This is a genomic window from Actinacidiphila paucisporea, from assembly GCF_900142575.1.
Classification (GTDB): domain Bacteria; phylum Actinomycetota; class Actinomycetes; order Streptomycetales; family Streptomycetaceae; genus Actinacidiphila; species Actinacidiphila paucisporea.
In genome coordinates this window covers 1-112,758 of record NZ_FRBI01000022.1, presented here as the reverse complement: position 1 = coordinate 112,758, position 112,758 = coordinate 1, and the positions used below count along the sequence as shown (strand labels likewise).

The 112,758-nt window shown below is 71.9% G+C and carries 107 protein-coding genes, 1 tRNA gene, 2 rRNA genes and 1 pseudogene (1 of these 111 only partly in view); 54 read left to right on the top strand and 57 right to left on the bottom strand.

The genetic code is table 11. The features are described from left to right. Window positions 1-5,892: the 5' portion of a GH-E family nuclease gene (locus BUE44_RS26955; protein ID WP_073501593.1), read on the bottom strand. It extends 2,178 nt beyond the left edge of the window; the window shows 5,892 of its 8,070 coding nt (coding positions 1-5,892); the start codon lies at window positions 5,890-5,892; the stop codon falls past the left edge of the window. Between the two features lie 426 nt (window positions 5,893-6,318). Between BUE44_RS26955 and BUE44_RS26950 the strand changes: the two genes are divergently transcribed. From BUE44_RS26950 to BUE44_RS38835, 6 genes are all read left to right on the top strand, one after another. After that, window positions 6,319-7,743: a hypothetical protein gene (locus BUE44_RS26950; protein WP_073501592.1), complete on the top strand. Its 1,425-nt coding sequence runs from the start codon at window positions 6,319-6,321 to the stop codon at window positions 7,741-7,743. 102 nt (window positions 7,744-7,845) lie between these two features. Further along, on the top strand, window positions 7,846-10,440 hold the full coding sequence (locus BUE44_RS26940) for a LamG domain-containing protein (protein ID WP_143172591.1): 2,595 nt from the start codon (window positions 7,846-7,848) through the stop codon (window positions 10,438-10,440). A 750-nt stretch (window positions 10,441-11,190) separates the two neighbouring features. Next, window positions 11,191-11,421 carry a FitA-like ribbon-helix-helix domain-containing protein gene (locus BUE44_RS26935; RefSeq protein WP_073501589.1) on the top strand — a complete coding sequence of 77 codons (231 nt, stop codon included), beginning with the start codon at window positions 11,191-11,193 and terminating at the stop codon, window positions 11,419-11,421. Continuing rightward, window positions 11,418-11,840: a type II toxin-antitoxin system VapC family toxin gene (locus BUE44_RS26930; RefSeq protein WP_073501588.1), complete on the top strand. Its 423-nt coding sequence runs from the start codon at window positions 11,418-11,420 to the stop codon at window positions 11,838-11,840. The genes BUE44_RS26935 and BUE44_RS26930 overlap by 4 nt, the downstream gene beginning before the upstream one ends. Window positions 11,841-12,542: 702 nt before the next feature. After that, the gene (locus tag BUE44_RS26925; RefSeq protein ID WP_143172590.1) at window positions 12,543-13,133 is read left to right on the top strand and encodes a Hachiman antiphage defense system protein HamA; all 591 of its coding nucleotides are present in this window, start codon (window positions 12,543-12,545) and stop codon (window positions 13,131-13,133) included. 827 nt (window positions 13,134-13,960) lie between these two features. Then, window positions 13,961-14,494 (top strand): tyrosine-type recombinase/integrase, encoded by a 534-nt coding sequence (locus tag BUE44_RS38835; protein ID WP_235002478.1) that lies wholly within the window; start codon window positions 13,961-13,963, stop codon window positions 14,492-14,494. 839 nt (window positions 14,495-15,333) lie between these two features. On the opposite strand, the gene BUE44_RS26910 is transcribed toward BUE44_RS38835, so the two are convergent. After that, window positions 15,334-15,407 (bottom strand) — tRNA-Thr (locus BUE44_RS26910). 206 nt (window positions 15,408-15,613) lie between these two features. Here BUE44_RS26910 and BUE44_RS26905 point away from each other — a divergent pair. From BUE44_RS26905 to BUE44_RS26895, 3 genes are all read left to right on the top strand, one after another. Continuing rightward, on the top strand, window positions 15,614-16,738 hold the full coding sequence (locus BUE44_RS26905; protein ID WP_073501586.1) for an ABC transporter ATP-binding protein: 1,125 nt from the start codon (window positions 15,614-15,616) through the stop codon (window positions 16,736-16,738). A 217-nt stretch (window positions 16,739-16,955) separates the two neighbouring features. Next, on the top strand, window positions 16,956-17,384 hold the full coding sequence (locus BUE44_RS26900; RefSeq protein WP_073501585.1) for a hypothetical protein: 429 nt from the start codon (window positions 16,956-16,958) through the stop codon (window positions 17,382-17,384). Window positions 17,385-17,563: 179 nt separating this feature from the next. Next, window positions 17,564-18,304: a nucleotidyltransferase family protein gene (locus BUE44_RS26895; protein ID WP_073501584.1), complete on the top strand. Its 741-nt coding sequence runs from the start codon at window positions 17,564-17,566 to the stop codon at window positions 18,302-18,304. A gap of 97 nt (window positions 18,305-18,401) precedes the next feature. Here BUE44_RS26895 and BUE44_RS26890 read toward each other — a convergent pair whose 3' ends face one another. The 6 genes from BUE44_RS26890 to BUE44_RS26865 form a co-directional block, all read right to left on the bottom strand. Then, complete coding sequence (locus tag BUE44_RS26890) at window positions 18,402-20,024, bottom strand: DoxX family protein (RefSeq protein WP_073501583.1); 1,623 nt, start codon at window positions 20,022-20,024, stop codon at window positions 18,402-18,404. A gap of 188 nt (window positions 20,025-20,212) precedes the next feature. Beyond that, on the bottom strand, window positions 20,213-21,169 hold the full coding sequence (gene rlmB / locus BUE44_RS26885) for a 23S rRNA (guanosine(2251)-2'-O)-methyltransferase RlmB (protein ID WP_073501582.1): 957 nt from the start codon (window positions 21,167-21,169) through the stop codon (window positions 20,213-20,215). A gap of 98 nt (window positions 21,170-21,267) precedes the next feature. Further along, complete coding sequence (gene cysS, locus BUE44_RS26880) at window positions 21,268-22,659, bottom strand: cysteine--tRNA ligase (protein WP_073501581.1); 1,392 nt, start codon at window positions 22,657-22,659, stop codon at window positions 21,268-21,270. 136 nt (window positions 22,660-22,795) lie between these two features. Further along, window positions 22,796-23,296 (bottom strand): 2-C-methyl-D-erythritol 2,4-cyclodiphosphate synthase, encoded by a 501-nt coding sequence (gene ispF, locus BUE44_RS26875; RefSeq protein WP_073501580.1) that lies wholly within the window; start codon window positions 23,294-23,296, stop codon window positions 22,796-22,798. Further along, entirely contained in the window at window positions 23,286-24,014 is a 729-nt protein-coding gene (gene ispD / locus BUE44_RS26870) for a 2-C-methyl-D-erythritol 4-phosphate cytidylyltransferase (protein ID WP_073501579.1), read from the bottom strand. The genes ispF and ispD overlap by 11 nt, the downstream gene beginning before the upstream one ends. Window positions 24,015-24,396: 382 nt before the next feature. After that, window positions 24,397-24,879: a CarD family transcriptional regulator gene (locus tag BUE44_RS26865; protein WP_033174074.1), complete on the bottom strand. Its 483-nt coding sequence runs from the start codon at window positions 24,877-24,879 to the stop codon at window positions 24,397-24,399. Window positions 24,880-25,545: 666 nt separating this feature from the next. Here BUE44_RS26865 and BUE44_RS26855 point away from each other — a divergent pair. Then, a complete protein-coding gene (locus BUE44_RS26855) occupies window positions 25,546-26,163 on the top strand; it encodes a hypothetical protein (RefSeq protein WP_073501578.1) in 618 nt (205 codons plus the stop codon). 134 nt (window positions 26,164-26,297) lie between these two features. On the opposite strand, the gene BUE44_RS26850 is transcribed toward BUE44_RS26855, so the two are convergent. Together BUE44_RS26850 and BUE44_RS26845 are read right to left on the bottom strand one after the other, a co-directional pair. Further along, a complete protein-coding gene (locus tag BUE44_RS26850) occupies window positions 26,298-26,978 on the bottom strand; it encodes a response regulator transcription factor (protein WP_031525271.1) in 681 nt (226 codons plus the stop codon). After that, the gene (locus BUE44_RS26845) at window positions 26,975-28,258 is read right to left on the bottom strand and encodes a sensor histidine kinase (protein WP_073501577.1); all 1,284 of its coding nucleotides are present in this window, start codon (window positions 28,256-28,258) and stop codon (window positions 26,975-26,977) included. Before BUE44_RS26845 ends, BUE44_RS26850 begins: the two co-directional genes overlap by 4 nt. 225 nt (window positions 28,259-28,483) lie before the next feature. On the opposite strand from BUE44_RS26845, the gene phoU reads away from it, so the two are divergent. After that, on the top strand, window positions 28,484-29,164 hold the full coding sequence (gene phoU, locus BUE44_RS26840) for a phosphate signaling complex protein PhoU (RefSeq protein ID WP_073501576.1): 681 nt from the start codon (window positions 28,484-28,486) through the stop codon (window positions 29,162-29,164). A gap of 129 nt (window positions 29,165-29,293) precedes the next feature. Further along, window positions 29,294-29,479: a hypothetical protein gene (locus BUE44_RS39850; RefSeq protein ID WP_073501575.1), complete on the top strand. Its 186-nt coding sequence runs from the start codon at window positions 29,294-29,296 to the stop codon at window positions 29,477-29,479. Window positions 29,480-29,678: 199 nt separating this feature from the next. On the opposite strand, the gene BUE44_RS26830 is transcribed toward BUE44_RS39850, so the two are convergent. Then, window positions 29,679-30,065, bottom strand: a complete 387-nt coding sequence (locus tag BUE44_RS26830; protein WP_073501574.1) for a nuclear transport factor 2 family protein — start codon at window positions 30,063-30,065, stop codon at window positions 29,679-29,681. Between the two features lie 511 nt (window positions 30,066-30,576). On the opposite strand from BUE44_RS26830, the gene BUE44_RS26825 reads away from it, so the two are divergent. Further along, window positions 30,577-30,945 carry a VOC family protein gene (locus BUE44_RS26825; RefSeq protein ID WP_073501573.1) on the top strand — a complete coding sequence of 123 codons (369 nt, stop codon included), beginning with the start codon at window positions 30,577-30,579 and terminating at the stop codon, window positions 30,943-30,945. Window positions 30,946-30,976: 31 nt separating this feature from the next. Here the strand turns inward: BUE44_RS26825 and BUE44_RS38830 are convergent. After that, window positions 30,977-31,186 (bottom strand): annotated as a pseudogene (locus BUE44_RS38830) (IS21 family transposase); the annotation flags it as partial. A gap of 30 nt (window positions 31,187-31,216) precedes the next feature. Then, the gene (locus BUE44_RS26820) at window positions 31,217-32,050 is read right to left on the bottom strand and encodes an oxidoreductase (protein WP_073501572.1); all 834 of its coding nucleotides are present in this window, start codon (window positions 32,048-32,050) and stop codon (window positions 31,217-31,219) included. Window positions 32,051-32,141: 91 nt separating this feature from the next. Here BUE44_RS26820 and BUE44_RS26815 point away from each other — a divergent pair, with 91 nt between their 5' ends. Beyond that, window positions 32,142-32,720: a TetR/AcrR family transcriptional regulator gene (locus BUE44_RS26815; RefSeq protein ID WP_073501571.1), complete on the top strand. Its 579-nt coding sequence runs from the start codon at window positions 32,142-32,144 to the stop codon at window positions 32,718-32,720. Window positions 32,721-32,878: 158 nt separating this feature from the next. Here the strand turns inward: BUE44_RS26815 and BUE44_RS26810 are convergent, their stop codons facing one another. After that, the gene (locus tag BUE44_RS26810; protein WP_073501570.1) at window positions 32,879-33,637 is read right to left on the bottom strand and encodes a phosphoglyceromutase; all 759 of its coding nucleotides are present in this window, start codon (window positions 33,635-33,637) and stop codon (window positions 32,879-32,881) included. Between the two features lie 108 nt (window positions 33,638-33,745). On the opposite strand from BUE44_RS26810, the gene BUE44_RS26805 reads away from it, so the two are divergent. Continuing rightward, the gene (locus BUE44_RS26805) at window positions 33,746-34,996 is read left to right on the top strand and encodes an MDR family MFS transporter (protein WP_073501569.1); all 1,251 of its coding nucleotides are present in this window, start codon (window positions 33,746-33,748) and stop codon (window positions 34,994-34,996) included. A 28-nt stretch (window positions 34,997-35,024) separates the two neighbouring features. Here the strand turns inward: BUE44_RS26805 and BUE44_RS26800 are convergent, their stop codons facing one another. Further along, window positions 35,025-35,513, bottom strand: coding sequence for a YbjN domain-containing protein (locus tag BUE44_RS26800; protein WP_073501568.1), 489 nt, complete (start codon window positions 35,511-35,513; stop codon window positions 35,025-35,027). 115 nt (window positions 35,514-35,628) lie between these two features. Further along, a complete protein-coding gene (mshA, locus tag BUE44_RS26795) occupies window positions 35,629-36,990 on the bottom strand; it encodes a D-inositol-3-phosphate glycosyltransferase (protein WP_073501567.1) in 1,362 nt (453 codons plus the stop codon). Between the two features lie 161 nt (window positions 36,991-37,151). Here mshA and BUE44_RS26790 point away from each other — a divergent pair, with 161 nt between their 5' ends. Both BUE44_RS26790 and BUE44_RS26785 read left to right on the top strand, forming a co-directional pair. Then, a complete protein-coding gene (locus BUE44_RS26790; RefSeq protein WP_073501566.1) occupies window positions 37,152-37,943 on the top strand; it encodes an SAM-dependent methyltransferase in 792 nt (263 codons plus the stop codon). A gap of 396 nt (window positions 37,944-38,339) precedes the next feature. After that, window positions 38,340-39,635, top strand: coding sequence for a PP2C family protein-serine/threonine phosphatase (locus BUE44_RS26785; protein WP_073501565.1), 1,296 nt, complete (start codon window positions 38,340-38,342; stop codon window positions 39,633-39,635). Between the two features lie 32 nt (window positions 39,636-39,667). On the opposite strand, the gene BUE44_RS26780 is transcribed toward BUE44_RS26785, so the two are convergent. The 4 genes from BUE44_RS26780 to BUE44_RS26765 all read right to left on the bottom strand — a co-directional run bounded on the left by BUE44_RS26780 (window position 39,668) and on the right by BUE44_RS26765 (window position 41,835). Then, a complete protein-coding gene (locus tag BUE44_RS26780) occupies window positions 39,668-40,033 on the bottom strand; it encodes a DUF2516 family protein (protein ID WP_073501619.1) in 366 nt (121 codons plus the stop codon). A gap of 144 nt (window positions 40,034-40,177) precedes the next feature. Then, complete coding sequence (locus BUE44_RS26775; RefSeq protein WP_073501564.1) at window positions 40,178-40,705, bottom strand: hypothetical protein; 528 nt, start codon at window positions 40,703-40,705, stop codon at window positions 40,178-40,180. After that, window positions 40,702-41,145, bottom strand: coding sequence for a helix-turn-helix domain-containing protein (locus BUE44_RS26770; protein ID WP_073501563.1), 444 nt, complete (start codon window positions 41,143-41,145; stop codon window positions 40,702-40,704). Before BUE44_RS26770 ends, BUE44_RS26775 begins: the two co-directional genes overlap by 4 nt. A gap of 147 nt (window positions 41,146-41,292) precedes the next feature. Next, window positions 41,293-41,835, bottom strand: a complete 543-nt coding sequence (locus BUE44_RS26765) for a tetratricopeptide repeat protein (RefSeq protein WP_073501562.1) — start codon at window positions 41,833-41,835, stop codon at window positions 41,293-41,295. Window positions 41,836-41,943: 108 nt separating this feature from the next. On the opposite strand from BUE44_RS26765, the gene BUE44_RS26760 reads away from it, so the two are divergent. After that, window positions 41,944-43,050, top strand: a complete 1,107-nt coding sequence (locus tag BUE44_RS26760) for an ArsR/SmtB family transcription factor (RefSeq protein WP_322940712.1) — start codon at window positions 41,944-41,946, stop codon at window positions 43,048-43,050. A gap of 32 nt (window positions 43,051-43,082) precedes the next feature. Here the strand turns inward: BUE44_RS26760 and BUE44_RS26755 are convergent, their stop codons facing one another. The 4 genes from BUE44_RS26755 to BUE44_RS26740 form a co-directional block, all read right to left on the bottom strand. Then, entirely contained in the window at window positions 43,083-43,994 is a 912-nt protein-coding gene (locus tag BUE44_RS26755; protein ID WP_073501618.1) for an aminoglycoside phosphotransferase family protein, read from the bottom strand. A gap of 60 nt (window positions 43,995-44,054) precedes the next feature. Further along, on the bottom strand, window positions 44,055-44,930 hold the full coding sequence (locus BUE44_RS26750) for a sigma-70 family RNA polymerase sigma factor (protein WP_073501560.1): 876 nt from the start codon (window positions 44,928-44,930) through the stop codon (window positions 44,055-44,057). 94 nt (window positions 44,931-45,024) lie between these two features. After that, entirely contained in the window at window positions 45,025-45,645 is a 621-nt protein-coding gene (locus BUE44_RS26745) for an AAA family ATPase (RefSeq protein ID WP_079190111.1), read from the bottom strand. Between the two features lie 120 nt (window positions 45,646-45,765). Next, window positions 45,766-47,040, bottom strand: coding sequence for an MFS transporter (locus tag BUE44_RS26740; RefSeq protein WP_079190110.1), 1,275 nt, complete (start codon window positions 47,038-47,040; stop codon window positions 45,766-45,768). Window positions 47,041-47,165: 125 nt separating this feature from the next. Here BUE44_RS26740 and BUE44_RS26735 point away from each other — a divergent pair, with 125 nt between their 5' ends. The 3 genes from BUE44_RS26735 (at window position 47,166) to BUE44_RS26725 (ending at window position 50,335) form a co-directional block, all read left to right on the top strand. Continuing rightward, the gene (locus BUE44_RS26735) at window positions 47,166-48,092 is read left to right on the top strand and encodes a LysR family transcriptional regulator (RefSeq protein WP_073501558.1); all 927 of its coding nucleotides are present in this window, start codon (window positions 47,166-47,168) and stop codon (window positions 48,090-48,092) included. Between the two features lie 66 nt (window positions 48,093-48,158). Continuing rightward, window positions 48,159-48,887: a flavin reductase family protein gene (locus BUE44_RS26730; RefSeq protein ID WP_073501557.1), complete on the top strand. Its 729-nt coding sequence runs from the start codon at window positions 48,159-48,161 to the stop codon at window positions 48,885-48,887. Window positions 48,888-49,033: 146 nt separating this feature from the next. Beyond that, window positions 49,034-50,335, top strand: a complete 1,302-nt coding sequence (locus BUE44_RS26725; RefSeq protein ID WP_073501556.1) for a M14 family zinc carboxypeptidase — start codon at window positions 49,034-49,036, stop codon at window positions 50,333-50,335. Window positions 50,336-50,388: 53 nt separating this feature from the next. On the opposite strand, the gene BUE44_RS26720 is transcribed toward BUE44_RS26725, so the two are convergent. Further along, entirely contained in the window at window positions 50,389-51,555 is a 1,167-nt protein-coding gene (locus BUE44_RS26720; protein WP_200804531.1) for a ThiF family adenylyltransferase, read from the bottom strand. 208 nt (window positions 51,556-51,763) lie between these two features. On the opposite strand from BUE44_RS26720, the gene BUE44_RS26715 reads away from it, so the two are divergent. Further along, complete coding sequence (locus BUE44_RS26715; protein ID WP_073501555.1) at window positions 51,764-53,059, top strand: M14 family zinc carboxypeptidase; 1,296 nt, start codon at window positions 51,764-51,766, stop codon at window positions 53,057-53,059. Here the strand turns inward: BUE44_RS26715 and BUE44_RS26710 are convergent. The 5 genes from BUE44_RS26710 to BUE44_RS26690 all read right to left on the bottom strand — a co-directional run bounded on the left by BUE44_RS26710 (window position 53,056) and on the right by BUE44_RS26690 (window position 57,914). Further along, on the bottom strand, window positions 53,056-54,078 hold the full coding sequence (locus BUE44_RS26710) for an aspartate-semialdehyde dehydrogenase (protein ID WP_073501554.1): 1,023 nt from the start codon (window positions 54,076-54,078) through the stop codon (window positions 53,056-53,058). The two genes, BUE44_RS26715 and BUE44_RS26710, sit on opposite strands and share 4 nt — an antisense overlap. Before the next feature lie 95 nt (window positions 54,079-54,173). Then, window positions 54,174-55,001, bottom strand: coding sequence for a dihydrodipicolinate synthase family protein (locus tag BUE44_RS26705; protein ID WP_073501553.1), 828 nt, complete (start codon window positions 54,999-55,001; stop codon window positions 54,174-54,176). 37 nt (window positions 55,002-55,038) lie between these two features. Continuing rightward, window positions 55,039-56,184 carry a phosphotransferase gene (locus BUE44_RS26700; RefSeq protein WP_073501552.1) on the bottom strand — a complete coding sequence of 382 codons (1,146 nt, stop codon included), beginning with the start codon at window positions 56,182-56,184 and terminating at the stop codon, window positions 55,039-55,041. Window positions 56,185-56,319: 135 nt separating this feature from the next. Next, a complete protein-coding gene (locus BUE44_RS26695) occupies window positions 56,320-57,039 on the bottom strand; it encodes an HAD family hydrolase (RefSeq protein WP_079190109.1) in 720 nt (239 codons plus the stop codon). Continuing rightward, complete coding sequence (locus BUE44_RS26690; RefSeq protein ID WP_073501551.1) at window positions 57,036-57,914, bottom strand: GntR family transcriptional regulator; 879 nt, start codon at window positions 57,912-57,914, stop codon at window positions 57,036-57,038. Before BUE44_RS26690 ends, BUE44_RS26695 begins: the two co-directional genes overlap by 4 nt. Before the next feature lie 317 nt (window positions 57,915-58,231). On the opposite strand from BUE44_RS26690, the gene BUE44_RS26685 reads away from it, so the two are divergent. Beyond that, window positions 58,232-58,411, top strand: coding sequence for a hypothetical protein (locus BUE44_RS26685; RefSeq protein ID WP_143172589.1), 180 nt, complete (start codon window positions 58,232-58,234; stop codon window positions 58,409-58,411). Between the two features lie 48 nt (window positions 58,412-58,459). Here BUE44_RS26685 and BUE44_RS26680 read toward each other — a convergent pair whose 3' ends face one another. Together BUE44_RS26680 and BUE44_RS26675 are read right to left on the bottom strand one after the other, a co-directional pair. Then, window positions 58,460-59,716 (bottom strand): GNAT family N-acetyltransferase, encoded by a 1,257-nt coding sequence (locus BUE44_RS26680; protein ID WP_073501549.1) that lies wholly within the window; start codon window positions 59,714-59,716, stop codon window positions 58,460-58,462. Between the two features lie 66 nt (window positions 59,717-59,782). Then, complete coding sequence (locus BUE44_RS26675; RefSeq protein ID WP_073501548.1) at window positions 59,783-60,367, bottom strand: RsiG family protein; 585 nt, start codon at window positions 60,365-60,367, stop codon at window positions 59,783-59,785. A 376-nt stretch (window positions 60,368-60,743) separates the two neighbouring features. On the opposite strand from BUE44_RS26675, the gene dtd reads away from it, so the two are divergent. Further along, window positions 60,744-61,169, top strand: a complete 426-nt coding sequence (gene dtd, locus BUE44_RS26670) for a D-aminoacyl-tRNA deacylase (RefSeq protein WP_073501547.1) — start codon at window positions 60,744-60,746, stop codon at window positions 61,167-61,169. Between the two features lie 12 nt (window positions 61,170-61,181). Here dtd and ygfZ read toward each other — a convergent pair whose 3' ends face one another. The 6 genes from ygfZ to BUE44_RS26640 form a co-directional block, all read right to left on the bottom strand. Further along, complete coding sequence (gene ygfZ / locus BUE44_RS26665; RefSeq protein ID WP_073501546.1) at window positions 61,182-62,150, bottom strand: CAF17-like 4Fe-4S cluster assembly/insertion protein YgfZ; 969 nt, start codon at window positions 62,148-62,150, stop codon at window positions 61,182-61,184. 117 nt (window positions 62,151-62,267) lie between these two features. Continuing rightward, window positions 62,268-62,699: a Fur family transcriptional regulator gene (locus BUE44_RS26660; RefSeq protein WP_073501545.1), complete on the bottom strand. Its 432-nt coding sequence runs from the start codon at window positions 62,697-62,699 to the stop codon at window positions 62,268-62,270. A 100-nt stretch (window positions 62,700-62,799) separates the two neighbouring features. Further along, window positions 62,800-63,363 carry an FABP family protein gene (locus tag BUE44_RS26655; protein ID WP_073501544.1) on the bottom strand — a complete coding sequence of 188 codons (564 nt, stop codon included), beginning with the start codon at window positions 63,361-63,363 and terminating at the stop codon, window positions 62,800-62,802. A 200-nt stretch (window positions 63,364-63,563) separates the two neighbouring features. Next, entirely contained in the window at window positions 63,564-64,400 is an 837-nt protein-coding gene (locus BUE44_RS26650; protein ID WP_073501543.1) for a hypothetical protein, read from the bottom strand. Then, window positions 64,400-65,269, bottom strand: a complete 870-nt coding sequence (locus BUE44_RS26645; RefSeq protein ID WP_073501542.1) for a hypothetical protein — start codon at window positions 65,267-65,269, stop codon at window positions 64,400-64,402. Before BUE44_RS26645 ends, BUE44_RS26650 begins: the two co-directional genes overlap by 1 nt. Next, entirely contained in the window at window positions 65,266-66,045 is a 780-nt protein-coding gene (locus BUE44_RS26640; protein ID WP_073501541.1) for a hypothetical protein, read from the bottom strand. The genes BUE44_RS26645 and BUE44_RS26640 overlap by 4 nt, the downstream gene beginning before the upstream one ends. 198 nt (window positions 66,046-66,243) lie before the next feature. Between BUE44_RS26640 and BUE44_RS26635 the strand changes: the two genes are divergently transcribed. Then, complete coding sequence (locus BUE44_RS26635) at window positions 66,244-66,606, top strand: DsrE family protein (RefSeq protein ID WP_073501540.1); 363 nt, start codon at window positions 66,244-66,246, stop codon at window positions 66,604-66,606. A 19-nt stretch (window positions 66,607-66,625) separates the two neighbouring features. Here BUE44_RS26635 and BUE44_RS26630 read toward each other — a convergent pair whose 3' ends face one another. The 8 genes from BUE44_RS26630 to BUE44_RS26595 all read right to left on the bottom strand — a co-directional run bounded on the left by BUE44_RS26630 (window position 66,626) and on the right by BUE44_RS26595 (window position 72,002). After that, entirely contained in the window at window positions 66,626-66,919 is a 294-nt protein-coding gene (locus tag BUE44_RS26630) for a DUF3099 domain-containing protein (protein WP_073501539.1), read from the bottom strand. Between the two features lie 128 nt (window positions 66,920-67,047). Further along, window positions 67,048-67,338, bottom strand: coding sequence for a DUF1416 domain-containing protein (locus BUE44_RS26625; protein WP_069466740.1), 291 nt, complete (start codon window positions 67,336-67,338; stop codon window positions 67,048-67,050). A gap of 20 nt (window positions 67,339-67,358) precedes the next feature. Then, the gene (locus BUE44_RS26620; protein WP_073501538.1) at window positions 67,359-68,195 is read right to left on the bottom strand and encodes a sulfurtransferase; all 837 of its coding nucleotides are present in this window, start codon (window positions 68,193-68,195) and stop codon (window positions 67,359-67,361) included. A gap of 161 nt (window positions 68,196-68,356) precedes the next feature. Further along, window positions 68,357-68,437 (bottom strand): putative leader peptide, encoded by an 81-nt coding sequence (locus BUE44_RS39845; RefSeq protein WP_355342331.1) that lies wholly within the window; start codon window positions 68,435-68,437, stop codon window positions 68,357-68,359. Window positions 68,438-68,562: 125 nt separating this feature from the next. Beyond that, window positions 68,563-69,264, bottom strand: coding sequence for an LmeA family phospholipid-binding protein (locus BUE44_RS26610; RefSeq protein ID WP_073501537.1), 702 nt, complete (start codon window positions 69,262-69,264; stop codon window positions 68,563-68,565). A gap of 125 nt (window positions 69,265-69,389) precedes the next feature. After that, the gene (locus BUE44_RS26605; RefSeq protein WP_073501536.1) at window positions 69,390-70,700 is read right to left on the bottom strand and encodes a hypothetical protein; all 1,311 of its coding nucleotides are present in this window, start codon (window positions 70,698-70,700) and stop codon (window positions 69,390-69,392) included. Continuing rightward, complete coding sequence (locus BUE44_RS26600; RefSeq protein ID WP_200804530.1) at window positions 70,697-70,990, bottom strand: MoaD/ThiS family protein; 294 nt, start codon at window positions 70,988-70,990, stop codon at window positions 70,697-70,699. Before BUE44_RS26600 ends, BUE44_RS26605 begins: the two co-directional genes overlap by 4 nt. Window positions 70,991-71,174: 184 nt before the next feature. After that, window positions 71,175-72,002 carry an alpha/beta hydrolase family protein gene (locus tag BUE44_RS26595; protein ID WP_079190108.1) on the bottom strand — a complete coding sequence of 276 codons (828 nt, stop codon included), beginning with the start codon at window positions 72,000-72,002 and terminating at the stop codon, window positions 71,175-71,177. A 109-nt stretch (window positions 72,003-72,111) separates the two neighbouring features. Here BUE44_RS26595 and BUE44_RS37620 point away from each other — a divergent pair, with 109 nt between their 5' ends. From BUE44_RS37620 to pstB, 15 genes are all read left to right on the top strand, one after another. After that, window positions 72,112-72,255, top strand: a complete 144-nt coding sequence (locus BUE44_RS37620) for a hypothetical protein (RefSeq protein ID WP_159450305.1) — start codon at window positions 72,112-72,114, stop codon at window positions 72,253-72,255. Next, window positions 72,252-73,034: a response regulator transcription factor gene (locus BUE44_RS26590; RefSeq protein ID WP_073501535.1), complete on the top strand. Its 783-nt coding sequence runs from the start codon at window positions 72,252-72,254 to the stop codon at window positions 73,032-73,034. Before BUE44_RS37620 ends, BUE44_RS26590 begins: the two co-directional genes overlap by 4 nt. 43 nt (window positions 73,035-73,077) lie before the next feature. Continuing rightward, window positions 73,078-74,103, top strand: a complete 1,026-nt coding sequence (locus tag BUE44_RS26585; RefSeq protein ID WP_073501534.1) for a LacI family DNA-binding transcriptional regulator — start codon at window positions 73,078-73,080, stop codon at window positions 74,101-74,103. A 243-nt stretch (window positions 74,104-74,346) separates the two neighbouring features. After that, on the top strand, window positions 74,347-75,489 hold the full coding sequence (locus tag BUE44_RS26580) for a S1C family serine protease (protein ID WP_073501533.1): 1,143 nt from the start codon (window positions 74,347-74,349) through the stop codon (window positions 75,487-75,489). 80 nt (window positions 75,490-75,569) lie between these two features. Next, window positions 75,570-76,331 (top strand): response regulator transcription factor, encoded by a 762-nt coding sequence (locus tag BUE44_RS26575; RefSeq protein WP_073501532.1) that lies wholly within the window; start codon window positions 75,570-75,572, stop codon window positions 76,329-76,331. Further along, complete coding sequence (locus BUE44_RS26570; protein WP_073501531.1) at window positions 76,328-77,752, top strand: sensor histidine kinase; 1,425 nt, start codon at window positions 76,328-76,330, stop codon at window positions 77,750-77,752. The genes BUE44_RS26575 and BUE44_RS26570 overlap by 4 nt, the downstream gene beginning before the upstream one ends. Before the next feature lie 90 nt (window positions 77,753-77,842). After that, window positions 77,843-79,039 (top strand): MFS transporter, encoded by a 1,197-nt coding sequence (locus BUE44_RS26565; protein WP_235002473.1) that lies wholly within the window; start codon window positions 77,843-77,845, stop codon window positions 79,037-79,039. Then, window positions 79,036-79,932 carry a mycothiol synthase gene (gene mshD, locus BUE44_RS26560; protein WP_073501529.1) on the top strand — a complete coding sequence of 299 codons (897 nt, stop codon included), beginning with the start codon at window positions 79,036-79,038 and terminating at the stop codon, window positions 79,930-79,932. Before BUE44_RS26565 ends, mshD begins: the two co-directional genes overlap by 4 nt. 299 nt (window positions 79,933-80,231) lie before the next feature. Next, window positions 80,232-82,460: an RNA degradosome polyphosphate kinase gene (locus BUE44_RS26555; RefSeq protein ID WP_079190117.1), complete on the top strand. Its 2,229-nt coding sequence runs from the start codon at window positions 80,232-80,234 to the stop codon at window positions 82,458-82,460. 160 nt (window positions 82,461-82,620) lie between these two features. Continuing rightward, window positions 82,621-83,643 carry a CHAD domain-containing protein gene (locus BUE44_RS26550; RefSeq protein ID WP_073501613.1) on the top strand — a complete coding sequence of 341 codons (1,023 nt, stop codon included), beginning with the start codon at window positions 82,621-82,623 and terminating at the stop codon, window positions 83,641-83,643. Continuing rightward, window positions 83,640-84,047, top strand: a complete 408-nt coding sequence (locus BUE44_RS26545; RefSeq protein ID WP_073501612.1) for an NUDIX hydrolase — start codon at window positions 83,640-83,642, stop codon at window positions 84,045-84,047. The genes BUE44_RS26550 and BUE44_RS26545 overlap by 4 nt, the downstream gene beginning before the upstream one ends. Before the next feature lie 230 nt (window positions 84,048-84,277). Next, a complete protein-coding gene (gene pstS / locus BUE44_RS26540) occupies window positions 84,278-85,438 on the top strand; it encodes a phosphate ABC transporter substrate-binding protein PstS (protein ID WP_073501527.1) in 1,161 nt (386 codons plus the stop codon). A 105-nt stretch (window positions 85,439-85,543) separates the two neighbouring features. After that, the gene (pstC, locus tag BUE44_RS26535; RefSeq protein WP_073501526.1) at window positions 85,544-86,530 is read left to right on the top strand and encodes a phosphate ABC transporter permease subunit PstC; all 987 of its coding nucleotides are present in this window, start codon (window positions 85,544-85,546) and stop codon (window positions 86,528-86,530) included. Next, on the top strand, window positions 86,527-87,606 hold the full coding sequence (gene pstA, locus BUE44_RS26530) for a phosphate ABC transporter permease PstA (RefSeq protein ID WP_073501525.1): 1,080 nt from the start codon (window positions 86,527-86,529) through the stop codon (window positions 87,604-87,606). The genes pstC and pstA overlap by 4 nt, the downstream gene beginning before the upstream one ends. Window positions 87,607-87,657: 51 nt before the next feature. Continuing rightward, entirely contained in the window at window positions 87,658-88,434 is a 777-nt protein-coding gene (gene pstB / locus BUE44_RS26525; protein ID WP_073501524.1) for a phosphate ABC transporter ATP-binding protein PstB, read from the top strand. A gap of 105 nt (window positions 88,435-88,539) precedes the next feature. Here pstB and BUE44_RS26520 read toward each other — a convergent pair whose 3' ends face one another. Together BUE44_RS26520 and BUE44_RS26515 are read right to left on the bottom strand one after the other, a co-directional pair. Further along, entirely contained in the window at window positions 88,540-89,535 is a 996-nt protein-coding gene (locus tag BUE44_RS26520) for an inorganic phosphate transporter (RefSeq protein WP_073501523.1), read from the bottom strand. Window positions 89,536-89,540: 5 nt separating this feature from the next. Then, on the bottom strand, window positions 89,541-90,161 hold the full coding sequence (locus tag BUE44_RS26515; RefSeq protein WP_073501522.1) for a DUF47 domain-containing protein: 621 nt from the start codon (window positions 90,159-90,161) through the stop codon (window positions 89,541-89,543). Window positions 90,162-90,349: 188 nt separating this feature from the next. Between BUE44_RS26515 and BUE44_RS26510 the strand changes: the two genes are divergently transcribed. Continuing rightward, on the top strand, window positions 90,350-90,697 hold the full coding sequence (locus BUE44_RS26510) for a metal-sensitive transcriptional regulator (protein ID WP_073501521.1): 348 nt from the start codon (window positions 90,350-90,352) through the stop codon (window positions 90,695-90,697). A 68-nt stretch (window positions 90,698-90,765) separates the two neighbouring features. Here the strand turns inward: BUE44_RS26510 and BUE44_RS38025 are convergent, their stop codons facing one another. Further along, complete coding sequence (locus BUE44_RS38025) at window positions 90,766-90,921, bottom strand: hypothetical protein (RefSeq protein WP_200804528.1); 156 nt, start codon at window positions 90,919-90,921, stop codon at window positions 90,766-90,768. 136 nt (window positions 90,922-91,057) lie between these two features. Next, window positions 91,058-91,915, bottom strand: a complete 858-nt coding sequence (locus BUE44_RS26505; protein ID WP_235002471.1) for a hypothetical protein — start codon at window positions 91,913-91,915, stop codon at window positions 91,058-91,060. Between the two features lie 84 nt (window positions 91,916-91,999). Here BUE44_RS26505 and BUE44_RS38020 point away from each other — a divergent pair, with 84 nt between their 5' ends. Next, window positions 92,000-92,167, top strand: a complete 168-nt coding sequence (locus tag BUE44_RS38020; RefSeq protein WP_200804536.1) for a hypothetical protein — start codon at window positions 92,000-92,002, stop codon at window positions 92,165-92,167. 178 nt (window positions 92,168-92,345) lie between these two features. Next, window positions 92,346-93,938 carry an FAD-binding oxidoreductase gene (locus tag BUE44_RS26500; RefSeq protein WP_235002470.1) on the top strand — a complete coding sequence of 531 codons (1,593 nt, stop codon included), beginning with the start codon at window positions 92,346-92,348 and terminating at the stop codon, window positions 93,936-93,938. A gap of 66 nt (window positions 93,939-94,004) precedes the next feature. On the opposite strand, the gene BUE44_RS26495 is transcribed toward BUE44_RS26500, so the two are convergent. Beyond that, window positions 94,005-94,700 (bottom strand): phosphatase PAP2 family protein, encoded by a 696-nt coding sequence (locus tag BUE44_RS26495; RefSeq protein ID WP_073501520.1) that lies wholly within the window; start codon window positions 94,698-94,700, stop codon window positions 94,005-94,007. Window positions 94,701-94,916: 216 nt separating this feature from the next. After that, the gene (locus tag BUE44_RS26490) at window positions 94,917-95,924 is read right to left on the bottom strand and encodes a C40 family peptidase (protein WP_073501519.1); all 1,008 of its coding nucleotides are present in this window, start codon (window positions 95,922-95,924) and stop codon (window positions 94,917-94,919) included. Window positions 95,925-96,253: 329 nt separating this feature from the next. Between BUE44_RS26490 and BUE44_RS26485 the strand changes: the two genes are divergently transcribed. From BUE44_RS26485 to BUE44_RS26460, 6 genes are all read left to right on the top strand, one after another. Continuing rightward, entirely contained in the window at window positions 96,254-96,562 is a 309-nt protein-coding gene (locus tag BUE44_RS26485) for a hypothetical protein (RefSeq protein WP_073501518.1), read from the top strand. A gap of 177 nt (window positions 96,563-96,739) precedes the next feature. Then, the gene (locus tag BUE44_RS26480) at window positions 96,740-97,606 is read left to right on the top strand and encodes a hypothetical protein (protein ID WP_073501517.1); all 867 of its coding nucleotides are present in this window, start codon (window positions 96,740-96,742) and stop codon (window positions 97,604-97,606) included. Then, window positions 97,596-98,921, top strand: a complete 1,326-nt coding sequence (locus tag BUE44_RS26475) for a hypothetical protein (protein WP_073501516.1) — start codon at window positions 97,596-97,598, stop codon at window positions 98,919-98,921. The genes BUE44_RS26480 and BUE44_RS26475 overlap by 11 nt, the downstream gene beginning before the upstream one ends. Then, window positions 98,918-100,462, top strand: coding sequence for an SCO6880 family protein (locus BUE44_RS26470; RefSeq protein WP_073501515.1), 1,545 nt, complete (start codon window positions 98,918-98,920; stop codon window positions 100,460-100,462). The genes BUE44_RS26475 and BUE44_RS26470 overlap by 4 nt, the downstream gene beginning before the upstream one ends. 31 nt (window positions 100,463-100,493) lie before the next feature. Beyond that, the gene (locus BUE44_RS26465; protein WP_073501609.1) at window positions 100,494-101,921 is read left to right on the top strand and encodes an ATP-binding protein; all 1,428 of its coding nucleotides are present in this window, start codon (window positions 100,494-100,496) and stop codon (window positions 101,919-101,921) included. A 1-nt stretch (window position 101,922) separates the two neighbouring features. Next, entirely contained in the window at window positions 101,923-103,599 is a 1,677-nt protein-coding gene (locus BUE44_RS26460) for a type IV secretory system conjugative DNA transfer family protein (RefSeq protein WP_073501514.1), read from the top strand. 65 nt (window positions 103,600-103,664) lie between these two features. Here BUE44_RS26460 and BUE44_RS26455 read toward each other — a convergent pair whose 3' ends face one another. Next, entirely contained in the window at window positions 103,665-104,666 is a 1,002-nt protein-coding gene (locus tag BUE44_RS26455) for a hydroxyacid dehydrogenase (protein WP_073501513.1), read from the bottom strand. A gap of 286 nt (window positions 104,667-104,952) precedes the next feature. Here BUE44_RS26455 and BUE44_RS26450 point away from each other — a divergent pair, with 286 nt between their 5' ends. From BUE44_RS26450 to BUE44_RS26435, 4 genes are all read left to right on the top strand, one after another. After that, window positions 104,953-105,807 (top strand): ABC transporter permease, encoded by an 855-nt coding sequence (locus BUE44_RS26450; protein ID WP_073501608.1) that lies wholly within the window; start codon window positions 104,953-104,955, stop codon window positions 105,805-105,807. Further along, on the top strand, window positions 105,804-106,736 hold the full coding sequence (locus BUE44_RS26445; RefSeq protein ID WP_073501512.1) for a carbohydrate ABC transporter permease: 933 nt from the start codon (window positions 105,804-105,806) through the stop codon (window positions 106,734-106,736). Before BUE44_RS26450 ends, BUE44_RS26445 begins: the two co-directional genes overlap by 4 nt. Window positions 106,737-106,762: 26 nt before the next feature. Next, window positions 106,763-108,412: an extracellular solute-binding protein gene (locus BUE44_RS26440; protein WP_073501511.1), complete on the top strand. Its 1,650-nt coding sequence runs from the start codon at window positions 106,763-106,765 to the stop codon at window positions 108,410-108,412. A gap of 113 nt (window positions 108,413-108,525) precedes the next feature. Then, the gene (locus BUE44_RS26435) at window positions 108,526-109,629 is read left to right on the top strand and encodes a LacI family DNA-binding transcriptional regulator (RefSeq protein ID WP_079190116.1); all 1,104 of its coding nucleotides are present in this window, start codon (window positions 108,526-108,528) and stop codon (window positions 109,627-109,629) included. A 98-nt stretch (window positions 109,630-109,727) separates the two neighbouring features. Here the strand turns inward: BUE44_RS26435 and BUE44_RS26430 are convergent, their stop codons facing one another. After that, window positions 109,728-110,699 carry a quinone oxidoreductase family protein gene (locus tag BUE44_RS26430; protein WP_073501510.1) on the bottom strand — a complete coding sequence of 324 codons (972 nt, stop codon included), beginning with the start codon at window positions 110,697-110,699 and terminating at the stop codon, window positions 109,728-109,730. Window positions 110,700-110,806: 107 nt separating this feature from the next. Here BUE44_RS26430 and BUE44_RS26425 point away from each other — a divergent pair, with 107 nt between their 5' ends. After that, window positions 110,807-111,253: a MarR family winged helix-turn-helix transcriptional regulator gene (locus tag BUE44_RS26425; RefSeq protein WP_073501509.1), complete on the top strand. Its 447-nt coding sequence runs from the start codon at window positions 110,807-110,809 to the stop codon at window positions 111,251-111,253. Window positions 111,254-111,274: 21 nt separating this feature from the next. On the opposite strand, the gene BUE44_RS26420 is transcribed toward BUE44_RS26425, so the two are convergent. The 3 genes from BUE44_RS26420 to BUE44_RS26410 form a co-directional block, all read right to left on the bottom strand. After that, on the bottom strand, window positions 111,275-112,300 hold the full coding sequence (locus tag BUE44_RS26420) for an RNA polymerase subunit sigma-70 (RefSeq protein WP_073501508.1): 1,026 nt from the start codon (window positions 112,298-112,300) through the stop codon (window positions 111,275-111,277). 144 nt (window positions 112,301-112,444) lie between these two features. Beyond that, a 5S ribosomal RNA gene (gene rrf, locus BUE44_RS26415) occupies window positions 112,445-112,561 on the bottom strand. Between the two features lie 101 nt (window positions 112,562-112,662). After that, a 23S ribosomal RNA gene (locus BUE44_RS26410) occupies window positions 112,663-112,758 on the bottom strand; the annotation flags it as partial.

Below are 112,758 nucleotides of genomic sequence, written 5' to 3'. Positions count from 1 at the left end.
TGTGGTCTTCCACTGCTGCGTTGCCTTGCCGGCAGCGCAGGTGTTGATGACGACCCCGGTGCCCGCCACCGGCTGGGCGACCGCGGTGTCCAGGCACTTGCCGAGAACCGTGACCGTGCCGTCGGTGCCGACGGTGTAGGTCTGGCCGCTGGCGCCGCAGCCCCACAGGATCTGTGGGGTGCCGTCGTCGGTGTGGGCACCCGAGTCGGCCAGGCACAGCGCCCCGCCTGCCGTGGTCTTGACACTGGAGACGAACGGGCCGTCGGTCTTGGTGGAACGGCTGATCAGGTTGCCGGCGTTGGTCGCCGGCAACCGTGAGGCGTCCTGGTAGTTCAGGGTGGAGGTGGCTGTGCCCGTCGTCGGGTTGCTGGTGGTGACCGTGGACGCCTGGTTCGGGAGCGCAGCCGACGCCGTGGCGCTGGGGAACGACACGGTCTGCGTCGTGTTCTTCAGCGCGTTCCCGGCGGGGTCGTGCTGCGTCTTCTGCGTTCGGTCGCCGAGCAGGTCGTAGGTGTACGACTGCCAGTACGGTGCGGGACCGCCGACCGTCGAGGCGCTGGGCACGGTTGTGTTGCAGTGGGCGAGCTGTCCGGTTCCGGCGATCGCCGGCGTGGTGATGCCTGCCGTATCGCTCCATGCTTCGGCGAGGCGGCCCTGGCCGTCGTAGGCGTAGCACTGGGTGTCGGTGCCGGTGGTCGATGTGCCGTTGGACTGGACGTCGCTGACCGCGTTGAGATTGCCCGACGCGTCGTAGCCGTAGGTGGAGGTGTCGATCGGCGCCGTGGCCGCCGTCTGGAGGCTCACGGTGTTGGTGACAGGCCGCTGGGTGGCTGCGTCGTAGGTCTGGTTGGTGCGGAGTTGCTTGCCGTACAGGCCGTAGGTCGACTGCTCGATCTGGCCGAGCGGGGTGTGGATCGCGATGTCGAGGTAGGGGGTGAGGTCCGATCCGCTGCCGACGAGGAGACCTTCGAGGTTGTGGTCGTACCCGATGGTCTCCCCGGGCAGGCCGCCGTCCGCGCCATAGGTCGTCATGTCCAGCAGGCCCACGTTCGGCGAGTACGTGGCGGACGAGGTGTACGTCTTCGCCAGGGCGCCTTCCGCGCTCGGGATGACCGTGCTGACGCTGGTCGGCTGGTAGGCGGTGTTGTAACCGTCGATACGGGAGACGTATCGGCTGCCCTGGGTGCCGCCCACGTAGCGGGTCTCCGATGACGGCAGCCCCTTGACGCTGGTGCCGTCGACCAGGGTGTCGAAGGTCCAGGAGGCGAGCTTGGTGGCGGGATCGTGGACGGCCTTGTCCTGCTCCGCATATTCGGCGGTCTGCCGGTTGAGGACGTCGTAGGTGTACGACAGGGTCTGGCCGCGTGGGTCGGTGGTCTGGACGAGATGGCCGTAGGCGTCGTAGACGTACGAGCTGTCGCCCGCGTCCGGGTCGTGCTGCGAGAGCAGCTCACCCTGGATGTCGTACTGGTAGGTCCAGGTGTTGCCGACGGCGTCGGAGACCGAGGCGGTCTGGCCGGCCGGCGTGTAGGTGTACTTCGTGGTGTCGTCGGCTGCGGCCGCTTTCCCAGCTGTGCCGGAGGTCCACTTGCTCACGCCTGTCGCGCTGAAGACCTGCAGGCTGGCGTCGTCGCGAATCTGCAGGTAGGCGCCGGTCGTGCCGGTGGTGCCGGAATTGGAGTTCCACAGCACCGTGCCCGTGGTATCGGTCACCACCAGGCTGCCGTCGGTGCGAATCGTGGCGCTCGCACCCGGGTTGCCGCCGGTGCCGGAAGCCCACAGCTGGGTGGCCTTGGCGATCCCGCTGAGGACGAGGTTGCCGTCGGCCTGCATGGTCAGCCGGACGCTGTTGGAGGCGTACGAGCTACCGGAGGCGATGACGGTGCCGGCCGTGAGCTTGCGGGCGGGGGTGGTGTCCTTGACCGTGGTGGCGATGGTCTGGCCGAGGCCGTTGGTCACCGCGGATGTGGTCTGGCCTCCGGCCGGCGGAGTGCTGTCGACCTCGTCGGCACCGGGGTAGGCCGTGCTGGAGTGCCACAGCTGGGAGCCCTTGGCCCACATCTGGCTCTGCACGGGGCGACCGAGGCCGTCGTAGACGGTGCGCGACTCGGAGGGGATCGTGGTCTCGAGTTCCGCCCACAAGGTGGTGCCCGGCGCATGGTCGGGATCCGAGTAGGTGGCGTAGCCGGCGCTCTGCCAGCCGTGCGTGTCGTAGAAGTCGGACGAGATCAGCCGTCCGCCCGAGCCGGCGAAGGCATCGGTCTGGGTCTGCCGCAGTTGCAGCATTCCGTCGTAGATCGAGACGGACGTGCCGTAGGTCTGGTCCTCGCGCAGTGTCTGGGTGGTGACGGACGAGGGGGCCGGGTTGTCACCGGTGCCGTGGACGGAGTAGGTGAACTTCTTGTCGGGGCTGTCAATGTGGGCGCTCTTGCTCCGCCCCGGGAGCCACGCCGCGGTACGCCTGCCGAGTGCGTCGTACGCCGAGTCGGTGACGCGACCGTTGGCATCGATGGACTCGGTGACAGCACCACGCCCCGGATCGACGGCGGTGGACGAGCCCCACCCGAGCGGGTTGGTGACGGCGATCGTGGTCGGCAGGATGCCGGTGGCAGGGGTGTAACCGGTAGTGGTCGTCGCCCCGGCGCCGTCCAGGGACTTGGTCACCCGGCCGTACTTGTCGTACGACAAGGCACCGAGCATGACGAAGGTGGGACTTCCGGAGCCGCTGTAGGACTTGATGCTCTGGACCGCGGTCATGTAGCCGAGGGAGTGCACCTGCGGGCTGGCGCCGTCCGAGGGCCAGCTCTGGCCCAGCTTCCCGTAGGTGCCGGGGGTGGCGATGCTGCCGTCACCGTCATAGAAGATCCGCTTGTCCACCAGGGTCGTGGTGGCGCTCGGTGTGGTCCCGCAGGGCCCCGAGACGCTGATCGTTTCGCTGGGGTAGGTGAGCATCATCGGGTTGGATGCCGGGGCGGGCGCGTAGCTCGTGGTGGTGCAGTTCTCCTGCTTCGGGTCGGCGACGTCGCCCTGATCGTCGGCCTGGGTGACCCGACCGAACGCGTCGTACCGAGTGACGGTCTTGGCGGTCCGCCAAGTGGTGTCGGCGAGCAGCGAAAGGGAGCGGCTGGTCGTGGTGTCCAGTCGTCGGGCGCTGAGGTCGGGCAGAGTGGACAGATCGGCGGGCGCTGGGTCCTCGGATGTCCAGGCCGTGCGTGCCCGATGCGCGGTCTCCACTGTCGACAGGGCGTCGGTGATGTTCTTGGCGATTACCGGCGAGCCTGGCGCCGTGGTGTTGTAAGTGTCAGTCTCTTGCGGGGTCCCCGTCAGCCACTCGCTGTCCGTAACACTGCCGAGAGTCACCGAGCGCCGGCTGCCGTTGGCCTTGTAGTCGCCGTCCATTCCCTGCAGATAGGTGGTGACCGTCTTGGTTACGGGGTCGGGGGACGCGCCCCCCAGGACGGTGATAGTGCTGAAGCCGTGGAACTGGTTCCAGGTGCGGTACTTGTCGTCGGTGAGGTCGGAGTCGTCGCGGTGCCAGGCTGCGTTCCCGTACTGGTAGTTGGTGACCTTGGCCGGCGAGCCCGCTGCGGTCAGATCGCTGTCCGAGACCTGGGTGACGAGTGATTTGTTGAACCAGTCGGAGATGGGATCGACCGAGCCGGGCGGGTTCCAGTAGACCGGGAAGCACGCCTTGGTGTTGCTGTCCGCGGAGGCCGGCATGGTGTGGTTGACGCGGGAGCACTGAGGGTCGGCGTAGGTGGCGGCGATGGACTCGCCGGTCTCGGTGTGGACGCTGGAGATCCGCGGGTGGAACAGCGGCGGGGCGGCCGGAGTGAGGCCGTCGACGCGGTTGTCCGCCTCGATGCCGGTGAAGGTGACCGGGTCCAGGGAGACCGGTGGCGTGCCGCCCCCGGTGGTGTCCAGGCCGGTGTGCTGGATGGACTGGAGCCACATGACCGACTGGAGCTGGCCGGCGTCCTCAGGGTGCTCGGTCTTGCCGGTGACGGGGTCGATCACACCGCCGGCGTCGGAGAAGATCTGCTTGAGGTCGTACTGGTCGACGCTCTTGAAACCGTCGACAGTGTTCACCTGCGTGGTGATCGTCTTGAGCCGGTAGGTGGACCAGAACGTCGGCGAGCCGATGTGGCAGACGTCGTCGCCGTCCCCGGACGTCTTGTCGCCCGCTTCGCAGTGGATGTCATAGGGAACATCCGGCCAGTTCGTGGCCGTGGAGTCGGAGAGGTTGCCGGCCGTGCAGACGGTGTCGGAGGTAGTGCACCGTTGGGCGGATGTGAAGAGGACCCGGGCCGCGGGGTCGTGTCCGGCTCGGGCGTCGGCGAGCTGGTAGCCGTACGAGATCTGGGTGAGGTATCCGGCTCGGACGTACGAGGTCATGGTGCCGCCGTCACCGGAGGCGGCGACCTGGCCGAGGCCCATGTTGTAGTAATTGGTCTCGGTCTTGTAGTCGTAGCGCTGGACGTTGCCGTGCGGATCGACAACGAAGTCGAGGTTGAAGCGGTACCCGATCGGGTCACTGCACTGGGACTTGTCTCCCTTGGCGGCGTCGTAGCACGGGTCGGATGACTTCGGGTGGTAAACGGGAAGGCTCCACGCGCTGTTGGTGGACGCATCCGAAGTGGTGCCGGGCGTGTGGTCGACACCGAAGTAGTAGGCCGTGCCGTCGGTGGTGGTGACCTTGTAGTACTCGCCCTGCCAGAGATCGTTGTCCGCGCCAGTGAGCCGCTCGATCTTCGTTCCGTCGTCCGTCTGGAGATGGAAGATCCCCGAACTGTCCCTCACCAGCTCGCCACTGTGCGCCCCGAGGGACAGCGTGGCGTTGTAACCGGCCCAGCACTCGTCGTACGAGTCCTTGATGCCGTTGTTGTCGCACGTCTTGTAGGAGCGCTCGATGAACCCGGGTTCGTACGACCATCCGTCGCCGATCGAGGACGACTGGGCGTTACGGGCGGAGGTTTCGCCGTCGACGGACTGGGAGTTGTACGACAGCCCGACCGAGGGCGCGCTCCCGCCGAGCGAAGCGGGCACGGCAATGGGGTAGTTGTATGTGAAGGCGCCGCTGGCGGACTGCGACCAGGCGCCAGAGGCCGATAGGGACGTTGCGGTGTAGTTGCCCTGGGACCCCCCGGTGTCGGACACGGCGGCGACGGCCGAGCCCGTAGCCGTCGCCGCGGATGCGGTCAGGTCGACGGCGGCCGACAGTGTCTGTGCGGTGGTGTCGTTGGTGGTCGCCAGCGGCTTACGGCTCTGGCAGGCTGCCAGTTGGGGCGTTGTCAGTGCGCAGCCGGGCATGGCGACCAGGTGCAGCCGGGAGGCCCAACCACCGCCGTAAGCCTGGGCGATGGAGCTGTAGTCGACCTTGACGATGACCTTGCCCGCAGCCTTCTTGCCGTCACCGCGGGTCAGGCCGACGAGGACGCCGTCCACGCCCGCCGCCTGACTTTGCTTGTGGCTCGCGACGCTGACCCGCACCGAGTGCGGAGCGCTCGCGGGGGGCGTCTTCGTGGACATCGCGGTGGGGGCGGCGGCCAGTGACACCGGGGAGGAGCCTGCCTGCACCACAGTGCTGCCCTGCTGCGGCAAGGTGACGCTGCCGCTGGCCGCGGCCGGCCAGGACGGGGCCTTGGCCTGGTGGGTGCTCAGCGCCCTTGCTCCGCGCGGCGTTCGGGTCTTGACCGGCTTGGCGTATGTCACCGGGTGGCCCTGCACCACGGGCTGCTGCTGCACCGGGTCCGCGGCCCACACCTTGCCCGTGTAGTGGTAGCCGCCCGAATCGGCCTGGGCCAGCGGGACGATCACTCCCAGCGCCGCGATCACCGCGGTCGTGACCGTCGCACCGCGCAGCCGCGCCCGCGTCCGGACATCAGTGAACAAGCGCAGCCTAAAACGCACTTCGACAGACCCCCCAGCCCACCCCACGGCCCGCGAGGACCGCAACCGGAAGCACACGGTGCACTCCCGTTAACAGAGCGGAACACTATTGCGACGCATGTGCGAGCCGCAATAGCCTCCGGCTGGGTTCCGCTGGTCCGCCGCAGCAAACATCCAGGAGGGGGTCAGGGACAGCCGACGCCGTACAGGTCGTTCACAGAAAGCACACGGGCGCATCCCGTGCCCTGTGCTGACAAGGACCCCTGAAAGGGGATATTCGTGGGGGGAACCGCACGCCTGCGCCGAAAGCGACGCAGGTTGCTCAGCCATGCCGCAAGCATTGTCACGGCTGGCGTACTCGCACTGGCCATTGCCGGTCCCGCGCAGGCGGACGACAGCGTCCTGCCATCCGACGGAGTCACCGGGCCGGTGGCTCCAGGCGGCCCGGAGCAGTCCGCACAACAGCAGGCCGAGCAGACCGGTCAGCCGGTCGTGGTGGACGCGCTGACCACCACGACCACGGAAACCGTCGCACAGCCCGACGGCACCTTCAGCCTGACCTCTTACACCTCACCGGTGCGGGTCAGAAAAGACAACTCCTGGAGGGCCGTTGACGCGACCCTTCAGGCCAACCAGGACGGTACGTACTCGCCTGCGGCCACCCCCGCGGGCGTCGTCCTGTCCGGCGGCGGCACCGGGCCGCTGGCGACACTCACCGACCAGAGCGGGCACCTCCTGTCGTACACCTTCCCGTTCACACTGCCGGCCCCTCAGGTCAGTGGCGCCACAGCCCTGTACCCGGAGGTCTTTCCGGGCGTCGACCTGCAGACCGCAGTCACCGATCAGGGCGGCTTCAGCGAGGTCCTGGTGGTCAAGGACGCGGACGCTGCCTCCGACGCACGGCTGCTCAGCCTGCGTTTCGGGGCTGCCACCACCGGGCTCACCCTCACAGCCGACGACGCAGGCGACATCGCCGCGCGTACCGCGGACGGGGACCTCACATACATCGCACCCTCACCACTGATGTGGGACTCCAGCCACAGCGCAACCGCAACCGCACAGGCCAGGGTCGAGGAGGCCACGGCCGCCGAACCCGCGGACGCCTCTTCTGCGAGCGGCCCGGGCCCGGGTGCGCAGGTCGGCCAGGTCGATGTCGCGGTCTCGGCGGATGGGGTCACGCTGGCCCCCGACACAGAAGTGCTGCGCGGTTCCACCACCACCTACCCGGTCTACATCGACCCCTTCACCAACCCGGTCACAGACACCACGGGCCACTACACCGTCGTTCAGGAAAGCTGCGCCGACGCCCCTCAGTACGACATTCCCCAGGACAACGGTGAAGGCGTCGGCTACCAGAATTTCGCCAACAACTGCCGTGGCCTGGAACGCTCCTACTACGAGATCAACACCAGCAACCTCGACGCCCGGATGCAGTTCACCAGCGCGACGCTCCACCTCACCGAAACCTACGGGTCCGACCACGGCTGCTCCAACACCTGGCCGGTCACCCTCAAAGCTGTCAAGCCGATCATTCCGCCCAAGGACCCGAGCGGTCCCGCGACCGACTGGAATCACCAGCCCGGCGTCATAGCAACCCTCGCCACCGCACAGGTCAAGTCCGCCGCCGCGGGTTGCGGCGACCGCAGCGTGAGCTTCGACGTCAAGGGCCAGATCGACGCCGTCGCCGGCATCAAGGACTCCTGGACCTTCGGCCTGTGGGGAGACGAGAGCAAGACCGACCCGAACCTCGGCTTCATGCGGTTCGCCATCAACCCTTACATCACCGCATCCTTCGACATCCCCCCGGACGCCCCCAGCGCCCTGTCGACAACCCCGAACAGCATCAACCCCTAAGGAGCCGCCTGCAACGCAGGCGACCCGGGCTGGATCGGGAAGACCTCCAACCTGCCGAACGACACCAGCAACATCAACCTCAACGCCAAGCTCACCACCCCGATGTCCGGCGCCAACGTTCGCAGCGACTCCCAGGTGTGGGACAACCAGACCGACAACGGATCCGGCGGACCGGTTGTCACCAACCCCCCCGACACAGCCTCGGTTGCCTCCGGGACCACCGTGCACGTCCCGGTCAACATCAAGGTCAAGGACGGCCACCAGTACGGCTGGGGAATCCGCGCCTACGACGGCCACCTCTACGGCGCCTGGACCAGCAACTGCCACTTCAACGTCGACCTGACCCCGCCCACACCTGCCGCGTTCACCAACTCAGCCGCCTTCCCGCCGCTCGGCAGCGGCAACGCGCCGACCGGGCACGCCGGGGACACCGGCATCACCGTCCATGTGACCAGCACCGACCCGACCCCGACCGACTGCACCCTGAACGCCTGCATCAGAAGCGGAATCAGCTCGTTCGAGTACTCGCTGGACAGCCCCGTCCCCCCGACAGGAGCACACGCGGTGACCGCCACGGTGGGCAGCGCCGGCACCGCGTCGGCGAACGTACCGATCAGCCTGTCCGCACAGCAGTGGGGCGCCCACACCCTCTACGTCCAGGCCGTGGACGGCGCGGGGAACAGCAGCCCCACCACGTACAGCTTCTACGCCCCCTGGAACCCGAACGCGCCGGTCCAACCCGGTGACCTCAACTACGACGGCATCCCCGACCTGGTCTCGCCCGCCAAGGACGGCAACCTCTACCTGACCCCGGGCAACTCCGACGTCTCCGCCAGCCCCGAACTCGCCTCCACCCAGGCCGAGAGCCCGGACGGCACAAGCTGGAACAACTTCCTGCTCGCACACCGCGGCAGCACCACACAGTCCGGCGTAGACGACCTCTTCGCGTACAACCCGCAGACGGACGCGATGTACATCTACCGCAACGACGCGACGACCAGCACTGACGGAGTGGCAGGCAAATTCACCAACACCGGCGACGGAGTCATCCAGTTGACGCAGAAGCCCACCTGCGGCGACTCGCAATCGCACTGCTCCGACTACGACCCCACCTGGAAGTCGGTGAAGCAGATCCTCGCGCCGGGGTCCATGCGGGACCAAAGTCCCGACCTCATCACCATCGAGAAGGACGGCCGACTCTGGTTCTATCCCGGCACATCCACCGGCAGCGACCATCTTGAGCAACCGGTCCTGCTGAGCACCGGCGACTGGTCCGACACCGAGCTGATCGCCCCCGGAACCGTCGGCAGCCAGCCCACACTCTGGGCCCGCGACAGCACCGGCGCAATCCACACCTACCCGCTGACTTTCGGTACCAACGGCTTCCCCGTCACGCTGCTGGCCGCGCCCACGCCACACGCCCTCACCTCGCTGGTTCAGACCGGCAGCACTCCACTGTGCGCCGACGTACGAGGGGCCTCAACCGCCCCAGGGACCGCTGTTCAAACGAACGGGTGCAACGGCAGTGAATCTGAACAGTGGTCCCTGGGCACCGACAGCACCGTGCACGCCATGGGCGGTTGCCTGACCGAAGGAGACTCCACGCTCGCCGCCTCCGTCACACTGAGCACCTGCAACGGCGGCACCGACCAGAAGTGGCACCCGGGAGACACCGGTTCACTGGTCAACACCGCATCCGGGCTGTGCCTCGCCGACCCCGGGGGGAGCACCACAGCCGGTGCCCAGCTGATCATCTGGACGTGCAACGGTGGCCCCGACCAGAACTGGACGGGCGCGGCGACCGGCACGCTCCCCGCCGCATCCCATCTTCTCCCGCTCGGCCTGGACCGCGAAGGCCTCCCCCAACTGGCCTCACCCGGTGACGTCAACAGCCCCACCGGCAACCCCGACGGCAACCCCGACCTCTATACCGTCTCCCCCGCCGGGCAGTACAGCGAATATCCGGGCAAGGCGGCCGTGAACGGCAACGCCCAGTTCAACGCACCCACTGCCCTAGGCACCCTTAACAGGCCCGCCGACCGGTGGGAACTCGCCGCCACTGACGACGAATTCAACGCCGCTGGCACCCTGACCCTCCATTCGCCGGCCGCCTTCACCACGGACGCCACCCGCGGCACCGTACTCGGCCTCAACGGCACCACCGGCTACGCCACCACCAGCGGCCCCATGGTGTCCACCGGGAAAACGGCAAGCTTCACCGTCTCCGCCTGGGTGAAGCTCAACAGCCTCACCGCCAACTCGACCTTCGTCTCCCAATCCGACACGGCCGGCCAAGCCAACGCCTTCCAGCTCTACTACTCCGCCAGCGCGCACGCCTGGGCCTTCAACCGCGCCGACAACAACACGGCCAGCACCTTCTCCGCCGCCTACGGTCCCGGCACCGGCGCCAACGCCGCCCAAACCACCACCTGGACACACCTCACCGGCGTCTACGACGGCACCACCGCAACCCTCACTCTCTACATCAACGGCCACCTCGCCGCCACCACCGATTACGCCGGCACCGACTGGAACGCCACCGGTCCCTTGCAGATCGGCCGCCGCCTCTACCAGGGCACCTACGGCGAATACGCCAACGCCAACATCAGCGACATCGAGCTCCGCTCCCTCGCCCTCTCCCCGGAAGAAGTCGCCGCACTCGGAACCCAACCCCCGATTCCCACCCGCCTCAGCTGACCTGTTGCATCCGAAACGAAGACCAGCCCCAAAACTCAACAGGCCGTCGGCGAGTCCCCCGACCTGACGACGGTCGACACCAACCGGGGCAGCCCGCACCGCCATCAATCCGAACGCGGTGCGGGCTGCCCCGCAGCAAACTGGTCTCCCGGGACGTACACACACCACCGGATGAGACCCCTCCCGGTGACATTCCAACCCTTGACGCCCGGCACCTCGGCATTGGCGCATCTCCACAATCCCGCGTGGCGTATCCACCATCCCCATCGCCGCTCCGAGACACCCGCCTGCACGCTCCTTGCACGGATGGCCACCGCGCGGCCACCGGAACAGCTGGCGCACACCCGACCCCGAGCGCCGAACACGGCAAACCCGCAGGTCAAAGGCTTGCCGCTCATAGAACGCCACACGACTCGAACCTTGACCTACGCACTGCGAAGCGCAGACCGCGAGTGTCTGATTGGCCGGGCTCCAAGGTCACCCGAAACGGAAACCTCCAGGTCACAGGCCTGACAAGGAGCTCGCTACAGAGCCCCCTGTCGGGTTCGAACCGACGACCTACGCTTTACAAGATCCCTCGGGACAGACGACTGACCTGCGGAGATGCAGCGAACATCCTCCTGACCAGGGCAAACGACGTTCATCCATTGCCGCTGGTTCGGACGGCTTTCCAGTCCCATGTGTGCTGAATCCGTGCTCCGCAACACAAACGTGCCTGCACATTGCCTGCAATGATGCTAAAATGAATGCATGACCGCGATCACCATCCGGGACGTCCCGGACGACACAGTCAACGCCTTGAAGGTACGCGCCGCGCAGGCGGGCAAGTCTCTCCAGGCGTACGCCCTGGAACTCCTGTCCCGGGAGGCCGCCAGGCCCACCCTCGCGGAAATGGCAGCACGTCTTGAGCGTGAAACCCGCACAGCGCTCAGCACGACCGACATCCTCAGCGCCATCGAGGACGGGCGGGAACGACGTTGATCGTCATTGACTGCTCCAGCCTTGTTCACTTCCTCCTCGACCACGGGACGACGGGAACCGCGATCCGCGAGCGGGTGGGTCACGCGGACACTCTCGCGGCACCGGGCCTGCTGGACTACGAGATCACTTCGGCCATCTTCGGCTTGGCGCGCGGTCGGCGCGGGGGCAAGCCGAAGATCACAGAAAAGGAAGCCGCCAAGGCGATCACCGACTACCAGGCCCTCGCTCTCGACCTGCACCCGACACTCGCGCTGTGGCCACGGGTACGCGACCTCTCGAGCAACCTCTCCGCCTACGACGCACACTACGTAGCCCTCGCCGAGACCTTCGGCGTACCGCTCATCACCAGCGACGCCAGGATCGAACGCAGCGGCGCGGCCCGCTGCACGATCGAGACCTTCGAGGCAACCACCGCCTGATTCCAGCAACCCCGTTGGACGTGTAAAGGCCGGCGGTCCACGCCGCCTGTGGGGAATCGCGCGCTCGTGAGAAGACCTCGGTGCGCATCAAGGCATCTCAGGAGCAGGGTCAGAGGGCGCGGGGCGGACGGAGGCGACGCCTGCGACGCGGTCACGGACGAAGGGGTTCAAGCACTCCGGCGCTGTGGCCACAGGTTGGCCAAGCTTCCCGGCGTACTACGGCGATCCACCGCTCACCTCGGCTATCCGGGACAAGTCCCCCCGTGGAGTCGTTCAGCCAGTCTCGTCACGTGGTGTCGATGCATGAGGCAGGAGCGAGGGTACGACCAAGGTGTCCGGCCTCGCGCCCATCCCCGAACCGCATCACGTGATCCACAGCACGGCACCTGAACGAACTGACAGAAGTGCGCGCGCTCATGGGGGGTCAAGTCCGCAAAACGGCAGGCAAGCTCTTCCGCTCACTGGCCTAACTCTCACCCCCGAAGTAACCTCACCGCATCGTACGTACATTCGAATCTCCTGCTCCACCGACACCCCTATAGGCAAAATCGTGCAAGGGCGGCCCACAAGCGACAGATCGGGTGCATCATGTATGCCGGACGGGGAGAGTGGGGGAAGATACTTTTACACGGATTCACGGAGTCAACCTGCCCTTCAAGCCTTGCCCGCACGTCTTGATGGCGCTGATGCTGGCAGGAACTCGTGACACGCCCCCGCGCCCTACTCGAAGTTCTCGTTGACGATGCGGGCACCAACCCAGCATTGAGCGGCCTATGTGCCGGATATGAGCTTGGCGAATGGCGACGGCGCGCACTGGCCAACCAAATGTTCACACGCCTCCCAGAGTTTGCCTTGTCGCAGAGCGAGGCCGCTGATTTCGATAGCGAAACAGGCGTCGAAATGCTCAGCCGCGCGGTCAAGAATATCTACTTGACCGACAAGTACCACCGGCGTGGAGAATTCGGCGAACTACTCTTGCATGTGGTTCTCAGAGAGATCTTTGGGACTGAGATCGCAATTAGCAAGATCTTCTTTAAGGATTCCCACAACGACACGGTAGCGGAGCGCGTTCGTGAGCTAAGCAGAGACCTAAACGAATCACCAAGCTCGACAGCAGCGGCGTATCGAAAGGCTTTTGAAGCAGAAATCCGAGCTGGGTGGGAGCGTTTTGCCGCAGCTGGTCTGCCGAGGCGGGTACGCATCCGGCTGATTCTCGTTCCGCTACACGAGAAGAAGACCCTTCTGTCAGACCTCCATGAGAGGCTTAGGGCATGGCAGCAAGCAACGGCTTGACGGTCGGTACCGTCCGAGAATTCATCCGTAGCGCTCCTTCGGGACGCGAATTCGATGTGCTTCAATATGTAGCGAGCCTGATCCCAAGCGAGCGTCACGCCTCCGGCGCTAGAGATCTGCTGCTTCGCGTGTTGGATAATGCTGAGCCGTTTGCGCCTCGCGGCCCGCATGTCCGCTCGTTCGACGATGGCGCGCGGCAACGCGGTCGCTGGTCGGTATCCGGTCATCGCACTTTCCCGTCCTGCCAGTTCAACCGAGTGTGCGTCACACAGGCCCGAAAGAGACCCACCATGGGTATACCCGCGCCGGGGAAGTCGACCTTGCCATCACAGAACGACAGTTGCTGCTCACCGTACGTACCGAGAGGAGCAACCCGATGCCGTCGTCTGCCAGGCCACGTGCCATCCCCTGTAGCGCGAGGCCCCTCCGCCGCCGCGCTGTCCGTATCGAGGAGACCCGATGACGCCGCCGGCGACGCCGGTCGGGTGGGGGACGACGCCTCTGGACCGCATCCGGTACGACGACGTGGCGCAGTGGCTGGCCGACCTGTCGGCCGGGCGGACGGCCACCGGCCGCGAGCTGAGTGCGCGGAGCGTACGGAAGGCGTACGTCGTCCTCAGCAGCGTCCTTGGCTACGCGGTCAAGTCGCAGCGGCTGAGTCACAACCCGGCAGTTGACGTCCCGCTTCCCAGGGCGGCTGAGGCCGAACACGTCTATCTCGACGTGGTCCAGGGGAGGCGCTCGCCGAAGCGGCAGGCCCGTACGGGCTGTTCATCCGGCTGCTCGGCTACACCGGCCTGCGCTGGGGCGAGGCGTCAGCCCTCACCGTGGGCCGGGTGGACGTCGGCGCGCGACGGGCTCACGTGGTACAGGCGTATGTAGACGAGAGGGGCGTCCTCCACCTGGACACCCCGAAGAATCACGAGCGCCGCTCGGTGCCGCTCCCCCGGTTCCTCCTCGGTGAACTGGCCGCTCATATCGACGGCCGCACGCCGGACCAGCTCCTCTTCACCGCACCCCAAGGCGGCCCCTTGCGGATCAGCAACTTCCGCAGCCGCTTCTTCGACCCGGCGGTCCGCGCAGCCGGACTCGGCCACCTCCACCTGACCCCGCACAAGCTGCGGCACACCGCCGCGTCGCTCGCCATCGCCAGCGGCGCCGACGTGAACGTCATCCAGACGATGCTCGGCCACAAGTCCGCGACGCTGACCCTCGACGTCTACGGCCACCTTTTGCCCGACCGCCTCGATGAGGTCTCCGACAAGATGGACGAGCGCCGGGCCATGCTCCTCGCCAGGTCCCAGGCAGTGCTCACAGAGGGCACAACAGCCCTGCGTGGGACGGACATGACGACGGACTGACTCGGCACGCAGGAGCCAGAAAGGGGCCCCGTGCCCAGGCAGGACAGTGCGGCGTCCCGGCCGTCTGCCACATCAGGCTTGGCGTTCAACTCGCTCAGCCTTCTCTGCGCCAGCAGCCAGCACAGGACGACCCTTGAGGTGTCCCTGCCTCACCACTGACGAGGCGTCCGGGGCCTGGCATGATGTGCGCCATGACGCAGACCCGAAAGGCCGATGGCGCGTAAGCCGCCCGGCGCCATCCGTGATCAGCGATGGCCAGCCCGCAGTGATGCTCCCCCTGCCCGCCAGGTTTCGGGCATTTCTCACCGAACCCGGGCAGCCATCGATCAGCTCGAAGCCCGGCATCTCTGGCATGGTGCGGTCGCCGAGGCATTGCACCAATACGAGCGGTTCCTCCAGCAACCCAGCCGATATCTCTATCTGCCTTGGGACGATTGCCCCTGCTGCGATCCGACAGAGGCCCGGGACACCCTCGAGCAGGCACTCCGGCGACTGCCGCCCGCAGCCCGGGTAGGGCTCCTCAAGATCGTCACCCCGTTGGATGCAGAGTTCCTTCGCCGCACCCTGCCCGACCCTGTGGCCGCGTCCATCAGCCCGTGGCATGCCGAAGCGTGGTGGCGGCAGAGAATCCGGGAGAGATGACACCCGCGCTGATATCAGGCAGCTTCCTGCTCGCCTGCCCCCGGTTGCAGCCCCCGACCACGGCACGGCGGCAGCCCGACCGACGGGTGGACCGCTCCGGCGCCGCGGACCGGTGCGATGTGTGCTGAATGTGTGCCGGGCGCCCCGGCCTCGCCGACCGGGACCGGGCGAAGGCGCCCTGACCAGGCAAGAAAAAGAGCCCCCTGTCGGGTTCGAACCGACGACCTACGCTTTACAAGAGCGTCGCTCTGGCCAGCTGAGCTAAGGAGGCGCGAGGAGCATTGTAGCGGGCGGGGCAGGGGGAGGGTGGGGAAAAAGTGGGTGGGGGGCTGGTGACAAAACGGGGAACGTGCAGGTAGCGTCACCGGGAGTCCGTGGGATGCGGACTGGGGACCACTGAAGCGGCACCAAGAGACCTGCTTCCTTTACTCGGATCGTCCGGCACGTTCCTGCCGGTGAAGGGACTGTGTAACAGTCATGGCTACAGTCACGTTCGACAAGGCGACCCGGATCTACCCGGGTGGCGACAAGCCCGCGGTGGACGGGCTCGACATCGAGGTCGGGGACGGCGAGTTCCTGGTGCTGGTCGGGCCTTCGGGTTGCGGCAAGTCGACCTCGCTCCGGATGCTCGCGGGGCTCGAGGACGTCAACGCCGGGGCGATCCGGATCGGTGAGCGGGATGTCACGCACCTGCCGCCGAAGGACCGCGACATCGCGATGGTGTTCCAGAACTACGCGCTGTACCCGCACATGACGGTCGCCGACAACATGGGCTTCGCGCTCAAGATCGCCGGCGTCAACAAGGCGGAGATCCGCAAGCGGGTCGAGGAAGCCGCGAAGATCCTGGACCTGAGCGACTACCTGGCGCGTAAGCCGAAGGCGCTCTCCGGTGGTCAGCGCCAGCGTGTCGCGATGGGCCGGGCGATCGTCCGGGAGCCGCAGGTCTTCCTCATGGACGAGCCGCTGTCGAACCTCGACGCGAAGCTGCGCGTGCAGACCCGTACGCAGATCGCCAGCCTCCAGCGCCGACTGGGCGTCACCACCGTCTACGTCACCCACGACCAGGTCGAGGCCATGACGATGGGCGACCGCGTGGCGGTGCTCAAGGACGGTCTGCTGCAGCAGGTCGACAGCCCGCGCAACATGTACGACAAGCCGGCCAACCTCTTCGTGGCGGGCTTCATCGGCTCCCCCGCGATGAACCTCATCGAGGTCCCGATCGTCGACGGCGGCGTGAAGTTCGGCAACGCGCTGGTCAACGTCGAGCGTGACGCGGTGCAGGCGGCGGCCGACAAGGGCGACCGTACGGTCACCGTCGGCGTGCGGCCCGAGCACTTCGACATCGTCACCGGCGACAGCGACAGCAAGTCGCTGTCCAAGGACGCCCCGGCCGGCCTGGCCGTGACCGTCAACGTCGTCGAGGAACTGGGCGCGGACGGCTACGTCTACGGCTCGGCGAAGGTCGACGGCGAGGAGAAGGACATCGTCATCCGCGTCGGCGGCCGCGCGATCCCCGAGAAGGGCTCCGTGCTGCACGTGGTGCCGCGCGGCGGCGAGACGCACGTCTTCGCCACCTCCTCCGGCGAGCGCCTCAGCGACTGACGCTCTGCGCCAAGAGGGCCGGGCGGTACGTGGGTTGCCACGTACCGCCCGGCCTTTTGCGTGCTCGCCCCGGGCTCCGCGCACCCGTCGCATACATACGCATAACCGGCCTTTCGAATCCGTTCGTCAACACCCGAACACCCCCGCAGGCGATTTCACTCCCTCGGGAGGGTGACTAAATGTCGCCAAATCATCACCAGTCGCTACGATCCGAGGCGTGAACCAGGTAGCTCGCCGTCTCGGCAAGACATTCGCGCTCGTTCTCCCGGTCGTTCTCGTGCTGTCGGGAACGCTCGCCGTCACCCGCGTCCCGTGGGCCGTCTCCTCCTCCGACGCGCAGGTGCTCACCGCCTCCGCCAAGAGCAAGCAGGAAGTGGCGGCGGAGGCCGCCGCAAAGGCACCGCAGGAGGTGCTGCGTACGCGGCTGCTGGCCGAACTCCAGCAGAAGGACCCGGGAGTGGCCCTGACCGACCTCCAGGTCGCCATGGCCCACCAACCGTCGCTCGCCAAGTACTGCGCGTCCATCGCGCGTTCGCTGGGCCGCGCCGCCGTGGCGAAGTACGACGGCGCCACACAGCGCGCCCAGTCGTGGTCGCGGCCGGTGTGCGACACGTCCTTCGCGACGGGCGTCGCGTCGGTCGGCTGATCGGGCCGACCGATATAGCCCCACCGACCACGCCGGTTGATCCGCCCCGACCGATCCGGCCGGGGCGGAAGCCGGCGTGCGCGCGGTCCGCGCGTACGGTCCGCGACGTACGGGCCGCGCGTACGGGCGGGCGCCGCACCCCGCCTTCCGCGGCAGCGGCCGTCGCATAAGGTCGCCGCATGACGCACGACACCATTGCGCACGAGGTCAACCCGGTCACGCAGGCCGTCATCCTGGCGGGAGGCCAGGGCTCGCGGCTGCGCCCGTACACCGACGACCGGCCCAAGCCGATGGTCGAGATCCCGGGCACGGGCATGCCGATCATCGGCCACCAGCTCGCGTGGCTCGCCGCCGAGGGCGTCACCGACGCCGTCGTCTCGTGCGGGCACCTGGCCGAGGTGCTCCAGGAGTGGCTGGACAGCACGCCGCTGCCGATGAAGGTGACCACCGTCGTCGAGCGCGAGCCGCTCGGCCGCGGCGGCGGCCTGAAGTACGCCGCCGCGTCGCTGCCGCGGCCCGAGGAGCCGTGGTACGCCACCAACGGCGACATCTGGACCCGCTTCTCGCTGCGCGACATGGCCGCCTTCCACGAGGAGCGCGACGCCGTCGCCACGCTCGCCCTCGCCAGGCCGCGCATTCCCTGGGGGGCCGTCGAGACCAACGAGTTCGGGCAGGTCCTGGACTTCATCGAGTCCCCGCCCTCCCCCTTCCTCATCAACGCCGGCGTCTACGTCTTCGCGCCCGACTTCACGGCGATGCTGCCGGACCTGGGCGACCACGAACGCACCACCTTCCCGCGCTTGGCGCGCGAGCGCCGGCTGGCCGGCTACCCCATTCCGCAGGGGGCGTACTGGCGGGCCATCGACACGGCCAAGGACCTCCGCGAGGCGGCCAGGGAGTTGGGCGCGGCGCCCGTCTGACGGGTGGGCGCCCCCGCCGCCGGACGGACCGGCTCGCACCGACGCGAATCCCCGCGCCCTGGCAGGGCGCGGGGATTCGCGGGTGCTGCGGGAACGGTCAGGCCGAGGGCGCCGAGGGTTCCGGGGGGAGGCCGAGGAGAGGGGCGCCGAGGAGGCCGCCGATGGCGCCCTGGGTGGGCTTGGCGGGCGGCGGCGGGGGTGGCGGGGCCGCCTGGGTCGGAGGGGCCGGGGGCGGGGGCGGCGAGGCCGCGGAGTGGCCTCCGGAGGTGCCCGAGAAGTGGCTGGTGCCGGTCGTGGACGTGCTGCCGGGTGTGTGGGTACGCCCGGGGGCCGTGGTCGGCGCCTGGGTCGACGCCACCGCGTCCGGCTGCTTCTTCTTGGCCTTGGCCGACTTCGTCGGCGACGGCGAGGTCGGCACGGAGGAGTCGCTCCCTGAGACCTCGGGCAGCGGTACGCCGGGCAGGTTGTTGACGGGCGGGGCCGTCGGGCCCGCGGGGCGCTGCTCCGGGGCGCTGGTGGCCCTTACCGCCGCGCCCAACACGGAGCCGAGCAGCAGGGTGATGCCGACGATGACCGTACCGAGCACCGTGCCGCGCCGCAGGACGTAGCGGCGCAGGTCCCACAGGCCGACCCGCGGGCCGAGGCGGCGCCACGCGTCGCCGGCGAGCTTGCCGTCGATGGAGTAGACGGGGGCGCCGGCGATGACCAGCGGGCTCCAGGCGGCGAGGTAGATGAAGTCGGGGGCGTCGTAGACCGGGACGATGCGCCAGCTCACGGTGACGAGCAGGGCGATGGACAGGGCGGCGCCGAAAACGGCGGCGACCCGCTGCCACAGGCCGCAGACGGTCAGGACGCCGACCACGACCTGGAGGAAGGCGATGCTCAGGCCGGCGCCCACCGGGTGGTTGAGCGCGGCATTGCGCAGCGGTTCCGCCGCCGCCCAGGGGTGCAGCGAGGCGAGCCAGGTGACCATGGAGCCGCGTTCGCCGCCGTCGAAGTAGACGCGGTCGCAGAGCTTGCCCATGCCGGCGTAGATCGACACGAAGCCGAGGAAGATGCGCAGGGGCAGCAGCACGATGCCGAGGTTCATCCTGCGGCCCGGATACCAGGCGTGCTTGACGAAGTCGCCGTTGCTCTTGCGCGGCCTGCGCTCGGTTTCGGCGTCGCCATAGGCGCCGCCGCCGCCGTAGCCGCGGCCATGTACGCCGCCGTCACCATGTGCGCCGCCGCCGCTACGTACGCCGCCGCCGCTATACGCGCCGCCGCGGGCATGGGTGCCGCCGCGGTAGCCGACCACCGGCTCGTCGTCGTACGCGCCGCGCGCCGGCCGTACGCCGCTGAGCAGGCCGGTCGGGGTCTGGCCGCTGCGCGGCCCGACGACGGTCGGCGCGGCGGGCGGCAGCACCGTGGTGTCGTCGATCCGCGGCAGCACCTGGGTGGCCGCGCCCGGGGCGCCCTCGGCGGTGCCGGCCCGCCGTACCGCCTGCAGAAGCTCGCCGGCCAGCGGGTCGCCGGGCTCGGTGCGGCCGGACCACACAACCGGCGCGAGCTTGCGGCGGCCGGAGGCTCCCGCGGCGCCCGCGTGCTGCGGGGCGGCCGCGATGCGGCTGGCGTCGCCGAGTCCGAGGGAACGGGCCGAGGTCCGTCCCAGCTGCACGCGGAAACTCGCGTGGGTGACGATGACCTGGGCGGGATCGCTCGGCACCCGTGCCATCGTCATGACCGGGTCGAATCCGGGCGTCCCTCCCCCTGTGGAGGGGCGGGGTGTTCTGGTGTCCACGCTCATCTAACCGAGTGACGAACGTTTAGGACACTGCCGGACGTCGCCCTTGATGTCCGAGACGCGTCAATCGTGTCGAGCCCGTATGATGCGCTCCCGCACGCCCCGACGGCCGGATCCGGGGCCGTTCAGGCCCGGCGCCGCGCCGCCTCGTAGAGCACCACGCCCGCCGCCACACCGGCGTTCAGCGACTCGGCGGCGCCGCCCGGCATCGGGATGCGGACCAGCAGGTCGCAGGTCTCGCCGACCAGCCGCGACAGGCCTTTGCCCTCGCTGCCGGCGACGATGACGACCGGGCCGGTGAGCGCTTCGAGGTCGTACAGCTCGACGTCGCCGTCGGCGGCCAGGCCGATGACGGTCAGACCCGCCTTCTGGTACGCCTCCAGGGTGCGGGTCAGGTTGGTGGCGCGGGCCACCGGGACGCGGGCCGCGGTGCCGGCCGAGGTCTTCCAGGCACCCGCGGTCATGCCCGCGGCACGCCGCTCGGGCACCACGACGCCGTGGCCGCCGAAGGCCGCGACCGAGCGGACGACGGCGCCGAGGTTGCGCGGGTCGGTGACACCGTCGAGAGCGACGATCAGGGCGTCGTCGCCCTGGCTGGACGCCTCGGCGAGCAGGTCCTCGGGGTGGGCGTACTCGTACGGCGGGATCTGCAGCACCAGGCCCTGGTGGTTCAGGCCGGCGGTGATCCGGTCCAGCTCGGGCCTGGGGGCTTCGAGCAGCGGCACCCCGCGGTCGGTGGCCAGGCGCAGCGCCTCGCGCACCCGGTCGTCGTTGTCGATGAACTGCTGGACGTAGACGGCCGTCGCCGGGATGTCGGCGCGCAGCGCCTCGACCACCGGGTTGCGGCCGACGACCATCTCCGACGTCGACTTGGCGCCGCGACCGGACGGGCGGCGGGACTGGCCCGACACCCGCCGGGCCTGCGCGGTGGCGACGCGGTTCTTCTTGTGGCCCTTGCGCGCCTCGGCGGGCGGCGTCGGGCCCTTGCCCTCAAGGCCCTTGCGGCGCTGCCCGCCACTGCCGACCGTGGCGCCCTTCTTGTTGGACGTACGGCGGTTCCTGCGCTGGCTGTTGCCGGCCATGGGGCACTCTCACTTCTGTCTGCGTCTCGACGTTGCTACGTCTCCACGTCTGCGCGTCGAATGTCGTTGTACGTGGGGGGCGGGCGGCGGCGGGGCGGTCAGCCCCGCAGTGTCCACCGCGAACCGGTCGGGGTGTCCTCGATCTCCAGGCCCGCCTGGACGAGCTGGTCGCGGATCGCGTCCGCGGTCCCGTAGTCCTTGCGGGACCGGGCGGACTGCCGCTGCTCGAGCACCAGCTGCACCAGCGAGTCCACGACGCCGTGCAGGTCGTCCCCGCGGTCCGCGCCGGTCCAGTGCGGGTCCAGCGGGTCGAGGCCCAGCACTCCGAGCATCGCACGGACCTCTGCCAGCCGCGCGACCGCCGTCTCCTTGTCGTCGGCGGTGAGCGCGCTGTTGCCCTGCCGGACCGTGGTGTGCACGACGGCCAGCGCCTGCGGGACGCCCAAGTCGTCGTTCATCGCCTCGGCGAAGGCCGGCGGCACCTCTGCCGCGGCTTCCACGTGCCCGGCCTTCTCCACGACCCGCTGCACGAAACCCTCGATGCGCGCGAACGCGGACTCGGCCTCCCGCAGGGCCTCCTCGCTGTACTCGATCATCGACCGGTAGTGCGGGGTGCCCAGGTAGTAGCGCAGCACGATCGGGCGCCAGCGCTGCACCATCTCGGAGACCAGCACCGAATTGCCGAGCGACTTGCTCATCTTCTCGCCGCTCATGGTGACCCACGCGTTGTGCACCCAGTAGCGGGCGAATTCGTCGCCGTACGCCTTGGACTGGGCGATCTCGTTCTCGTGGTGCGGGAAGATCAGGTCGATGCCGCCGCCGTGGATGTCGAAGACGCCGCCGAGGTACTTGTGCGCCATCGCCGAGCACTCCAGGTGCCAGCCGGGCCGCCCGCGGCCCCACGGGGTCTCCCAGGACGGCTCGCCCGGCTTGACGGCCTTCCACATCGCGAAGTCGCGGCGGTCGCGCTTGCCGGTGTCGACCTCGCCCTCGGCCGCGCGCAGATTGTCCAGCTCCTGGTTGGACAGCTCCAGATAGCCGGGGAAGGAGCGCACGTCGAAGTAGACGTTGCCTTCGGCGACATAGGCGTGGCCGTTCTCGATGAGGCCGCGCATCATCTCGATCATCTCCGGCACATGGCCGGTGGCCCGCGGCTCGTATGTGGGCGGCATGCAGCCCAGCACGTCGTAGCCGCTGCTGAAGGCCCGCTCGTTCTCGTACCCGATGGACCACCAGGGGCGCCCCTGGTCGGCGGCCTTGCGCAGGATCTTGTCGTCGATGTCCGTCACGTTGCGGATGAAGGTCACGTCGTAGCCGCGGTGCCGGAACCACCGCTGCATGATGTCGAAGTTGAGCCCCGACCTGATGTGCCCGATGTGCGGTGCCGCCTGCACGGTGGCGCCACACAGGTAGATCGAGACACAGCCCGGCGTGAGCGGGACGAAGTCACGGACCTGGCGCGCGTTGGTGTCGTACAGGCGAATAGTCACGCCATCCAGGGTAGTGGGCGTCAGCCCGTGCCCAGTCCGCTCCGACACGGCCGGAAACGACATCGGCCATTTCGGCGGCGTGGCGCCGGCGTGACGGTGGCCGCCGCGCCCGTACGGCGGCGGCCCGCCGTGCAGGTCAGCGGAGCGGGGCGACCAGGGCGGTGGCGATCGCCGCGAGGCCGTCGCCGCGGCCCGTGAGGCCGAGACCGTCCGTGGTGGTGCCGGAGACGGAGACCGGGGCGCCCACGGCCGCGGCCAGGGCGGACTGCGCCTCGGCCCGGCGCGAGCCGATCTTCGGGCGTACGCCGATGACCTGGATCGCGACATTGCCGATCCCGAAGCCGGCCGCCCGGACGATCCTGGCCGCCTCGGTGAGCAGGGCCACCCCGGAGGCGCCCGCCCACTCGGGGCGGTCGGTGCCGAAGTGCGCGCCCAGGTCGCCGAGCCCGGCGGCGGAGAACAGCGCGTCGCAGGCCGCGTGCGCGGCCACGTCGCCGTCGGAGTGGCCGGCGAGGCCGGCCGCCGCGCCCTCCCAGTGCAGCCCGGCGCACCACAGCTCGCGGCCCGCCTCGAAGGCGTGCACGTCCGTGCCCACGCCGACCAGCGGCAGGGCGCCCGCGGGGAAGTCAGTGGCCATTGGCCCGCCTCCTGGCGAGTACGGCCTCGGCGAGGACGAGGTCCAGCGGCCTGGTGACCTTGAAGGCCTCCTCGTGGCCGGGCACGACGAGGACGGGGACGCCGAGCTGCTCGACCATGCCGGCGTCGTCCGTGACGTCACCGGTGACCGTGGCGTGGGCCTTGGCCAGTATCGCCCGGTCGAAGCCCTGCGGGGTCTGCACGGCCCGCAGCAGGGCCCGCTGCGGGGTCCCGGTGACCTGGCCGGTCTCCGGGTCGACGCTCTTGACGGTGTCGGCGAGCGGCAGGCCCGGCACGACGGCGGGGGCGCCGCCCCTGACCGCGTCCACGACGGCCTCGACGGTCTCGACGGGCACCAGCGGGCGGGCCGCGTCGTGGACCAGGACGACGTCGACGTCGTCGGGCAGCGCGGCAAGGCCGAGCCTCACGGAGTCCTGGCGGGCGTCACCGCCGGGCACCACCCTTATGTCGGTCGACTCGGGCAGCCCGTTCGCGTCGAGCAGCGCGCGGACCTCGGCCGCGCCCTCCGGCGGGGCGACGACGACGATGACGGTGACGGCCCTGGCGCGGGCCATCGCGCGGACGGCGTGGACCAGGATCGGGACGCCGGCGAGAGTACGCATCGCCTTGGGCGCGCCGGGGCCTAGCCGGACACCACGTCCGGCGGCGGGAATGACGGCTGCGGTACGCAGGTTTGTGTCCTTGGATGAGATGGGTATCGCTTGGAGGTGCCCCCGGGCCGAACGGCCGGGCGGCGCCCCCGGGCGAAGTCAGGGGGTGGGATCACCGGGCGAAGCCCGGGGAGCCAGGGCGCGGTATTCCGGAGGACCCCTTCCGTGAAGTCCTCCGGGAAGACCGTAGCGCCCACTGCGAGCGTAGGCGTTGCGTATGCCGTGACGAGGGCGCACGGCACGGTGCGCCCGTCGCCGCGCGCGGAGTCATTGCATGCCGCAGCACCCGGCCGTCATGCTGAGCCGGGTGCCGCGGCAGGGTCCCTCGGGGGTCGTCCGAGGGCTGCGTCTGCGTTAGTCAGTACGTCACGACAGCGTGGGTGTGGGCGCTGGAGGGACGCGACACGAGAACGTCCGGAAAGGGACGGTCTTACGACGCGAGGACTTCGTCGAGCAGGGCCTCGGCCTTGTCCTCGTTGGTGTTCTCGGCCAGTGCGAGTTCGCTGACCAGGATCTGCCGTGCCTTGGCGAGCATGCGCTTCTCGCCGGCCGACAGGCCGCGCTCGCGCTCGCGGCGCCACAGGTCACGGACGACTTCCGCAACCTTGATGACATCGCCGGAAGCGAGCTTCTCCAGATTTGCCTTGTATCGGCGGGACCAGTTGGTCGGCTCTTCGGTGTACGGCGCGCGCAGCACCTCGAAGACCCGATCCAGACCCTCCTGACCGACCACGTCGCGCACGCCGACGAACTCCGCATTGTCCGCGGGAACGCGCACCGTCAAGTCGCCCTGAGCGACCTTGAGCACCAAGTAGGTCTTGTCCACGCCTTTGATCTGGCGAATTTCGATAGCCTCGATCAGCGCGGCCCCGTGATGGGGATAGACCACGGTGTCGCCAACCTTGAACGTCATGTGACAGGTACCCCTTCCGTGGCTATCCAGGGTAACACGGGAACGCCCTCATCTGAATGGCGTTTTCGCAGGTCAGGGCATATCTCGGGGCTTGACAAGCGCCCCTGGGACGTGCTGGAGGGTGCCACGGGCACGCGGTATCCGCAGGTCGGAGCGGGTATACGGCGGAGCGGAAACCCACTCGCCACGGCCCGGGAAGTCACGGAACAGCGGTCGATACGTCCGGGTTCGTCACTCCCGCGCGAGTGGATCATCGCTGCTCCGTTCGGGTTCCCGGGCGTTGAAGATCCAATTTTGCACGTTCATGGAAATCCCCCGCGCGCCCTCCGGCGTCGGTCCACCGGTAATCACACGGCGGTAATGCCGGAATACATTGCGAACATGTTGCGTACGGCTCCCCGGGGCGGCCGCTCGGCGCTCCCGGCCTGCTCAGCGGCGTACGGAGGCCAAAGCGCCGGTCGAACACCGCTCGAACGCCGGTCGAACAGCGCGCGGCGGGCGACCGGATCGGCGGGCGGGTCGGCGGGCGGGTCGGCCCGCCGGCGCGGGACCGGTCGGGTGAGGGCGCGTCACGGAGGGACCACCCGGTGTGTGGGCGCGGGAGCGGCTCGGTAATCTAAGGCCGCTGGAAGATCGTCAGAATCTGCCCAAGGAGATGCCGCCGCCGTGGTCCGCAGCTTCCGACGCGGCGCCCTCGCCGCCGCCGTCGTCGCGCTCTCGCTCGCCCCGCTCGCCGCCTGCGCGGCCGGGAACGGCGCACAGTCCCTGAAAGTCGAGCCGGACAGCCAGTCGGCGAGGGTCGGCGACATCCAGGTGCAGAACGCCTTCGTCCTCACCGCTCCCAGCGGCCCCGCCACCGTCTCCGCCCGGCTGTTCAACAACGGCTCGGCCGACCAGACGTTGCAGGCCGTCCAGCTCGCCGGCGGCCTGTCCGCGAAGCTGTCCGGCGCGAACGGCGGCGCCACGATCACCGTCCCCGCGCACGGCACCGTGCTGCTCGGCGGCCAGGGCAACCCGGCCGCGACCATCGACACCGGCGCCGAGTCGCTGCGCGACGGCGACGTGCAGCACGCGGTCTTCAACTTCAGCTCCACCGGCGCGGTCGCACTGCCGATCAACGTGACACCCGCGGCCGGCTTCTTCGAGCCGTACGGCCCCAGCTCGCTGCCCTCCTCCGCGGCCCCGAGCGCCACGGCCACGCCGACCGGCACCGCGACGCCCGGCGGCACGGCCACCCCGAGCGGCTCCGCGACGCCGACGGGCAGTGCCACGCCGACGCCGTAAGCGGCGCTATATACCCCGGAGAACGCCGGTAAGGGTCCGACGCCATGCGCCGGACCCTTACCCGTACGCCCCCGTACGGCCCCTCACCCGTAGGACCCCCGTACGGCCCCTTCGGCTGCGGTTTGCGCTGCGGTTTACGGCTCGAACTTGTAACCCAGACCGCGGACCGTCACCAGGTAGCGCGGCGCCCCCGGGTCGGGCTCGATCTTGGCGCGCAGCCGCTTGACGTGGACGTCGAGGGTCTTGGTGTCGCCGACGTAGTCGGCACCCCACACCCGGTCGATCAGCTGCATGCGCGTCAGCACGCGGCCGGCATTGCGCAGCAGCATCTCCAGGAGGTCGAACTCCTTCAGCGGCAGGTCGACCTTGCCGCCGCCGACCGTGACGACATGCCGGTCCACGTCCATACGGACCGGGCCCGCCTCCAGGGCGGCGGGGGAGATCTCCTCGGGCTCGCCGCGGCGGCGCAGGACCGCGCGGATGCGGGCGACCAGCTCCCGCGAGGAGAAGGGCTTGGTCACATAGTCGTCCGCGCCTATTTCCAGGCCGACGACCTTGTCGATCTCGCTGTCCTTGGCGGTGACCATGATCACCGGGACATTGGACTTGAGCCGCAGCTGGCGGCAGACCTCGGTGCCGGGCAGCCCCGGCAGCATCAGGTCGAGAAGTACCAGGTCGGCGCCGTTTCGTTCGAACTCGTCCAGCGCGTCGGGCCCGGTCGCGGAAATGGCGACCTCGAAGCCCTCCTTGCGGAGCATGTACGACAGCGCGTCGCTGAAGGACTCCTCGTCCTCGACGACGAGTACGCGTGTCACGGAAGGACCTCCGGGGCGGGGATGTGTTCGGGGAGGGTCTGGAACAGCTGGTCGTCCGACGGCTCGTCGGCCGGTTCCGCGTCCGCTTCGGCATCCGGGTCGGTGCCGGGCGGAAGCGCGCGGTCGCGGGCGATCCCGCTCTCGGGAAGCCGCAGTGTGAAGGTGGAGCCCTGGCCTTCCGCGCTCCACACGGTGACCTCGCCGCCGTGGGTGGCGGCGACGTGCTTGACGATGGACAGGCCGAGCCCGGTGCCGCCGGTCGCCCGCGAGCGTGCCGGGTCGACCCGGTAGAAGCGCTCGAAGACCCGGTCGCGGTCCTTCTCGGAGATGCCGATGCCCTGGTCGGTGACGGATATCTCGATGAGATCGCCCCCGGCCGCGGCGATCCGGCGTCCTGCTATCCCGACCCGGGTGCGGGCCGGGCTGTAGTTGACGGCGTTCTCGACGAGATTGCCGAGCGCTGCCGCGAGCTGGCCCCGGTTGCCCCAGATGTAGAGGTCGGGGGTGGTGCCGGTGGCCATGGTGATCTGCTTGGTGTTGGCCTGGTGCCGGCAGCGGTCGACGGCTTCGGTGACCAGGTCGTCCACCGCCACCGGCTCCGCGTCGTCCAGCAGATCGTCGTCCTGCACCCGGGACAGGTCGATGATTTCCTGCACCAGGCTGGTCAGCCGGGTGGCCTCGATCTGCATCCGGCCGGCGAAGCGGAGGACCGCCTCGGGGTCGTCCGAGGCGTCCATGACAGCCTCGGACAGCAGCGACAGGGCCCCGACCGGCGTTTTCAGCTCGTGGCTGACATTGGCCACGAAATCCCGCCGTACCGCCTCGATCCGCCGGGCCTCGGTGAGGTCCTCGACCAGCAGCAGCACCAGCCGGGAGCCCAGCGGTGCCACCCGGGCGGAGACCGCGAGGCCTTCCCGGCGGCCCATGCCGCGGCGCGGAAGATCGAGTTCCACCTGGCGTATCTCGCCGTCCCGCCGGGTCTCACGAGCCATCTGCAACATCTGGTCGACGGCCAGCCGGCCGCCACGTACCAGTCCCAGCGCATATGCCGCCGAGCTGGCCTTGACCACGGTGTCGCCCTCGTCCAGGACGACCGCCGACGAGCTCAGTACGGACAGCACGGTGTCCACTCCCGGGGGGAGCACGGCGTCCGTGTGCAGTGCGGTACGGGTCGGGCGGGCTTGCTCCCGCTCGCTCCAGCGGAACGCGAGCACGGCGATCACGCCGGTCAGCAGACCGGCTATCGCACTGGCTGCGGCGACTGCCGCGTTCACGTCCATGGCCCCAGGGTAGGTGGCCTGCGCAAGCGTTCCACAGGGCTGAGAGCTACCTCTCGGACGCACGTTGCCAAGAGTTCACCTTCACGTAGGTGCTGATTAACTCAGGGTGCGCGGCGGGTACGCCCTGGGCCAGCAGCGTGGCAGCGTGGAGGACAAGCCTCGTACATGCCTCTGTACAGGCCTGGGCACAGCCTGAGTACATTCTGCACATATGGAAGGAACGCGATGCGGGACGCATACCACGAGGAGCTCGACTCCATAGGTGACGGGCTCGTCGAGATGGCCAGGCTGGTCGGCTCGGCAATAGGCCGCGCCACCACCGCGCTGCTCGACGCGGACCTCAATATCGCGGAAAGCGTGATAGCCGCCGACGAGAAGGTCGACGACCTCCAGCGCGAACTGGAGACCCGGGCGATCAACCTGCTGGCCCGCCAGCAGCCGGTCGCGACCGACCTGCGGATCGTCGTCACCAGCCTGCGCATGAGCGCCGACCTGGAGCGCTCCGGCGACCTGGCCCGCCACGTCGCCAAGCTCGCCCGGCTGCGCTTCCCCGTCTCCGCCGTGCCGAACGACCTGCACAGCACCATCCTGGAGATGGGCCAGCTCGGGCAGCGGCTGATGGCCAAGGCCGCCGAAGTCGTCATCACCAAGGACGTCGATGACGCGCTGCAGCTCGAAGCCGACGACGACCGCATGGACGAGCTGCACCGCGCCCTCTTCCAGCACCTGCTCGACGACCGCTGGAAGCACGGCATCGAGACCGCCGTCGACGTCACCCTGGTCGGCCGCTACTACGAGCGCTTCGCCGACCACGCCGTCTCCGTCGCCAAGCGCGTCGTCTACCTGGTGACCGGCGAGCACGTCGGCGCGATGTCCCCGGCCCCGACCGAGGTGGAGGGCGCGTAGTCGGCGCTTAGCCCGTTCGGGGGGCGTGCGGGTGGCGTGCCAGTGGGCGATATGCCCTTGTGCGCCCTTGATGCGCGGTGATGTGGGGGAGTTCACTGGTGAGCAGCTAAGCCTGAGGAGGGCGCACTGATGCCGGAGACCCCCACGCCCAAGCACGTAGCCGTACGCGTTCCCGTAGGAGACCGTCCGACGCCCGATTCCGCGACCGCGCTGCGGACCCCGCTCCCGCAGCTCGGCGCCTGCGGCTGCGGCTCGGGCTGCGGCTGCGGCTGCCAGTCCGGCGCCCCGTGCCAGTGCGGAGGCTGCACGGGCTGAGCCCCGCGCCTTCGCCGCGTACGCATCGCGCACACGTGCCCCCGACCCGCGGACCGACCGCGGCCCGGGGGCACGTATGCAGCGAAGGTTACTTCGTGCCGGGAGCGCGGCCGGCGGCGGCACGGCCGGGGCGGTCCGGGCGGGGCGGGGCGGTCCGGGCCGGCCGGGCGGTGGCCCTTCGCCGGGCGGCGGCCCTTCGCTAGTCGAGGACCGCGCCGGCATGGGCGGCGAGGACGCGCCAGGAGCCGTCCGCGTGGACCCAGGTGCGCGTGTAGAGGAGCCGGGCGCTGAAGGGCTGACCCGCGGCGACCCCCTGGAGGGTGACCAGCACGCGGGTGACCCCGGTGGACCCCGCGACCGTCACCTGCACGTCCTCCTGGTCGAATATCTCGACGACCAGGCTCCGCGACCGGTGCGCCTCCAAGTCCTCATCTTTCGTCACCGAATGGCCGTCGGGCCCCGTGTAGACGACCCGGTCGTCCAGCAGGAGGTCCAGCGCGTCGACATCACCCGAGAGAACGGCGGACTGCAGCCGCGCCTCGGCGTCCCGGAGATCGGCCTCAAGCCCCGCCTGATCGTTCGTCATCCCCCGATCCACTCACCTCGGTAGACCATGGCGCAACCCCTTTCGGAGGGACCTGGGGTGCTCGCAGCGGCGGAGGAGGCGGCGCCGAGGGCCTTTCGCGCCGTCGTCGCCTCAGCTCGGCGAAGAAGCCGGCCGCCACCGTGACAACGGGAAAGAGCGCCACCTGACGCCACGTCTCATGGTCCCACCGGTGGATGGCCGCCATCCCGAGGCCGCCCCACCCGACCCAGAAGACGACCGTCAACAACAGGCGCACGCGCTCGCTCATCCAGTCCCCCGCCGCCGCCCGGATCACTCGGGGCCGTTCCCCGAACGCTCGTAGGCGCGGCGCCTGCTTACCGTTCCTCGCCGCCGGCAGGCAACCAAGGGGCAGGAAAGACAACGCTCAGGGCGGCCGCCTGCGCAGTCCGCGAGGTAGCCCGGTGGTTCTTGGTTCTGCCGATGAGTTCACCGGGCGGGGACGGTCTACCCACCGACAGGACCGTTCTCGACAGTTCTCCGCAGGAGTGCCATGTCCACCATCCAACCGGTGATCGTGACCGACGACCACGACCGTCTGCTCGGCTTCTATACGGAGTTGTTCGGCGCCGAAGAGTTCTTCCGCGTACCGGCGGAAGGCCCGGCCTTCTACGTCGGCTTGCGCATCGGCGACACCGACCTCGGGCTGGTGGCCCGGGAGGACCCGGGGACGGGGGCGTCGCCGCGGGTCCTGCTCAGCATCGAGGTCGACGACGTCGACGAGACGCTCAGCCGAGTGCCGGCACTGGGCGGCTCGGTCGGCGGCGCCCCCAACGACATGCCCTGGGGCCAGCGCGTGGCCCACATCCAGGACCCCGACGGCAACCCGCTGAACCTGACCCATCCGATCCCGCCCCGGTGAGGCTGCTCCGGGCATGGGGGCACGGACGAGCGATCCGCTGCGGGCCCGGCGCGACCTGTACCTCCGGCTCCGGGAACCACACGTCGCACTGCGCGATCTCGCCGGGTTCGTAGGACATCCGGTCGACCGGACCAATGCCGACGTACTCCGGCCGAATCACGGCCGGTTTCTTCGTCAGCGGCGACATCGAGCAGGGCCGGCCGATCCGCTCGGCGATCACCGGCCCCGGCATCCTGGGCCATCCGTCAGCATCCCTACGTCTCCCGGTGGTTCAGCGGGGCAGGCCGACGGCGCGGGAGATGACGGTGTCGAAGGCGCGGTCGGGCAGGATCCGCCGCAGGGCGATCAGGGGGCGGGCTCCGAAGCCGGTGGCGTAGCGGGTCTTGGGGCGGCGCGCGGTGACGGCCTTGCCGATGGCGTCGGCGATGACGGAGGGAGGGGAGTTGCGCTTGGCGTTGGCCTCGGAACGCAGGGAGGAGGCGACGGCTGCGGCTTGCGCGGTGTAGGCGCCGCTGGTGGTGGCGGACTGCTCCAGCTTGTCGGCGGCGATGGCGCCCCATTCGGTGGCGATGCCGCCGGGTTCGATGACGACGACGACGATGCCGAAGGGCTTGGCCTCCAGGCGCAGGCAGTCGCTGAGGGCTTCGAGGGCGAACTTGGTGCCGTGGTACCAGCCCCCGAGCGGGGTGTAGATCTTCCCGCCCATGGAGGTGACGTTGACGACGGTGCCGGAGCGCTGGGTGCGCATGTGGGGCAGGGCGAGCTGGGTCAGGCGGATCGCGCCGAAGACGTTGACCTCGAACTGGTAGCGGGCTTCGTCCAGGGGGACGTCTTCCAGCGCGCCGTAGGAGCCGTATCCGGCGATGTTGGCGAGCACGTCGATGCGGCCGGTCTCGGCGACGATCTTCTCGATGCCGGTCCGCATGGAGTCCTCGTCGGTGACGTCCATGGCCAGTGGGTGGACGCCGTGCCCGGCGAGCTTTTCGAGACGGTCGGTGCGGCGGGCTGCACCGTAGACGGTGTAGCCGAGTTCCTGCAGCTTGAAGGCGGTGGCCTCGCCGATGCCGGAGGAGGCACCGGTGACGAGAGCGGTCTTGGCGGGCATGGCGGGGTCCTCACGGTTAATATGAACTCAGGTTCACTATCTATCCTGAACCACAGTTCACCTTGACGCAAGTGGAAGGGCAGGCACCTCCGTGACCCAGTCCAGGGCGCCGCGCGCCGATGCGGTCCGCAACCGCAAGAAGATCCTCACCGCCGCCGGCGGGCAGATCACCGCCCATGGCCCCGACGTGGGGATGGACGAGATAGCCGCCGCCGCGGGCGTGGCCGTCGGCACCCTGTACCGGCATTTCCCTACCAAAACCGACCTGGTCGCCGCCGTCGTCGCCGAATACGTCGCCCGCGTCGCTGACGATGCCGAGGCCGCGCTCGCCCGCGTCACCGACGGCGCCGGCCGCGCCCTGGACGAGCTCATCGGGTTCCTCGGCCGCGTCGTCGAGCAGTCCGTCACCGACCGCGCAGTCAAGGCCGCCGCGCAGACGCTCGGGGCGGAGCCGGGCAACCGGGCCGACGAGGACCGTGCGGGCTGGGCCGTCGCCGGCCTCATCCGGGCCGGGCAGGCCGACGGTGACATCCACGCGGACGTCACCGTCAACGACATCTACCTGCTGTTCTCCACCGCACCCACCGACCAGCCCCCAGCCGCCCGCGTCCGCTGGCTCGCCCTCGTCACCCCGGGACTGACCACGCAAGCCCGGCAGGCGAAGAGCTGACAAGTCCATGTCGGCGGGGCCTCGGCTGATGGTGCGGGCTGAGGGTGGCCGTCACCCTGTAGCGGTGCACCCGGCTCCCTGCTCGGGCAGCCCGGGACGCCAGACGCCCCCGCCCCGCGGAGAAGACCGCAGGTCGGGGGCGCTTCGGCGGAGAAGTGTTACTTCTTGCCCTGGTTCTTGACCGCCTCGATCGCCGCCGCTGCGGCGTCCGGGTCGAGGTAGTGGCCGCCTGGGGTCAGGGGGCGGAAGGAAGAGTCGAGGTCGTAGGCGAGGGGGATGCCGGTGGGGATGTTCAGGGCGGCGATGTCCGCGTCGGAGATGTTGTCGAGGTGCTTGACCAGGGCGCGCAGGGAGTTGCCGTGGGCGGCGACCAGGACCGTGCGGCCGGTGAGGAGGTCGGGGACGATGCCGTCGTACCAGTACGGGAGCATCCGGGTGACGACGTCCTTGAGGCACTCGGTGCGCGGGCGCAGCTCCGGGGGGATCGTCGCGTAGCGCGGGTCGTCGCTCTGGGAGTACTCGGCGCCGTCTTCGAGGGGCGGCGGCGGGGTGTCGTAGGAGCGGCGCCACAGCATGAACTGCTCCTCGCCGAATTCGGCGAGGGTCTGCGCCTTGTCCTTGCCCTGGAGGGCGCCGTAGTGGCGCTCGTTGAGGCGCCAGCTGCGGTGGACCGGGATCCAGTGGCGGTCGGCGGCCTCCAGGGCCAGCTGCGCGGTGCGGATCGCGCGCTTCTGCAGTGAGGTGTGGACCACGTCGGGGAGCAGTCCGGCGTCCTTGAGGAGCTCGCCGCCGCGCACCGCCTCCTTCTCGCCCTTGTCGTTGAGGTTCACGTCGACCCAGCCGGTGAACAGGTTCTTCGCGTTCCACTCGCTCTCGCCGTGGCGGAGCAGGATCAACTTGTACGCAGCAGCAGCCATGCGTCCGAGCCTAATCGAAATGCCGTGGCACCTCACGACCGCCCTCTGTAATATGCGCTGAGCACCAGCGCCTGTTACTAGCGCCTGTTACTGAACGAGGGGGAGCCCGTGGCGGCCATCAGCCGAGCGGTACGCGAGACGACCGGCGGCCTGCCCCGGCAGTTCTGGTGGCTGTGGACAAGCACCCTGGTCAACCGGCTCGGCGGCTTCGTCGTCACCTTCCTGGCGCTCTACCTCACCGTCCAGAGTGGCTACTCCCCCGCCTACGCGGGCCTGGTCGCCGCCCTCTTCGGGCTCGGCGGGGCCGCGGGCGCGGTGCTCGGCGGGGTGCTGGCCGACCGGGTCGGCCGGCGGGCGACGCTGCTGGCCGCTCAGCTCGGGGCTGCGGTGACCACCGCCGTGCTCGGCTTCGTCACCGGGCCACTCGCCATCGCCGCCGTGGCCACCCTGGTCGGCCTGACGGGCAACGCCTCGCGGCCCGCGCTGTCCGCGATGATCGCCGACCTGGTGCCGGCCGCGGACCGGGTCCGGGCCTTCTCCCTCAACTACTGGGCCATCAACATCGGCTTCGGCGTCTCGGCCGCCGCCGCCGGCTTCATCGCCGCCGAGGGCTACCTGTGGCTCTTCCTCGGCGACGCCTTCACCACCGCGCTGTGCGCGCTCGTGGTCTACGCCAAGGCGGCGGAGACGCTGCCGGCCGCGCCGGCCGCCGCGGACGGACCCCGGGAGAACGTCACCCTGGTCGACGTCATGCGTGACCGGCGCTTCATGGCGCTGGCCGGGCTGACCTTCCTTTTCGCCGTGGTGATGCAGCAGGCCAGCTCCACGCTCGCTGTCGACATGGGGCAGCACGGGCTCAGCGCGCGGCAGTTCGGGCTGGTCGCCGCCGTCAACGGCGTGGTGATCGTGGTCCTCCAGATGCCGGTCACCCGGGCGCTGCGCGGCCGCAGCAGCGCGGTCCTGCTCGGCGCCGGCTCGTTCGTGCTGGCCTGGGGCATCGGCCTGACGGTCTTCGCCACCTCGGTCGCCGTCTACGCGCTGACCGTCGTCGTCTGGACGCTGGGCGAGATCGTGCACGCCCCCGCCGCGATGTCGGTGGTCGCCGACCTCGCCCCGGCGCACGCGCGCGGCCGCTACCAGGGGATGTTCACCCTCGCCTGGTCCGCCGCCGCCTTCGCGGGACCGCTGGCCGGCGGCGTGACCCTGCAGTACCTCGGCCGCGACACCGTCTGGCTCGGTTGCGCCGCCCTCGGCACGGTGGCCGCCGCCGGCTACTACCTGCTCCTGCGGCCGCGCACCGCCCCGCTCCAGGCGGCCGTCACGCCGGACGCCGCGCACCGCGACCTGCCGGTCCGGTAAGCCGGCCCCCGGCCGAGGCGCCGGAAGGTCAGTCGACCTCGCTCGTCAGGTGCGTGAACGCGGCAAGATTGCGGGTGGACTCGCCGCGCGACACCCGCCAGGCGTACTCCCTGCGGATCGAGGACGCGAACCCCAGCTCCAGCAGGACGTTGAAGGACCCGTCGGCGTTCTCCAGGACCGAGCCGAGCAGCCGGTCGACCTCCTCCGCGGTGACCGCGGCCAGCGGCAGGCGGCCGCTGAGGTAGACGTCGCCGAGGTGGTCGATGGCGTACGTGACGCCGTAGAGGCGCAGGTTGCGCTCCAGCAGCCAGCGGTAGAAGGCCTCGTGGTTCTCGTCGGGGCGGCGCACCACGAAGGCGTTCAGGGAGAGGGTGTGGCGGCCGACGATCAGCTGGCAGGTGGTGGACAGCTTGCGGGTGCCGGGCAGTTGGGTGACGTACGTGCCGGGCCGCGGCGACTCCCACGGCAGGTCCGACTCGCGCAGCACCTGCTCGATCACGCGGCCCGCGGCCGCCATGCCGGGGTCCGCGGGACCGCCGTCCGGGTGCGGTGCCGGGTCCGGGTGCGGGTCCGGTGCCGGGTCCGGGTGCGGGTCCGGTGCCGGGTTCGCCGCCCGCGCGGGGCCTTCTCGCTCAGCCATGCGCCGATCGTAGGTGACGGCGGTGCTCGAACTGCGCTGCCGCGTACACGTCGGCGGTGTCCGCCGCCGACGCGTCCCAGCCGAAGGCGCGCGCGTGGACGGCCGCCGCGTCGCCCAGCGAGACGCCGAGCCCCGGGTGGTCCACGAAGCGCCGCAGCACCCCGGCGTAGTCGCGCGGGTCGTGCCCGGGGACCAGGAAGCCGGTGCGCCCGTCGCAGACCGCGACCGGCAGCCCGCCGACCGCAGCCGCCACGACCGGCGTGCCGCAGGCCTGCGCCTCGATCGCGACCAGGCCGAAGGACTCGCTGTACGACGGCATCACCAGCACGCTGGCCGCCCGGTACCAGTCGGCCAGCAGCTCCTGGTCCACCGGCGGCTGGAACCGTACGACGTCGGAGATGCCGAGCCTGGCCGCCAGCTTGTGCAGCGCCTCCGGCTTGGCCAGGCCCGTACCGCTCGGGCCGCCCACCACCGGCACGACCAGCCGGTCGCGCAGCGCCGGGTCGTCGTCGAGCAGGACGGCTACGGCCCGCAGCAGCACGTCGGGGGCCTTGAGGGGCTGTATGCGGCCGGCGAAGAGCGGGATCAGCGCGTCCTGCGGCAGGCCGAGCCGGGCGCGGGCGGCGGCGCGGCCGGTGCCGGGGCGGAAGCGCTGGAGGTTGACGCCGGGGTGGACGACGGCGACCTTGCCGGGGGCGGCGGCGTAGTGGCGTACCAGCTCGTCGGCCTCCTCGTCGGTGTTGGCGATCAGCCGGTCGGCCGCGGCGACCACCTGCGTCTCCCCGATGACGCGGGCGAGCGGCTCGGGGGCGTCGTTCTCGGCGAGGGCGGCGTTCTTGACCTTGGCCATGGTGTGCATGGCGTGCACCAGGGGCACGCCCCAGCGCTCGGCGGCCAGCCAGCCGACGTGGCCGGACAGCCAGTAGTGCGAGTGGACCAGGTCGTAGTGCCCGGGGCGCTGCCCGGCCCAGGCCCGCATCAGCCCGTGGGTGAAGGCGCACAGCTGGGCCGGCAGCTCCTCCTTGGCCAGGCCCTCGTACGGCCCGGCGTCCACGTGCCGTACGAGCACGCCGGGCGCCAGCTCGACGCAGGGCTGCCGGGCGCCGGTCGTCGACCGGGTGAATATCTCGACCTCGATATCCCGCTCGGCGAGCCGTTTGGCCAGCTCCACGATGTACACGTTCATGCCGCCGGCGTCGCCGGTGCCCGGCTGGTGCAGCGGCGAGGTGTGGACGCTCAGCATGGCGACCCTGCGCACCGGCCGCCCGCCCCGCCGGCGGTGCGGGCGGTACGCGGCGGCCGCCGCACCGGCTGCGTCGCGCAGCCCGCCGAACCGGGACGTGTACTGGGTCACCTTCGTTCCTTCCGGCAGCCGTACCCCCGCGCTCAACCAGTGCGAACACCGGAGGAGCGGGTTCCATTTCCGGCTTTGCCGAAGCGTGATGAAATCGCTTGACAGTGCGGCGCCCGGGCGCTGCGCGAAAGCCGCGAACCGGGTCCGGTTACCCTCGCCCTATGGGCGGTGAGCGGGCGGTCGGAGTCGTGACCAGGGGGACGACGAACCCGAACCGGCTGCGCCGGATGGACCGCTGGATCGCGGCCGCGCACGGCGGGCACCTGCGGCGGACCGACGACCCCCTCGCGGTCGACCTCGGTTACGGCGCTGCGCCCTGGACCGCGGTCGAGCTGCTCGCGCGGCTGCGCCGGGTACGCCCCGACGCGGAGGTCGTCGGCGTCGAGATCGACCAGGACCGGGTGACCGCCGCCCTCCCCTATACGCGCGACGGTCTGCGCTTCGTGCGCGGCGGCTTCGAGGTGCCGCTGCCCGGCGGGCGGCGGCCCGTACTGATCAGGGCGGCCAACGTGCTGCGGCAGTACGCCGAGGACGAGGTCCCCGCGGTGTGGCAGCGGCTGACCGCCAGGCTCGCGCCCGACGGGCTGCTGGTCGAGGGGACCTGCGACGAGATCGGGCGGCGGCACGTCTGGGTCGCACTCGGCCCCGAAGGCCCCCGTACGGTCACCTTCGCGACCCGGCTCGGCTCCCTGCACCGGCCCTCCGACCTGGCCGAGCGGCTGCCGAAGGCGCTGATCCACCGCAATGTGCCGGGCGAAGGGGTGCACGCCTTCCTCACCGCCTTCGACCGGGCATGGGCCGCGGCGGCGCCGCTGTCGGCGCTGGGCGCGCGGCAGCGCTGGATCGCGGCGGTACGCACGCTGCGGGTGGGCGGCTGGCCGGTGGTGGACGGGCCGGCGCGGTGGCGGCAGGGGGAGGTCACGGTGGCGTGGGAGGCGCTGGCGCCGCGCTGACCCCCGGCGGGCTCTCCGGCGGCGCGCGTCCCCGCGCCGACCGCCGGCCCGCTCCCGGCGCCGACTCCCGACCCGCTCCCGACCGGCTTCCGGCCCCGGCGTCCGACCCGCTCCCGGCTGCTCAGCGCCCGGCCCCCGCCGCAACCCCCGCCCCGGTTCCGCAAAAGGGTAGGAAACCCCGCACGGTTGCAGGAGGGGAGCGTGATGTGCGTCATGTGCGGATCACCACATCGGGGGCGAAATCCCGTCCTGGCCTCCGCATATGACACTGACGGTTTCCCTGCCGCCCTCCCGTGACGTCCGGTTGAGCCACTAGGGTCACCTGAGACCAGGGGTGGCACAGCAAGGCAAAGGAACGACCTCGAAACGTTCAGGGGACCGGAAAGGAGTCGCTTGATGTCCGCTGCCAAGCGCGGCACCGAACGGCCCTCGGCCACCGATCCGGGGGCGGAGCCTTCCGCCGCCGCGGCGCCCGAGACCGCGGGCACGCCTGCGCCGAGCCTCCCGCGCCAGCGCCAGGACACGGCCGACGGACCGCCCGCCCTGACCCTGCTGGTCGTCGGCGACGACCCGACGGGCGTCTTCACCGCCCCCTGGTTCCAGGACGGCAGCGGCCCCCGTATCCGTGTCCTGCGGGCCGGCAACCTCACCGCCGCCGGCCGGCTGCTCACCGACGACGTGCACTGCATCCTGCTCGACCTGCCCGACGTCCTCGAAGGCGTCCGGCATGTGCTGCGGGTCGCCCCCTACACCGCGGTGCTGGTGCTGACCGACGGCGCCGACGACGGCAGCGCGGCGGAGGCCGTACGGGTCGGGGCCCAGGACCACCTGGCCCGCGGCGACGTCGACGCCGCCGCCGTCACCCGGGCGGTGCGCTACGCCGTCGAGCGCAAGCGCGCCGACCTCGCCCTGCGCAAGCTCACCGAGACCCGGCTGCTCGCCCAGGAGAACCGCCGGCTCGAACGCGGCCTGCTGCCCACCCCGCTGCTGGAGGGCGCGGACCTGCGCTTCGCCGCCCACTACCGCCCCGGCCGCAGCCGCGCGCTGCTCGGCGGCGACTTCTACGACACCGTCCGCACCTCGGACGGGGTCGTGCACGCCATGATCGGCGACGTCTGCGGCCACGGCCCGGACGCGGCGGCCCTCGGCGTGGAACTGCGGATCGCCTGGCGGGCGCTGACCTTCGCCGGCCTCGGCGGCGAGGCGCTGCTGCGGACGCTCCAGCAGGTGCTGGTGAACGAACGGGCCGACGACGAGATCTTCGCGACGCTCTGCGCGCTCGACATCGCCCCCGACGGGCACAGCGCCGGCCTCTACCTGGCGGGCCACCCGGCGCCCCTGCTGGCAGGACCCGGCCGGGTCCCGCGGCTGCTGCCGCACGAGGACGGCGGCCCGGCGCTCGGGCTGCTGCCCGACGCGCTCGTCGAATGGCAGCGGGTACCGGTGGCGCTCGACGGCGAGTGGCGGCTGATGCTCTACACCGACGGCCTGATCGAGGGCCGGGTCGGCAAGGGCACGCAGCGCCTCGAACAGGACGGCATGGTCCGGCTGGTCTCCCGGCTGCTGGCCGCGGGCCTGCACGGTGACGCGCTGCTGGACGCCGCCGTCACCGAGGTGCGCGAGCTGAACGGCGGCGAGCTGACGGACGACGTGGCGGTCGTGCTGCTGGAGCGCACCGGCCTGCAGCCGTAGCCGTAGCCGTACGGATGGGCCGTACGTCGGGCTTACCGGCGGCCGTTGTACGGACCGTAGGGCCCGTCGCTACTGCTGGCGCGGCTGCGCCCGCGCAGCCTGCGCACCGCGCCGCCACCTCGGCCGCCGCTGACCTCGCGGACCGCGGGCCGTACGTCCACCATGTAGACGATCACGGCGACCAGGCCGATCACCGGCAGGAACGACAGGATCGGGAACAGCTTCATCACCACGGCGGCGATGCCGAGGATGATCAGCCAGAAGCTCTTCTTGTTCTTGTTCGCCGCTCGGTACGCGTCCTCGCGGCGCACGGCCGCGTCGACGAACGCGAAGGCCGCGAAGAGGAAGAGCGCCCAGGAGATCAGGGCGACCACTCCGAAGAACTGTGTGACCAGCACGCCGTCCACCCGCCTTTGCCATCCGCTTACCGCCCGCCGTACGTCAGCTGACGTCCGGGTGCCACCGTACCGGTCGCACGCGTACAACGGGCCGGGCGCGCGATCCGTGCCCGGCCCCGTTGTCCGCGTGTACGGCTCACACGACTACTCGGCCGGCTTGTCGGCCTTCTTGGCGGCGGGCTTGCGCTCCGGCGCCTTGGGGGCCGCGGCGGGCTTGGTCCCGCCCGCGGTGATCGCGCCGGGCTTGGCGCCGCCCTCGCCGCGCCAGCTCGCGAAGGCGCCCTTGCCGCGCACGGCCAGCTCGTCGTACGTCTCGCGGGCCTTCACCGCGTAGCCGGTGGCCCGGCCGACGCTCTGCAGCGCCAGGTCCTGCACGGACTCGCCCAGCTTCTTGAAGTCGGGCATCTCCTTGAAGGCCTTGAGGTCGATCTCGCGGTAGGTCTCCGTCAGCTTCGCCTGCGCGTCCTTCGCGCCCGCGGTGACCCTGCCCTGCACGACCTTGGGGTCGGTGGTCCTGATCCGCTCGAAGTGCTCGGGCGCCTGCTCCTTGAGCTTTTCGATCAGCGCCGGGACCTCGCGCAGCTTCTCGGCGGCCAGGTCCGCGGTGCCGGCGACCGCGTACAGCGGGGTCGGGTTGCGCAGGCTCTTCACGATGTCGTCGGTGATCGTCATTTTCCGGTTTCCTCCCGTACGGCGGCGGGCCCCTCGGGGAGGCCCGCCTCTACTTGTTCCTTTGCCACGTCCTCCGCCGCCCGCGATTCCCCCGCGGCGGCGTTCTCCTTGCGGAAGGACTCGTAGATCTGGATCAGCACCTGCTTCTGCCGCTCGTTGATCGACGGGTCCGTCAAAATCGCCGCCGGCACCTCCAGCTCATCCCGCTCCCGCGCGTCGAGCATCCCCGCCTGCACGTACAACGTCTCGGCGGAGATCCGCAGCGCCTTGGCGAGCTGCTGCAGGATCTCGGCACTAGGCTTCCGCAGCCCGCGCTCGATCTGGCTCAGATACGGATTCGACACACCGGCCGCCTCCGCCAGTTGCCGCAGGCTCAACTGAGCGCTTCGCCGCTGCTCGCGCAGATATTCGCCGACGTTGCCGACCTTCAGTGACGCCATACGTACGAGCGTGCACCACTGCGCTAACTTTTGCAAGCAGGCGCTTGCTGGTGGCAAACGTAACCGCTCCGGCGACCGCACTCGGCCGCCGGAGCGCTTCACAGCTTCGCGGCGACCGGCACCGACCCCGGCCGCGCAACGCTTTCCCTACGACGACGGAGACTGTTCCTGGCCCGGCTCGGCGATCAGGCGGGCGTAGTTGGCCATCGACCGCTGGTAGCGCGGCAGATGCGGGGCCAGCGCCCCGACCGCCACCGACACGGCCTCGCGGGCGCGGCCGACATCGGTGAGGGCGAGGGCCAGCACGGCGGCCACGGCGTCGTCCAGGTGGTCATGGCCCTGCTCCCGCTCCGCCGTCAGCAGGGCCACGCTCTCCTCGGGGCGGCCGAGGTTGCGCAGCGAGCTGGCCATCTGGATGACCGCGCGGCGCCGGCGCTCGCCGGGCACGCCCGCGTCGAGGGCCGCCTGGTAGAGCGGGACCGCGAGGTCGGAGTGGCCGGTGGAGTCCCAGGCGGCGGCCCGCTCGAAAAGGGCGGTGCCGTCGCCTTCCGGCAGCTCGCCGGCCTGGGCGTCGATCGCCGCGCGGAAATCCTCCTCGGCGAAGTCCTCGACGGCCGCCCACAGAGCGACGTTGCGGCGCTCCCAGTCCGCCCCGGGGGCGGCCGCGGTCCTCGGTGCTGCTGCGGTCATGGCGTCCACACTCCTGGCTGTGCTCATCCGATGCCCGCCGGTCCTCCGGGGACCCCGCCATCGTGCGAGGACGCCCGCGGAGCGCACCACTGATTCGGTCCTCGCCGAATCAGTACGTGTACGGTAAATCCGCCGCGCCCGTCCGCGCCGCCGCCCCTGCCGCCCGCCGCCACCTCCGGCCACCTCACCGCCCGATCCGGACGTCCCCGCCCAGGAGGTCCCGCCATCACCACCCTCCGCTTCGGCGCCGCCGACCTGCTGCGCTGCCGTTTCGCCTACTCCCCGGCCTTCGAGACGCTCGCCGCCGTCCGTGTCGCGACCGGCCCGCAGCCGCCCGGCCACCACCGGCGCTGGCTCGCCGACGTCGGCGAGGCCGCGCGCGGGCTCGACCTGCGGCCGCTCACCCTGCTCCAGCCCCGCCGCGGCTACACCCCCGACTTCCTCTCCCCGCCCCCCGACCGCCCGGTCGACTCCTTCTCCGACGACCTCGCGCGCATCGCCACGACGCCGCCCTCGCAGGCCCGCGCCGAGATCGCCCGCTCCCTCGCGGACACCCCGGGCGCCGCCCGCGGCGCCACCGGCCGGCTACTGCTCGACGGCGATCCCGCTGACGTCGTCCGGCTGCTCGCCGACCTGGTCGCCGCCGCGTGGGAAGCGCTGGTCGAGCCGTACTGGGCGCGGACCAGGTCGCTGCTCGAAGCGGACATCGCCTTCCAGGCGCGGCGGCTGGCCGAGGGCGGCCTCGACCGGCTCTTCGCCGAACTGCACCCGTCGGTGCGCTGGCACGACGGCGTCCTCACCCGGGAGCACGGCGGCGCGGACCACCGCGACCTGTCCGGGGAAGGGCTGGTGCTCATGCCGAGCGCCTTCAAGTGGGACCAGGTGGTGATCGTGCTCGACCCGCCCTGGCAGCCGACGCTGATCTATCCGGCGCGGGGCGTCGGCAACCTGTGGCAGGCGGGGGCGGGTGGTGACGGCGGGGCGCTGGCCCGGCTCATCGGACGCACCCGGGCCCGGCTGCTGACCGGCCTCACCGAACCCGCCGCCACGGGGTGGCTCGCCCACCGGTACGGGCTCGCGCCGGCCACCGTGTCGCAGCACCTGACCGTGCTGCGGGACACGGGGCTCGTGGTGGCGAGCCGGCACGGATACGAAGTGCGCTACCGGCGCACGGAGTTGGGGGATGTGCTCGCCACTCCGTCCGGGGCGCGGTGACGGGCTCGGGAGTCGCGAACCTTGTGGCGGGCCTACCGCTGCGCCGCGTCGTCCAGCACTTCGCCGATCACGCGGGCGTGTTCCGCTGCCAGGGGCGGGTTCGCGGTGCGGAACCGGACGACGCTGATCAGGGCCTTCCACAGGGCCCAGCCGCGGGCCCTCGCCCAGGTGGCCGGGTTCTGGCCGACCGTGCGGCGGAAGGCGGCGCGGCTGTCGGCGGAGAAGAGGGTCCAGGCGATGACGAGGTCGCAGGCGGGGTCGCCGGTGCCCGAGGTGCCGAAGTCGAGGACCGCGCAGAGGCGGCCGCCGCTGACCAGGAGGTTGCCGCCGGCCAGGTCGCCGTGGAACCAGACCGGGGGCCCGGCGAAGTCGGCGGAGAGGGCCGCGTCCCAGACCGCCGCGGCCCTCTCCGTGTCGACCAGGTCGCCGACCGCGGCCAGCGCCGCGCGGGTCTCGGCGTCGTAGTAGGCGGGCGGCGTGCCGCGGTGGAAGCTGTGGGCGCCGGCTCCGGGGCCGCCCGCGGGGTCCACGGCCTGGAGGGCCAGGACGAAGCGGCCGAGGTCGACCGCGAAGGCGCTGAGGTCGGCGATGCGGTCGGGCGCCGTCGCGGTCTCGCCGTCGAGCCAGCCGCGTACCGACCACGGGTGGGGGTAGCCCTCGCCCGGTCTGCCCAGGGCCAGCACCGGCGGTACGGGGACCGGCAGGTGCGGGGCGAGCCGCGGCAGCCAGGTGTTCTCCTTCTCCACCGCGGGCACGTAGCCGGCCGCGGTGGGCAGCCGTACGGTCATGTCGTCGCCCAGCCGGTAGGTGCGGTTGTCCCACCCGTCGACCGGGACGGGCCGTATCGGCAGGTCACGCCACTGCGGGAACTGAGCCGCGATCAGCCGCCGCACCAGTGCCGCGTCGATGCCCGCGCGGCCGTCGCCGCCCTGCGAAGCGTCCATGGTCATCCGGGAATGGTCGCCACCGCTCCCGGCACCCGCAACCGATTTCCGTGCCCGCGCCTACAGCACCTCGATCCGTACGCCGCGCAGCCGCTCCGGGTCGGCGACGACGTCGATGCCGCTGATCACGCCGTCGGCGAAGGTGAACGCCAGCACCAGGCGGAGCCGGCCCGCGGGGGCCATGACCAGGCCGACCGAGCCGTCGACCAGCGCCGGTTCGGTGAAGGCGACGCGGGCCGCGGCGGCCGACGCACCGTGCGCCACCCGCAGGCGGCCGCGGACGTCGACGGACTCCGGGGTGGGGCCGGCCGCGCGGTCGGCGTGCAGGACGACGTCCGGGTCGAGGACCGCGACCAGAGCGTCGAGGTCGCCGTCGCGCGAGGCGGCGAGGAAGGCCGCCACCAGGCGGCGCTGCTCGTCGCGCTCGGCGTCGTCCGGGGCGGGGGAGGCGCCCCTGACCCGGCGCCGGGCGCGGCTGGCGAGCTGGCGGGCGGCCGCCGGGGTGCGCTCGGTCATCCGCGCGATCTCGTCGAAGGGCACCGCGAACATGTCGTGCAGCACGAAGGCGACCCGCTCGGCGGGGGCGAGGGTGTCGAGCACCACCAGCATCGCCAGGCCCACCGACTCGGCGAGCACCGCCTCCCGTTCGGGGTCGGCGCCGGCCTCCTCGCCGGCTTCCGGCAGCGCCCCGTCCAGCGGGACCTCACCGCGGGTGCCGCGGGTCCTGAGCGCGCTCAGGCACAGCCGGGCCACCACGGTCGTCAGCCACGCGGGCAGGCTCTCGATCCCGCCGACGTCGCTACGACTCAGCCGCAGCCACGCCTCCTGCACCGCGTCGTCCGCCTCGGCGGCCGACCCGAGCATGCGGTAGGCGACCGACCGCAGGCGCGGCCGCTGCTCCTCGAAACGCCGGGCCAGCACCGCTTCGTCGTCCATCGGTCCGGTTTCCTCTTCCGCCGCGGGCCACCAAAATAGCCCGCTCCCGACGAGCGACCGCACAGGAGAGCCGTACGCCGCCTCACCCCCGTCGTCAGGGCGCGGGAGGACTCTCTGGCCGAACGCCTGCCCCGAGCAGGCCGCCCACCCGGGCGGCGAGCGCCTCGACGTCCACCGGGGCGCCACCGCCGCCGGTGTCCACCCGCAGCAGGGGGACGTCGAGGTCGAGGGGCCCGCGGTACGACGCCCGTACGGCGGCGACGCGTTCCGCGACCTGCTCAGGGGTGTGCACCGGGTCGAGATGCCCCGGGTGGCGGCGGCGGGCCTGGAAGCGGGCGGCGGCCACGGCGACGTCGCAGTCGCAGTGGACCTGCACCAACCGGCCGTGCGGCCCGCGGAGGCGGTGCAGCGGGGCTGGGGCGGTGTCCGGGTGCCACCAGTTGTCCAGCACCGCGCCGGGTGCCAGCGCGGCCTGCGCGTAGAGGAGGTCGTCGGCCGCCCGGCTGAGGCGGTGGCGCCAGGGCTCGGGCCGGACGCCGAGGGAGTCGTACAGCGACTCCAGGAGCACGTCCTTGTCGATCACCGCCAGCCCGAGCCGCGCGGCCAAGCCGCGGGCAAGCGTGCTCTTCCCGCTGCCCGGCAGGCCCGACACCACGACGTACCCGCGAACTCGGCCCTGGCGGGGTGGGTGGAGCGGAGGGGCCGGGCTCACCATCGGGGACTTCGCCGCCTACGGCCGGGTGTCGGTGCGGACGCCCGCGACACTACGGCGCACCCGGTCGGGCCCGCAGCCCGCCCGCCGGTCGCGCTCCCTTACGGCCCGCGTCGGCCCCCCTCAGGAGCGCGGGGAGGTGGGTGACAGGTCCTCTTCGGGGCTCAGGTGTGCGGGCGGGGGTGAGGGGGTGGGGGTGGTGGGGCGGGGGAGGAGGAAGGGGGTGGTCAGGAGGAGTGCGCCGGACAGGGCGATGGCGGTGCGGGGGGTCGTGAGGGCGCCGAGCACTCCCCAGAGGGCCGTCGCGACGGCGATGCCCGCGCTGGTGCTGACGGACCACGCCGACAGGGTGCGGGCCACCCGCGAGGGTGCCGTGTGGGTGAGGCGGTAGGTGGCCAGGACCGGGTTGAAGACGCCGATGCAGGTCACCAGGCCGAGTTGGACGGTGATGATCAGCGCGATGCCCGGCACGCCCGGCATGGCGAAGGCGAGGCCGAGGGGCCAGACGGCGCGGAGCGTTCCGGCGGTGCGCAGGACCTTGGCGGGGCCGTGGCGGGCGACGAGGCGGTGGGCGAGGCGGGAGCCGAGGAGGCCGCCGACGCAGGGGGCCGCGAAGGCGAGGCCGTACTGCCAGGGCGCGAAGCCGAGGTGGCCGAGGAGGAGGACGGCGAGCAGCGGCTCGGCGGCCATGATCAGGCCGTTGACGGCGACGACGTTGAAGAAGAGGGGGCGCAGCACCGGGTGGCCGAGGATGTGGCGCCATCCGTCGAGGAGGTCGGCCGCCCGCAGCCGGGTGGCCGCGGCCCTGGCGGGGCGCGGCTCGGTGCCGCCGATGGCGCGGATGCCCAGCGCGGAGAGCAGGTAGCTGGCCGCGTCGGCGGCGATCGTGGTGACCGGGCCGAGCAGCCCGATCGCGGCGCCGCCCAGCGGCGGGCCGACGACGGTCGCGGTCCAGGTCGTGGACTCGAACCTGCTGTTCGCGACGAGCAGGTCCGCCGGCGCGACGAGCGCCTTGAGGTGGGCGCCGCTGGCCGCCTTGAAGGCGATGTCGCAGGCCGCGACGACGACGGAGACGGCGAGGAGCTGGGCGAAGGTGAGGAGCCCGAGGGCGTAGGCGGCGGGGACGGTGGCCAGTGCCGCGCAGCGGGTGAGGTCCGTCGCCACCATGACCGGCCGTTTGCGGCGGAATTCCACCCATGGGCCCAGGGGTACGGCCAGCAGCGCCCCCACCGCCCGTCCCGCGGCGGCCAGCGCCGCGACCTGGGCGGGCCCGGAGTGCAGCACCAGGACCGCGATCAGCGGGAAGGCGCCGAAGCCGAACCCCGTGCCGTACGCGCTGACCGCGTAGGCCGCCCACAGCCATCCGAACCGCCGCCCCAGCGCCCGCCTGCCCGCCATACCCACCGCTCTCCCCGTCGACCGACCTCCGGCATCCAACCGACTGGCGTACGCGGCGAGCAAGCAACCGATCGGCCGCCGGGCCACAACCGGCGGTTGTGCGGGCAGGCGGATACGCTGCCGGCGTGGATCTCGAAGCCGTGCGCACCTTCGTGGCCGCCGCGGAGGCGGGCCGCTTCCAGGACGCGGCCGCCGAGCTGTCGGTGACCCAGCAGGCGGTCTCCAAGCGCATCGCCGCACTGGAGAAGGCGCTGGGCGTGCGGCTGTTCACCCGTACCGCCCGGGGGGCGAGGCTCACCGTCGACGGGCAGGCGTTCCTGCCGCACGCCCGTGACCTGCTGCGGTCCGCGGCGCGGGCGGTCGGGTCGGTGCGACCGGGGCGCCGAGCGCTGCGGGTCGACGTGATCGGGCGGCGGCTGGCCCCGGCCGGCCTGCTGGGCGACTTCCGCAAGGCCCACCCGGAGGTGGAACTCGACGTCGTCACGCTCTTCGACGCGGACGCGGCCGTCGACGCCATCCGGTCGGGCACGATCGACGCGTCCTTCCGGGCCGTCACCATGCCGGGCCGGCAGCTCCCGGACGACATCAGGGCGGTCCGGGCCTTCGACGAACCCCTCCAGCTCCTGACCGGCCCCGGCCACCCGCTGGCCGCCGCCCGCGCGGTCACCCCCGCCCAGCTCGCCGGGCAGCGGATCTGGATGCCGGGGATCGTCGCGGGTACGGAGTGGGCCGCCTACTACGACGACCTGGCGGCCGCCTTCGGACTCACCATCGAGGTCACCGGCCCCGACTTCGGCACCGAGCCGCTGCTCGACACCCTCGCAGGGTCCGGGTCGCTGGCGACCTTCGTCGGCGAGCAGACCCGCCTGGTGTGGCCGGCCGACCACGGCCTGCGGCGTATCGCCGTACGGGATCCGGCGCCGGTCTACCCGCACTCGCTGCTGTGGCACCGCGGCAATCCGCACCCGGCATTGGCGGTCCTGCGCGACCATCTGCGTTCGGGGCGCCACGCCGTGTCCGCCGCCGGCAGCTGGACGCCGGCATGGGCGTAGCGAACGGATGATCACGCCGTCCGAAAACCGCCAGCCGCGGGCCGGCCCGCGGGGCAGGGTGGAGGCATGACCTCACACGACACCATCACGGTCGACCACACCCGTATCGAGCCCGGCATCCTCTACTTCGGCACGCCCGTCGTGCTGCTCTCGACCCTCGACGAGGACGGCGTGACGGCGAATCTCGCGCCGATGTCGTCGGCCTTCTGGCTCGGCTGGCGGTGCATGCTCGGGCTGGGGGCGCGGTCGCAGACGGCGCGCAATCTGCTGCGGGACCGCGAGTGCGTGCTGAACCTGCCCGACGACGGGCTGGCCGCGGCGGTGGACCGGCTGGCGCTGACCACCGGGCGCGATCCGGTGCCCGCGGGGAAGGCGGAGCGCGGTTACCGCCACGAGGGCGACAAGTTCGGGCGGGCCGGGCTCACGCCGGTGGCGTCGCAGACGGTGCGGCCGCCGCGCGCCGCGCAGTGCCCGGTGGCGATGGAGGCCGTCGTGGAGGCGACGCACCCGCTGGCCGAGGACGACCCCGAGCAGCGCGGCGGCATCATCGTCTTCGAGGTGCGCGTCCAGCGCGTGCTGGTGCACGACGCCATCCGGCTGCCGGGCAGCACCGACCGCATCGATCCGGACCGCTGGCGTCCGCTGATCATGAGCTTCCAGCAGCTGTACGGACTCGGCCCGCGGGTCCACGAGTCGACGCTCGCGCGCATCCCCGAGCGGATGTACCGCGGGCCCGACATCGCGCGGTCCCGGGCGGCCGGGGCGGGCCGGGGCGCCCTTGACACCCGGCAGTGACCCGCAGAGTCTGAGCAGGGCGCGCTCGCGGTCCCCGCGAGGGCGCACCGTCAACTCCCGTGCGCGGAAACGGAATCGGAACGGCACCACCCCGCAGTGTTGAGCAGTCGAGCAGCCAGCAGCCGCCCAGCCGAGGAGGAGCCGCCATGCGCGGGCCAGACGCGTATCCGACCGTGTCCGGTGTCGCGGCGGCGGCCCGCCTGCTCAGCGCGCGGCACCCGGACCTGTGCCGGATGCGGCTGGCCGGGGAGTCCAGGACCGGGCGGCCGCTGTGGCTGCTGTCGGTCGGGCACGGCAGGCGGCACGTGCTGGTGGTCGCCGGTCCGCACCCGGACGAGCAGGCCGGCGGCGGCACCGTGCTGTGGCTGGCCGAGCAGGCGGTCGCCGACCGCGACCGGATGGCCGACGCCGACCTGACGTGGGACTTCCTGCTGTGCCTCGACCCGGACGGCACCGTGCTCAACGAGACGGGCCCGGCCGGGCCGCGGCCGCCCGCCGTCCACTTCCGGCACACCTACCGCCCGGCGGTCAGCGAACAGCCCGAGTGGGCGGGCTCCTTCCGCGCCGCGGGCGACGAACTCCCCGAGACCTACGCGCTGCTGGCCGTCATCGACGAGCTGCGGCCGATCCTGCAGTGCACCCTGCACGGTACGGACGTCGGCGGCAGCTGGGTGCAGCTGACCGCCGACATCCCGGGCCTGGCCGAGCCGTTCGGGAAGTTCGCCGCGGAACTCGACATCCCCGTGCAGGTCGGCACCTACGACGCGCTGTTCTGGCAGGGCTCGGGGCCCGGGGTGTACGTGCTGCCGCCCGGCGGCCACCGGGACCGTTTCGCCAGCGAGCCGGAGAACGTCAACGGCTCGACCTGGACGCGCCCGCACCGGCACGGCGGGCTCACCGCACTGGTCGAGGTCCCCATGTGGGCCACCCGCCGGGTCGCCGACCCCACCCCGCACCCCGAACCGTCGCACGCGGTCGCCGTGATGGCCGCCAGGCTCCGCAAGGACGGCGCCGCCCTCACCGCGACCCTGGACCGGGCCCTGCCGGTCATCGGCTCCGCGGGGCCGCCGGCCGGCAGCACCGCGCTGCTGCTGCGCGGGGTGGAGCACGCGGTCGGCGCCTTCGCCGCGCTCGCCGCGGACTACGACACTCTCGCGGCGGACCCGCCGGTGCCGCTGACGGTGGCGCACGTCGCCGCCCTCGACATCGCCTCCCGCCGCATCCCGCTGCGCGCCGCCGGAATGCTGCTGCGGCTGCTGGACGAGCAGCCCCTCGGCGATCCGGACCCGGCCGCGGAACCCGGCCGCCTGAGCGGCCGGCTCGAACGCCGCCTCGACGCGGGCGCGCGCGAGCTGGTCACGACGCTCGACGCCCGCTGGGTGCCGGTCTTCGACCAGGTCGAACTCCAGGCCAGGACGGTGCTCGCGGCCGTGGACCGGCTGCCTTGACCCCCGCGCTCACGCGGGTGGCGTTGCAGGACCGGCTGCCTTGACCCCCGCGCTCACGCGGCGGGGTCGCCGCAGGCCGGGCAGCCGGGGCGGCGGGGGTGGCGTTGCAGGACGGGGTCGCCCAGCGACATCAGGTTGATGCCGTAGCGGAAGCCGGGGCGCATCGGCGGGACGCCGGTCAGCAGGGCCAGGGCGGCGTGGGCGACGAGGGTGCCCGACAGGGTCGCGGTGACCGCGCTCGCCGGATTCCAGGGCATCCGGGGGGAGGCGGCGGTCTCGTCCTGGCCAGGGGGCAGGCGCAGGTCGCGGCGCTCGGACTCGCCGGCGCGCTGGCACTCCCAGCAGGGGCCGCAACCGGGGACGTGCACACCCGCGGTGACCAGCGGGCCGCGGTAACCGCCCTCCACCCAGGGGAGATTCGCGGCCAGGCAGACCCGGTTCGCCCAGCGGCGGATCTCCGGCGGGCGGTCCGCGCCCAGCACCAGCACGTCGTACGGGGGGCCTTCGGCGATCAGCGCGGCCAGCGCGTCCTGGCCGCGGATCTCCCGGCGCTCGCCGGTCACGGCCGCGTCGGAGTTCAGGCCGCGCAGCGCGGCCACCGCCGCGTCCGCCTTGGGGTTCCCGATGTCGGCCTCACCGTAGAGCAACTGGCGGTTGAGGTTGGACAGTTCGACGGTGTCGGGGTCCACCACGTGCAGCCGCCCGACCCCCGCGGCGGTGAGGATCTGCGCGGCGGCCCCACCCGTACCGCCGACGCCGAGCACCAGCACGCGGGCCCGGCGTAATCGCAGCTGCGCGTGCCAGGGGCTGGCACGCGGGCTGAGGTCCATCCAGCGCAGCAGCGCCACCCCGCGGGTGTGCCGCAACCGGTCGCGTTCGGCCAGACCCGGCGGCAGCGGAGCCGCCGCGTCCTCCACGTAACCGGCCTGCCGCAGCTCGCCGATGGCCGCCTCGACCGTCTCCGGCCGCACCGCCGCCGGGTGCAGCGCCGCGACCTCGGCGGCGATCCGCGACCCGCTGCGGGTGCCGTCCATCAGCTGGGTGAGCGTCCAGATCCAGCCGTCCGGGTCGATGATCTCCGCGCCGATGCCGTAGATGACGCTGCCGATCCTGACATTGCCGTCCACCGTGCGGTACGCCCGGTGCTCCGGTTTGATCCGCGGCCGCCGCAACTCCGCGTCCGCTCCCCCGATTTCCGCCTCCGTCGCCCCTGCCGCCATCCGGGCCACCCCCTTCCCCGTCACCCTCCTTGACACTGTCGCCGTGCCGCCGGACTCTGACAAGGCACGGGAGTTACCCGGGGTGGGAAGTCAACTCCCCTGCGTTGCAACCGACTTGGACAGAGAGGGGACTCGGCATGGCGAGCACCATCGTCATCAGGCAGCTGGACAAGAAGGAAACCACCGGCGACAGCAACTCCAACGGGACGTGAGCCATTCCACGGTCGATGCGTATCCGGGCGTCGCGGGGGTCGTCGCAGCGGCCTCCGCGTTGGTCCGGTTCCGGCCGGGACTGTGCACCCTGCGGGTGGCCGGCCGGTCGCGGGAGGGCCGCCCGCTGCATCTGCTCACCGTCGGCCTCGACCGGCCCCGGGTGCGCAACGTCCTGGTCGTCGCGGGGCCGCACTCCGACGAACGGGTCGGCGCCGCGAGCGCGTTGCGGATCGCCGAACGCGTCGCGCTCGACCCGCGCCTGCACGTCGGCTCCGGGGCGGCCTGGCACTTCCTGCTCTGCCTCGACCCCGACGGCACCGCCCGCAGCGAAGCAGGGCCCGCCGTCCGCCGCACCCCCGCCGAGCACTTCCGCCACGCCTTCCGGCCGCCGGCCGACGAGCAGCCGGAATGGGCGCCCTCGATCCGCCCGGCCGACGACCAGCTCCCGGAGTCGCAGACGCTGATCGGGCTCATCGACGAGCTGCGCCCGGTGCTCCAGTGCTCGTTGCACGGCAACGACATCGGCGGCAGCTGGGTCCAGCTCACCCGGGACCTGCCCGGGCTCGCCGAGCGCCTGGGCAAGCTCTCCGCCGAGCGGGACGTGCCCGTGCAGACCGGCACGTACGACGCCCTCTACTGGCGCTCCTCCGGCCCCGGCGTCTACCTCATGCCGAGCCCCGGCGAACGCGCCCAGTTCGACAGCCTGCCCGAGGACGTCAGCCGGTCCACGTGGATACGGCCGCACGCCTACGGCGGGATGACCGCGCTGTTCGAGGTGCCGATGTGGACCAGCCCCGGCGTCTGCGACTCCAGCCCCCACCCCGACCCCGCCCGCGCCCTCGCCGACCTCGCGGTCCTGCTGCGGCACCAGTCCCGGCTGAACCGCGCCCTGCTCTCCGAGGTGCGGCAGACGGTGCCGCACCTCGGGGCCGACGAGGCACGACTGCTGCGCGTCGCCGACGGGCTCGTCGCGATGGGCCCGCGGGTCGCCGAGGAGTGGGAAGGGCTGTATCCGTCGCCCGTGCGGCTGTCCTGCGCGCACGTGGCCGCGCTGGACATCGCGGCCCGCCGCATGTCGCTGCGGGCCGCGGGCGCCCTGCTCCAGCTCCTCGGGACCTCCGCCCTGCTCGGGGCGGCGCGCCTGCGCGTCGCCGCCTCGCGCCGGCTCTCCCGCTGGGCGGACGAACTGGCCGCGAGCCACGGCCTCACCTGGCTCCCCGTCCCGACCCAGGTCGACCTGCAGTCCAAGACCGCCCTCACGGCCTTCCGCCTCCTGCGGGACAGCGCTTAGAGTCCGGCGGCGACCAGCTCGGCGATCTGGACGGCGTTCAGCGCGGCGCCCTTGCGGAGGTTGTCGTTGGACAGGAAGAGCGCCAGGCCGTGCTCGACGGTCTCGTCGCGGCGGATGCGGCCGACGTAGGAGGGGTCGCGGCCGGCGGCCTGGAGCGGGGTGGGGATCTCCGACAGCTCGACCCCCGGCGCCTGCGCGAGCAGCTCCCGCGCCCGCTCGACGCTGATCTCGCGGGCGAACCTCGCGTTGACCTGGAGGGAGTGGCCGGCGAAGACCGGCACCCGGACGCAGGTGCCGGACACCTTGAGGTCGGGGATCTCCAGGATCTTGCGGGACTCGTGCCGCAGCTTCTGCTCCTCGTCGGTCTCGAAGCTGCCGTCGTCGACCAGGGACCCGGCGAGCGGGACGACGTTGAAGGCGATGGGCCGGGCATAGACGGCGGGCTCGGGGAAGGTGACCGCGTCGCCGTCGAAGGTGAGGCGGTCGGCGTCGCCGACGACCTCGCGGGCCTGGCCGTGCAGCTCGGCCACGCCGGACAGGCCGGAACCGGAGACGGCCTGGTAGGTGGTGGCGACCAGCGCCACCAGGCCGGCTTCCTGGTGCAGCGGCTTGAGCACCGGCATCGCGGCCATCGTGGTGCAGTTCGGGTTGGCGACGATGCCCTTGGGGCGGTCGGCCAGGGCGTGCGGATTGACCTCGGAGACGACCAGCGGGACGTCGGGGTCGCGGCGCCAGGCGGAGGAGTTGTCGATCACGACGGCGCCCTGGGCGGCGACCTTCTCCGCGAGGGCGCGGCTGGTGGCGCCGCCGGCCGAGAAGATCACGATGTCGAGGCCGGTGTAGTCGGCGGTACCCGCGTCCTCCACGATGACCTCGCCGCCGTCCCACGGCAGCGTGCGGCCCGCGGACCGCGCCGAGGCGAAGAGCCGCAGCTCCTTCACCGGGAAGGCGCGCTCGGCCAGCACCTTGCGTACGACTCCGCCGACCTGCCCGGTCGCTCCGACGATTCCGATCCTCATGCGGTCTCTCTCCGATCTGCTGGCGCCCGTCCGCGGCGCTGGGTGTGCCCGCCCGTTCGAGTATCACCGCAGCGGCGGGCGGGCGGCGAATGGTTTCAGGTGCCGAGACGTACGCCCGCCAGCGCCCGCGGGCCCGCGGGCAGCAGCGGCAGCCGTACGTCGGGGGTCGGGATGCGGCCCTGCGCGTGCAGGGCGGCCTTGATCACCGTCGGGTTCGGCTCCCGGAAGAGCGCGGCGGCCCGGGCGGCGAGGCGGTGGCCGAGCGCCCGGTCGCCGGTGGCGGCCAGCTCGGCCCACGCGGCGGTGTCCAGATGCGCGGAGGCGGTGACGGCGCCGGTCGCGCCGAGGGCGAGCAGCGCGGGCGCGAAGACGTCGTCGCCGGCGAGCACGTCGAAGCCGGCCGGGCGGTCGCCGAGCAGGTCGACGGTCTCGGCGTCGATGCCGCCGACCGCGTACTTCACCCCGGTCACCCCGGGGATCGCGGCCAGCTCCCGCAGCGCGCGGGCGGTGAGCTGCTGGCCGGTGCGGGCGGGGACGTGGTAGACGAGCAGCGGTACGCCGCTGCGCGCAGCCAGCGCGGTGAAGTGCGCGACGACCCCGGCTTCACCCGGACGGGTGAAGGCCGGCACGGTCGCCAGGGCCGCGTCGGGCGCCGTCTTCCACCGTCCGAGCCCGCGCCGCCCGTCCCCCACCCCGACCACGAACCGCGCCCCGGCCCGCCGGCAGACCCGCCCGACCACCTCGACGACCCGGTCCCGCTCCTCGTCGTCCAGGCTCCCCGGCTCCCCGGTCGTCCCGAGCGCCACCAGTCCCCGCGCCCCGTCCGCCAGGACCTCCTCGGCGAGCGCTTCGAGCGCGTCGTGGGCGATGCCGCCCGCGGCGGTGAAGGGGGTGACGAGCGGTACGTACAGGTCCGGGGTCATGGGGCGAGTCTCGCCCGGCCGATTGCGGTAGGTCCAGTTAAATCTCGTGCCGTGAATCGTTAAGGATCTCTGATCTGTGGGAAGCCAGCCATGCCTCGAACGCCGCCTCCACCGCCACCACCGGCGGCACCTTCTCCATCCCCAGCGGCTCCCGCGCCGCCACCAGCGCCCGGTGCACGACGGCCGCCACCCGCCTCAGCGGAGCGCCGTCCGGGTGCTCGGCGAGGCGGGCGGCACCGCGGATCACGTCGGTGCAGACCGACTGGACGCGTTTGAAGGCGCGGTAGTGCGGCAGGTCCGCCTCCAGCCCGCGGGCCGCGTCCGCACCGACGGCCCGGCGCCAGCGGCGGATCACGTCACCCTCCTGGTCGGCCCGGTAGTCCATCAGATGCAGATGCGTGGCCAGGTCGTAGAGCGGGTCGCCGATCAGCGCCAGCTCCCAGTCGATGGCCCACAGCGCGCCCCTGCGGTCGACCACCAGGTTCTTGCGGTGCAGGTCGCCGTGCAGCAGGCGGGGTGCGCGGGGCGTGAGGGGCGGCACCCGGTGCGGCAGGCCGGTCACCGTCTCGTCGCTCACGCCGAGGTCCTCGAACAGGCCGCCCAGCCGCGGCCGGTGGGGCAGGTAGATGTGGCCGACGGCGAAGTGCAGCAGCTCGCGCAGGAAGCCGACCGACGCGCGGTCACCGGCGCCGCCCGCGTCCTCCGCGCCGCCCACACCGCCCGCGCCGCCCGCACCGTCCGCGCAGTCGCAGGAGGACCGCCCCTCCGCGAGCAGCGGCTCCGGGTCGATCGCGGCCAGTGCGGCGAACAGCTCCTCCAGTTGCCCGAGGACGCGCTCGGGCACCCGCTCGGCGGCCGCGGGCAGCCGGTCGAGGGTGACGCCCTCGATGAACTCCGCGAAGGTCAGCGTGTCGCCGGCCACCCGGTGGCGCATCACCCGCGGCACATGCGGCAGCCGGCCCTGCAACCGCTGCAGCAGCAGGTCCTCCGACGGGAAGAACCGCATGTCGTACCAGAAGACCCCGGGCCGCGGCTCACGCAGCTTGAGCCAGGTGACGTCGCCGGCCAGCGGTGACCCACGGTCCAGCCGTACGGCGAACGAGTAGTGGTGGTTGCCCTTGAGCGGCCCTTCCACCCAGTCCGCCCCCACGGCGGCGGCACGGGCGCCGACTCCCCGGGTCATAGAACTCCTCGACTGCGCGGTGAACCAGGTGACGCCACGACCGGCCGAGCCGCCGCGTGGAGTGGAGGGTAGTGCCGGCACGGTGTCCGCCGCGCGCTCGCCGGGAAGCCGTCCGCCACCAGAGGGCGGTCCGGGCTACGCGACGGCTGCCGCCTGGTACACGTGCACGAGCGAGTCGACCATGTGCTTGACGCCGGCGTCCGCCAGCTGCCGCTGCTTCCTGGCGTCCTTGGCATAGCCGAGGAAGGCGACACCGGCGGCGCAGGCGGCCTCGTAGTCGCGCGGGGAGTCGCCGATCATCAGGCATTCGCCGGGGCCGGTGCCCGTGCTGCGCATCGCCTCCCACAGGCAGGAGGGATGCGGCTTCATCAGCCGGGGGTCGGCCGCCCTGCCGTGCACATGGGGCCCGAAGCAGGCCGCCAGGCCGCGCATGTCGAGATAGCTCACGACCGCCGCCGCCGAGTTGTTGGTCGTGACGGCGACGGCCCTGCCGCGTGCGGCCAGCCGCCGCACCAGGGAGTCGGCGTACGGCGTCGGGCGGGCCGAGGCGACCGCTATGGCCTCCTGATCGGCCAGCAGCTTGTCCAGTTCCGCGACCCGGTGGTCGTGTCGCGAGCCGTCGAACGCGGTCGCCACGTCGAGCAGGATCTGCATCGGGTCGGTGCGGTCGGTCAGGTCGGGCGCCTGCGGCCACGACGCGATACGGGTGTTCAGCGCCGCCGCCACCTCGGTCGCCTCGTGCCCGCCGAAGACCGAGGTCAGTGGACCGTCGAAGTCGAACAGGACGCAGTGGGCAGCGGCCAGCAGCTCCGTGAGCGTGTCGACCGTGGTGCGCGGGGTCAGGTGCGAGGTCACTCAAAGAGTGTCAACGGCTTGGCGATCGTTGACCAGAGCGAGTCGAACCAGCGCTGCGAGCTGCGGACGTAGGCCGCGCCCTGGTCGTCGTCGGTCGCCGCCGAGTAGTGGAAGAGGGTGGCGTCCAGTCCGAGGACGTCGTAGATCTCCGCCTCCTGCGTGCCGAAGGGGACGCTGCGCCTGACCACCTCGTAGTAGCCGTACAGCGCGTCGGTGCCGTTGAGCAGGTACAGCTTGTGCATCGGGGTGACCGGGATCGTCCTGATGTGCACCGCCACATCCGCCACGTGCCCGGAGTCGGCGAGCGCGCCCACCGCGCTCTGCAGGGTGATCGCCTGGCTGATCGTCAGCGTGCGGAGTCGGCGCAGCGGCCGGTCGTCCGCCTCGTCGTCCACCGACTTGGGCAGCGCGAGGTCCGCGTCGGGCGACGGCAGCAGCAGCCGTACGGCGATCGAGTCCGGGCGCAGCTCACCGGTCCGCACCCGGTGGAGCGGGCCCTGGAGCGCGGAGTTGAGCGTCTCGGCGGTCAACGAGAAGGAGTCCAGGGTGATGTCGGCCGCCTCGAAGGCGGCGTCCACGTAGGTGGTCAGGCCGACGCCCGCCGGCTCGGGCGACGAGTGCGCCGCGGACCGGTCGAGGACGTAGGAGCCGCGGCCCTGCTGGGAGTCGATCAGGCCCTCCCGCCGCAGCTCGTCGAGCGCGCGCTGCACGGTGGCGCGGGACACCTCGAAGCGCCGCACCAGCGCCGCCTGGGTGGGCAGTTGGGCTCCCGACGCGAACCTGCCCTCTCCTATGTCGCGGCGCAGCTCCCAGGCGATCCGCAGATACGGCACGTCGGGCGGACTTCCGCTCACAGCCGACTCGTGCAGGCTCATGGCAACAGCGTACAACCCTCTGTCAACTTTGGGACTTGACTGAGATTCGTTTTGCGATCTCCGCCAAGTGGCACAACATGATTGCCGGGCATCAATCAACTTCTGCGATTTGACCGGAAGTTGGCGAAGTTGACCAAGCAGGCTCGGCCCACACGCCCGTCCAGTGCCGCACGAGCGTCAGCCGACATCCGGGTGCCGGCAGCCAAGCCGGGCAGGTGCGGGCCCGGGACCCGCTGGGCGCCGACAAGTCGGGGACCTAGCGTCGTCGCCATGGAGGGAAGAAGACCACGTCAGTCGCCCAGGAGGGGGTGAGGGCGATGCTGTTAACGGAACTGTTGGTCTGGCTGGTGCAGCAGGGGCTGGAGAACCGCTACGGCCCGGTCATGGGAGCGGGACTCCTGTTCTGCGGGATCGGGTCGCGGTCCCGCAGGCACGGCACGCAGGCATGGTGCGCCGGCGGCATCCTGATCGCGCTGGCCTATCTCGCGCAGCACTGAGCCCCCGGGGCCGAGAGGCCCGGGGGCTCTGCACATGCCCGGCGGGGGTCAGAAGACCTCGGGGCACCACGGGCGGCGCGGGGTGCGGAAGAGGTGGTCGGCGATGGCGGCGGCCTCGGGGCGGTGCTCGGCCACCAGGCCGAGGGCCGCGAGGCGCAGGGCGGACTCGTCGCCGAGGTAGAGGCGGGCGAGGGTGGCCACGTCCAGGCTCAGGTCGGGGGCCGCGGACGGCGCCGGGGTGCAGCGCGGGGCGGCGCCCGGGGCGGTCTCCAGGCGGAAGGTGCCGCCGGCCAGGCCCGCCGGGTCGTGGACGTCCAGCACGAGGTCCGCGGCCAGCGGGGCGTAGCCGCGGGCGGACAGGGCGACGGGGATGTCGAGCAGCCGCAGCCACATGTAGTCGGCGAAAGTCTTGGTGCGGGCGGCGCGGGGGTCGCCGAGCAGCAGCGGGAGGATGTCGTCCGGCGCGCGGTGGCCGGACTTGAGCCGCACCACCCAGTCCAGCGAGAGCAGGTAGCGCCACAGGGCGGCGTCGGCGACCGGGGTGGCGGCGATCTGCCAGAGCACCTCGGCGTCGGCATTGGGCAGCTTGTCCGGCCAGTACGGGTCGTTGACCTGATACGCGGTCATGCCGTCGACCTCGCCCTCCGCATTGCGGTAGACGGCGAAGAAGGACTCCTTGTAGCCGAACGAGGGCAGGACGATCGCGCCGGTGGCGCGGTCCCACCAGCGCGCGTCGCGACTGATGGCGCCGACGGTACGGGTGCGGACCCGCTCGTGCAGCGCCGGGCCGAGCGCGCGCACCTCGGCGGCGCTGATCAGCTCCACGGTGCCCTCGGCCGGGTCGGGTCCCGTGTACCGGCGGTCCAGGGCGGTCCTGGGTACGTCGACCTCCCACTCGGTGACCCAGGTGGCGGGGCCGAAGCCGTAGCGCCCGTAGATCGGGTATTCGGCGGCGACAAGGATCGACACGGCCTCGCCGCGCTCCTTGGCCGCGGCGAGGTCGGCGGCCATCAGCCCGCTGGCCAGGCCGCGGCGGCGGTGGGTGGCGGTCACGGTGACGTTCGTGACCGCGGAGGCGGACACCGAACCGCCGCCCGGCACGGTCAGGTCCCGGGCCATGCTGCGCAGGGTCGCCACGCACCGGTCCCCGTCGAAGGCGCCGCGCGTGCGCTCCAGGTCGAAGCCGGGCCGTGCGAGCGCGATCTCCTCGGCGCTGACGGTCTGCGAACGGTGGAAGCCGGTGTGCATCGCCCGCACCCACGTGCCGACCTCGGACTCGGTGATCGTGCGTATCTCAATACCCATGTCCGCACGTTACGCAGCCGCGCCCGCGCCCCGCACCCGGTTAACCGGCCCCCTGCCGCCCCCGGTTCAGAACGTCTGGTCGTTCGCGAGCAGGTCGTCGACGTGGGCCTCGCCCTCGCGGTAGCGGCGGGTGATCTCGGCCGAGCAGTCGTCGACGGTCTGCTGGAGGCGCTGCCGGTGGCCGGAGACCTGCTGCTCGTGGCGGGCCAGCCGGCCCATCGCGGCATGCAGCTCCGGGTCGGTGCGGGCGTCGAGGTCGGACAGCTCGACCTCGGCGAGCATGTCGGCGGCGAGCCGCTGGACCCGGGGGCTCAGCGGGGTGCCCAGCGTGACGTGCCGGGCGGAGCGGACCCGGGACGGGCCGTCGGCGAGGATCTCCGGGAGCCGGTCGAGCACCGGCGCGTCCGGGCCGCCGGGCAGCCCCTCGGCCGAGGTGCCCGCCCTGCGGCTCAGCTCGGCCCGCAGGATGTCGATCCGCCCGTGCAGCAGCCTGCGCAGATACGACAGGTCGGCCTCCTCGCGCTGGGCGTCCCCGCGCAGGGTGCGCAGCGCCGCCAGGTCGAGGTCGCCCAGGCCGGCGGCCGCGGTGTCCGCCAGCGGGCCGCGGGGCGCGGGCGGGCGGGACGGCCCTGGTGCGTCGGCCTTCAGCATGCGGTGGCCCTTCCTGGTGGGCGCCGGGGGTGGCACCGCCGGCGCTGCGGCCCGCGGTGCCGGGAGTCTGTCCGGCGCCGGATGTGGTCATACCTGTCGTCACCCGCCCGCAGCAGCCCCGGCGTGCCGGCCCCTTGACGGGCGGCTCGCACCCGGCGGAAGGCCACGGGAGGGATCCTGCCGTCGATGCTGCCACCTGCTACCGGCACCCCGCAGCGGGTCTGCACCCGAACGGCCGTCGCGACAGTTGTGCGAGGCGGCCGGCCCGGCGCGCGCCGGCGCCCGTACGCGCCCCCCGCAGCCGGTCGCGAGCCCCCCGCGTACGCGCCGCCCACCCGGATACCGGCGGCGTCCGCCCACCCGACACAATGAGGCCATGCGTGCGGTGGCCCAGCGGGTGAGCGAGGCGAAGGTCGTGGTCGACGGGCGGACCGTCGGAGCCGTGCAGGGCCCCGGGCTGTGCGTCCTGGTCGGGGTGACGCACGACGACACCCCGGAGAAGGCCGCGGCGCTGGCCCGCAAGCTGTGGACGCTGCGCATCCTGCCCGACGAGCGGTCCTGCTCCGACATCGCGGCGCCGCTGCTGGTGATCAGCCAGTTCACGCTCTACGGTGACGCCCGCAAGGGCCGCCGCCCCACCTGGAACGCCGCCGCGCCCGGCCAGATCGCCGAGCCGCTGGTCGACGAGGTCGTCGCCCAGCTGCGTGCGCTGGGCGCGACCGTCGAGACCGGGGTCTTCGGCGCCGACATGCAGGTCTCGCTCACCAACGACGGGCCTTTCACCGTCGTCCTGGAGCTGTAGGGCTCCGCCGCGTCAGGGGGCGACGACCGTCTCCTGGGTCGCCGCGGTGTCCTCGGCCAGCAGCGTCGCGCCCTCCGGGGTGTTGCGCTTGACGACCGCGAGCGCGATCGGGCCCAGCTCCCAGTGCCTGGCAGACGAGGTGATCATGCCGACCGCCCGGCCGTCCTCGCCCTCGGCCGCGACCCTTACCTGGGCGCCGTGGCCCGGCAGCCGCACCTCGCTGCCGTCCAGGTGCAGGAAGACCAGCCGGCGCGGCGGGCGGCCCAGGTTGTGCACCCGGGCGACCGTCTCCTGGCCGCGGTAGCAGCCCTTCTGCAGGTGCACAGCCGTCTCCAGCCAGCCCAGCTCGTGCGGGATGGTGCGGTGGTCGGTCTCCAGGCCGAGCCGCGGCCGGTGCGCCTCGATCCGCAGCGCCTCGTGCGCGAGCACCCCGATGGCCGGTCCCGCCTGGGCGGCGAATTCCTCCAGGCGCTCGCGCGGGACGAAGACCTCCCGGCCGTACGGCGTCTCCCGTACGACCCATTCCGCGGGCAGTGCCGTGATCGACCCGGCGGGCAGGTACACGACGGCGAACTGCTCGGAGGCGTCGGCGGTCTCGACCCGGTAGAAGAACTTCATGCTCTCCAGGTACGCCAGCAGCGCCCCCTGCGTGCCGGGCTCGACGTGGATCCAGGTGGTGGCGCCGTCGTCGACCAGGTAGAGGGCGTGCTCGATGTGGCCGTGGGCGGACAGGACGAGCGCCTCGGTGGCCTGCCCGGGCGGCAGGCTCTCCACGTGCTGGGTGAGCAGCAGGTGGAGCCACGACAGGCGGTCGGCGCCGCTGACCGTCACCACACCGCGGTGCGAGAGGTCCACGAAACCGGTGCCGTCGGCGAGCGAGCGCTGTTCACGGAAGAGGTCGCCGTAGTGCGCGGCCACCCCTTCGTCAGGGCCTTCCGCGGGGACGGCGCCGGGCAGCGACAGCAGGGGGCTCTTGGTCATGCCGTCAAGACTACGACCAGGCCGGTCGTATGACCGGATCGGCAGTCCGCGAACGGCGGTGCCGGCAGCCGGGGAAGAGCGCCCGGACCGCGAGCGGCGGGGCTGCGGGCGCCGGGGCTACGAGTCCGCCGCCTTGGCCGCGCAGTCCCGGCAGCGGCCGAAGATGGCGAAGTGCTTCATGTCGGTCTCGAAGCCGAACTCCGACCGCAGCCGCTCCCCGAGCGGCGCCGCCAGGCCCACGTCGGCCTCGGTGACCACGTCGCAGTCGCGGCACACCAGGTGCATGTGGTCGTGCCGGTCCGCGAGGTGGTACGTGGGAGCGCCGTGCCCGAGGTGGGCGTGGCTGACCAGGCCCAGCTCCTCCAGCAGCTCCAGGGTGCGGTAGACGGTGGAGATGTTGACGCCGGACGCGGTCCTGCGCACCTCGGAGAGGATGTTATCGGGTGTCGCGTGCTCCAGGCGCTCGACGGCCTCCAGCACCAGCTGCCGCTGCGGCGTCAGCCGGTAGCCGCGCCGGCGCAGGTCGGTCTTCCAGTCGGTGGTGACCATCCGGCCAGTGTAGGTCGCCCGGCCGGGGCGGGACCGTGCCGCGCGACCGGGGACCGCGGATCGGGTACCCGCCGCCGGCGGCGATCCGGCGGCCGAGCGGCTACTTGAAGAAGGCGATGCCGTCGTCGGGAAGGTCCTTGAGGTCGGCGACCCACTCCCGCGGGTCCACGACCTTCTTCAGGTGCGCCGACATGTACGGGCGCAGCGGCACCGCGGGGGTGGCCTTCTCGCCGACCCACATCAGGTCGCTGTTGACGTAGCCGTACAGCCGCTTGCCGCCGCTGTACTCGGGGGCGAAGGGCAGCCGGGCGACCGCGTCGGTGACCAGGTCGATCTGCGGCTTGCCCTCGGCCAGCTCGCCGGTCCAGATCTCCACCACGCCCTCGTCGCGGGTGGTGGTGACGTCGACCTTGCGGTCCGCGCCGATGCGCCAGAAGCCGGTCTCGCTCTCCAGCGGCCTGACCTTCTTGCCCTCGTCGTCCAGCACCCAGGTGTGCGAGACGTACTCGAGGAACGGCCGGCCGTCGTGCGTGAAGGAGACGGACTGCCCGAAGTTGCACTTCTCCGAGCCCGGGAAGTCGAAGACGCCCGCGCCCTCCCAGCGGCCGAGCAGGAAGACCAGCGGCACGAGGTCGGGGTGCAGGTCGGAGGGGATCTCGATCATGTCAGCGCTGGCCCTGGTAGAGCTTCTTCACCGCGTAGAGGGCGAACGCGGCCACGCCGACGCAGACCAGCACGAGCAGGATGTCGTAGTAGTACTCAATGTGCACGGGTCGTGCTCCTCGCGAGGGCAGCGGGCAGGGCCGCCCACAAGTCTAGTGCGCGGCCCTGCCCCCGGCGCGGTCACCCCACGTGACGTGCCGCTCAGCCGAGCAGCTGGGCCTGCAGCCGTACGGTCTGCCGGAAGGCCTGCTCGGGCACCTCGCCGCCCTTGCGGGTCTGCCGGACCAGGGCCACGGTGTCGCCCGCGGTCACGAAGGCGTAGCGGGACATGCCGGCGCCGTAGGGGGCGGTCTCGCCGTAGCCGGAGATGTCCACGCCCTTGGGGACCGTGCCGTCGGCGAGGCTGTGGTCGACCTTGTCGGTGCTGACGCCCTCCAGCGGCCTGGCGTCCGCGTCCGAGCCGATGACGTTGGCGTAGCCCGCGGAGATCGCCTGCAGCAGATACACCTCGGTCCTGGTGCCGTCGGGCATCGTCCAGGCGCGACCCGCGATGTGCCGCAGGCCCTGGTCCTTGAGGAACAGCTCCTTCTGCGCACCGCCCCCGCCGCTCATCGCCTTCAGGTAGGTGGCCGTCGGCAGCCAGGCCCCGGCGCCGGGGAAGGCCGGGTCGGCGGTCGCGCCCTCGGGCAGCGGGACCAGCAGGGACCGTACGTCGGCGTAGTGGACGCCGCCGGGGTTGCGGGCCGTGTCCAGCGGGCGCGGCTTGCGCGCGGGCAGCTGCGGCAGCGCGAGCGGCGGGTAGACCCAGCGCCCGTCGTCCGGCGTCGCCAGCCCGGGGATCTTCGTGCGTTCCGGGCGCGTCACCGCGTACGCCGTCCCGGCGCCGAAGACCGCGAAGACCAGCAGCACGGACGTCCAGCGCAGCGCGACCCGCAGCCGCGGTGCCATGCCGCGGCTCGGGGCGGCGACGCCCTGCGGCGCGTACGGCGGGGGCGGCGGCAGGTACGGGGGCGGCGGGGGTGCGGAGACCTCGGACATCAGACGCCCTCTCCCGGTGCCTGGATACGGTCGAGCTGCCGGGCCATCAGCGCCACGGCGGCGCTCCTGTCCACCGCGGGGCCCTCGACGCGGAAGGTCACCATCAGGTCCCCCTCGGTGGCCTGGCAGTACAGCGCATCGAGCCAGTCCAGCCGGTCGTCGGCCTTCTTCGTGCTGGGTCCCGGCACCACGCAGACCGCGTGCGGGTGGCCGGGCACCGCCGGGCCCTTGCCGAAGACGTCGGAGCGCTCGCTGAGCTTGCGGAAGGCCTCGGGAGCGGCGCCCGCGGCCAGCTTGTTGCCGACCTGCACGATCGTCAGCTCGTAGGTGTCGCTGCCGTCCTGGCGGCGGAAGGTCCGCAGGGCCGAACCCTTGATGTGCATGGCGTCCAGCTCGGCGTCGACCTGCCGCCGCTCCTTCGCGGTGAGCTGGGAGGCGCCGTCACCACCCTTGGCCATCGACTTGGCCTGGGCGGCGTCGAGCACGGTGTCGTTGCCGTACTGCTGGTCGTCCGGGCCCGGTGCCAGGGACGGCTGCATCGGGAGCAGCAGCTCCCCGAGATCGCCGTAGTGGGTGCCGCCGGCCGTCACCCCGTAGGCCCTGGTGGCCGCGGGGGTGGGCGCGGCGGAGGACACGGCGGAGGGCGTGGCCTTGGCCGCGGGCTCGCCGCCGCCCCTGCCGAACAGCAGGTAGCCGGCGCCGGCCAGGGCCGCGACGGCCAGCAGCGCGCCGGCGACCAGCAGGTCCCGCCGCTCCTTGGACCGGGCGGGCGGGGCGGGCTCGGGCTCGGGCCAGGCGGGGGCCGCGGGCGCGAGGGGCTCGGGCGGGAGGGGGGCCGCGGGCGCCGGCTCCGGGTGCTGCTCGCTCACAGCCGCTCCAGCTGCTTGGTGATCACGGACAGGACGGCTTTCCTCGACACCGGGTGGACCGAGCTCACGAAGACCTGGAGGTAGAGGGAGCCGACCCTGGCCTGGCCCGTGCCGACGTAGACCTTCAGGCCGTGGCCCTCGTCGTAGGGGTCGGCGGAGGGCAGGACCTGGCCGTCGTCGGTGCCGGGGACGGGGGTGGCGTAGTCCTGGTGGTCGCCGTCGCCGCCTTCGTTCTCCCGCAGCATCTGCGAGGTGTACGGGCTCTGGTCGTCGCGGAACTGGATGAGGGTGACATCGGTGTCGGTGAAGGTGCTGCTGCCCACCGTCCAGTGCGCCTCGGCCGCCCGGCGGAAGCCGTTCTGCCCCAGCTCGCCGTATTCGGACGCCGGGTCGCCCCAGTTGTCCGCCACGTCGGCCTGGCTGAGCCAGCCGCGGTCCACCTGCTTGGCGCCCTTGGGCGTCGGCAGGATCAGCTTCAGCAGGTCGGCCTCGTAGACCGCGTCGCGGTCGTCGGCGACCTTGGGCGGGGGCTGCGGCGGGGCCGTGCCCCGGGGCTGGGAGGGAGCGGCGGCGACCAGCGGCGGCAGCGGGGTGGGCGTGCGCCCGCGCTGCACCTGGTAGCCGGCGCCCGCGCCGGCCAGCACGCCGAGCACGGCCGCGGCGGCGACGACCAGCGTCAGCCGGCGGCGGGCCATCGGCCGGTAGGGCTCGGGCGGCGGCGGGACCGAGGACGAGACAAGTTCGGGTTCGAGCAGCAGGGCCGGCGACGGGGTCACGTCCCCGTCCTGACCTGCGTCACGGCGTGCTTCGCCGTCGATGTGTTGCATGGAGCCCCCCCAGGCGAAAGACGCGCAGGCATGCGATCTGCTGCACGCGGATTCGTATTATGTCCAGCCGACGCGCGGCGTCCCTACCAATTTCCGCCTCGTGGAATGTGACCTGTCCCACAAGGTTGCACCGCCTACGCTGGGCGGATGGCGAAGAAGCTCGTGATCAAGGTGACGGCGGGCGCGGACGCGCCCGAGCGGTGCTCGCAGGCGTTCACGGTGGCGGCCGTCGCGGTGGCCAGCGGCGTGGAGGTCTCGCTCTGGCTGACCGGCGAGTCGGCGTGGTTCGCGCTGCCGGGGCGGGCGGCGGAGTTCGAACTGCCGCACGCGGCACCGCTGCCCGACCTGATCGACGCGGTGCTGGCCGGCGGGGGGATCACCCTGTGCACCCAGTGCGCGGCCCGGCGCGACATCACGGAGAAGGACGTGATCGAGGGCGTGCGCATCGCGGGTGCCCAGCTGTTCGTCAGCGAGATCATGCCCGACGGGGTGCAGGCGCTGGTCTACTGACCGCGGCCGCGGCAGGGGGTCATCTGCGGCGGTCCTTGCGGCCCTTGCCCTCCAGCTCGTCCCACCACGCGTCGGACTCCGGGTCCCCGGTGCCCGCGTCCGGATCCTTCTCCTGCGGCTCATCGAACCACCGCTCGTTCGGACCGCGCCGGTTGCCGACGATCGCAGCGATGGGAGGGATGACCGCGGCCACCAGACACATCCCGATGGCGGCCTGCACCGACCAGAGGCGTACGACCGACCATGCCATGACGAACAGCACCACGCAGGTGCTCATCATGGCGAAATAGCGATGACGGCGTCGTGCGTCCACGCTTCAACGGTACGTCCGCCAGGCCGATACCGAAACATCTCGGACAGCGGCCCGGAGGGCCGCACCCCCTTGCGCGGAGTGCGGCCCTCCGGGCCGTGTCAGGTGGCGCCGGGGAGGCCGGAGCGCCGTCAGACGGCGATGGCCACCTCGGCGGCCGCGCCCTGCTGGGCGACGACCGTGCGGTCCACCGTGGCGCCGGGAACCAGCGCGCGCAGCGTCCAGGTGCCGGGCGCCGCGAAGAAGCGGAACTGCCCGGTCGCCGAGGTCGGCACCTCCGCGGTGAACTCGCCACCGCCGTCCAGCAGCCGCACGTATCCGCTCACGGGCTCGCCGTCGCGGGTCACCGAACCCTGGATGATGGTCTCGTTCGCCACGTCAACTCCTGCCAGATCCGGCCCACCGGCCTTGGCTCCACACATTGCGGTCATACCTCCGGGGTTCAGTTGGCGCCGAGTTCGATCGGCACGCCGACGAGCGAGCCGTACTCGGTCCACGAGCCGTCGTAGTTCTTGACGTTGTCCTGGTCGAGCAGCTCGTGCAGCACGAACCAGGTGAGCGCGGAGCGCTCGCCGATCCGGCAGTACGCGATGGTGTCCTTGGCCAGGTCGACGCTCTCGTCCTGGTAGAGCTGGACCAGTTCGGCGTCGGACTTGAAGGTGCCGTCGTCGTTGGCGTTCTTCGACCACGGGATGTTGCGGGCGCTCGGCACGTGGCCGGGGCGCTGCGACTGCTCCTGCGGGAGGTGGGCCGGGGCGAGCAGCTTGCCGGAGAACTCGTCGGGCGAGCGGACGTCGACCAGGTTCAGCGTGCCGATCGCGGCGACCACGTCGTCGCGGAAGGCGCGGATCGCGGTGTTCTGCGGCTTCGCCTTGTAGTCGGTCGCGGGGCGCTCGGGAACGGCGGCGACCAGGTCGCGCGAGTCCAGCTCCCACTTCTTGCGGCCGCCGTCCAGCAGCCGGACGGCCTCGTGGCCGTACAGCTTGAAGTACCAGTACGCGTAGGACGCGAACCAGTTGTTGTTGCCGCCGTAGAGCACGACGGTGTCGTCGTTCGCGATGCCCTTGGCGGACAGCAGCGCCTCGAAGCCGGCCTGGTCCACGAAGTCGCGGCGGACCGGGTCCTGGAGGTCCTTCTTCCAGTCGATGCGGACGGCGTTCTTGATGTGGTTCTTGTCGTACGCCGAGGTGTCCTCGTCCACCTCCACGATGACCACCTTGGGGTCGTCGATGTGGGCCTCGACCCAGTCGGCGTCGACCAGGACGTCACTGCGGCTCATGCTGTTCTCCTCCGGGGCAGTACGGATGGTGCGGTTGCGCGACGCGCGGATGCGGTGTGGTGCGTTGCGGTCAAGCGGCTCGGTCGGCGCTCCACGGCACGGGGCAGGCAGGCTGCGCCGGGGGCCTTGCGGCCGGCTTCGGCGCGGGGGAGCTGCCGCCCCTAGGGCATGCGACAGAGCATGGCGGCGACGCGGCACAGGTCGACTGCCCGCCGCTTCGTGAGATCCGCCTGTCGCTTCATGAGTCCCGATCGTAGGGAAATGAACGCGTTGGTGTCACCGGCGTGTCATATGGCGAGACAAGATTGTCCGCATGGTGGATTCCCTCTTTACCGCCCCCCGAATCCCGGGACAAAGCGGCCCGATCTCAGCCGGCGAGCGTCACGTGCTTCCCGCCGGCCGCCACCGATATGCCCACCGGCGAGGTCGTCAGCGAGGTCAGCGAGATCCCGGACGGCAGGTGGGTCAGCTGCCGCACGAAGTCGATCTGCTGCCTGACGTTGTCCTCCAGGCCCAGCGCGGTCAGCTCCTTGGGCAGGCTCACCGCGTGCAGCCCTATCGAGTCCGCGCCGCGCACGGTCACCTGGCTGAGCACGCTGAGCTTCGCGCCGATGCCGGGGATGGTCCCGGTCAGCCTGACCATCGCCTTGCCGTCCGCGCTGGTGCCCGCCGAGGAGACGGTGATGCCGAGCGGTGCGGCCTTGGACAGGTCCGCGTAGGTGATGAAGGCGACGCCGTCGGCGCTGTCGGCGATCGCCGTGCGGTAGCCGTTGGAGAACTTCACCCCGTGCAGGTGGGCGTCGAAGGTCGCGATCCGCAGGCTCTGCCCGCCGTCCCGCGCCGCGATGTCGTCGGCCGAGATCTTGACGTCGTCCAGCTTCCCGAACGCGGCCTGCGTCAGGAACGGGAAGCCCTCGATCGACACCTTCGGCTTGTGGTCGAGCCCCTCGGTTGCCTGGGCGCGCTCGGCTGCCTTGTTCTGCGCCACGGAGACCGCGATCCGGTCGGCGGCGACGAACAGCCCGCCCAGGACCACCGCCACGATCAGGACTGCCCGCCACACTCGCATGCGCCCGTACTCCCCGGCTCGTTCCGCCCTCGACTTCCGCAACGCCTGACGGGCGGCGGGGGGTCCGCGGTTCCCCCGCGGCACCGATCGTTACCTGCTTCCCGGCCCGGCGGCAGGGAAACCGCTCAGGTCAGCGCCCGGCCCAGAGCGTAGACGACCGGCGCCGCCGCGGTGAGCGGAAGGGCCACGCCCGCCGTGAAGTGGACGAAGCGGGACGGGAAGTCGTAGCTGGCCACCCGCAGGCCGATCAGCGCGCAGGCCCCGCAGCACACCGCGAGCACGATGCCGTCGGCGGAGCCGAGGCCGTCTCCCCCGCCGGTCAACGCGCCGGTGGCCGCGGCCGCCAGCAGGGCGGTCATCAGGGACAGCGGTTCGCCGGGCAGCGGCAGCGCGCGGACGAGGGTCGCGGCGGCCACCGCGACCGCGCCGACGACCACCGGGTCCTTCCCCGCGTCGGAGACCGCGGCCGCCAGATAGCCGCAGGCCAGCACCGTGAGCAGGGTCGAGGCCGAGGTCGCGGTGAGCGAGGACAGCCGCTCGTCGGCGCTGCCGTGGTGGCGCAGTTGCAGCACCAGGACCAGGACCAGCCACACCCCGAGGGTGCCGGCGGCCACCTCGGGCGCGTGGCCGCCGTCGGCGACCAGCATCGCGGCGTCGGCGGTCGCGCCGGCCAGGAAGGCCAGCACGATGCCCTGGCGGGCGGGCCACATGCCGTTGAGCCGGAACCAGCCGGCGGCGGTGACCGCCTGGAGCAGCACCAGGAAGGCCGTCAGGCCCGGCCTGCCGAGCGCGGCCCCGCCCGCGAGCAGCAGGCCCAGGGCCGCGGTGAGGGCGGCGGGCTGGATGCCGGGCGCGATGATCGGCGAGCCCGTACGCCCGTCGGGCCGCACCGGCGCGGTCCTGGCACTCCCCCGGCGCGCGGCACGGCCTCCCGGGCGGGCGGCGGGCTCGTCGCCGATCACCGGCAGGACGGCGGTGTGCTCGGCCCCCTGCGGCTCGGCGGGGTAGGACTGCGGGTCGGCGTAGGCGTGGGCCTGCGGCTGGTGCCAGTCGGCGCCCTGCGGATAGCCGGGCGCCTCGGGCTGATACGCGGCCTGCGCCGGCTCCCAGCCGCCCTGCGGGTATTCCTGCGGCGCCGTCCACGGGTGGGCGGCCGGCGGTGTCGCACCCCAGCCGTCACCGGGCGCGGGGGCGCCGTAGGCCTCACCGTAGGCCTGGCCGTCCTGGGCGGCGGCGTGCCCCGACCAGTCGTCGCCGGCCGGCGGAGCGCCGTAGGCGGCGTCCTGGCCCTGCTGCGGGGGCGGGGCGGCGTGCAGCGGCTCCGGCACGTAGGTGCCGTCGGCGCCGTAGGGGGCCGCGCCGCCGTAGGCCCGCTCGTCGTGACCGCGCCCCTGGCCGTGGCCGTCGCCGTACTCGTACGCGCCGTGGTCGCTCATACCGACCCCCCGGCGAAGGGCGGCAGCACCTCGACGGTGCCGCGGTCCGGCAACGGCACCTGCGCGTGGTCCCGGGTGCCGACCGGGTGGCCGTCGACCAGGAACGAGCAGCGCAGCAGCACGCGGGCGAAGTCCGGCCGCGCGGCGTGCCGCCGCCGGGCCGCGGCCAGCGCGTCGGCGAGCGTGGCCGCGCGGTACGGCTCCTCGGCCGTGCCCGCGGCGGCCTTGGCGGCGGCCCAGTAGCGGATCGTGCCCGCCGCCGGGCGCGCGGCCGTGTCGGTTGCAGCCATCGCGGCTCCGTCCCCTCGTCCTTCGTCGTGCGGGTGGTGCGGGTGGTGCGCGTCGCGCCGGTCGTGATCGTGGTGCCGGCGGCGCCCGTCGCGCCCGTGCCGTGCGTCCGGTACGCCCGCGCTGCCGCCGGTCGTCATACGTCCGTACGCCGGCGCGAACCGCCTCCATCATGGACCGTCGGCGTCACCGCGCTCCAACACGGGCGGTCAGCCACTCGCCGATCCGGCCCAGCAGCGCCTCGTCCGCGGCGTTCTCCGCGTGGCCGAAGCCGGGCTCGATCCACAGGTCCGCGCCGCCCTCGCCCGCCGCGGCGGCCAGGGAGTACGGGTGGTCGAGCGGGAAGTAGCCGTCGCGGTCGCCGTGCACGATCAGCAGCGGCGTCGGCGCGATGTACGGCACCGACTCCACCGGCGAGCGCGGCACCGGGTCCCAGTCGCCCCCGTGGACGCGGGTGCCGAGGCCGACCCGGGAGACCAGCCGGCCGGTGGGCCTGGTCACCACCCAGTGCAGCCGCCGCATCGGCGCCGTACCGCGGTAGTACCAGCGGGCGGGCGAGCTGACCGAGACGACCGCGTCGACCCGGGACAGGCCCGCGTCGGCGTCCGCGCCCGCGTGCCGCAGCACCACGGAGGCGCCCATCGAGAAGCCGACCGCCGCCACCTTGGCGTAGCCCAACCGCCGTGCCCAGCCGACCGCGGCGTCCAGGTCGAGGACCTCGCGGTCACCGACGGTGGAGCGGCCGCCGGAGCGGCCGTGCCCGCGGAAGGAGAAGGTGAGCACCCCGCCGCCGGCCCGCAGCACCGCCGCGGCCCTGCGGACCGCGGGCCGCTCCAGCGCCCCGGTGAATCCGTGCGCGACCACGATGGCCAGATCGCGCCCACCCCCGGCGCCGCTCAGGTGTTCGGCTTCGATCGGTATCCCGTCGGACGTCAACAGAACCGCGCTGCGGCCACCCGAAGTGAGCGGTGAAACACGGAAACGCATGTCCTCGGCCTCGGCAGCGCTGTCCATGTGGGCTATTGTTCCCTGCAAGAGGACCTGGGCAATGCCGCCCCCGGGTCCTTTCGTGCTTTCCGCACGAAATACGTCGTCCTCGCAGGCACCGAGGAGGAGTTCGAAAATGAGCCAGTCCGACCCACCCGGCCGCTCTCCGGTGGCCACGCCACCGCGCCCTGTCCTCCACGATGTGCTGAACCGCGAACTGCTCGACCAGGACGCACTGCACGCCCTTGATGTCCGCACGACCGACGGGAGCCCCCGGTGAGTTCTCTGCTGCTGCTGACCAACGCACTCCAGCCGTCCACCGAGGTGCTGCCCGCGCTCGGGCTGCTGCTGCACAGCGTGCGGGTGGCCCCCGCCGAGGGCCCCGCCCTGGTGGACACCCCGGGCGCCGACGTGATCCTCATCGACGGCCGCCGCGACCTGCCGCAGGTGCGCAGCCTGTGCCAGCTGCTCCGCTCGACGGGCCCCGGATGTCCGCTGATGCTGGTCGTCACCGAGGGGGGCCTGGCCGCCGTGACCGCCGACTGGGGCATCGACGACGTGCTGCTCGACACCGCGGGTCCCGCCGAGGTCGAGGCGCGGCTGCGGCTCGCGATGGGCCGCCAGCAGATCACCGGCGACGACAGCCCCATGGAGATCCGCAACGGCGACCTGTCGGTGGACGAGGCGACGTACAGCGCCAAGCTCAAGGGCCGGGTCCTCGACCTGACCTTCAAGGAGTTCGAGCTGCTGAAGTACCTGGCGCAGCACCCGGGCCGGGTCTTCACCCGCGCCCAGCTCCTCCAGGAGGTCTGGGGCTACGACTACTTCGGCGGTACGCGCACGGTCGACGTCCACGTGCGGCGGCTGCGCGCCAAGCTCGGCGTGGAGCACGAGTCGCTGATCGGCACCGTGCGCAACGTCGGTTACCGCTTCGTCACCCCTGAGAAGGTCGAGCGGGCCGCCGAGGAGGCCGCGCGCAGCGAGGCGGCGCAGGGCCGCGGGACCGGTGCGCGCGACGACCGGCAGGACAGCCGTCCGTCCGCTGAGCAGACCGTATGACGATCCGTGTGACGAGCCGATAGACACGCGTAGACTTCCCGACGTGCCCAAGGTGACGCGCGACGACGTGGCCAGGCTGGCGGGGACCTCCACCGCGGTCGTCAGCTACGTCATCAACAACGGACCCCGGCCGGTAGCCCCGGCCACCCGCGAGCGAGTGCTCGCGGCCATCAAGCAGCTCGGCTATCGCCCGGACCGTGTGGCCCAGGCGATGGCCAGCCGCCGTACCGACCTGATCGGCCTGATCGTCCCCGACGCACGCCAGCCCTTCTTCGCGGAGATGGCGCACGCGGTCGAACAGGCCGCGTCCGAGCGCGGGAAAATGGTGCTCGTCGGCAACTCCGACTACCTCGACGAGCGCGAGGTCCACTACCTGCGGGCCTTCCTCGGCATGCGGGTGTCCGGGCTGATCCTCATCAGCCAGGGACTCAGCGACAACGCCGCCACCGAGATCGACGCCTGGGACGCCCGGGTGGTGCTGCTGCACGAGCGGCCCGAGGCCATCGACGACATCGCGGTGCGCACCGATGACATCGGCGGCGCCCAACTGGCCGTGCGCCACCTGCTGGAGCACGGCCACGACTACGTGGCCTGCCTCGGCGGCACCGAGGTCACCCCGGTGATCGGCGACCCCGTCACCGACCACGTCGTCGGCTGGCGGCGGGCCATGGAGGAAGCCGGGCGGTCCACCGAGGGCCGCCTTTTCCAGGCCCCCTACAACCGCTACGACGCCTACGAGGTCGCGCTCGGCCTGCTGGCAGGACCCGACCGGCCGCCGGCCATCTTCTGCGCCACCGACGACCAGGCGATCGGCGTCCTGCGGGCCGCCCGCGAACTGCGCATCGACGTCCCCGAGCAGCTCGCCGTGGCCGGCTTCGACGACGTCAAGGAGGCGGCACTCGCCGACCCGCCGCTGACCACGGTGGCCTCCGACCGCCAGGGCATGGCCAGAGCGGCCGTGGACGCGGTGCTCGACGACTCCCTGCGGGTCCCGGGCGCCCGGCGCGAGCGCCTCCGCCAATTCCCCTCCCGCCTCGTCCTCCGCGGCTCCTGCGGCTGCCACACCTAGCCTGCGGCTCGCTTCTGCCGACCCGCCGCCCCTGCCCGACGGTGCCACCCGGTGGCTGCGACAGGGGGTGCCCCAAGGGGCGCGTGGGGCAACCCCCAGGCGCAGCTCTGGGGGGAGAACGGAGCGTCCCCGGCGCGCCCGGAGGGGCGAGTAGAGGCCCGATCTTGTTTACATCGGGCATATTGTCAGGGTTCTCAGCGTGTGCTCAGCTGCCTCTCATGTTCTGGGCCCAGAGTCGTTGCCATGACCGAGAGCAGCCGCAACGGCGGCGAACCCCAGCACCCGCAGGACCCGCAGCTTCCGCTCTACTACGGCCAGCAGGCCCCGGTCCCCTCCTCCGCGCCCGAGGGCGAGGGCGAGGCCGAGGCGGCAGGCGCCCACGTCTACGCCGGCTTCCCGCCGCCGCCCCCGCCGTACGGGCCGACCGGCGAAACCGGCGGGCCGGGCGGACCCGGTGAGCCCGGCGGGCACCGGCGGCGGCCCCGCAAGCCCGTCGCCCTCTTCGCCGCCGCCGCGATCGTGGCCGGCGTGCTGGGCGGCGGCATCGGCGCCCTGGTCGGCAACGCCACCGACCACTCGGGCGGCAGCAGCACCGCCACCGGCGGCGGCTCCGCCGTGGTCAACGCCGCCGCGCTGAACGGCACCGTCGCGGGCGTCGTGAAGGCGGTCGACCCCAGCGTCGTGGAGATCAACGCCACGTCCGGCCAGGGCAAGGCCACCGGCTCGGGCGTCATCATCACCGCCGACGGCCAGGTCGTCACCAACAACCACGTCGTCGCCGGCGCCAGCCAGATCAGCGTCACGTACGCCAACGGCAAGACCGCGGCCGCGAGCGTCGTCGGCACCGACTCGGCCAAGGACCTGGCGCTGATCAAGATCCAGGGCGCCAGTGCCCTGCCCGCCGCGACCCTCGGCGACTCCTCCTCCGTCGCGATCGGCGACCAGGTCGTCGCGATCGGCTCCCCCGAGGGCCTGAGCAATACCGTGACCAGCGGCATCGTCTCGGCGCTGAACCGCGACGTGACCGTCCCGGTCGAGAACGGCCAGGGCCAGAGCTTCGGCGGCAGCGGCAGCGGAAGCAGCAGCGGGGGCGCCAACCAGTGGCCGTTCTCCTTCGGCGGCAACCAGTACAACGGCGACACCGGCAGCTCCACCACCACGTACAAGGCGATCCAGACCGACGCCTCCCTCAACCCCGGCAACTCCGGCGGCGCCCTGATCAACATGGCCGGCCAGATCGTCGGCATCAACTCGGCGATGTTCTCCGACTCCTCCTCGTCCGGTTCGTCTTCGTCGTCGTCCGGCAGCGTCGGCCTCGGCTTCGCCATCCCGATCAACACCGTCAAGGCCGACCTCGCGACCCTGCGCGGCGGCGGCACCAACTGAGGCACGCGGACGAGCGGCGCCATGCGACGCTGAGAGGGTCAGCGGCACCACCCATGTCGAGCAGCGAGGTATCCCCCACCATGAGCCCTGGTCACGGCTCCGCCCCCGGCACCGGCGAGTCCGGCGAGGCGCCCGCCCGCATCCTGATCGTGGACGACGAGCCCGCCGTGCGCGAGGCGCTGCGCCGGAGCCTGGCCTTCGAGGGCTACGACACCGAGCTGGCCGCGGACGGCATGGCCGCGCTGGAGACCGCCGACACCTACCGCCCCGACGCGATCGTGCTGGACGTCCTGATGCCGCGGATGGACGGCCTGACGACCGCCCGCCGGCTGCGTGCCACCGGGGTCACCACCCCGATCCTCATGCTCACCGCCCGGGACACCGTCGGCGACCGCGTCACCGGACTCGACGCGGGCGCCGACGACTACCTGGTCAAGCCCTTCGAGCTGGACGAGCTGCTGGCGCGGCTGCGCGCCCTGCTGCGCCGCAGCTCCTACGCCGCCGCGGCGGCGGGCGACTCCGGCGACCACATCCTGGCCTTCGCCGACCTGCGGATGGACGTCACCACCCGCGAGGTCACCCGCGACGGCCACCCGGTGGAGCTGACCCGCACCGAATACACCCTGCTGGAGCTGTTCCTGACCCACCCGCGCCAGGTGCTCACCCGCGAGCAGATCCTGAAGGCGGTGTGGGGCTTCGACTTCGAGCCGTCCTCCAACTCCCTCGACGTGTACGTGATGTACCTGCGGCGCAAGACCGAGGCGGGCGGCATGCGGCGCCTGGTGCACACCGTGCGCGGGGTGGGCTACGTCCTGCGCGCCTCCGACGGCGGCCCCGCGTGAAAAAGCTCGCCCTGCGCTCCCGGCTGACCCTGCTCACCGCGGCCGCCGTGGCGGTCGCCGTGGCGGCAGCCGCACTGGCGTGCTGGCTGATCACCAGGAACCAGCTGGAGGCCCAGCTCGACAAGTCGCTTCGGCAGGGCCAGACCGACGCGGTGCGGCAGCTCCAGCTCACCGCCCCCCGGTTCAGCTGCATCAGCGGCCCGCCCGCCGACCGCGGCCAGTACGGCATCAGCGCGTCCAACGTGTCGGTGCAGCTGGTGCTCGCCGACGGCACCACCTGCTGGGTGTCGGGCAGCGGCACCTTCCCCGTCACCGCCGCCGACAAGGAGGTCGCAGCGACACCGCCGGGCCCCGGTCAGGAGACGTCGGTCACCCACACCGTGACGTCGGGCGGCAAGAAGCTGCGCGTCCACACCTCCACCACCGGCTTCGCATTCAACGGCCAGCCGGCCGCCCTGGCCGTCGCCCGCCCCACCAGTGACGTCACCGACCCGCTCACCACCCTGGCCTGGGTCCTGCTCGCCGTCGCCGGGATCGGCGTGCTCGGGGCCTCCAGTGCCGGCCTGTGGATCGCCCGTACGGGGCTGCGGCCCGTGGACCAGCTGACGGAGACCGTCGAGCACATCGCCCGTACCGAGGACCTCAACGTCCGCATCCCGGTCGAGGGGGAGGACGAGATCGCCAGGCTCGGCAAGTCCTTCAACGCGATGACGTCCGCGCTGGCGTCGTCCCGTGACCGGCAGCAGCAGCTGATCGCCGACGCCGGGCACGAGCTGCGCACCCCGCTGACGTCGCTGCGTACCAACATCGAGCTGCTGGAGCGCAGCGAGGCGACGGGCCGGGCCATCCCGCCGGAGGACCGGCGGGCGCTGCTGGCCTCGGTGAAGGCCCAGATGACCGAACTGGCCGCACTGATCGGCGACCTCCAGGAGCTGTCCCGCCCGGACGCCGCCCCGACCCTCCAGGTCGTCCCGTTGCACGAGATCACCGGTACCGCCCTGGAGCGCGCCCGGCTGCGGGGGCCCGACCTGACCATCACCGCGGACGTGTCGCCGTGGTTCGTGCGCGGCGAGGCGTCGGCCCTGGAGCGGGCCCTGGTCAACCTGCTGGACAACGCGGTGAAGTTCAGCCCGCCCGCCGGCCGCGTCGAGGTGCGGCTGTACGGCGGCCGGCTGACCGTACGCGACCACGGCCCCGGTATCCCGGCCGAGGAACTGCCGCACGTCTTCGAGCGCTTCTGGCGGTCCCCGAGCGCCCGCTCCCTGCCCGGCAGCGGGCTCGGCCTGTCCATCGTGGCCCGGACGGTGCAGCAGTGCGGCGGCACGGTCTCCCTGACGCCGGCCGCGGGCGGCGGCACCGAGGCCACGCTGTATCTGCCGGGCGCCCCCACGGCCCCGCCGGACGAACCGCCGTGGACCTGACCCGTATCAGCATATGAAATGCCTGTCTCACATCGCGGCAACAGGCGAATACTTGCCTGCACCATCCACTTACCGGGAGGTGCGTCGACCGTGCGTCGCTGGATCATGCTCGCGCTGGGGACCGCCGCGCAGACCGCGGCCTGTGCGTTCGTCTACGGGATCCCGTATCTCGCCGACGACCTGCGCACGCAGCAGGACCTGAGCCTCACCCAGGTCGGCCTGCTGGTGGCCTGCCCGACCGCGGGCCTGGTGCTCGCGCTGTACGCATGGGGCGCCGCGGCCGACCGGTGGGGCGAGCGGGTGGTCATCGCGGTGGGGCTCGGCGCCGCCGCGGCGGCGCTCGGCGGGGCCGCGTGGGGAGCGCACGGGATGGTCGCGCTCGGCGCGCTGCTGGTGCTGGCGGGCGCCGCGGGCGCTTCGGTCTACTCGGCCAGCGGGCGGCTGGTCATGGGGTGGTTCGCGGCGAGCGAGCGCGGGCTCGCGATGGGCATCAGGCAGACGTCCACCCCGCTGGGCATGGGCCTGGGCGCGCTGGCCATGCCGCCGCTGGCCGGGGCGCACGGGCTGCCGGGCGCCATCGGCTTCCTGGCCGTGCTGTGCGCGGTGATCGCCGTGCTGATCGCACTGTTCGCCGCCGACCCGGTGCGGCCCGCCGCGAAGTCCGCCGAGCCCGCGCCCAACCCCTACCGCGGCTCGCGCCTGCTGTGGCGCATCCACGGTGCGGCCGCGCTGCTGGTCGTCCCGCAGTTCACCGCCGGGGCCTTCGCGCTGGTGCTGCTGGTGGACGTACGCGGCTGGTCCGCGGTGCACGCCGGGCAGCTGATCGCCGTCGGCCAGGGTCTGGGCGCGGTCTCCCGCATCCTGGTCGGCCGCTGGTCGGACCGGGTCGGCGACCGGCTGCGGCCCATGCGGCTGCTGGCCGTGGTCACCGCGGCCGTGGTCGCCTGCGCCGCGCTGAGCACCGCCTTCCCCTCGCCGCTGACCGCCGCCACGCTGGTGGCCGCCATCGCGATCACGTCGAGCACCAACGGCCTGTCCTTCACGTCCACCGCGGAGCACGCCGGGCCCGCCTGGTCGGGCCGCGCCCTCGGCGTCCACAACACCGGCCAGAACCTGACCGCCGCGGTCGTGCCGCCGGTCATGGCCGCGGTCATCTCCGCCACCGCCTACTGGCCCGGATTCGCCCTGGCCGCCGTCACGGCCTGCGTGTCGGCCGCGATCATCCCGGTGGCACGAGCGGTGCCCGCCCGCTCCGAGCCGGACCGGCCCCGTACGATTCCGGCATGACCGACCGGCGGATCGACACCCTGACCGACCTCCCCGCCGACACCGCGCAGGCGGTGCTCGACCTGATCGCCGGCGCCGCCGCGGCGGACGGCCAGCCGGCGGTGTCCGAGCAGGGCCGGCTGCACGTGCGCGGCGGCGGCCGGGAGGGCGTACGGCACCTGCTGCTGTACTCCGGTGACGAGCTGGCCGGATACGGGCAGATCGAGGAGTCCGACCCCGTCGAGGCGCCCGCCGCGGAATTCGTCGTCCGGCCCGAGCACCGGCTGCACGGGCACGGGCGGGCCCTCGGCGACACGCTGCTCGCCGCCACCGGGCGCCGGCTGCGGGTGTGGGCGCACGGCGGCCACCCCGCGGCGCGGCACCTGTCCGTGCTGCTCGGCCTCAAGCTCTTCCGCGAGCTGCGCCAGCTGCGGATGCCGCTGGACGGCCCCCTTCCCGAGCCGGTGCTGCCCGAGGGGGTGACCGTGCGGGCCTTCCGGCCCGGACAGGACGACGCGGACTGGCTCGCCCTCAACGCGGCGGCCTTCGCCCACCACCCGGAGCAGGGTTCGCTCACCCAGCGTGACCTCGCCGACCGTATGGCCGAACCCTGGTTCGACCCCGCCGGCTTCTTCCTGGCCTTCCGCGGCTCCGCCCTCGTCGGCTTCCACTGGACCAAGGTGCACGCCGACCTCGGCCTCGGCGAGGTCTACGTCGTCGGCGTCGCCCCCACCGAACAGGGCAACGGCCTCGGCCGCGCCCTGACCACCATCGGCCTGCGCCACCTGGCCGCCCGCGGCCTCCCGGGCGTCCTGCTCTACGTCGACGCCGACAACCCCGCCGCCCTGTCGGTGTACGAGCGCCTCGGCTTCTCCACCTACGAGGTCGACCTGATGTACCGCTCGGAGACCTAGGCCCGCGGGCGCGGCAGCCGGGCGACGTACCGCGGGACGGATACGGGGGCGCGCCCCGGGGCAAGATCACCCTCGCCGGAGGCGCTGCGCTTGCCTGACGGCCATGCTCCCGTTACCGGCGGTTCAACCGCCCTTGCGAGCATCTCAGGATGCAGCCCGCTGCCCCCCACCACCCACCCCGGCCCGACCTGCCGAAACCCCCCGTGGCACGAGACAATGGAGCGACGGCTGCTGGCCGCCTGACGGGGGGTGTCGGCCGCGTGGACGACGTGCCGCAACCGGAGGAGGGCTCGCACACCATGGCCCAGACGAATCGCCCCAGCGTCCCGGCCCAGCCCCGGTCGGGGCAGGCCGAGGGCACCACCGACGCGTTCGGCACCTTCCGGCCGCGGGTCGTACCCGACCTGGAACCCGAACCGCCGGGGCTCGACGCGGCCAGCGAGGAATTCGGCGAGGAGCTGCCCGAAGGCCGTTTCCTGGACCGGGAGCGCAGCTGGCTGGCCTTCAACGAGCGGGTGCTCGAACTGGCCGAGGACCCGGCCACCCCGCTGCTCGAACGCGCGAACTACCTGGCGATATTCGCCAGCAACCTCGACGAGTTCTTCATGGTCAGGGTCGCCGGCCTCAAGCGCCGCATGGCCACCGGGGTGGCGACCCGCTCCGCGTCGGGCCTGCAGCCCAGGGATGTCCTCGACCTGATCCTGACCAGGTCCCGCGAGCTGATGGCCAGGCACGCCGCCTGCTTCCAGAACGACATCGCCCCGCAGCTGGCCGACGAGGGCATCCACGTCATCCGCTGGGCCGAGCTGACCGACAAGGAGCAGGCGCGGCTCGCCACGCTGTTCCGGCAGCAGATCTTCCCGGTCCTGACCCCGCTGGCCGTCGACCCGGCGCACCCCTTCCCGTACATCTCCGGCCTGTCGCTGAACCTGGCGGTGGTGGTACGCAACCCCGTCTCCGGCCACGAGCACTTCGCGCGGGTGAAGGTGCCGCCGATCCTGTCCCGCTTCCTGGAGGCCGGCCCGCAGCGCTACGTCCCGCTGGAGGACGTGATCGCCGCGCACCTGGAGGAGCTCTTCCCGGGGATGGACGTCCTGGACCACCACATGTTCCGGGTGACCAGGAACGAGGACCTGGAGGTCGAGGAGGACGACGCCGAGAACCTGCTGCAGGCCCTGGAGAAGGAGCTGATGCGGCGCCGCTTCGGGCCGCCGGTGCGCCTGGAGGTCGAGGAGTCGATCGCCCCCCGGGTGCTCGACCTGCTCGTGCACGAGCTGAAGATGAAGCACACCGAGGTCTACCCCCTGCCCGGGCCGCTGGACCTGACCGGCCTGTTCGCGATCGCGCGGCTGGACCGGCCCGAGCTGAAGTTCGGCAGCTTCATCGCGGGCACCCACCGCGACCTGGCCGAGGTGGAGTCCGCGTCACCGCCGGACATCTTCGCGGCGATGCGGGAGCGGGACATCCTGCTGCACCACCCGTACGACTCGTTCTCCACCTCCGTGCAGGCCTTCCTCGACCAGGCGGCCGCCGACCCGGCCGTCCTGGCCATCAAGCAGACCCTCTACCGCACCTCGGGCGACTCGCCGATCGTGGACGCGCTGATCGACGCGGCCGAGGCGGGCAAGCAGGTCCTGGTGCTGGTCGAGATCAAGGCGCGCTTCGACGAGCAGGCCAACATCAAATGGGCCAGGAAGCTCGAAGAGGCCGGCTGCCACGTCGTCTACGGCCTGGTGGGCCTCAAGACGCACTGCAAGCTCTCGCTGGTGGTCAGGCAGGAGGGCGACACCCTGCGCCGCTACAGCCACGTGGGCACCGGCAACTACCACCCCAAGACGGCCAGGGTCTACGAGGACCTGGGCCTGCTGACCGCCGACCCGCAGGTCGGGGCGGACCTCTCGCACCTGTTCAACCGGCTGTCCGGCTACTCGCGGCGCGCCACCTACAACCGGCTGCTGGTCGCGCCGCGCAGCCTGCGGGACGGCCTGGTGACCCGGATCATGGCGGAGATCGAGCACCACCGGGCCGGCAAGCCCGCGTTCGTCCGCATCAAGGTCAACTCGATCGTGGACGAGGCGCTGATCGACGCGCTCTACCGGGCCTCGCAGGCCGGCGTCCCGGTGGACATCTGGGTCCGCGGGATCTGCGCGGTACGCCCGGGGGTTGCCGGGCTGTCGGAGAACATCAGGGTCCGCAGTGTCCTGGGCCGATTCCTCGAACACTCCCGGGTGTTCGCGTTCGGCAACGGCGGCGAACCCGAAGTGTGGTTCGGCAGCGCCGACATGATGCACCGTAACCTCGACCGCCGCATCGAGGCGCTGGTCAGGGTCGCCGACCCGGCCCATCGCGCCACCCTCAACCGCCTGCTGGAGACCGGGATGTCGGACACCACGTCCTCCTGGCACCTGGCGGCTGACGGCAACTGGACGCGGCACAGCACCGACGCCGAGGGGCGCCCGCTGCGCAACGTCCAGGAGATGCTCATCGACGCCCGGAGGCGCCGGCGTGGCCCATCAGCAGCTACCTGACCGGCTGCCGTCGCAGCACAGCCAGACCCTGCCGGACGGCGGCGGCCCGCCCGCCCATCCGCCCCCGTCCGCGGTACCGACCAGAGCCAGGCCGCAACGCCTGCCCGCGCTCGGCGGCAGCGCACCGGCAGACAACGGGGACACGGGGACCAGCGCCAGCATGAACGCCGAAGCGTACGACGCCACGCCGCCGCTCGGCGGCACCGCGGGCGAGGTGCTCACCCGCTACCTGCACCAGCGCGCCGCCGCCTTCCTGCGCGCGCTGAGCCTGCGCGGTGGCAACGAGGCCGAGGCCGACGCGCTGCTGCGCGGCAGCGCCCGCCGGATCGGCGGGGCCCTGCACATCTACGCCCCGCTGACCGACCCCTCCTGGGCCGAGCCGCTGCGGACCGAGCTGGGCTGGCTGACCACGACGCTGGGTCGCGAGCCGCAGTACGCCACCCGGCTGGCCCGGCTGCTCAGCGCGCTGCGGCGGCTGTCGGTCGCGGCGGACGAGCCGGCCGTCGCGGTGGGTGGCGCGGCGGCGCCCGCGCCCTCCGGCGGCCCGCTCGCGCTGGGCGCGGCCCGCGCGGGCGCGCTGCTCGAACGCCAGCTGACCCTGGCGAGGACCCGGGCGCACTCGGCGTCGCTCCAGGCAATGGGCTCGTCCCGCTTCCACGCGCTGGCCGACGCGATCGCCGTCCTGGTCTCCGAGGTGCCGCTGGCGCCCGCCGCCGCGGCCCCGGCACGCACCGCCATGCCGCCACTGGCCTCGCAGGCCTACCGGCGGTTCGCCGACGCCGCGGCCGCGCTGCCGCTGCACCGGGCGGCGCACCCGTACAACGCCGACGCGGTCCAGGCCTCGCTGGGCGCCGACCTCACCGCCGACCTCCAGGACGCGCCCTGGCACCAGGTCCGCGTGCTGCTGCGGCTGAGCCGCTACGCCGCCGAGGTCGCCCGGCAGGACGGCGACGCCGCCGACCGGCAGCGGCTCGCCGAGGCGGCCGGGCTGCTGGAGCGGCACCGGGAGGCCGCCGAGTCCGCGTCCGCGGTCGCCGCGGCCGCCCGCACCCCGCGGATAGCGCCGGCGACCGCCTACGCGCTCGGCGTGCTGCACGCCGACCAGCGGCACGAGGTCGAGGCGGCCCGCTTCGCCTTCTCCCGGCTGTGGCAGGCCGCGATCCCGGGGCCGCGCGGGCTGTGAGCGGCGACAGCGCGGCCGTCCTGGCGGCCGGTGCGGTGCTCTGGCGCCCCGCACCGGCGGGCATCGAGATCGCCCTGATCCACCGGCCGCGCTACGACGACTGGAGCCTGCCCAAAGGTAAGCTCAAACGGGGCGAGGCCTTCTCCGACGCCGCGGTGCGCGAGACCCGCGAGGAGACCGGCCTGGCCTGCGACCTGGGCCCGGCGCTGGCCGTCACCCACTACCTGGTCGGCGGCCGCCCCAAGGAGGTCCGCTACTGGGCCGCCCGGGCCCACGCGGGCGACTTCGTCGCCAACCAGGAAGTGGACGCCATGGCCTGGCTCCCCCCGGCCACCGCCCGCCACCGCCTCACCCACGACCGCGACCGCCCCCTCGTCGACGCGCTCGTGCGGGCACTCGCCTAGGGCCTCTTGCCCCTTGCACAGGGGACACGTACGTACCTCTCGCCCCGCTGAAAGGGACGGCACCGTGCTGACGGGTGAGGTTCACCCGCAGTTCACCCTCTTCCGTTGGTCGCTTCACCTGATCTGCCTAATTTCGGCCTTACCGGTGAGCACCAGCCGCCGGAGCACGCAGAACCACAACTCTCTGCTTCGCCGTCCATCCGGCGGGCTCTCGGAAGGAACACACGAAGGTGAAGCTTCAGCGTAAGAGCGGGCTGCGGGCCCTGACCGTCGGCGCGGTCGCGATTACCGGTGCGCTCGTCCTGTCGGCCTGCGGTTCGGACGACAACAGCGGCAGCACGCCGAGCAACTCCGCCAGCAGCTCGAACAGCGCGTCGAGCGGCACCGGCAGCAACGCGGCGGGCATCTCCTGCGCGACCGGCAAGCTCCTGTCCTCGGGTTCGACCGCCCAGCAGAACGCGATCGAGTCGTGGGTCAAGGACTACCAGCAGGCGTGCAGCGGCGCCACGATCAACTACAAGCCGTCCTCCTCCGGCGAGGGCATCATCGACTTCAACAACGGCACGGACGCCTTCGCCGGCTCCGACTCGCCGCTGAAGCCCGAAGAGGTCGCCAAGTCCAAGAGCGTCTGCACCGGCGGCACGGGCATCAACATCCCGATGGTCGGCGGCCCGATCGCGGTCGGCTACAACCTGCCCGGCGTGAACAACCTCGTACTCAACGCCTCCACGCTGGCCAAGATCTTCAACGGCAAGATCTCCACCTGGAACGACCAGGCCATCAAGGCGCTCAACCCGGGCGTGAACCTGCCGAGCACGAAGATCCAGTCCGTCCACCGCCAGGACGACTCCGGCACCACCGACAACCTGACCAAGTACTTCAAGGGCGCCGCGCCGGCCGACTGGCCGTACGAGCACGCCAAGGCGTGGGCCGCCAAGGGCGGCCAGGCCGCCGCGAAGTCCGCGGGTGTCGCCGCGCTGGTGAAGCAGACCGAGGGCTCGATCGGCTACTTCGAGCTGTCCTACGCGACCGCCAGCCAGATCCCCACGGTCAAGATCAACACCGGTGCCGCCGCCCCGGTCGAGGCCACCACCGCCAACGCGTCCGCGGGCATCGCCCAGGCGAAGGTCAAGGGCACCGCCCCCGACCTGGCCCTGGACCTCAGCGCCGCCTACACCACCAAGGCGGACAACGCCTACCCGATCGTCCTGGTGACGTACGAGATCGCCTGCGACAAGGGCAACAAGGCCGACACCCTGGCCCTGACCAAGTCCTTCCTGAACTACATCGCCAGCGACGCCGGCCAGGCCAAGCTCACGGACGCGGGCTACGCGCCGCTGCCGACCGCGATCGCCACGCAGGTCCGCACCACCATCTCCGCCCTTTCCTGATCGAAGCGCGGAGGGTCCCGCGGCCCGTGGCCGCGGGACCCTCCGCGTATCCGGTGCACCGCCGCCGGGGGAGCCCGCTCCCCCACCCAGACCGGAGACAACACCATGACAACCACCGCTCCGCCCCCGACCACACCTGAACCGCACCGGGTCGCGAGGACCGTCTCCCGCCCCGGGGACCGCATCTTCGCCGGTATGGCCCGCGGCTCCGGCATCCTGCTGCTGATCGTGATGGCCGCCATCGCGCTGTTCCTGACCGTCCGCGCGGTCAGCGCCATCTCCAAGGACCACGGCAACTTCCTGACCACCTTCGAGTGGACGCCGAGCCTGAACCCGCCGGTCTTCGGCATCGCGGTCCTGGCCTACGGCACCGTGGTCAGCTCGGTCATCGCGATGGCCATCGCCGTGCCCATCGCGATCGGCATCGCGCTGTTCATCACCCACTACGCACCGCGCCGCCTGGGCGGCCCGATCGCCTACGTGATCGACCTGCTCGCCGCGGTCCCCAGCATCGTCTACGGCCTGTGGGGCGCCCTCTTCCTGGTGCCGCACCTGCGAGGCGTCAACCTCTGGCTGGACGACTACTTCGGCTGGACCTACATCTTCCACAAGCAGGACCCGAACTCCGCGGCCCGCTCGCTCTTCACCGTGGGCATCCTGCTGGCGATCATGATCCTGCCGATCATCACCAACGTCAGCCGCGAAGTGATCAACCAGGTGCCGAAGATGCACGAGGAGGCGGCGCTCGCGCTCGGCGCGACCCGCTGGGAGGTCATCCGCCTGTCGGTGCTGCCCTTCGCCCGCTCCGGCATCATCAGCGCCTCCATGCTGGGCCTGGGCCGCGCGCTCGGCGAGACCATGGCGGTCGCCACCGTGCTGTCCGCCTCGCCGGTCCTGTCCGCGCGCATCCTGGACCCGGTCGGCGGCACCTTCTCGCAGAACATCGTCGCCAAGTTCGGTGAGGCCGACGACTTCGGCCGGGACGCGCTGATCGCCTCCGGCCTGGTGCTCTTCCTGATCACCCTGCTGGTCAACGGCGCCGCGCGGATGATCATCCAGCGCCGTAAGGAATACTCGGGGGCCAACGCATGAGCGAGACGATCATGGACGCCAAGCAGGCGTCCGGCAGGCCCGCCTCCCCGCGCCTGGCCTCCCGCCACCTGCCGCGCTGGAGCCCGCCGGCCATCGCCGCCGGCGCGATCGTGGCAGCCGTGGCGATCGGCGCCGGCGCCGGCCTGAGCAGCCACATCCAGTGGGGCCTGATCGCCCTGGCACTCTTCGTGGCCGGCTCGTACGCCATCACCGCCCGGGTCGAGGGCCGCAGGCAGGCCAGGAACCGGGTGGCCACCAGCCTGGTCTGGTCGAGCTTCATCCTGGCCGTCATCCCGCTGTACTCGCTGGTCGAGACCACGATCAGCAAGGGCGCCGGCATCGTCGACGGCACCTTCCTGAGCCACTCGATGAACAACGTGCTGACCATCCAGCCCGGCGGCGGCGTCTACCACGCCATCATCGGCACCCTGGAGCAGGTCGGCATCGCCACCGTCATCGCCGCCCCGCTGGGCATGCTCACCGCGATCTACCTCGTCGAGTACGGCAAGGGCAGGCTCGCCAAGTGGGTGACCTTCTTCGTCGACGTCATGACCGGCATCCCGTCGATCGTGGCCGGCCTGTTCATCCTGTCGGTCTGGTTCGTGGCCTTCAACAAGGCACCGGCGTCCGGCTTCGCCGGCTCGCTGGCGCTCGCGCTGCTGATGATGCCGGTCGTGGTGCGCTCCACCGAGGAGATGCTCAAGCTCGTCCCGAACGAGCTGCGCGAGGCCTCGCTCGCACTCGGCGTCCCGAAGTGGCGCACGACGGTCAAGGTGGTCCTGCCGACGGCCGTCGGCGGCATCACCACCGGCATCATGCTGGCCATCGCGCGTATCGCGGGTGAGAGCGCCCCGATCGCCCTGCTGGTCTTCGGCAGCGCCGCGATCAACACCAACCCGTTCAAGGACCCGCAGTCCTCGCTGCCGTACTACATCTTCGAGCAGTACAACAACGGGAACCAGCCCAGCTACGACCGCGCGTGGGGCGCCGCCCTGGTCCTCATCGCGTTCGTGATGATCCTGAACCTGATCGCCCGGCTCATCTCCCGCTGGAAGGCGCCCAAGGCCGGTCGCTGACGCGGCCACCCCCAGCAGTCAGCGACCGCCCGCAGAAAAGAAGTGATCCCCATGGCCAAGCGAATCGACATCAGCGGCCTGTCCGCGTATTACAGCGCCTTCAAGGCGATCGACGACATCTCGATGACCATCGAGCCCGGCTCCGTGACGGCCTTCATCGGCCCGTCCGGCTGCGGCAAGTCGACCTTCCTGCGCACCCTGAACCGCATGCATGAGGTCACCCCCGGCGGCCGCGTCGAGGGCAAGGTGCTGCTGGACGACGAGAACCTCTACGGGAGCGGCGTCGACCCGGTGACCGTCCGCCGCACCGTCGGCATGGTCTTCCAGCGCCCGAACCCCTTCCCCACCATGTCGATCTACGACAACGTGGCGGCCGGCCTCAAGCTGAACGGCGTCCGCAGGAAGAACGAGCTGGACGCCATCGTCGAGAAGTCCCTCACGGGCGCCAACCTATGGAACGAGGTCAAGGACCGGCTGAACAAGCCCGGCTCCGGCCTGTCCGGCGGCCAGCAGCAGCGGCTGTGCATCGCCCGCGCCATCGCGGTCGAGCCGCAGGTGCTGCTGATGGACGAGCCGTGCTCCGCGCTCGACCCGATCTCCACCCTCGCCATCGAGGACCTGATCGGCGAGCTGAAGACCCGGTTCACCATCGTCATCGTGACCCACAACATGCAGCAGGCCGCCCGCGTCTCGGACCGTACGGCCTTCTTCAACCTGTCGGCGGTGGGCCAGCCGGGCAGGCTCATCGAGATCGACGACACCGAGCGGATCTTCTCCAACCCGTCCGTGCAGGCCACCGAGGACTACATCTCCGGCCGCTTCGGATAACCAGGACCGCCGTGCGGTGCTGCATGGCGGTGCCACCGCAGGGCGCAGGCCCCGCTCCCCTGTCACAGGGGGGCGGGGCCTGATTCGTCTCCGGGACCCGGCGGGTCAGCCGAAGACCAGCTTGACGAGGTAATAGCAGGCGGCGGCGACCAGCGCGGCAGCCGGCATGGTGATGAACCAGCCCGCCACGATGTTCTTGGCCACGCCCCAGCGGACCGCCTTGACCCGGCGGGTCGCGCCGACGCCCATGATCGAGGACGTGATGACGTGGGTGGTGGAGACCGGCGCCTGGAAGATGTACGAGGTCGCGTAGAGGATCGACGCCGACGTCGTCTCGGCGGCGAAGCCCTGCGGCGGGTCCAGGTGGATGATCCGCCGGCCCAGGGTGCGCATGATCCGCCAGCCGCCCGCGTACGTACCCAGCGACATCATCGCCGCGCACACGAACTTGACCCAGATCGGGATGCCAAAGCCCTTGGACGGGTCGTGGATGACCAGCGCGAGCACGACGACACCCATCGTCTTCTGCGCGTCCTGCAGGCCGTGGCCCAGCGCCATGCCGGCCGCCGAGACGGTCTGCGCGATACGGAAGCCGCGCTTGGCCTTGTGCGGGTTGGCTCTGCGGAAGAACCACAGGATCGCCAGCATGATCAGGAAGCCGAGGACCAGGCCGACGACGGGCGACAGGAACATCGGCACGATGACCTTGTCGACCACGCCCGACCAGTGGACGGTCGTTCCGCCGGCGAGCGCCGCGCCCACCAGGCCGCCGAACAACGCGTGGCTGGAACTCGACGGCAGCCCGAAATACCAGGTGACGAGGTTCCAGACGATCGCGCCGGTCAGCGCCGCGAAGAGGATGGCCATGCCGGATCGGCCATGCGGGGTGGCGATCAGCCCCTGGCTGACCGTCTTGGCCACGCCGCTGCCCAGGAAGGCGCCGGCCAGGTTCATCACCGCGGCCATGGCGAGCGCCGCTTTGGGGGTCAGCGCACGCGTCGAGACCGAGGTGGCGATCGCGTTCGCCGAGTCGTGGAAACCGTTGGTGTAGGTGAAGAAGAGCGCCACCAGGACGGTGACGACCAGCACGAAGGTGTCCACGTGGGTCAGGACTCCTTGACCGCGATGGTCTCCACCGTGTTCGCCACGTGTTCGAACGCGTCCGCGGCCTCCTCCAGCGCATCCACGATCTGCTTGAGCTTGAGCACCTCGATGGCGTCGTACTTGCCGTTGAAGAGCTGGGCGAGCAGCTTGCGGTGGATCTGGTCGGCCTGGTTCTCCAACCGGTTGATCTCGATCCAGTACTCGGTGAGGTTGGACATGGTCCGCAGGTTCGGCATCGCCTCGGCGGTCAGCTCCGCCGCTCTGGCAAGTACCTCGATCTGCTGCTCGACGCCCTTCGGCAGCTCCTCGACGTTGTAGAGGACGACCAGGTCGACGGCCTCCTCCATGAAGTCCATGATGTCGTCCAGCAGGCCGGCGAGGGTGTAGATGTCCTCCCGGTCGAAGGGGGTGATGAAGGAGGAGTTCAGCTGGTGGAAGATCGCGTGGGTGGCGTCGTCGCCCGCGTGCTCCGCCGCCCGCATCCTCTCGGCGATCTCGATCCGGGTAGCCGAATCGGCTCCGAGCAGTTCCATGAGGAGCTTCGAACCGGTGACGATGTTGTCCGCGGACGCGGCGAACATGTCGTAGAAGCTCGTCTCCCTGGGGGTCAGGCGAAAGCGCACGTGGATTCCTCGGGATACATCGGAGTCGGTCTCGTTGATGCTAGGCGCAACATCCGGCCACAGCTAACCGGCGTCACCCAGTGTCGCCCATGGGACAGCGTCCCCCGGACGGGGGATGCGTCGCACACGGTGTCGATTCGGTAAGATATACCCACCAGGGGTATAAGGGGACAGAGAGGGCGGGCGGGATGACGGAGACGGCAGTGACGGATTCAACAACGGGATCAGCAGACGAGATTGTGTCGCCGCCGGGCCCGCATGGCTATAGCCACGACAAAGAGGCCCACCTCAAACGGCTGCGCAGGATCGAGGGCCAGATCCGCGGGCTGCAGCGGATGGTCGAGCAGGACGTCTACTGCATCGACATCCTGACCCAGGTCTCGGCCAGCACGAAGGGGCTGCAGTCCTTCGCACTGCAACTGCTCGAAGAGCACCTGCGGCACTGCGTCGCCGCCGCGGCGGCCGGCGGCGGCCCGGAGATCGACGAGAAGGTCGCCGAGGCGACGGCGGCGATAGCGCGCCTGCTGCGGACCTAGACCGGACCCGAGCGCTCCGTGCCGGCTCAGGGGGCCGATGCGGCCCAGGAAGCGGGCGGCCAGGCGGCCTAAGGGCGGTCGACTTCCAGCACCTCGTCGATACGGGCGAAGCTCAGCCGCTCCTCGTCAGCGGTGGACGCGGCGATGATCAGCTCCCCGCACAGCTCGATCTCGGCGAGGGCCACGGGGTCGTCCTGGACTGTTGCCCCGGGCGACGGCACCATCTCCGCACCACCTCCTCCGCCAAGCGTCCCGTCCAACGGCCGCCATCCAGCGTAGGGACCCCCTTGCCCCGGCGCATGGCACGTATGGACCATTTTCCTGGCCCCCGGCCTTCCTGGCCCCCCGCCCCGGGTCCGCTCAGCCGGGAGAAACGATCTTGCCGGTCCAGATGTCGCCACCCCGGGGCATGGCGACGGCCACCAGCGCGCCGAAGCCGTAGAACGACGTCGTCGACAGCACCCCGACCCCCCGCCCCCTGCCGCCGAAGGTGAACTGCTCGGTGAGCCGGCGCAGGCGCCCGTCCGCGTCGAGCCACGCGTCGAAGGGCACCCGGGTCACGGCGAAGCCCCTGGCCGCGGCGGCGAGCGCGCCCGGCTCCCCCGGGCCGGCGAGGCTCGCGGCCCGCGCGATGTCCGCGACGCCGCGGAAGTGCCGTACCGCCGTGCCCCCCACCGTCCCGGGTCCGACCAGCACCACCGCCCGCGCCCCGCGCAGCAGTTCGGCGGCGGCGAGCGGCTCCGTCGCGCCGCCGGTGACGAGGTTGCCGTCGGGCAGCGTCGTGGTGTCCACCCGCACCCACTTGCCCGGGGGCACGCCCTCACCGCGGTCCTTCATGTAGAGGGCGCCCGGCGTCAGCAGTTCGATGACCGGCCGGTGCTCCTCCGCCCCCGCGGCGTCCCTGGGCAGCTTCAGCGTCAGCTCGCCCCGCCGCCCGGCGTAGTCGAAGCGGCCGGTGCCCTCGACGGTGACCCAGGTGCCGCCGCTGGCCATCCGCATCGAGGTGTCCACCCGCGAGCTGCCGGCCCGCACCAGCGCGTCGGCGGCGTTCCGTACCGCCGCCGCGGGGTCGCCGCCCGCGTCCTTGGCGCCGCCCGACCCGGTGTCGGCCGCGGCCCCGTGCTCCACGCACCCGGCGACCAGGGCCACCGCGCACCCCGCCGCGGCCAGCGCCGTCGCCGCACGCCCGAGCCGCCGCCTGGCCATCGCCGCCACCATCACTGAACCATCCCTGTCCGCGCCTGGGCCCCACCTCGGTAACGACGGTCGGAAGCGGCCCGTCACGCCCGTTACCGTGGTGGGGTGCTGAAGTTGCCTCCCGGTCAGGAGCCGGCGGCCGGCGACCACCGGACCTCCGTCGTGGAACGCGGCTCCTTCGCCAGCGCCCGCTGCTCGTGCGGCTGGACGGGCCCCGCCCGCCGGGCCCGCGACCGGGCCAGACGCGACGCACGGGCGCACACCCAGGACTGACGCCCGAGCGCCCGCAGCGGCCGGCCGAGGAACGAGGCCGTCCGCGGAGAGCGGGAGCAGGAAGGCCGGTCGTGCAGAGGCGGAGACTGATCGGCACACCTGCCCCCGGCCGCAACCGGAATGCCCTCCGCCACGTCTAGGAGAGGCAGAGTCCCCCCTGATTGCGGCGGTGAAACGAGTGGACGTTCCGGCCCCCCGGCCCCTGTCCCCGACCCGGGTGCGGCGGCGTACCGCGCTCACGGCGGGCGGCGGCGCCCTTGCCGCGGCCTGGCTGACCGGCTGCGGTCCCGGCGGCGGTGGCGGCAACTCCGGCGGCGACGGCAAGGCGCCCTCGCCGCGTACGGCCACCGCGGCACCCTCCCGCACCCCCGACCCGGCCTTCTCGCCGGTCGCCCCCGACTGGCGCGCGCTCGGCGCGGCCCTGCACGGCCGGCTGGTACGCCCGCAGGACGCGGCCTACGCCACCGACCGGCGGCTCTACAACACCCGCTTCGACCACCTGCGCCCGGCCGCCATCGCCTACGTCGACGACGCCGACGACATCCGCCGCTGCCTGGACTTCGCCCACCGCACCGCGACCGTGCCGGTCATCCGCAGCGGCGGCCACTCCTACGCCGGCTGGTCGAGCGGCGACGGCAAGCTGGTCATCGACGTCTCCCGGCTCGCCACGATCCGCATGGACGGCACCACGGCCACCGTCGGCGCCGGCGCCAAGCTCATAGACGTCTACTCCACCCTCGGCGGGCACGGCCGGACGATCCCGGCCGGCTCCTGCCCCTCCGTCGGCGTCTCCGGGCTCACCCTGGGCGGCGGGCACGGCGTGATGAGCCGGTCCATGGGCCTGACATGCGACAACCTGATCGGCGCCACCCTGATCACCGCCGACGGCACCACCCATGAGGTCTCCGCCGACCACGAACCCGACATCTTCTGGGCCCTGCGGGGCGCGGGCTGCGGCAACTTCGGCGTCGTCACCTCGCTGCGCTTCGCCACCCACCCGGTGCCCCAGGTCGTCACCGGCTACCTGACGTGGCCGTGGAGCCGGGCCGCCGACGTGATCGCCGGCTGGCAGGGCTGGGGGCCCGACCAGCCGGACCACCTGTGGTCCGCGCTGCACCTGGACTGCGCGCCCGGCGGCTCGCCGACCGTGTCCGTCCCGATGCTGTCCACCGGTTCGCGGGCCGACCTGTCCGCCGCCGCGGGCCGGCTCGCCGACGCGGCCGGCGCTCCCGCCTCCTCGGTCTCACTGCACCCGCACAGCTACCTGGAGGCGACCTTCTCCTACGCGGGCTGCGCGGGCCTGTCCGCGGCCCAGTGCCATCTGGCCCCCGCGGGCCGGCTGCGACGCGAGACGTACACCGCGCGCTCCGACTTCTACGACGCCAACCTGCCGTCCGCCGGTATCAGCGCCCTGCTCGCGCAGGTCGAGCGGCTGGCGAGCGCGTCGGGCGGCGGCGCGGGCAGCATCGCCCTGACCGCGCTCGGCGGCGCCGTCAACCGGGTCTCCCCCACCGCGACCGCCTTCAGCCACCGCGGGTCGCGCTTCCTGGCCCAATACCTGGCCTCCGACGCCCTGTCGACGACCTCCTGGCTCGACACCACCCACAGCGCGATGCGCCGCTACGCCTCGGGCGGCGCCTACCAGAACTACACCGACCCGGCCCTCACCGACTGGCGCACCGCCTACTACGGGCAGAACGCCGGCAGGCTGGCGTCCCTCAAGCACACCCTCGACCCGCAGCGCCTCTTCGACTTCCCGCAGGCCCTGTGACGCCGTGACCGCGGGGGGCCGCCCACGCCGTACGAACGGCCGGAAGTCGCCTTGACGCCTGAACGCCTAGGCCGCCAGGTCCTTGTCGTCGGCGCTGTGCCAGTGGTGGGGCGAGGCGGTGCGCGGCGGCCTGCGGGCGGGCGCGGGCCGGGCCACGACCAGGAAGGCCGCCCGGGTGCGGGTCAGCCGGGTGGTCAGTGCGGTGAGCAGGGCCAGGCCGAGGGGGGCGAGCAGCAGCACGGTCGCGGCGCCGAGGGCGAAGCCGCCGATGACGTCGGTCGGGTAGTGGGCGCCCACATAGACCTGGGCGAAGCCCTCGGCCAGGGCCAGGCCTATGGCGGCGGCGCCCGCCTTGCGACTGACCATGAACAGGCCGACCGCGACCGCCGCGGTGAGCGCCACATGGTCGCTCACGAAGGCCGCGGTGTGGTGCCCGCGCACCAGGACGTCGAGGCCGTCGTGGTCGACGTACGGCCGGGGGCGCCGCACCAGCGCGCGTACCGGGATGTTCAGCAGCAGCGCGGCGCCGGCGGCGAGGCACGCCCACACGACTCCGGCGACCGCGGCAGCCGCGTCGGCGGACCGCCTCGCGACCCGCCACCAGCACCATCCGGCCAGCAGCGCGGTCAGGGCGACCAGGCCGTACCCGCCGGCCACCTCCACCGCCCGGTCGACGCCGTGCGGCGCCTGCTTGGCGAGATCGTTGATGGAGCGGAGCAGGGTGATGTCGGGGTTCGTACTGTCGCTCGCGACCTCTGCCATGGCGGTGGTGCCCCTTACCACTAGCAACTGACCGTGCCTCAGGGATCGACACGTCCGCAACCCCCGTCGCTTGCGTACCAATCCATTGTCGCCTGTACAACGGTCGATACGCTACGTAGCGTTCCGGTCTTCGCCAGAAGATCACCATGCTGTTATCCAAGGGTGACCGGCGGGCCTCCGCAGAGGCCGAGCTCAGGCCAGTGGGTGACGCCCTGTTCAGGCCGCGGCCACCGGAAGCGCCGCCGCGCCCGCCTGGGTGACCCGGGTGGCGCCGATGTAGTCGGTGCTGTCGATCCGGTCGAACCTGATCACGGCGCCGGTGTGCGGGGCGTCGATCATGTAGCCGCCGCCGACGTAGAGCCCGACGTGGTGGATCGAGCGCGGATCGTTCAGGTTGTTGGCGAAGAAGACCAGGTCGCCGGGCAGCAGTTCGTTCCTGCCCGGGTGCGCGCCCGCATTCCACTGGTCGTTGGCGACCCGTGGCAGGGTGATGCCGACCGAGGCGTACGCCGCCCGCGTCAGCCCCGAGCAGTCGAACCGCCCGCCCTGCGCCGCCGTCCCCTCGCCGCCCCACAGATACGGGGTGCCGATCCGGGTCTGCGCGAAGTAGATCGCCCCGGCCGCCTGCTGGGACGGCGCCACCGCCCCGACCGGCGCGGCGAAGCTCTTCTCCAGGGTGCGGATCGTCTTCACGTAATTGCGCGTCTCCGCGTACGGCGGCACCCCGGCGTACTGGATCACGGCATAGGCCCCGGCGTTGTAAGCCGCCAGCATGTTGTCGGTGTTGTCGCCGGGGACGTTCTTCACGTACGACGCCAGGTCGCAGTCGTAGGTCGCGGCCGACGGGATCGCGTCCTGCGGGTCCCAGACGTCGGCCTTGCCGTCGCCGTTGCCGTCGATGCCGTGGGTGGCCCAGGTGCCGGGGATGAACTGGGCGATGCCCTGCGCCTGCGCGCCGCTCTGCGCCCGCGGGTCCCAGCCGCTCTCCTGGTAGAGCTGGGCGGCCAGCAGCGCCGGATTGAGCGCCGGGCACAGATTGCCCCACTTCTGCACGATCGGCTGGTAGACGTCGGGCACCGCGCCCTTGGCCAGCCGCACCGCGCCGCCCGACCCGCCGCCGGCCAGGCCCGCGGCCGCCGAGTACGTCCCGACCACCAGCAGGGCCATGAAGGAGAAGAACAGGCCGCCGCCGAAGATGACGGCCAGCCAGACCTTACGCGCCATCAGCGCCGCCTCCCCTTGCGCACCTTGTCCGCCGCACCGCCGTCACCACACCGCCGCACCGCACCGCCGCACCGCACCGCCGTCACCTTGCGGGAACGCACGTTCCCCTCGTTGCCCTGCGGTTATGCTCGTGATACACAGAGTAGTCATCCATGTCCCATCGAACACCGGTCCGCGTACCAGTCTGACGGCTCCGGACCGGATCACACGGACGATCCGCCGAGAAAGTCGCTCAGCGACGTGCAACAGCGGAAACGTCGGTCAAGATAGATGCTGGCCCCTTGCGCCCCGGCAGGGGAGCCAACTGACAGAGCGGGGTGGTGAGTTCAATGTACGTGGCAGCCCCCAAGGGCGACATCAACACCATCATCGGCGGCATCGCACCGGACTGGGGGCCTTTCGGGTCCCTCGGCCAGGAAGCACGTGTGATGATCGAGGTGGTTATGGCGGTGGCGATCCTGCTGTGCCTGGCCATGGCGATCTGGGGTGCGGCGAAGCAACGGATCGGCGCCACCGCGCTGCGCGACACCTTCAGCGCGGAGCAGGGCAAGGGATTGATCATCGCCGGACTGACCGGCGTGTTCATCATCGGTTCGCTCGGCACGCTGTTCACCATCGTCTACGGAATGGCCGTGTAGCCGGGCGGCCCCGCCGCCCGCCCGCCGGCCCGCGTCCCGCCAAGTCCCCAGGAGCCCGTCCCCGGCTCCACTTCCCACCCGAGGCTGCGTGCTGATGCCCACTCCACCAAGCAGCGGAGCCGTCCGCCCGACGCGGTCCACCGGCGCGCCCGCGGCGCCCCGAGGGGCGGCCGCGCGATGAGTCTCGGCCAGGACGGACCTCCGACCAGGACCCGGATGCCGGAGGGCCACACGACCCACGGCGGCGGCACCCGCCGCGCCCAGCCCCGGCGCGCCCTGGCCACCGTGGTGGGCATCGTCGTCCTGCTGATCGCCGCCCTGGCCTTCGCCAACCGCGGCGGCGGCCCGTCGGCCGGAGCCGACGGCACGGACACCGGCAGCGGCACCACGGGCGGCTCCAGCGGCAGCGGCGGCGCCCACGGCTCCGGCACCGCGCCCACCGCCCCCACCGGGCAGAAGCCGGTGGACGGCAAGAGCGGCGCGGGCATTCCGGCGGGCTTCGCGCACACCGACCAGGGCGCCCAGTCGGCGGCCGCCAACTTCGCGGTGGCGCTGGGCTCCGCCGACATGTTCGTCGCCGACCGCAGGCACCGCATCGTCGGCTCGATCTACGACCCGGCCGTCAGTGCGGGCCTGCAGGGCGACCTGGACCAGGCCTACTCGGGCCAGGCACTCAAGAACCTCGGCCTCACCGCCGACGGCGCCGCGCCGGCCGGCTTCACCTTCGTCTCCCGCACTGTGCCGATCGGCACCAAGGTCACCGCGAACCCGGCCGGCGCCGGCGCGGCCTCCGCCGACGCCAAGACCGTCGAGGTCTGGTGCACCGACCTGGTCGGCCTGGCCGGCACCGGCTCCACCAAGCCGGTCAGCACCGCCTGGTTCACCATCACCGAGCAGCTGGTCTGGTCCGGCGGCGACTGGAAGATCCGGTCCTCCTCGCAGAAGGACGGCCCCGCCCCGGTCGCCGCCGACAACCAGGCCGCCTCCGCCGACGAAATCGCCGGCGCGGTCCGGGACTACGGAGGGTTCACGTATGCCAGGTAGCCGTCTGCGCCGGTCCTTCGTGGCCGCCGCCGTCCTCGCACTCAGCACCGGCCCGGTCTCCTCGGCCCTGGCCGCGACGCCGCCACCTGGCGGGTCCGCACGGGCCGGTACGGGCGCCCCCGTCAAGGACCCGTGCTCCCTGCTGGTCGGACCGGCCAAGGCCTACTGCTCGAACGGCGCGCCCTCCACTCCCAACACGCCCGCGAACGAGACCCTCGACCCGCTCACCTCGCTCGCCAAGGGCTGCGCCAATGCCGCCGCCTGGACGATCGACAAGCTGTCGGCCGCGGTGACGAAGACGACGCAGGTGGACTTCACCAACACCGCTTTCCTGCGGCAATATGCCGTGGTTTTCGCCGCGTCCACCATCCTGACGCTGATCCTGTGGCTGCTCGCGGTGGCCAAGCGGGCGGTGCGCGGGGCGCCGATGACCGAGGCGCTGACCGAGGCGGTCGGCTTCCTGTGGCTGACGGTGCTGGCGTCGGCCTTCACCCCGCTGATCCTCTACACGGTGGTGTCGGCGACCGACGCGGTGACCGACGTGGTGTCCTCGGGCACCAAGTCCGACACCCAGGTCTTCTTCGGGTCCTTCTCCGGCGCCCTGACCAAGGGCACCGACATCGGCGGCGGCCCGATCATGCTGATCGTGGTGTCGATGGTCTCGGTGCTCGCCGCCGGCGTGCTGTGGCTCGAACTGGTGATCAGGGCCGCGCTGCTGTACGTGGGCGCACTGCTGGGCACCGCGGTCTACGCGGGCCTGGTGGACAAGAACATGTGGCACCACGTCAGGCGCTGGGCGGGCATCATGATCGCGGTGATCCTGGTCAAACCGGTGATAGTGATCGTGCTGGGCCTGGCCGGCGCGCTGTCCTCCTCCGACAACGGGCCCGACGCCTTCTCCGCGGTCGTCTCGGGCCTGGCCATCATCCTGCTGGCGATCTTCGCGAGCTTCATGATCTACCGCTTCGTGCCGGGCTTCGGCGACGACGTGGTGAACCTGCGCAACGGCCGCAAGGCCGGCGGGCAGAGCCAGGCCGCCGCGGTCATCTCCTCGCCCGCAGCTCTGGTCAAGCAGGGCATCAAGACGCACAGCGCCCGCGGCGGCCCGCAGGAGCAGGCCCAGGGCGGCGGCGCCCAGCCGTCGAACGCGGTGGCGGGCGGTATGGCCGCGCACAGCTCCCGCGGCGGCCAGAGCGGCGGCGGTGCCGCACCTCCCCCGCGGCCCGGTGGCGGCCAAGGCGGAGGGGGCTTCGGCTCGCCTTTCCGCGCGAACCAGGGATCGAACAACGGCACGCAGGGAGGTGATCGCGGGTGACGACCCAGCCCTTCACCCAGCCGCGCCGCACCTATCTCATCGGCAAGGCACGACCCAACGCGATCGTGGGCAAGAACCGCGAGACCGGCGAGATCGTGCTGATCGTGCTCGGCGCCGGGCTCGGCATGCTCAACGGCCTGCTGGTCCCCTTCCTGCTGCTGCGGATCGTCGGCCTGATCGGCTGGCCGGTGCTGGCACTGGCCGCGGTCTTCCTGCCGTACCGGCGGCGTACGTTCTACCGCTGGTTCGAGATCAACCGCACCTACCGCCGTACGCTGCGGGTCTCGCCCACCTACCGCTCGGCGGTCCAGGAGGCCGGAACCGCGCTGGACGGGCGGGAGATCGAGGTCGGGCCGCCGCCCGGGATCGGCCGGATCAGCTGGCTCGCGGCGCCCTTCGGGCCGGACGAGATCGCGGTGCTGCTGCACGTGGACCGGCGGACGGTGACCGCGGCCATCGAGATCGAGGGCCCGGGCGTCGGCCTGCGCGACAGCGAGGACCAGGAGGCCCTCGTCGAGCGGTTCGGCACCCTGCTCAAGCACGTGGCGAACGGCGACGGTTTCGTCACCCGGCTCCAGATGCTGGCCCGTACGCTGCCCGCCGACCCCGACGCGCACGCCAAGGACGTCGCCCAGCGCGGCGACCCGGACGCCGACCGGTGGCTCAAGGAGTCCTACGAGCAGCTCCAGTCGATGGTGTCGACGTCATCCGAGCAGCACCGGGCGTATCTGGTCGCGTGCATGCACTTCACCCGGGAGCTGTCCGCCGAGGGCAACGCGATGGCCCGCGCCACGGCGGTGCGGGGCACCAAGGTCGACAAGGACGCCGGCCTGGCCGCGGTGATGGCCCGCGAGCTGAACGACATCTGCGCCCGGCTCGCCGAGGCCGACATCCGGGTCAGGCAGCCGCTGGGCCAGGCGCGGCTGGCGTCGCTGGTGCACTCGATGTACGACCCCGACCACCCGATCGACCACATTCAGGCGATGACCCGGCGCAATGCCTGGCCGGCCGAGCTGGACGCGACCGAGCCGACCTTCCTGCAGGCCAAGACGCGCGAGTCGATGACCCGCGCGCCCTGGCACCATGCGACGGCCTGGGTCAAGGAGTGGCCGCTGACACCGGTCGGGGTGAATTTCCTGGCGCCGCTGCTGGTGCACACCCCGGACGTGATCCGCACGGTCGCGGTGACGATGGACCTGGAGCCGACCGATGTGGCCATCGAGCGGATGCTCACCGAGAAGACCAACGACGACGCGGAGGCCAGCCGCGCCGCGAAGATGAACCGCACGGTCGACCCGCGGGACATCGCCCACCACGGCCGGATCGACCAGCGCGGCGAGGACTTGGCCAGCGGTGCCGCGGGGGTGAACCTGGTGGGTTACATCACGGTCTCCTCGCGCTCCCCGGAAGCGCTGGCGCGCGACAAGCGCACCATCCGCGCTTCGGCCGGTAAGTCGTATTTGAAGCTCGAGTGGTGCGATCGTGAGCACCACCGGGCATTCGTCAATACGTTGCCGTTCGCAACCGGCATCCGCCGCTAGCCGTCGCCACGAGGAGGCCACCGCCATGCCCATGCTGGACCCTCTTGCGGCGCTCACCGACGCCTTCACCGGCTTCCTGTTCGGCCGGGTCGAGTCGACCCGGCTGCCGGTGCGCACCTCGACAGGACAGGCGCAGGCGGTCTACCTGCCCACCGCGGCGCCCGGACTCGGCGACTCCGGGGTGATCATCGGCCGCGAGGTCTACTCGGGCAAGGGCTACATCTACGATCCCTTCCAGCTCTACGGCCAGCAGCTGCCCGCCCCGCACTGGCTGGTGCTCGGCGAGTCGGGCAACGGCAAGTCGGCGCTGGAGAAGACGTACGTGCTGCGCCAGCTGCGCTTCCGCGACCGGCAGGTCGTGGTGCTCGACGCGCAGGGCGAGGACGGCGTCGGCGAGTGGAACCTGATCGCCAGGGCCATGGGCCTGACCCCGATCCGGCTCGACCCGATGGCCGCCCTGGACGGCGGCATCAAGCTCAACCCGCTGGACCCGGCGATCACCGTGACCGGGCAGCTGGCGCTGCTGCGCACCATCATCGAGGTGGCGATGGGCCGCGGCCTGGACGAGCGGTCCGGCTTCGCCCTGAAGGTCGCGCACGCCTACGTGGCCGAGACGGTGACGGACCGCCAGCCGATCCTCACCGACATCGTGGACCGGCTGCGGCACCCGATGCCGGAGTCCGCCGAGGCGATGAACGTCGCTCTGGACGATGTGCGGGCCTGGGGCCTGGACGTGGCCCTGGTGCTCGACCGGCTGGTCGACGGCGACCTGCGCGGCATGTTCGACGGGCCGACCAGCGCCGGCATCGACCTGGACTCGCCGCTGATCGTCTTCGACCTGTCGCACATCGACCGCAACTCCATCGCCATGCCGATCCTGATGGCGATCGTCGGGGTATGGCTGGAGCACACCTGGATCCGCCCCGACCGGAAGAAGCGCATCTTCCTGGTCGAGGAGGCCTGGCACATCATCAACTCGCCTTTCGTGGCGCAGCTCTTCCAGCGGCTGCTGAAGTTCGGCCGCCGGCTCGGCCTGTCCTTCGTCGCCGTCGTCCACCACCTGTCCGACGTGGTCGACGGGGCCGCGGCGAAGGAGGCCGCGGCGATCCTGAAGATGGCCTCCACCCGCACCATCTACGCCCAGAAGGCCGACGAGGCGCGCGCCACCGGGCGGGTGCTCGGGCTGCCGCGCTGGGCGGTGGAGATCATCCCGACGCTGACCCCCGGCATCGCCGTATGGGACGTCAACGGCAATGTGCAGGTGGTCAAGCACCTGATCACCGAGACCGAGCGCCCGCTGGTCTTCACCGACCGCGCCATGACCGAGACCTCGGTGCAGCACGCCGCCGGCATCGCCGCGGAGGCCGCCGCGGAAGCCGAGGCCGAGGCCCGCGCGGATGCCCATGCCGCGGCGCAGGCCGCACTCGCCAAGCAATTGGCCGACGACGCGGTGGCGTGAGATGGCGGCGCAGAAGCGGGAGCAGAGCGGCGGTCTGCCCGACGGGCTGATCGTCGGCGTCATCGCGTTCCTGCTGGGCGTCACCCTGCTGGTGTGGACGGCGACCGGCATCGCGGCGGTCCTCGCGCACGGGTCGTGGCCGGGTGACGCGCATTTCACCCGCACCCCGCGGGCGATGCGCGAGCTGATCAGCCGGCCGCACGACATCCCGGCGGCCTGGCCCGGCGCCAAGCCCGGCGAACTGCCGCGGGCGGGGCTGTTCTGGGGCATCCTCGTCGGGCAGTTCATGGTGCTCTTCGTGGTCGCGGTGTGGGTGCTGAACGCCGTGGCGCGGCTGCGCTCCCGCGGCGAGCGCGGCCCGCGCCGCCAGGCCGCCCCGCCGCCCGAGCCGGTCGCGGCCACTGCGCTGCCCGCGCCACGCCGCAGGGGCCGCGACAACCTACGCAGCAACGTCCAGGGCGACGTCCAGGGCTACGGGGAGCAGCCCGGCGCAATGTACGGCGGGCGGGGCAAGGGCCACGCCGACGGGGACGGCCTCGACGCCTGGTTCCGTACGGTGCCGCAGGCCGTGCCGCCCCGGGCCGCGGACCCGGTCACCACCGAACTGCCCGCGGTCGGCGCCGACCCGCACCCGGCCGCACGCGGACCGCGCCCCGCCGTTCTCGACGGCGGCGAGGTCACCCGCACCTACGCGCTGTTCGCCGGGCCCCGCGGCGACCAGGCCAAGCGCGTCGTGCAGCCCGCCGTCCTGGCCGCGGCCGGCCCGGTGCTGGTCACCACCGCCGACCCGGACACGTACCACCAGACCGTCGGCAACCGCAGCAAGCTCGGCCCGGTCCACGTCTACGACCCCGCGCACCTGCTCGACGTCCCCGGGCGGCTGCGCTGGGCGCCGCACGGCGGCTGCGAACGCCCCGGCACCGCCGGGATACGCGCCGCGGCGCTCCTGGCACCGCTGCGTACGGCACGCGCCGACGAGGCCATCGTGCACACCACCGCGGTCACCTTGCTGCGCTGCTGGCTGCACGCGGCGGCCGTCGACGGCCGCCCCTTCCGCCAGGTCCACCGCTGGGCGGCGGGCGGCCCCGCGGCCGCCGACGCGGTCCGCATCCTGCGCACCGACACCGGCGCCGCCTCCGGCTGGAGCGGCGAGCTGGAGTCGGTGCTGCACGCCCGCCCCGAACGGCGGGACGCCGCCCAGGCGCTGATCCGGCAGACGCTGGAGCCGCTGAATTCCGTGCACATCCGCGACGCGTGCAATCCGCCGCGTACCGGAGGCCTCGACCTGGAGTCGTGGGGCGCGGAAAGGGGAACGCTTTACGTGGTGGGCGAGCGGATCGAGGATCCGCGTACCCACCTGGGTGCGATGCCCCTGCTCACCGCACTCGTCTCCAGCGTGGTCGAGCACGGCCGGCGCATGGCCGCAGGGTCATCCGCCGGCCGGCTCGACCCACCACTGACCTTCGTGCTGGACGACATCGCGGCCCTCGCCCCGGCCCCGGATCTCCCCACCCTGCTGTCCACCGGCACCGCGGCCGGCCTCCCCACCCTCGCTGTCCTCCGCTCCCCCGAACAGGCCCTGGCCCGCTGGCCCGCCCCCCTCTGGCCGAGCGCCGACCTCCGTCTCACCCTGGGCGACCCCCCTTCCCCCCTCCCGGACGCCATCCCCCTCCCCTGACCCCCGACCCGACAGCCGCGGTCAAGCGATACACCCCACGGGGCACCCCACCCCCAAAGCGCGCGCTAAGCGATACGCGCGAGATCCCCCGCCCGCACGGCGCCGAGCAGCGCCTCGTGGCGAGCGAACCGCTCCACCTCGGCAACCGCGTAAGCGCCGAGGCGCTGGACCTCGGACCCCTGGCACCCGGCAATGTGCGGAGTCAGCAGCACATTGGGCAGCCTGTGGAGCACGTGCTCCACAGGCAGCGGCTCGGGATCGGTCACGTCGAGGTACGCGTCGAGCCGCCCTGCCGCGCAGGCCAGCGCCAGCGCCTCGGTGTCGACGAGCCGCCCCCTCGCCGTGTTGATGACGGCCGCCCCGTCCCGCAGCAGTCCCAGGCGGCGGGCGTCGAGCAGGTGCCGGGTCTCGGGCAGGTCGGGCGCGTGGACGGTGACGATGTCGGAGGCCGCGCACAGCTCGTCGAGGTCGACCAGGCGTACGCCGAGGGCGGCGGCGTCCGCCGCGGTGACGTACGGGTCGGCCAGCAGCACCTGGAAGCCGGCGTCCGCGGCGAGGAGCCGGGCGATGACGCCGCGCCCGATGCGTGACGCGCCGATGACGCCGACGACGGCGCCGTCCGCCCCGCGCCGTTCGGGGTAGCTGGGCAGCCGCCCGCGGCGGTAGTCCGCTGCGGCGCCGAGGGTGCGCCGGGCCGCCAGGACCACCGTGGCCATGGTGAAGTCGACCACCGGCCCGGCGTTGGCGTCGGCGGCCGACGACACGGCGATCCCCCGCTCCCAGACCACCGGGTGCACATGGTGCTTGACGGTGCCGGCGGCGTGGATGACCGCGCCGAGCCGGGGCGCGCGGGCGAGCAGTCCCGCGTCGATCTCGGGCGCCCCCCATCCGGTGAGCAGGACCTCCGCGGTGGCGAGCGCGTCGCCCGCCTCGCGCGTCGCCGCGTCGGTGACGAGCAGCGGGTGGACGTCGGCCAGCGTGTCGAGCCGGGCGCGCAGCGGGGCCGGAAGGACCAGGTCCAGGATGTCCTGCCGCATCGCCAGCACCAGCTTCGGCCGCTCCGCCATGTCTGCCCCTCACGTGTAATCGGTTACTTCCTGACGCCCTCAGATTAGGCCCGCCCCATCAGCGGGTCAACGTCATCTGTTGCGCGAGGGGTTGACCACGTCGTAGTAACCGGTTTAGTTTCCCCCCACCTTAGGCGTCGAGGAGGACGCGATGGCGATTGCCGAACGGGACGCCACCGGCCGCACAGGGGCGGCAGGTGCGTCCGGTGCAGACCGACGGGCCGGGCGGAAGGGGCGCGGGACGCGCCTCACAAGGCTGCGCAGGGACTGGGTGCTGCTGGCACTCATGGCTCCCGGCGTGGCGTATTTCCTGGTCTTCCACTACGGCGCGCTGGCGGGCAACGTCATCGCGTTCAAGGACTACGTCCCCTTCGACGGCCTGTGGGCCAGCCAGTGGGTGGGCCTGGACAACTTCCAGAAGATGTTCGGCGACCCGGACTTCTGGTCCGCGGTCCTCAACACCGTATGGATCGCGCTGCTGCAACTGGTCTTCTTCTTCCCCGTGCCGATCGCGCTGGCCATGCTGCTGCACAGCCTGACGCGCGACAGCGTCCGCAAGTTCGTACAGTCGGTGGCCTACCTGCCGCACTTCCTGTCCTGGGTGATCGTGGTCGCGGTCTTCCAGCAGGTGCTCGGCGAGACCGGCCTGCTCAACAACGTGCTGGGCGACGCCCATCTGCACACCGTGGACGTCATCGGCAATCCAGGGGCGTTCAAGCCGCTGGTCATCGCCGAGGTGATCTGGAAGGACTGCGGCTGGGGCACGATCATCTTCCTGGCCGCGCTCACCCAGGTGGACGAGCAGCAGTACGAAGCCGCGGCAATAGACGGGGCCGGCCCGTGGCGCCGGTTCTGGCACATCACCCTGCCGTCCGTGCGGCCGATCATCGTGCTGCTGCTGATCATGCGCCTCGGCGACATCCTGTCCGTCGGCTTCGAGCAGATGCTGCTGCAACGCGCCTCGGTCGGTCCGGACGCCGCCGAGGTCATCGACACCTTCGTCTACTACAAGGGCCTGGTAGGCGGCGACTACGGTTACGCCGCCGCGGCCGGCCTGTTCAAGGGCGTCGTGGGCGCCGCCCTCGTCTTCGCCGCCAACAAGGTCGCCCACCGCCTCGGAGAGCAGGGGGTCTACCGATGAGCAGCGCCGCGCAAGGCCTCCGCCGGACGGGGAGCGCACGCAGGCAGCCCGCACGACCGGCGTGGAGGGAGCGGCCGAAGCCCGCCACCCAGGCGGCCAAGGCGGTCGCGCTGGCCGCCGTCGTCCTGCTGGTCACCGTGCCCTTCCTGATCATCGTGTCGACCAGCTTCGCGTCCAACGCCGAGGTCGTCGCGAACGGCGGCTGGGTGCTGTGGCCGCAGCATCCCACGCTGAACGCCTACCGCGAGCTCTTCGACGGCGGCATCGTCACCCACGCCCTGTGGGTCAGCGCCGGCGTCACGGTCATCGGCACCGCCGCGAGCCTTGCCTGCACCATCGGCCTGGCCTACGCCCTCAGCCGCCGCGACGTCTTCGGCGGCAAGCCGATCCTGCTGCTGATCCTCTTCACCTTCCTCTTCCCGCCCGGCATGATCCCCGGCTTCCTGCTGATCAAGGGCCTGCACCTGCTCAACAGCTACGGCTCGCTGGTCGCCCCGGTGCTGGTCAACGTCTTCAACCTGGTGGTCCTGCGCGGCTTCTTCCAGTCCGTCCCCGAGGAGCTGTACGAGGCGGCCCGGCTCGACGGGGCCGGCGAGTGGCTGATCCTGCGCCGCATCGTGCTGCCGCTGTCCAAGGCGGCCCTGGCGGTCGTCGGGCTCTTCTACGCGGTCTCGTACTGGAACGCCTGGTTCTACGCCTCGATCTATCTCGACTCCGACCACTGGCCGCTCCAGCAGGTGCTGCGGACCTACGTCGTCGGCGGCTCGCAGCTCGCCGACTCCGCCGCGGGCGACGCGAGCGCGGTCGCCGCGCCGCAGACCATCCAGATGGCCGTCCTGGTGGTCGCCACCGTACCGATCCTGCTCGTCTACCCCTTCCTGCAGAAGTACTTCACCAAGGGCGTGCTCACCGGCGCCGTCAAGAGCTAGCACCCCTCCGTCAGAAAGGACCCACCGTGAGTACCTCGTCGTTCTCGCGGCGTACGCTGCTGCGCTCGATCGCCGCAGGTGGCGCCGCCGTGGCCGCCCCGTCCGTCCTCGCCGCCTGCTCCACCTCGCCGGCCCGGCACGACGTGGGCAACGCCGGGAAGAAGCTCGCCCCCTGGCCGGCGTACGTCCCCTTCGCCGGCCCCGCGCCGGACCTGCCGGGCACCGCGGACGGCATACAGCCCGGCTACCTGTCGTACCCGAAGAACCTGGTCAGCGCGGTCCAGGACAAGCCGGGCAAGGGCGAGACGATCAAGGTCATGTCGATCACCTACGGCACCCCGCCCAAGCCCGCCGCGCAGAACAAGTTCTGGGCGGCGATCAACGAGGCGCTGGGGGTGACCATCGAGTTCACCGTCGTGCCCGACGCCGACTACATGACGAAGATGGCCACCATGATGGCCGGCAACGACCTGCCCGACGTGGTCAACTTCGGCGGCGGCCACACTCTGCCCCGCGAGGCCGACTTCGTCGCGTCCAAGTGCGCCGACCTGTCCGACTACCTCTCCGGCGACGCGATCAAGGCATACCCGAACCTGGCGAACCTGCCGACGTACGTCTGGCAGGACATGGGCCACATCGGCGGCCGCATCTACGGCGTGCCCGTCCAGCGCTCCGCGCCCGGCAACTGCCTGTGGATCAACGACGACGTCTTCACCGCGGCCGGCATGAAGGACGGCTGGACCTCCGACGACTTCATGGCCGTCGCGAAGGCCGCCACCCACGGCAAGAAGTACGGGCTCGGCTCGTCCGCGCCGCTGCTGTTCGGCGAGACCATGCACAGCATGGCCTTCGGAGCCCCCCAGGGGTGGAAGCTCGACGGCGGCTCCTTCGTCAGCGCGTACAGCACCGACGAATACCGCGCGTCGCTGGAGTTCATGGCCAAGCTGCGCAAGGCCGGGCTCTACAACCCCAACGTGCTCGGCACCTCCACGGTCGACACCAAGACCTTCTTCTACAACGGCACCGTCGCCTCGATGGTCGACGGCTTCGGCGCGCTCAGCACCTCCGTCCCCAACATCAAGGACGCCTTCGTCCTCGACGCGGCCGTCCCGTACACGCCCGGCAACGGGGCCAAGCCCGGCATGCAGCGGGCGAAGGGCGCCTGGGGCTACACCGCGCTGAAGAAGGCCGCACCGGACCGCATCAAGCTGATCCTGCGAGTGCTTGACTACCTGGCGTCGCCCTTCGGCACCAAGGAGTACGAGCTGAACCACTTCGGCGTCGAGGGCACGCACTTCACCCGCGACCAGAACGGCTCGCCCATCGCCACCGACCTGGGCCTGGTCGAGAACCCGGTGCAGCTGCCCTTCAAGTACCTGTGCGACGCCCCGCAGGTGCTCTACCTGCCCGGCCGCCCCGACGTCGTCAAGCGCAACCACGCCTGGCAGCTCAAGATCGCCCCGATGCTGGTGCGCAACCCCAGCTTCGGCCTGCAGTCGGAGACCAACAGCCGGGTCGGCGCGTCCATCGACACCCTGCGGACCGACACCGTCGGCTCCATCATCGCCGGCCGCAAACCGCTGAGCGCCTGGGACGACACGGTCAAAAAGATGCGCAATATGGGCCTGGACCAGATCGCCGCGGACTATGCCAAGGACTACGCCTCAAACCACTGACATGTACGGACCCACGCCGCCGCACCAGGGCCATTACGCTGGTCGGCGGCGCGGCCGTAACGGACACCGGCACGCAACGGACACCGGCACGCCGGGGACATCGGATGGCGCAGATGGCGGAGACTTCACCAGGGCCCGGCACCATAGGGCCGAGCGCGACCGGCGGCGGCACCCGCCGCGTCACCATCCGCGACGTCGCGGACCGGGCGGGCGTCTCGGTCGCCACCGTCTCGCGGGTACTGGCCGGCAACTACCCGACGTCCGCGGCCGCCCGCGCCAAGGTGCTGCGGGCCGTCAAGGACCTCGACTACGTCATCGACGGCCGCGCCCGGGCCCTGGCCGGCACCGGCCCCAAGACCGTGGCCGTCATCGTCTCCTCCGTGGACAGCGCCTTCTACGCCACCGTCGCCCAGGGCGTCGAGCAGGAGGCCGCCGCGCGCGGCCGGCTGTGCATGGTCTGCAGCCACGGCGGCGACGAGGCCCGCGAACTGGCCCTGGTCCAGATGATGCGCGAGCAGCGCTCCGAATTCGTCGTCCTGGTCGGCGGCGCCGTCGAGGACGAGCACTACCAGGCCCGACTCACCGAATACGCCCACGGCCTGGCCGCCGCCGGCTCCCGCCTGGTCCTGTGCGGCCGGCCCGCGCCCAGCTCCGACATGCCCGTCCTCGTCATCGAGTACGACAACGAGGCCGGCGCCTACGCCGTCGTCAGCCACCTGCTCTCCGCCGGCCACCGCGACATCCTCTACCTCGGCACCATGCCCGGCCACACCACCGTCGAGCCCCGCATCGCCGGCTACCGCCGCGCCCTCGCCGACCACGGCCTGCCCCCGTCCGCCGAACGCATCGCCGGCGTCGGCCTCGGCCGCGCCCACGGCTACGCCGCCATGCGCCGGATCCTCGCCGACTGCGACGGCCGCCCCGCCTTCACCGCCGTCTTCGCCGGCGACGACCAGGCCGCCGCGGGCGCGATGGCCGCGATGCGCGAGTACGGCCTGCGCACCCCCGACGACATCTCCGTCGTCGGCTACAACAACGACGGCCTCGCCCAGGACCTCAACCCCCCGCTGACCACGGTCAACATCCCCGCCTACGAGCTGGGCCGGGAAGCCGTCCGCCTCGCCCTGGCCGAGACGACCCCCCGCCCCACCACCCAGTCCCGCCACCTGCTCGGCACCCACACGGTCCTCCGGCAGAGCGTCCGCCCCTTGCTGTGAGGGCGCGCCGCACAGGGGCGCTGGGTATCGCGCGACAGGCACCCGCCGGCGGACAGTCCGCGACAACGGAAAGACGGGGCAGCGCACGGGGACCGGCCTCACCCCACGCGGAGCAGCGTCCTGCCGGGCGCACCGGCGCCGGCCGCGAGGCGGGAGACGGCGCCGCCCGCACCGTCGAGGCCCGGCTCGTCCCCGAGCCCGACACGGATGCGCCCGTCCGCCAGGAGGCCGAGGACATGCCGCGCGCTCGCGGCAAGCCGCGCGGGATGCGTACGGCTCAGCAGGGCGCTGTTGTAGGCCAGCACGGAAAGCCCCCGCATGAGCAGCTCGTCGGCCGAGACCTCGACGGGTTCGTGGCCCGCCAGGTTCCCGTAGACGGCCAGCCGCCCGTGCGGCGCGAGCAGCGCGACGTTCGCCGTCCGGGTGGCACCGCCGACGGGGTCGAGGACGATGTCGAAGCCCTCCTTCCCGAACACCTCGGGGAAGGCGTCCCTGAGCACGACCCGGTCGAAGCCGAAGTCCCCCGCATACGCCGCCCGCTCCGGGCTCCCGGCCACCCCGACGACCTCCGCCGCCCCCGCCGCGCGAGCCAGTTGCGCCGCGAGCGTCCCGACCCCGCCCGCGGCCGCGTGGATGAGCACGCGGTCCCCCTCCCGCACCCGCCCCACCTGCCCGACCAGGTCGTACGCGGTCGGCCCCGCCCATCCCAGCCCGGCGGCGTCCCGCAGCGGCGCCCCGCCGATACCGAGGGCCAGCGCGTCCGGCGCGACCACGACCTCCGCGCAGGCCCCGCCGTAGACGAGGGCGACGACCTCCTCCCCGACCCGCTCGCGCGCGACCCCCTCGCCGACCGAGACGATCTGCCCCGCCGCCTCGAATCCGGGCACGAAGGGCCGCGCCAGCGGGATGTGCCCGTCCCGCACCAGGACGTCACCCCACTGCACCCCCGCGTAGGCGACGCGTACGGCGACCTCCCCGGGCCCGGGCACCGGCTCGGGCACGTCGTCCAACCGATAGCGCCCGCCCGCGTCCGCCCCGCTCCGCGCCGCGTCCAGCACGACAGCCTTCATGCTCAGCTCCTTGCGTCGACTCAGTATCCTGAGACTCCTCGGCCACGGCCGATCCAAGCAGTATCAGGAACCTGAGTCAACTCAGAGAGATGAGAAAGGGTCGGACCATGGCCGACGCCCCCGTCGAGGAATACCTGTGCACCCGCATCCGCCGCGCGGAACAGGCCCTCATGGCCCACCACGAGGCCGTGCTGCGCGGCTACGGCCTGACCATGACGCAGTACACCGTGCTGCTCGCCCTCTCCCGCGAGGACGGCATGTCGGGCGCCCAACTCGCCCGCGCCTGCGGTGTCACGCAGCAGACCATGGCCACCGTCCTGACCACCCTCCAGGGCAAGGACCTGATCCGCCGCGAACCCTCGCCCGTCCACGCGAAAGTGCTGATCGCCCGCCTCACCCCCGCCGGGACCGCCCTGCTCGACCACGCCTACCAGGAGGTCAACATCCTGGAACGGCAGCTCTCCGACACCTTCAGCGCCGCTGAGCACGCGGCGCTGTGCGACCTGCTCGACCGGGCGACGGCGACCCTGGTCGACCAGACCCGCCGGCCCTGACCGCCACGGCCGCCCCGGCTATTACTCCCGCAGCGACCTCGACAGCCCGAACTGCGGCAGCAACCCGTTGTCGACGAACCTGGTGATCGCCGCGACACGGTCACCCGACAGGGTCAGCAGCAGGACCCCGTGCGCATGCACGATCGCCGAACCCCGGTCCCGCCGGTAGAAGCCGAACGCCGGCTGCCCGTTCGCCCGAACAGGCAGCAGCACGTAGCTGCGGCCGGCGCTCAGGACGACGGACCGCAGGAAGTGGCCGACGGCCGCGTGCCCCTGGTACTCCATGTCCAGCGGCGGCATCGTCAGCCATACGTCGTCGGTGAGCAGGGCCAGGATCGCGTCCACGTCCCCGGCCTCGAAGGCCCGCGCGAAGGCCTCCACCACCCGCCGCTCCCGCGCCGACCCGGGCAGCGGCGCCCGCTCCCGATCGGGGCCCGGCAACTCCGCCGCCAGTGCGGCCCGCGCCCGCTTGAGCGCGTTGGTCACCGCGTTCTCGGTGGTGTCGAGCATCCCGGCCACCTCCGCGGCCCTGAAGCCCATCACGTCGCGCAGCACCAGCACGGCCCGCTGCCGCGGCGGCAGTTGCTGCAGCCCCGTCAGGAAGGCAAGCGAGACCGCCTCCCTGGTCTCGTACCGCGCCTCAGGCCCCGGCGCCCGGTCGGGCAGGTCGGCGAGCAGGGTGTCCGGATACGGTTCCCACCACGACGGCCCGGCGCGGTGGCGTGTCGGCTCGGGCAACGGAACCTCCAGCGGTGAGCGGGTGCCTTCGCGCTGCCGGCGCCGGTCGCCGGCGCGCAGCGCGTTCAGGCAGCAATTGGTCGCGATCCGGTAGAGCCAGGTCCGCACCGAGGCCCGGCCCTCGAAACCGTCGAGCCCGCGCCAGGCCGCCAGCAGCGTCTCCTGCAGAACGTCCTCGGCGTCCTGCAACGACCCGAGGATCCGGTAGCAGTGCAGCTGCAACTCCCGCCGGTACGGCTCCGTCAGTCGTCGGAAAGCATCGCCGTCCCCCGCCCGCGCCAGCTCCAGCACGTCAGCCGCGTCCGCCATGTCGGCCCTCCTCACACCCGCATGCGTCCATCCTCACCGGTACAGACACCGCCGGTACCGGAAAACGGTCGCGACAGGGTGGCAGAACGCAGAAAAGCGTCAGCCCCCGTGCATGGCACGGGGGCTGACACTCTATCAAAGATTGTTCGGCGGTGTCCTACTCTCCCACAGGGTCCCCCCTGCAGTACCATCGGCGCTGAAAGGCTTAGCTTCCGGGTTCGGAATGTAACCGGGCGTTTCCCTAACGCTATGACCACCGAAACACCATGAAACACACACCACACCCCACACACACCACCTGACGGTGGTACGGGAGTGTGGTAGCTGGTTGTTTCAGAACCACACAGTGGACGCGAGCAACTGAGGACAAGCCCTCGGCCTATTAGTACCGGTCAGCTCCACCCCTTACAGGGCTTCCACATCCGGCCTATCAACCCAGTCGTCTACTGGGAGCCTTA

Excerpts from the sequence above, each read along its gene's own strand:
- BUE44_RS26745 (WP_079190111.1), bottom strand. The coding sequence starts at position 45,645 with ATGGTGAGCCCGGCCCCTCCGCTCCACCCACCCCGCCAGGGCCGAGTT.
- BUE44_RS26895 (WP_073501584.1), top strand. The coding sequence starts at position 17,564 with ATGACGCACGACACCATTGCGCACGAGGTCAACCCGGTCACGCAGGCC.
- BUE44_RS26450 (WP_073501608.1), top strand. The coding sequence starts at position 104,953 with ATGGCTCCCGGCGTGGCGTATTTCCTGGTCTTCCACTACGGCGCGCTG.
- BUE44_RS26420 (WP_073501508.1), bottom strand. The coding sequence starts at position 112,300 with ATGGCGGACGCGGCTGACGTGCTGGAGCTGGCGCGGGCGGGGGACGGC.
- rlmB (WP_073501582.1), bottom strand. The coding sequence starts at position 21,169 with ATGGCCGGCAACAGCCAGCGCAGGAACCGCCGTACGTCCAACAAGAAG.
- BUE44_RS26720 (WP_200804531.1), bottom strand. The coding sequence starts at position 51,555 with ATGGCGGCAGGGGCGACGGAGGCGGAAATCGGGGGAGCGGACGCGGAG.
- BUE44_RS26825 (WP_073501573.1), top strand. The coding sequence starts at position 30,577 with ATGTCCACCATCCAACCGGTGATCGTGACCGACGACCACGACCGTCTG.
- BUE44_RS26460 (WP_073501514.1), top strand. The coding sequence starts at position 101,923 with ATGGCGGCGCAGAAGCGGGAGCAGAGCGGCGGTCTGCCCGACGGGCTG.
- BUE44_RS26810 (WP_073501570.1), bottom strand. The coding sequence starts at position 33,637 with ATGGCTGCTGCTGCGTACAAGTTGATCCTGCTCCGCCACGGCGAGAGC.
- BUE44_RS26480 (WP_073501517.1), top strand. The coding sequence starts at position 96,740 with ATGAGTCTCGGCCAGGACGGACCTCCGACCAGGACCCGGATGCCGGAG.
- BUE44_RS26575 (WP_073501532.1), top strand. The coding sequence starts at position 75,570 with ATGAGCCCTGGTCACGGCTCCGCCCCCGGCACCGGCGAGTCCGGCGAG.
- pstC (WP_073501526.1), top strand. The coding sequence starts at position 85,544 with ATGACAACCACCGCTCCGCCCCCGACCACACCTGAACCGCACCGGGTC.
- BUE44_RS26490 (WP_073501519.1), bottom strand. The coding sequence starts at position 95,924 with ATGGCGCGTAAGGTCTGGCTGGCCGTCATCTTCGGCGGCGGCCTGTTC.
- BUE44_RS37620 (WP_159450305.1), top strand. The coding sequence starts at position 72,112 with ATGAGCCAGTCCGACCCACCCGGCCGCTCTCCGGTGGCCACGCCACCG.
- BUE44_RS26580 (WP_073501533.1), top strand. The coding sequence starts at position 74,347 with ATGACCGAGAGCAGCCGCAACGGCGGCGAACCCCAGCACCCGCAGGAC.
- BUE44_RS26660 (WP_073501545.1), bottom strand. The coding sequence starts at position 62,699 with ATGGTCACCACCGACTGGAAGACCGACCTGCGCCGGCGCGGCTACCGG.
- BUE44_RS26680 (WP_073501549.1), bottom strand. The coding sequence starts at position 59,716 with ATGGGTATTGAGATACGCACGATCACCGAGTCCGAGGTCGGCACGTGG.
- BUE44_RS39845 (WP_355342331.1), bottom strand. The coding sequence starts at position 68,437 with ATGAAGCGACAGGCGGATCTCACGAAGCGGCGGGCAGTCGACCTGTGC.
- BUE44_RS38025 (WP_200804528.1), bottom strand. The coding sequence starts at position 90,921 with ATGGTGCCGTCGCCCGGGGCAACAGTCCAGGACGACCCCGTGGCCCTC.
- BUE44_RS26705 (WP_073501553.1), bottom strand. The coding sequence starts at position 55,001 with ATGACCCCGGACCTGTACGTACCGCTCGTCACCCCCTTCACCGCCGCG.
- BUE44_RS26820 (WP_073501572.1), bottom strand. The coding sequence starts at position 32,050 with ATGCCCGCCAAGACCGCTCTCGTCACCGGTGCCTCCTCCGGCATCGGC.
- BUE44_RS26610 (WP_073501537.1), bottom strand. The coding sequence starts at position 69,264 with ATGCGAGTGTGGCGGGCAGTCCTGATCGTGGCGGTGGTCCTGGGCGGG.
- BUE44_RS26425 (WP_073501509.1), top strand. The coding sequence starts at position 110,807 with ATGGCCGACGCCCCCGTCGAGGAATACCTGTGCACCCGCATCCGCCGC.
- BUE44_RS26455 (WP_073501513.1), bottom strand. The coding sequence starts at position 104,666 with ATGGCGGAGCGGCCGAAGCTGGTGCTGGCGATGCGGCAGGACATCCTG.
- BUE44_RS26770 (WP_073501563.1), bottom strand. The coding sequence starts at position 41,145 with ATGGCGTCACTGAAGGTCGGCAACGTCGGCGAATATCTGCGCGAGCAG.
- BUE44_RS26700 (WP_073501552.1), bottom strand. The coding sequence starts at position 56,184 with ATGACCCGGGGAGTCGGCGCCCGTGCCGCCGCCGTGGGGGCGGACTGG.
- BUE44_RS26750 (WP_073501560.1), bottom strand. The coding sequence starts at position 44,930 with ATGGACGACGAAGCGGTGCTGGCCCGGCGTTTCGAGGAGCAGCGGCCG.
- BUE44_RS26765 (WP_073501562.1), bottom strand. The coding sequence starts at position 41,835 with ATGACCGCAGCAGCACCGAGGACCGCGGCCGCCCCCGGGGCGGACTGG.
- mshD (WP_073501529.1), top strand. The coding sequence starts at position 79,036 with ATGACCGACCGGCGGATCGACACCCTGACCGACCTCCCCGCCGACACC.
- BUE44_RS26650 (WP_073501543.1), bottom strand. The coding sequence starts at position 64,400 with ATGTCCGAGGTCTCCGCACCCCCGCCGCCCCCGTACCTGCCGCCGCCC.
- BUE44_RS26755 (WP_073501618.1), bottom strand. The coding sequence starts at position 43,994 with ATGGACGCTTCGCAGGGCGGCGACGGCCGCGCGGGCATCGACGCGGCA.
- BUE44_RS26445 (WP_073501512.1), top strand. The coding sequence starts at position 105,804 with ATGAGCAGCGCCGCGCAAGGCCTCCGCCGGACGGGGAGCGCACGCAGG.
- BUE44_RS26690 (WP_073501551.1), bottom strand. The coding sequence starts at position 57,914 with ATGAGCCTGCACGAGTCGGCTGTGAGCGGAAGTCCGCCCGACGTGCCG.
- BUE44_RS26605 (WP_073501536.1), bottom strand. The coding sequence starts at position 70,700 with ATGAGCGACCACGGCGCGTACGAGTACGGCGACGGCCACGGCCAGGGG.
- BUE44_RS26510 (WP_073501521.1), top strand. The coding sequence starts at position 90,350 with ATGACGGAGACGGCAGTGACGGATTCAACAACGGGATCAGCAGACGAG.
- BUE44_RS26435 (WP_079190116.1), top strand. The coding sequence starts at position 108,526 with ATGGCGGAGACTTCACCAGGGCCCGGCACCATAGGGCCGAGCGCGACC.
- BUE44_RS26475 (WP_073501516.1), top strand. The coding sequence starts at position 97,596 with ATGCCAGGTAGCCGTCTGCGCCGGTCCTTCGTGGCCGCCGCCGTCCTC.
- BUE44_RS26730 (WP_073501557.1), top strand. The coding sequence starts at position 48,159 with ATGACCTCACACGACACCATCACGGTCGACCACACCCGTATCGAGCCC.
- BUE44_RS26800 (WP_073501568.1), bottom strand. The coding sequence starts at position 35,513 with ATGGCGGCCGCGGGCCGCGTGATCGAGCAGGTGCTGCGCGAGTCGGAC.
- pstB (WP_073501524.1), top strand. The coding sequence starts at position 87,658 with ATGGCCAAGCGAATCGACATCAGCGGCCTGTCCGCGTATTACAGCGCC.
- BUE44_RS26905 (WP_073501586.1), top strand. The coding sequence starts at position 15,614 with ATGGCTACAGTCACGTTCGACAAGGCGACCCGGATCTACCCGGGTGGC.
- BUE44_RS26685 (WP_143172589.1), top strand. The coding sequence starts at position 58,232 with ATGCTGTTAACGGAACTGTTGGTCTGGCTGGTGCAGCAGGGGCTGGAG.
- BUE44_RS26550 (WP_073501613.1), top strand. The coding sequence starts at position 82,621 with ATGAACGCCGAAGCGTACGACGCCACGCCGCCGCTCGGCGGCACCGCG.
- BUE44_RS26740 (WP_079190110.1), bottom strand. The coding sequence starts at position 47,040 with ATGGCGGGCAGGCGGGCGCTGGGGCGGCGGTTCGGATGGCTGTGGGCG.
- BUE44_RS26845 (WP_073501577.1), bottom strand. The coding sequence starts at position 28,258 with ATGGACGTGAACGCGGCAGTCGCCGCAGCCAGTGCGATAGCCGGTCTG.
- BUE44_RS26725 (WP_073501556.1), top strand. The coding sequence starts at position 49,034 with ATGCGCGGGCCAGACGCGTATCCGACCGTGTCCGGTGTCGCGGCGGCG.
- BUE44_RS26625 (WP_069466740.1), bottom strand. The coding sequence starts at position 67,338 with ATGTGTGGAGCCAAGGCCGGTGGGCCGGATCTGGCAGGAGTTGACGTG.
- BUE44_RS26655 (WP_073501544.1), bottom strand. The coding sequence starts at position 63,363 with ATGATCGAGATCCCCTCCGACCTGCACCCCGACCTCGTGCCGCTGGTC.
- BUE44_RS26940 (WP_143172591.1), top strand. The coding sequence starts at position 7,846 with ATGTCCGGCGCCAACGTTCGCAGCGACTCCCAGGTGTGGGACAACCAG.
- BUE44_RS26620 (WP_073501538.1), bottom strand. The coding sequence starts at position 68,195 with ATGAGCCGCAGTGACGTCCTGGTCGACGCCGACTGGGTCGAGGCCCAC.
- BUE44_RS26935 (WP_073501589.1), top strand. The coding sequence starts at position 11,191 with ATGACCGCGATCACCATCCGGGACGTCCCGGACGACACAGTCAACGCC.
- BUE44_RS26465 (WP_073501609.1), top strand. The coding sequence starts at position 100,494 with ATGCTGGACCCTCTTGCGGCGCTCACCGACGCCTTCACCGGCTTCCTG.
- BUE44_RS26600 (WP_200804530.1), bottom strand. The coding sequence starts at position 70,990 with ATGGCTGCAACCGACACGGCCGCGCGCCCGGCGGCGGGCACGATCCGC.
- BUE44_RS26635 (WP_073501540.1), top strand. The coding sequence starts at position 66,244 with ATGGCGAAGAAGCTCGTGATCAAGGTGACGGCGGGCGCGGACGCGCCC.
- pstA (WP_073501525.1), top strand. The coding sequence starts at position 86,527 with ATGAGCGAGACGATCATGGACGCCAAGCAGGCGTCCGGCAGGCCCGCC.
- BUE44_RS39850 (WP_073501575.1), top strand. The coding sequence starts at position 29,294 with ATGCCGGAGACCCCCACGCCCAAGCACGTAGCCGTACGCGTTCCCGTA.
- ygfZ (WP_073501546.1), bottom strand. The coding sequence starts at position 62,150 with ATGACCAAGAGCCCCCTGCTGTCGCTGCCCGGCGCCGTCCCCGCGGAA.
- phoU (WP_073501576.1), top strand. The coding sequence starts at position 28,484 with ATGCGGGACGCATACCACGAGGAGCTCGACTCCATAGGTGACGGGCTC.
- BUE44_RS26865 (WP_033174074.1), bottom strand. The coding sequence starts at position 24,879 with ATGACGTTCAAGGTTGGCGACACCGTGGTCTATCCCCATCACGGGGCC.
- BUE44_RS26595 (WP_079190108.1), bottom strand. The coding sequence starts at position 72,002 with ATGGACAGCGCTGCCGAGGCCGAGGACATGCGTTTCCGTGTTTCACCG.
- ispF (WP_073501580.1), bottom strand. The coding sequence starts at position 23,296 with ATGGCCACTGACTTCCCCGCGGGCGCCCTGCCGCTGGTCGGCGTGGGC.
- BUE44_RS26555 (WP_079190117.1), top strand. The coding sequence starts at position 80,232 with ATGGCCCAGACGAATCGCCCCAGCGTCCCGGCCCAGCCCCGGTCGGGG.
- BUE44_RS26785 (WP_073501565.1), top strand. The coding sequence starts at position 38,340 with ATGTCCGCTGCCAAGCGCGGCACCGAACGGCCCTCGGCCACCGATCCG.
- dtd (WP_073501547.1), top strand. The coding sequence starts at position 60,744 with ATGCGTGCGGTGGCCCAGCGGGTGAGCGAGGCGAAGGTCGTGGTCGAC.
- BUE44_RS26890 (WP_073501583.1), bottom strand. The coding sequence starts at position 20,024 with ATGACGATGGCACGGGTGCCGAGCGATCCCGCCCAGGTCATCGTCACC.
- BUE44_RS26830 (WP_073501574.1), bottom strand. The coding sequence starts at position 30,065 with ATGACGAACGATCAGGCGGGGCTTGAGGCCGATCTCCGGGACGCCGAG.
- BUE44_RS26775 (WP_073501564.1), bottom strand. The coding sequence starts at position 40,705 with ATGACGATCACCGACGACATCGTGAAGAGCCTGCGCAACCCGACCCCG.
- BUE44_RS26710 (WP_073501554.1), bottom strand. The coding sequence starts at position 54,078 with ATGAGGATCGGAATCGTCGGAGCGACCGGGCAGGTCGGCGGAGTCGTA.
- BUE44_RS26675 (WP_073501548.1), bottom strand. The coding sequence starts at position 60,367 with ATGCTGAAGGCCGACGCACCAGGGCCGTCCCGCCCGCCCGCGCCCCGC.
- BUE44_RS26505 (WP_235002471.1), bottom strand. The coding sequence starts at position 91,915 with ATGGTGGCGGCGATGGCCAGGCGGCGGCTCGGGCGTGCGGCGACGGCG.
- BUE44_RS26495 (WP_073501520.1), bottom strand. The coding sequence starts at position 94,700 with ATGGCAGAGGTCGCGAGCGACAGTACGAACCCCGACATCACCCTGCTC.
- BUE44_RS26430 (WP_073501510.1), bottom strand. The coding sequence starts at position 110,699 with ATGAAGGCTGTCGTGCTGGACGCGGCGCGGAGCGGGGCGGACGCGGGC.
- BUE44_RS26485 (WP_073501518.1), top strand. The coding sequence starts at position 96,254 with ATGTACGTGGCAGCCCCCAAGGGCGACATCAACACCATCATCGGCGGC.
- BUE44_RS26790 (WP_073501566.1), top strand. The coding sequence starts at position 37,152 with ATGGGCGGTGAGCGGGCGGTCGGAGTCGTGACCAGGGGGACGACGAAC.